Source organism: Salinimicrobium tongyeongense (assembly GCF_026109735.1).
Taxonomy (GTDB): Bacteria; Bacteroidota; Bacteroidia; order Flavobacteriales; family Flavobacteriaceae; genus Salinimicrobium; species Salinimicrobium tongyeongense.
Genome location: NZ_CP069620.1, coordinates 56,232 through 171,574, shown reverse-complemented (window position 1 = coordinate 171,574; position 115,343 = coordinate 56,232). Strand labels below are relative to the sequence as shown.

General features: G+C 41.7%; 83 protein-coding genes, 1 tRNA gene and 2 pseudogenes (2 of these 86 cut by a window edge). 43 read left to right on the top strand and 43 right to left on the bottom strand.

Going from position 1 to position 115,343, the window contains the following annotated elements:
• The 10 genes from JRG66_RS00730 to JRG66_RS00685 all read right to left on the bottom strand — a co-directional run.
• Positions 1 to 1,590, bottom strand: partial view of an FtsK/SpoIIIE family DNA translocase gene (locus JRG66_RS00730; RefSeq protein WP_265163820.1) — the 5' portion only. Its footprint begins 792 nt before the window's first position; 1,590 of the gene's 2,382 nt are visible here — the first part of the coding sequence; its start codon is at positions 1,588 to 1,590; its stop codon lies off the left edge, out of view.
• Positions 1,591 to 1,808: 218 nt separating this feature from the next.
• Positions 1,809 to 2,177 (bottom strand): diacylglycerol kinase, encoded by a 369-nt coding sequence (locus JRG66_RS00725; protein ID WP_265163819.1) that lies wholly within the window; start codon positions 2,175 to 2,177, stop codon positions 1,809 to 1,811.
• Positions 2,177 to 2,677, bottom strand: coding sequence for a thiol peroxidase (tpx, locus tag JRG66_RS00720; protein ID WP_265163818.1), 501 nt, complete (start codon positions 2,675 to 2,677; stop codon positions 2,177 to 2,179). Before tpx ends, JRG66_RS00725 begins: the two co-directional genes overlap by 1 nt.
• A gap of 128 nt (positions 2,678 to 2,805) precedes the next feature.
• On the bottom strand, positions 2,806 to 3,054 hold the full coding sequence (locus JRG66_RS00715; RefSeq protein WP_265163817.1) for a DUF6952 family protein: 249 nt from the start codon (positions 3,052 to 3,054) through the stop codon (positions 2,806 to 2,808).
• A complete protein-coding gene (locus tag JRG66_RS00710) occupies positions 3,035 to 3,346 on the bottom strand; it encodes a thioredoxin family protein (RefSeq protein WP_265163816.1) in 312 nt (103 codons plus the stop codon). The genes JRG66_RS00715 and JRG66_RS00710 overlap by 20 nt, the downstream gene beginning before the upstream one ends.
• Positions 3,347 to 3,359: 13 nt before the next feature.
• The gene (locus JRG66_RS00705) at positions 3,360 to 3,998 is read right to left on the bottom strand and encodes a peroxiredoxin (RefSeq protein WP_265163815.1); all 639 of its coding nucleotides are present in this window, start codon (positions 3,996 to 3,998) and stop codon (positions 3,360 to 3,362) included.
• 140 nt (positions 3,999 to 4,138) lie between these two features.
• Positions 4,139 to 5,620 (bottom strand): Na+/H+ antiporter NhaC, encoded by a 1,482-nt coding sequence (gene nhaC, locus JRG66_RS00700; protein ID WP_265163814.1) that lies wholly within the window; start codon positions 5,618 to 5,620, stop codon positions 4,139 to 4,141.
• Between the two features lie 201 nt (positions 5,621 to 5,821).
• A complete protein-coding gene (gene deoD, locus JRG66_RS00695) occupies positions 5,822 to 6,520 on the bottom strand; it encodes a purine-nucleoside phosphorylase (protein WP_265163813.1) in 699 nt (232 codons plus the stop codon).
• Positions 6,517 to 7,167: a deoxyribose-phosphate aldolase gene (deoC, locus tag JRG66_RS00690; protein ID WP_265165476.1), complete on the bottom strand. Its 651-nt coding sequence runs from the start codon at positions 7,165 to 7,167 to the stop codon at positions 6,517 to 6,519. Before deoC ends, deoD begins: the two co-directional genes overlap by 4 nt.
• Positions 7,168 to 7,421: 254 nt before the next feature.
• Positions 7,422 to 8,624, bottom strand: coding sequence for an aminotransferase class V-fold PLP-dependent enzyme (locus JRG66_RS00685; protein WP_265163811.1), 1,203 nt, complete (start codon positions 8,622 to 8,624; stop codon positions 7,422 to 7,424).
• A gap of 159 nt (positions 8,625 to 8,783) precedes the next feature.
• Between JRG66_RS00685 and JRG66_RS00680 the strand changes: the two genes are divergently transcribed.
• A complete protein-coding gene (locus tag JRG66_RS00680; protein ID WP_265165475.1) occupies positions 8,784 to 9,242 on the top strand; it encodes an Lrp/AsnC family transcriptional regulator in 459 nt (152 codons plus the stop codon).
• 183 nt (positions 9,243 to 9,425) lie between these two features.
• Positions 9,426 to 10,832 (top strand): dihydrolipoyl dehydrogenase, encoded by a 1,407-nt coding sequence (lpdA, locus tag JRG66_RS00675; RefSeq protein WP_265163810.1) that lies wholly within the window; start codon positions 9,426 to 9,428, stop codon positions 10,830 to 10,832.
• A 112-nt stretch (positions 10,833 to 10,944) separates the two neighbouring features.
• On the opposite strand, the gene JRG66_RS00670 is transcribed toward lpdA, so the two are convergent.
• Together JRG66_RS00670 and JRG66_RS00665 are read right to left on the bottom strand one after the other, a co-directional pair.
• Complete coding sequence (locus JRG66_RS00670) at positions 10,945 to 11,700, bottom strand: SDR family oxidoreductase (protein ID WP_265163809.1); 756 nt, start codon at positions 11,698 to 11,700, stop codon at positions 10,945 to 10,947.
• Between the two features lie 279 nt (positions 11,701 to 11,979).
• Positions 11,980 to 12,135, bottom strand: coding sequence for a lmo0937 family membrane protein (locus JRG66_RS00665; RefSeq protein WP_029035348.1), 156 nt, complete (start codon positions 12,133 to 12,135; stop codon positions 11,980 to 11,982).
• Positions 12,136 to 12,555: 420 nt separating this feature from the next.
• Between JRG66_RS00665 and JRG66_RS00660 the strand changes: the two genes are divergently transcribed.
• The 5 genes from JRG66_RS00660 to JRG66_RS00640 all read left to right on the top strand — a co-directional run bounded on the left by JRG66_RS00660 (position 12,556) and on the right by JRG66_RS00640 (position 17,525).
• Complete coding sequence (locus tag JRG66_RS00660; protein WP_265163808.1) at positions 12,556 to 13,902, top strand: FAD-dependent oxidoreductase; 1,347 nt, start codon at positions 12,556 to 12,558, stop codon at positions 13,900 to 13,902.
• Between the two features lie 383 nt (positions 13,903 to 14,285).
• Positions 14,286 to 14,831 (top strand): RNA polymerase sigma factor, encoded by a 546-nt coding sequence (locus JRG66_RS00655; protein ID WP_265165474.1) that lies wholly within the window; start codon positions 14,286 to 14,288, stop codon positions 14,829 to 14,831.
• Positions 14,815 to 15,435 carry a hypothetical protein gene (locus JRG66_RS00650; RefSeq protein ID WP_265163807.1) on the top strand — a complete coding sequence of 207 codons (621 nt, stop codon included), beginning with the start codon at positions 14,815 to 14,817 and terminating at the stop codon, positions 15,433 to 15,435. The genes JRG66_RS00655 and JRG66_RS00650 overlap by 17 nt, the downstream gene beginning before the upstream one ends.
• Positions 15,416 to 16,816, top strand: a complete 1,401-nt coding sequence (locus JRG66_RS00645) for a YggN family protein (RefSeq protein ID WP_265163806.1) — start codon at positions 15,416 to 15,418, stop codon at positions 16,814 to 16,816. The genes JRG66_RS00650 and JRG66_RS00645 overlap by 20 nt, the downstream gene beginning before the upstream one ends.
• A 22-nt stretch (positions 16,817 to 16,838) precedes the next feature.
• Positions 16,839 to 17,525 carry a peptidoglycan DD-metalloendopeptidase family protein gene (locus tag JRG66_RS00640; RefSeq protein WP_265163805.1) on the top strand — a complete coding sequence of 229 codons (687 nt, stop codon included), beginning with the start codon at positions 16,839 to 16,841 and terminating at the stop codon, positions 17,523 to 17,525.
• Positions 17,526 to 17,796: 271 nt separating this feature from the next.
• On the opposite strand, the gene JRG66_RS00635 is transcribed toward JRG66_RS00640, so the two are convergent.
• From JRG66_RS00635 to galK, 7 genes are all read right to left on the bottom strand, one after another.
• Positions 17,797 to 18,381 carry a DUF2911 domain-containing protein gene (locus JRG66_RS00635; RefSeq protein ID WP_265163804.1) on the bottom strand — a complete coding sequence of 195 codons (585 nt, stop codon included), beginning with the start codon at positions 18,379 to 18,381 and terminating at the stop codon, positions 17,797 to 17,799.
• Positions 18,382 to 18,552: 171 nt separating this feature from the next.
• Entirely contained in the window at positions 18,553 to 19,050 is a 498-nt protein-coding gene (locus JRG66_RS00630) for a DUF2383 domain-containing protein (protein ID WP_265163803.1), read from the bottom strand.
• A gap of 148 nt (positions 19,051 to 19,198) precedes the next feature.
• On the bottom strand, positions 19,199 to 19,930 hold the full coding sequence (locus JRG66_RS00625) for a VIT1/CCC1 transporter family protein (protein ID WP_265163802.1): 732 nt from the start codon (positions 19,928 to 19,930) through the stop codon (positions 19,199 to 19,201).
• Positions 19,931 to 19,948: 18 nt separating this feature from the next.
• Positions 19,949 to 20,479, bottom strand: coding sequence for an iron transporter (locus JRG66_RS00620; protein ID WP_265163801.1), 531 nt, complete (start codon positions 20,477 to 20,479; stop codon positions 19,949 to 19,951).
• A 197-nt stretch (positions 20,480 to 20,676) separates the two neighbouring features.
• Complete coding sequence (locus JRG66_RS00615) at positions 20,677 to 21,195, bottom strand: DUF4199 domain-containing protein (RefSeq protein ID WP_265163800.1); 519 nt, start codon at positions 21,193 to 21,195, stop codon at positions 20,677 to 20,679.
• Between the two features lie 160 nt (positions 21,196 to 21,355).
• Positions 21,356 to 22,396, bottom strand: coding sequence for a UDP-glucose--hexose-1-phosphate uridylyltransferase (locus JRG66_RS00610; RefSeq protein WP_265163799.1), 1,041 nt, complete (start codon positions 22,394 to 22,396; stop codon positions 21,356 to 21,358).
• Between the two features lie 5 nt (positions 22,397 to 22,401).
• A complete protein-coding gene (gene galK, locus JRG66_RS00605) occupies positions 22,402 to 23,562 on the bottom strand; it encodes a galactokinase (protein ID WP_265163798.1) in 1,161 nt (386 codons plus the stop codon).
• Between the two features lie 102 nt (positions 23,563 to 23,664).
• Between galK and JRG66_RS00600 the strand changes: the two genes are divergently transcribed.
• From JRG66_RS00600 to JRG66_RS00590, 3 genes are all read left to right on the top strand, one after another.
• The gene (locus tag JRG66_RS00600; protein ID WP_265163797.1) at positions 23,665 to 24,390 is read left to right on the top strand and encodes an NUDIX hydrolase; all 726 of its coding nucleotides are present in this window, start codon (positions 23,665 to 23,667) and stop codon (positions 24,388 to 24,390) included.
• 82 nt (positions 24,391 to 24,472) lie between these two features.
• Positions 24,473 to 26,845, top strand: a complete 2,373-nt coding sequence (locus JRG66_RS00595) for a glycoside hydrolase family 2 TIM barrel-domain containing protein (protein ID WP_265163796.1) — start codon at positions 24,473 to 24,475, stop codon at positions 26,843 to 26,845.
• A gap of 10 nt (positions 26,846 to 26,855) precedes the next feature.
• Positions 26,856 to 29,078, top strand: coding sequence for an alpha-L-fucosidase (locus JRG66_RS00590; protein WP_265163795.1), 2,223 nt, complete (start codon positions 26,856 to 26,858; stop codon positions 29,076 to 29,078).
• A 131-nt stretch (positions 29,079 to 29,209) separates the two neighbouring features.
• Here JRG66_RS00590 and JRG66_RS00585 read toward each other — a convergent pair whose 3' ends face one another.
• From JRG66_RS00585 to JRG66_RS00545, 9 genes and pseudogenes are all read right to left on the bottom strand, one after another.
• Positions 29,210 to 29,842 carry a copper homeostasis protein CutC gene (locus JRG66_RS00585; RefSeq protein ID WP_265163794.1) on the bottom strand — a complete coding sequence of 211 codons (633 nt, stop codon included), beginning with the start codon at positions 29,840 to 29,842 and terminating at the stop codon, positions 29,210 to 29,212.
• Positions 29,843 to 30,011: 169 nt separating this feature from the next.
• Positions 30,012 to 32,711, bottom strand: a complete 2,700-nt coding sequence (locus JRG66_RS00580) for a glycoside hydrolase family 20 zincin-like fold domain-containing protein (protein WP_265163793.1) — start codon at positions 32,709 to 32,711, stop codon at positions 30,012 to 30,014.
• Positions 32,712 to 32,815: 104 nt separating this feature from the next.
• Positions 32,816 to 33,610: a glycoside hydrolase family 16 protein gene (locus tag JRG66_RS00575; protein WP_265163792.1), complete on the bottom strand. Its 795-nt coding sequence runs from the start codon at positions 33,608 to 33,610 to the stop codon at positions 32,816 to 32,818.
• A 68-nt stretch (positions 33,611 to 33,678) separates the two neighbouring features.
• On the bottom strand, positions 33,679 to 35,241 hold the full coding sequence (locus JRG66_RS00570; RefSeq protein WP_371875318.1) for a sulfatase family protein: 1,563 nt from the start codon (positions 35,239 to 35,241) through the stop codon (positions 33,679 to 33,681).
• A gap of 773 nt (positions 35,242 to 36,014) precedes the next feature.
• On the bottom strand, positions 36,015 to 37,097 hold the full coding sequence (locus JRG66_RS00565) for a DUF5007 domain-containing protein (protein ID WP_265163790.1): 1,083 nt from the start codon (positions 37,095 to 37,097) through the stop codon (positions 36,015 to 36,017).
• A gap of 36 nt (positions 37,098 to 37,133) precedes the next feature.
• Positions 37,134 to 37,772, bottom strand: a complete 639-nt coding sequence (locus tag JRG66_RS00560; RefSeq protein WP_265163789.1) for a fasciclin domain-containing protein — start codon at positions 37,770 to 37,772, stop codon at positions 37,134 to 37,136.
• Between the two features lie 32 nt (positions 37,773 to 37,804).
• The gene (locus tag JRG66_RS00555) at positions 37,805 to 39,349 is read right to left on the bottom strand and encodes a RagB/SusD family nutrient uptake outer membrane protein (RefSeq protein ID WP_265163788.1); all 1,545 of its coding nucleotides are present in this window, start codon (positions 39,347 to 39,349) and stop codon (positions 37,805 to 37,807) included.
• A gap of 10 nt (positions 39,350 to 39,359) precedes the next feature.
• On the bottom strand, positions 39,360 to 42,512 hold the full coding sequence (locus JRG66_RS00550) for a SusC/RagA family TonB-linked outer membrane protein (protein WP_265163787.1): 3,153 nt from the start codon (positions 42,510 to 42,512) through the stop codon (positions 39,360 to 39,362).
• Positions 42,513 to 42,729: 217 nt separating this feature from the next.
• Positions 42,730 to 43,755: pseudogene (locus JRG66_RS00545) on the bottom strand (IS481 family transposase); the annotation flags it as partial.
• 1,132 nt (positions 43,756 to 44,887) lie between these two features.
• Here JRG66_RS00545 and JRG66_RS00540 point away from each other — a divergent pair.
• The 6 genes from JRG66_RS00540 (at position 44,888) to JRG66_RS00515 (ending at position 56,378) form a co-directional block, all read left to right on the top strand.
• Complete coding sequence (locus tag JRG66_RS00540) at positions 44,888 to 46,018, top strand: sialidase family protein (protein ID WP_265163786.1); 1,131 nt, start codon at positions 44,888 to 44,890, stop codon at positions 46,016 to 46,018.
• Between the two features lie 65 nt (positions 46,019 to 46,083).
• Positions 46,084 to 47,745, top strand: a complete 1,662-nt coding sequence (locus JRG66_RS00535; protein WP_265163785.1) for a beta-N-acetylhexosaminidase — start codon at positions 46,084 to 46,086, stop codon at positions 47,743 to 47,745.
• Positions 47,746 to 47,831: 86 nt separating this feature from the next.
• Entirely contained in the window at positions 47,832 to 49,361 is a 1,530-nt protein-coding gene (locus tag JRG66_RS00530; protein ID WP_265163784.1) for a sialate O-acetylesterase, read from the top strand.
• A 211-nt stretch (positions 49,362 to 49,572) separates the two neighbouring features.
• Positions 49,573 to 51,051, top strand: a complete 1,479-nt coding sequence (locus tag JRG66_RS00525; RefSeq protein WP_265163783.1) for a Gfo/Idh/MocA family protein — start codon at positions 49,573 to 49,575, stop codon at positions 51,049 to 51,051.
• Between the two features lie 119 nt (positions 51,052 to 51,170).
• Complete coding sequence (locus tag JRG66_RS00520; protein WP_265163782.1) at positions 51,171 to 53,222, top strand: sulfatase-like hydrolase/transferase; 2,052 nt, start codon at positions 51,171 to 51,173, stop codon at positions 53,220 to 53,222.
• A 27-nt stretch (positions 53,223 to 53,249) separates the two neighbouring features.
• Complete coding sequence (locus tag JRG66_RS00515; RefSeq protein WP_265163781.1) at positions 53,250 to 56,378, top strand: glycoside hydrolase family 2 TIM barrel-domain containing protein; 3,129 nt, start codon at positions 53,250 to 53,252, stop codon at positions 56,376 to 56,378.
• A gap of 306 nt (positions 56,379 to 56,684) precedes the next feature.
• On the opposite strand, the gene JRG66_RS00510 is transcribed toward JRG66_RS00515, so the two are convergent.
• From JRG66_RS00510 to JRG66_RS00495, 4 genes are all read right to left on the bottom strand, one after another.
• Positions 56,685 to 58,499, bottom strand: coding sequence for a DUF4091 domain-containing protein (locus tag JRG66_RS00510; RefSeq protein WP_265163780.1), 1,815 nt, complete (start codon positions 58,497 to 58,499; stop codon positions 56,685 to 56,687).
• Positions 58,500 to 58,573: 74 nt separating this feature from the next.
• Complete coding sequence (locus tag JRG66_RS00505) at positions 58,574 to 59,800, bottom strand: glycoside hydrolase family 27 protein (protein WP_265163779.1); 1,227 nt, start codon at positions 59,798 to 59,800, stop codon at positions 58,574 to 58,576.
• 213 nt (positions 59,801 to 60,013) lie between these two features.
• Entirely contained in the window at positions 60,014 to 61,315 is a 1,302-nt protein-coding gene (locus tag JRG66_RS00500; protein ID WP_265163778.1) for a DUF3472 domain-containing protein, read from the bottom strand.
• Between the two features lie 77 nt (positions 61,316 to 61,392).
• Complete coding sequence (locus JRG66_RS00495) at positions 61,393 to 63,384, bottom strand: beta-N-acetylhexosaminidase (protein ID WP_265163777.1); 1,992 nt, start codon at positions 63,382 to 63,384, stop codon at positions 61,393 to 61,395.
• Positions 63,385 to 63,649: 265 nt separating this feature from the next.
• On the opposite strand from JRG66_RS00495, the pseudogene JRG66_RS00490 reads away from it, so the two are divergent.
• Positions 63,650 to 64,675, top strand: a pseudogene (locus JRG66_RS00490) (IS481 family transposase); the annotation flags it as partial.
• Positions 64,676 to 64,904: 229 nt separating this feature from the next.
• On the opposite strand, the gene JRG66_RS00485 reads toward JRG66_RS00490, so the two are convergent.
• Both JRG66_RS00485 and JRG66_RS00480 read right to left on the bottom strand, forming a co-directional pair.
• Complete coding sequence (locus JRG66_RS00485) at positions 64,905 to 66,500, bottom strand: RagB/SusD family nutrient uptake outer membrane protein (RefSeq protein WP_265163776.1); 1,596 nt, start codon at positions 66,498 to 66,500, stop codon at positions 64,905 to 64,907.
• 9 nt (positions 66,501 to 66,509) lie between these two features.
• On the bottom strand, positions 66,510 to 69,521 hold the full coding sequence (locus tag JRG66_RS00480; RefSeq protein ID WP_265163775.1) for a SusC/RagA family TonB-linked outer membrane protein: 3,012 nt from the start codon (positions 69,519 to 69,521) through the stop codon (positions 66,510 to 66,512).
• Between the two features lie 418 nt (positions 69,522 to 69,939).
• Between JRG66_RS00480 and JRG66_RS00475 the strand changes: the two genes are divergently transcribed.
• From JRG66_RS00475 to JRG66_RS00440, 8 genes are all read left to right on the top strand, one after another.
• The gene (locus JRG66_RS00475) at positions 69,940 to 71,070 is read left to right on the top strand and encodes an SIS domain-containing protein (RefSeq protein WP_265163774.1); all 1,131 of its coding nucleotides are present in this window, start codon (positions 69,940 to 69,942) and stop codon (positions 71,068 to 71,070) included.
• Positions 71,067 to 71,993 carry a 1-phosphofructokinase family hexose kinase gene (locus JRG66_RS00470; RefSeq protein WP_265163773.1) on the top strand — a complete coding sequence of 309 codons (927 nt, stop codon included), beginning with the start codon at positions 71,067 to 71,069 and terminating at the stop codon, positions 71,991 to 71,993. The genes JRG66_RS00475 and JRG66_RS00470 overlap by 4 nt, the downstream gene beginning before the upstream one ends.
• The gene (locus tag JRG66_RS00465) at positions 71,983 to 72,927 is read left to right on the top strand and encodes a carbohydrate kinase family protein (RefSeq protein WP_265163772.1); all 945 of its coding nucleotides are present in this window, start codon (positions 71,983 to 71,985) and stop codon (positions 72,925 to 72,927) included. The genes JRG66_RS00470 and JRG66_RS00465 overlap by 11 nt, the downstream gene beginning before the upstream one ends.
• Before the next feature lie 2 nt (positions 72,928 to 72,929).
• A complete protein-coding gene (locus JRG66_RS00460; protein WP_265163771.1) occupies positions 72,930 to 73,751 on the top strand; it encodes a class II fructose-bisphosphate aldolase in 822 nt (273 codons plus the stop codon).
• 104 nt (positions 73,752 to 73,855) lie between these two features.
• Positions 73,856 to 74,848, top strand: a complete 993-nt coding sequence (locus JRG66_RS00455; protein ID WP_265163770.1) for an amidohydrolase family protein — start codon at positions 73,856 to 73,858, stop codon at positions 74,846 to 74,848.
• 175 nt (positions 74,849 to 75,023) lie between these two features.
• Positions 75,024 to 75,785: a transcriptional repressor AgaR gene (gene agaR / locus JRG66_RS00450; RefSeq protein ID WP_265163769.1), complete on the top strand. Its 762-nt coding sequence runs from the start codon at positions 75,024 to 75,026 to the stop codon at positions 75,783 to 75,785.
• A 50-nt stretch (positions 75,786 to 75,835) separates the two neighbouring features.
• Entirely contained in the window at positions 75,836 to 76,393 is a 558-nt protein-coding gene (locus tag JRG66_RS00445) for a DUF4982 domain-containing protein (RefSeq protein WP_265163768.1), read from the top strand.
• Positions 76,394 to 76,399: 6 nt separating this feature from the next.
• Positions 76,400 to 78,991 carry a glycoside hydrolase 5 family protein gene (locus JRG66_RS00440; RefSeq protein ID WP_265163767.1) on the top strand — a complete coding sequence of 864 codons (2,592 nt, stop codon included), beginning with the start codon at positions 76,400 to 76,402 and terminating at the stop codon, positions 78,989 to 78,991.
• A 374-nt stretch (positions 78,992 to 79,365) separates the two neighbouring features.
• On the opposite strand, the gene JRG66_RS00435 is transcribed toward JRG66_RS00440, so the two are convergent.
• The 4 genes from JRG66_RS00435 to JRG66_RS00420 all read right to left on the bottom strand — a co-directional run bounded on the left by JRG66_RS00435 (position 79,366) and on the right by JRG66_RS00420 (position 86,609).
• Complete coding sequence (locus JRG66_RS00435) at positions 79,366 to 80,799, bottom strand: alpha-amylase (RefSeq protein ID WP_265163766.1); 1,434 nt, start codon at positions 80,797 to 80,799, stop codon at positions 79,366 to 79,368.
• A 110-nt stretch (positions 80,800 to 80,909) separates the two neighbouring features.
• Positions 80,910 to 82,049, bottom strand: coding sequence for a SusE domain-containing protein (locus tag JRG66_RS00430; protein ID WP_265163765.1), 1,140 nt, complete (start codon positions 82,047 to 82,049; stop codon positions 80,910 to 80,912).
• Positions 82,050 to 82,071: 22 nt separating this feature from the next.
• A complete protein-coding gene (locus JRG66_RS00425; protein WP_265163764.1) occupies positions 82,072 to 83,664 on the bottom strand; it encodes a RagB/SusD family nutrient uptake outer membrane protein in 1,593 nt (530 codons plus the stop codon).
• A gap of 20 nt (positions 83,665 to 83,684) precedes the next feature.
• On the bottom strand, positions 83,685 to 86,609 hold the full coding sequence (locus tag JRG66_RS00420; RefSeq protein ID WP_265163763.1) for a SusC/RagA family TonB-linked outer membrane protein: 2,925 nt from the start codon (positions 86,607 to 86,609) through the stop codon (positions 83,685 to 83,687).
• A gap of 212 nt (positions 86,610 to 86,821) precedes the next feature.
• On the opposite strand from JRG66_RS00420, the gene JRG66_RS00415 reads away from it, so the two are divergent.
• The 11 genes from JRG66_RS00415 to JRG66_RS00365 all read left to right on the top strand — a co-directional run bounded on the left by JRG66_RS00415 (position 86,822) and on the right by JRG66_RS00365 (position 102,948).
• Entirely contained in the window at positions 86,822 to 87,859 is a 1,038-nt protein-coding gene (locus JRG66_RS00415) for a LacI family DNA-binding transcriptional regulator (protein WP_265163762.1), read from the top strand.
• Between the two features lie 106 nt (positions 87,860 to 87,965).
• Positions 87,966 to 89,324, top strand: a complete 1,359-nt coding sequence (locus tag JRG66_RS00410; RefSeq protein WP_265163761.1) for an MFS transporter — start codon at positions 87,966 to 87,968, stop codon at positions 89,322 to 89,324.
• A gap of 6 nt (positions 89,325 to 89,330) precedes the next feature.
• The gene (gene pgmB, locus JRG66_RS00405) at positions 89,331 to 89,990 is read left to right on the top strand and encodes a beta-phosphoglucomutase (protein WP_265163760.1); all 660 of its coding nucleotides are present in this window, start codon (positions 89,331 to 89,333) and stop codon (positions 89,988 to 89,990) included.
• A 4-nt stretch (positions 89,991 to 89,994) separates the two neighbouring features.
• Positions 89,995 to 92,301, top strand: coding sequence for a maltose phosphorylase MdxK (gene mdxK, locus JRG66_RS00400; protein WP_265163759.1), 2,307 nt, complete (start codon positions 89,995 to 89,997; stop codon positions 92,299 to 92,301).
• Between the two features lie 10 nt (positions 92,302 to 92,311).
• Positions 92,312 to 94,153, top strand: coding sequence for a glycoside hydrolase family 13 protein (locus tag JRG66_RS00395; protein WP_265163758.1), 1,842 nt, complete (start codon positions 92,312 to 92,314; stop codon positions 94,151 to 94,153).
• 2 nt (positions 94,154 to 94,155) lie between these two features.
• Complete coding sequence (locus JRG66_RS00390) at positions 94,156 to 96,564, top strand: glycoside hydrolase family 31 protein (RefSeq protein WP_265163757.1); 2,409 nt, start codon at positions 94,156 to 94,158, stop codon at positions 96,562 to 96,564.
• 11 nt (positions 96,565 to 96,575) lie between these two features.
• On the top strand, positions 96,576 to 98,012 hold the full coding sequence (locus tag JRG66_RS00385; RefSeq protein WP_265163756.1) for an alpha-amylase family glycosyl hydrolase: 1,437 nt from the start codon (positions 96,576 to 96,578) through the stop codon (positions 98,010 to 98,012).
• A gap of 124 nt (positions 98,013 to 98,136) precedes the next feature.
• Positions 98,137 to 99,123 (top strand): 6-phosphofructokinase, encoded by a 987-nt coding sequence (gene pfkA, locus JRG66_RS00380; protein ID WP_265163755.1) that lies wholly within the window; start codon positions 98,137 to 98,139, stop codon positions 99,121 to 99,123.
• A 21-nt stretch (positions 99,124 to 99,144) separates the two neighbouring features.
• Positions 99,145 to 100,146 (top strand): type I glyceraldehyde-3-phosphate dehydrogenase, encoded by a 1,002-nt coding sequence (gene gap / locus JRG66_RS00375; RefSeq protein WP_265163754.1) that lies wholly within the window; start codon positions 99,145 to 99,147, stop codon positions 100,144 to 100,146.
• Positions 100,147 to 100,197: 51 nt separating this feature from the next.
• The gene (locus JRG66_RS00370; RefSeq protein ID WP_265163753.1) at positions 100,198 to 101,055 is read left to right on the top strand and encodes an N-acetylglucosamine kinase; all 858 of its coding nucleotides are present in this window, start codon (positions 100,198 to 100,200) and stop codon (positions 101,053 to 101,055) included.
• Positions 101,056 to 101,568: 513 nt separating this feature from the next.
• On the top strand, positions 101,569 to 102,948 hold the full coding sequence (locus JRG66_RS00365) for a glycoside hydrolase family 43 protein (protein WP_265163752.1): 1,380 nt from the start codon (positions 101,569 to 101,571) through the stop codon (positions 102,946 to 102,948).
• A gap of 134 nt (positions 102,949 to 103,082) precedes the next feature.
• Here JRG66_RS00365 and surE read toward each other — a convergent pair whose 3' ends face one another.
• Positions 103,083 to 103,811 (bottom strand): 5'/3'-nucleotidase SurE, encoded by a 729-nt coding sequence (surE, locus tag JRG66_RS00360; RefSeq protein WP_265163751.1) that lies wholly within the window; start codon positions 103,809 to 103,811, stop codon positions 103,083 to 103,085.
• Positions 103,812 to 103,945: 134 nt separating this feature from the next.
• Between surE and JRG66_RS00355 the strand changes: the two genes are divergently transcribed.
• The 4 genes from JRG66_RS00355 to JRG66_RS00340 all read left to right on the top strand — a co-directional run bounded on the left by JRG66_RS00355 (position 103,946) and on the right by JRG66_RS00340 (position 109,389).
• On the top strand, positions 103,946 to 104,842 hold the full coding sequence (locus JRG66_RS00355; RefSeq protein WP_265163750.1) for a diacylglycerol/lipid kinase family protein: 897 nt from the start codon (positions 103,946 to 103,948) through the stop codon (positions 104,840 to 104,842).
• Between the two features lie 333 nt (positions 104,843 to 105,175).
• Positions 105,176 to 106,474 carry an alginate export family protein gene (locus tag JRG66_RS00350; RefSeq protein ID WP_265163749.1) on the top strand — a complete coding sequence of 433 codons (1,299 nt, stop codon included), beginning with the start codon at positions 105,176 to 105,178 and terminating at the stop codon, positions 106,472 to 106,474.
• 185 nt (positions 106,475 to 106,659) lie between these two features.
• Complete coding sequence (locus tag JRG66_RS00345) at positions 106,660 to 108,804, top strand: glycoside hydrolase family 97 protein (protein ID WP_265165473.1); 2,145 nt, start codon at positions 106,660 to 106,662, stop codon at positions 108,802 to 108,804.
• Between the two features lie 240 nt (positions 108,805 to 109,044).
• Positions 109,045 to 109,389 carry a cupin domain-containing protein gene (locus JRG66_RS00340; RefSeq protein WP_265163748.1) on the top strand — a complete coding sequence of 115 codons (345 nt, stop codon included), beginning with the start codon at positions 109,045 to 109,047 and terminating at the stop codon, positions 109,387 to 109,389.
• 51 nt (positions 109,390 to 109,440) lie between these two features.
• Here the strand turns inward: JRG66_RS00340 and JRG66_RS00335 are convergent, their stop codons facing one another.
• Positions 109,441 to 110,331, bottom strand: a complete 891-nt coding sequence (locus tag JRG66_RS00335; RefSeq protein WP_265163747.1) for an arsenite methyltransferase — start codon at positions 110,329 to 110,331, stop codon at positions 109,441 to 109,443.
• Positions 110,332 to 110,734: 403 nt separating this feature from the next.
• Between JRG66_RS00335 and JRG66_RS00330 the strand changes: the two genes are divergently transcribed.
• The gene (locus JRG66_RS00330) at positions 110,735 to 110,950 is read left to right on the top strand and encodes a hypothetical protein (protein WP_265163746.1); all 216 of its coding nucleotides are present in this window, start codon (positions 110,735 to 110,737) and stop codon (positions 110,948 to 110,950) included.
• 72 nt (positions 110,951 to 111,022) lie between these two features.
• Here JRG66_RS00330 and JRG66_RS00325 read toward each other — a convergent pair whose 3' ends face one another.
• The 3 genes from JRG66_RS00325 to ggt form a co-directional block, all read right to left on the bottom strand.
• On the bottom strand, positions 111,023 to 111,748 hold the full coding sequence (locus tag JRG66_RS00325) for an acetolactate decarboxylase (protein ID WP_265163745.1): 726 nt from the start codon (positions 111,746 to 111,748) through the stop codon (positions 111,023 to 111,025).
• A 26-nt stretch (positions 111,749 to 111,774) separates the two neighbouring features.
• Positions 111,775 to 112,635: a hypothetical protein gene (locus JRG66_RS00320; RefSeq protein ID WP_265163744.1), complete on the bottom strand. Its 861-nt coding sequence runs from the start codon at positions 112,633 to 112,635 to the stop codon at positions 111,775 to 111,777.
• A 239-nt stretch (positions 112,636 to 112,874) separates the two neighbouring features.
• Entirely contained in the window at positions 112,875 to 114,581 is a 1,707-nt protein-coding gene (gene ggt, locus JRG66_RS00315; RefSeq protein ID WP_265163743.1) for a gamma-glutamyltransferase, read from the bottom strand.
• A gap of 206 nt (positions 114,582 to 114,787) precedes the next feature.
• Here ggt and JRG66_RS00310 point away from each other — a divergent pair.
• A tRNA-Pro gene (locus JRG66_RS00310) sits at positions 114,788 to 114,861 on the top strand.
• A gap of 387 nt (positions 114,862 to 115,248) precedes the next feature.
• A protein-coding gene (locus JRG66_RS00305) for a hypothetical protein (RefSeq protein ID WP_265163741.1) crosses the window boundary here: on the top strand, positions 115,249 to 115,343 show its 5' portion. The gene runs 457 nt beyond the window's last position; 95 of the gene's 552 nt are visible here — the first part of the coding sequence; the start codon lies at positions 115,249 to 115,251; its stop codon lies off the right edge, out of view.

The window sequence follows — 115,343 nt, the reverse complement described above, 5'->3', positions numbered from 1 at the left end:
CGAGTTTAGGGTGTTGATCACCTTGGTGTTGTCGGTAATGATCGCTTCATCGGTGTCGGGGAGCTTGGCAAGGTAGTGCCTCTCTATTTTGTTAAAGAGCGTTAATTCTACCTTTTTTGGATCTACCAGAATAAATTTCACCTCTGCAGGATGCTTGCTGTAAAGCAGCGAAGTAAGAATCGCATTAAGGCCAACCGACTTTCCCTGGCCTGTAGCTCCTGCCATAAGCAGGTGAGGCATTTTTGCCAGGTCAACCACAAAGGTCTCATTGGAGATGGTCTTTCCCAAAGCCATGGGTAGTTCCATTTCGGCATTCTGAAAGCGGGGAGAGGCTATTACACTTCTCATGGATACCATGGTAGAATTCTTGTTTGGCACCTCGATACCAATAGTCCCCTTGCCAGGAATAGGAGCAATGATCCTTATCCCCAGGGCCGAAAGCGAAAGCGCAATATCATCTTCAAGGCTCTTGATCTTCGAAATCCTGATTCCTGCTTCGGGAATGATCTCGTACAAAGTAACTGTTGGGCCTACTGTTGCCTTTATTTGGGCAATGTCTATTTTGTAATTTTTGAGGGTATCTACAATCCGGTTCTTGTTTTCCTCGAGTTCTTCCTGGTTAATGGTGATTCCGCCGCCATTGGCATTGTGGTCTTTAAGAAGTTCAATGGTGGGGAACTGGTAATTCTTTAGTTCAAGGGTTGGGTCGAATTCGCCGTAATCTTCTACAAGTTTGCGGCTCAAATTATCGTCAAGCTCTTCTTCTTCATGCGCTGTTTCCACTTCCATCGCCACATCATCGGGGTTTTCTTCTGAACGTATCACGACCTTTTCGGGAGTGGGGGCTGGAGGTGTTGGTTTTTCAACTTCAGGTGCAACGGGCTTTGGCTCTGCCTCCTGTTTAGGTTGGGGTGCCGGTTTAATTTCTTCTGAAGTTGCTTTTGAACCAAATTCTTCAGAAACAGAAGAAGAGGCCTGGAAATCTTCAGAAATATTCTTTTTTGTTCTTCGGAAAGCTGAAATTAATTTCTCGGGAGTTACTTTCAGCCTGATGACCAGGTATACCACAAACAAAAATGACAGGAGCAGCACTGTACCTGTAAAGCCGAGGTAATCCTGAAGGTAATCGTTCATTTCATAACCCACGGTACCGCCAAGCAGGGCGTTCGATTCAGCAAAAAAACCGAGGAAAACCGAAACCCAGATCATCACCAGAAGCCCCCAGAACCAGAACCGGAACAAAGCTTTTTTGTTAAGGCTCATAAAATAGTAGATCCCGGTGGTAATGGTGAGAAAAGCAAAGGCAAAGGCTGCAATCCCAAAGCCTTCATAGATAAAGAAGTTGCTTATGGCGGCTCCAAACTTGCTGAGGAGGTTTTTTGTTTCCAACTCGCGGTTGTCAAGCTGGGAGAGCGTACTTTGATCTACCTGCCAGTTAAAAAGAAAGGAGGTAAAGGCGATTAACAGCGCCAGCCCGAAAAAAATCAAAAAGCTTCCCAACAGCACCTTTCCCTTAGGGGAAAGCCTTAACGAGGACTTCGAAAAAGAGGATTTTGAAGAAGATTTTTTGACAGCTTTTCTTTTAGCCATGGTGGAACTGAAGGTTTGGGCGCAAAAATACAAATTAGTGCCAGCTAATATAAAGAAAAGGTGAAATCTATTTCAAAGAAGTTTCGTTATGGGCAGGAAGTAGGGATAAGCCCTGCTTTAAAGCAGGCACCGGAAAAAAGTTTCTCAAAAATGGCATTTTTGGAAGGGATGGAGCCCGGCAAAAAGCTGTTTTTTGAGATTTTATAAGCCGGGAAGTTTCAAACGGTATAGAAGATATAGGGAATATAAATAATGAGCCCAATAATCACGGCTGCTACGGCTGCAAAGAAGACTGCGCCTGCGGCAACATCTTTAATGCGCCCAATTTTCACATGATAATCTGCATGCACAAAGTCGGCTATATTTTCGATGGCGGTGTTTACACCTTCGGTAGCCATTACCAGCCCAATGGCAAAGATCTGCATGATCCATTCGGTAGAGGTAATTTCAAAGAAAAAACCGGCAATGGTCATGATCACGGCGATAACAAACTGCACCTGGATGCTGGGTTCATGGCGAAGTAGCAGCCACGCACCCTTCATTGCATAACCACCTCCCTTAATTCGGCCGGTGATGAAATTATACATTACAATAAAGGTTTAAGAGCTTCAAGATAGTTAGGCTCATCTTCAATTTTATCTACCTGTTCGGTATGCAGGATCTTTCCGTTCTCATCGAGCACAATAACCACGCGGGACAACAATCCTTCCATAGGGCCGTCTATGATCTCGAGGCCGTAATCTTTTCCGAAGTTGCGTTCCCTGAAGTCTGAAAGGTTTATTCCGTTAGAAATGTCATTAGCCGAACTAAATCTTTCCTGGGCAAAAGGCAGGTCGCGAGAAATATTCAAAACCACCACATTGTTAAGATCGGCAGCGCGTTGACTAAAATTATTTACCGAAGTAGCGCAAACATTGGTGTCTATGCTGGGAAATATGTTCATGATCACGCGTTTTCCTTTAAAATCCTGAAGGGTAGCCACGCTCAAATCAGATTTTAAAAGTTCAAAATGTGGAGCTCTTTCCCCCTTTTCGGGAAGGTGGCCATAGGTAGTAATAGGTTTTCCTTTGTGCGTTATTTGTGACATATCGAGGTTTCTTGGGTTGAGCTACTAAAATTAAAATTTTAGGGATGGTATTTTACTAAAATTGTCATAAAACAAAAAGGCTGCCTCAAAAACACGAGGCAGCCTTTATTTACTGGTATAGTACCGGTCTATTTATCTATAGAACTCAACACTTTTTGCATGAAGTTGTTTGCCGCATCTCTTTCGGGCATACCTTCATCGATCATGTTTTGAACTTCAAGAGCACCGCAAATGTTGCTGATCAACTCGCCCACCACGTCCATTTCGGCTTCACTTACCGACCTGTGGTCGCAGAATGATTCCAAAACTTCAAGTGTGTTTTCAAGTTTTTCTTTTTCGTTGTTCTTTTGCAGGTGTCTAATTACTGGTAACTTCATTAACTAGGTCTTTTAAAAGTTCAAATTTGTTGGTTTGCACCTGGTTTACAAATGCCCCGTTTTTAAAAGTGGCAAAAGTGGGCAGATTGTCTACTTTGGCCATTTTCCTGGATTCAGGATTTTTTTCGGCATCAACCAGGAGAAAAGTCGCGTTTTCATTTTCGGCAGCAAGTTTTTTGAACTTGGGCTTCATCACCCTGCAGTTACCGCACCATCCGGCCATGTACTGTACAACTACAGTGTCATTTTCGGCAACTACTTCCGCCAAATTATCTTCAGTCAATTCTCTCATTGTAATGCGTTTTTTAGTTAGAGCTTAGGTAAGATGCAACTCCTTCACGGTTTGCATTCATGGCATCTTTTCCTTCTTCCCAGTTTGCAGGACAAACCTCACCTTTTTCCTGTACGTGAGTGTAAGCATCAATCAAACGGATGAATTCTTTTACGTTTCTACCAAGTGGCATGTGGTTGATACCTTCGTGGAATACTGTTCCTTCTTCGTCGATTAGGTAAGTAGCACGATAGGTTACGTTGTCGCCTTCTACAGTGTAGATACCTGTTTCTTCGTTATAGCTCTCGTTTGTTATGTCAAGAATGCCCAGCTGGTTAGCAAGGTTCCTGTTTGAATCGGCAAGGATAGGATAAGTAACACCTTCAATACCTCCGTCATCTTTTGGAGTGTTTAACCATGCAAAGTGAACTTCGGGAGTGTCACATGAAGCTCCAATGACCATTACATTTCTTTTTTCAAAGTCGGCCAGGGCTTCCTGAAATGCGTGTAGCTCTGTAGGGCAAACAAAGGTGAAATCTTTTGGGTACCAGAAAAGCAAAACTTTTTTACCGTTTTTCTTTGCTTCTTCGAATACGTTGATCTTAAAAGTATCACCTAAGTCGTTCATAGCGTTTACTTCTAAGTTTGGAAATTTTTTTCCTACTAATGCCATAGTATTTTTAGTTTTTATTATTGATTTAATTCGGGTGCAAAGATAAAAACAAAGAGCGGCCCTACTAAGGCCGCAAATCTTTATTTTTTATTTTGTTATAGGTTTTTCTAATGCTATTATTCTTTCGGTATAACCTATTGTTATTGAGCTGCTGCATTGCCAGCCAGCTCTCTTATTTTAATATTGAAAGCTGCATAAAACAAGGTCATGAACGGGCTTAGGTAGTTAAAGATCGCATAGACGAAATAAGAAGCTACCGGCACGCCAAGAACCCCACTGTGGTAGGCACCACAGGTATTCCATGGAATAAGTACCGAAGTGACCGTACCCGAGTCTTCTAACGAGCGGCTTAAATTTTCGGGAGCCAGGCCTTTGTCGCGGTAAGCCTTGGCAAACATTTTTCCGGGTACTACAATAGCCAAATACTGGTCAGATGCTGTGGCGTTAAGGGTAATACAGCTAAAGACGGTACTGGCAAAAAGGCCAAAAGTGGTGTGGAACAGGTTAAGCAGGGCTTTACTTATAGTTGCAAGAGCGCCAATGGCGTCCATGATCCCACCAAAGACCATGGCGCAGATGATAAGCCAGATGGTTCCCAGCATTCCATACATTCCTCCCGAAGAGAACAGGTCGTTGAGCTGTGCATTATCGGTAATGATTTCAGTGTCAATGGTGATGGCATTCATTAAGCCAACGTATGCAGCTTCAAAAGAGAGGGTCTCATAGCCTGATACTGCGGTTACCACTTCGGGCTGAAAGATCACCGCGGCGGCAGCGCCCAGTAAAGTTCCTAACAGTAAAGCGATAAGCGGAGAGGTCTTCATAACAATAAGAACGATCACCAGCACCGGTACGGCAAAAAGCCAGGGGCTAATATTAAATGCACTGTCTATAGATGCCAGGATCGCACTGGTATCTGCGGTACCCGAAGGTTCTACGCTAAAGCCCAGAATGGTGAAAACAATAAGGGTGACCACAATGGTGGGCACCGTGGTAAGGGTCATATACCTTATGTGCGTGAACAAATCTGTTCCGGCCATGGCAGGAGCCAGGTTGGTAGTGTCACTAAGAGGTGACATCTTATCCCCAAAATATGCTCCCGAAAGAATGGCACCGGCCGTCATTCCTACCGAAATCCCCAGGGCTTCGGCAATTCCTATCAGTGCTATTCCCACTGTTGCCGAAGTAGTCCAGCTACTTCCCGTGGCTACCGAGATCACCGAACAAATGACTACTGTTGCCGCCAAAAATATTGTGGGATTGAGAATCTGCAACCCGTAATAGATCATGGTGGGGATAATTCCACTAATGAGCCAGGTGCCGGCGAGAGACCCTACCATGAGCAGGATAAGAATTGCGCCCGTAGTAGATTTAATATTGTTGGCCACCTCTTCGATCATAGTGTCAAAAGAGACTTTGTTGAACATCCCCACTATAGCTGCAACGGCAGCTCCCAGGAGAAGGATGAACTGGTTTGACCCGCCCAGGGAATCGTCTCCGTATACAAAAACATTATACGCCAGCATTCCTACCAGGGCAAAAACCGGAAATAAAGCTTCCCAGATATTCAACTCACGATTTTCAAGAACTTTTGTGTCTTTAATGAATTTTTCGTCTTCCATTTAAGGGGTGTAAAATTTTGAATGCGTAATGTTACGATTTTTCGATAAAAGTCAAAAGGTGAGACTTCAATACTTGACTTTCAAAATGCCTTTTTGAACAGAAAAAACTATTTTGTACAACTTCTAAACATTCTTAGGTAGAAATAAAAAAGCGGAAACTTCATGCTGAAATTTCCGCTTCTGTTCAAATATTGAGAAAACCTATCCTAATTCGAGGGCGATCTCCACCATACCTTTAAAAGTGCTTTCGCGCTCTTCGGTAGTGGTTTTTTCCTTAGTCACCAGAGAGTCAGAAATTGTGAGCAGGGAAAGGGCATTTACACCGTGTTTAGCGGCGATGGTATACAGGCCTGAGGATTCCATCTCTACACAAAGCACCCCAAAATTTGACCACATTTGATAAGATTCAAATTCATCGGCATAGAATTCATCGCTGGTAAGCACGTTTCCTGCCTTTACCTCGATCTTCTTCTCTTTAGCCTTTTCAATTGCCTGCTGAAAAAGGCTGAAACTTGCCGTAGGTGCAAAATCGGCTCCCTGGAACCTGTACTGGTTTATTCCTGAAGTAGATGAAGCCGCCATCGCAATAACGATATCGCGAAGCTTCACACTTTTTTGATAAGATCCGGCGCTGCCTACCCTAATGAGGTTTTTTACGCCAAACTCATTGATGAGTTCGTGAGCGTAGATCGATATTGAAGGTACCCCCATCCCGGTGCCCTGTACCGAAATTCTTCGGCCTTTATAGGTTCCCGTGTACCCAAACATGTTGCGTACCTGGTTGTAACATTTTGCATCTTCTAGATAAGTTTCTGCGATCCATTTTGCTCTTAAGGGATCTCCCGGTAATAGTACTGTTTCTGCTATATCGCCTTTGTTGGCGCCAATGTGTATGCTCATTTTTTTAATTCCTTTACAATTGATACTCCCGAAGAAGTTCCTATTCTATCAACACCTGCTTCAATGAAAGACAATGCGGTGTCAAGATTCTTAATTCCGCCCGAAGCCTTTAATTTTGCTTTCCCGTCTACAGCATTCCTCATTAGTTCTATATTCTCGAGCCGGGCACCGTCATTGCCAAATCCGGTAGAGGTTTTTACAAAATCGGCTTTTGCTTTAACCGCAATTTCGCTGGCCAAAACTATTTCCTGTGGGGTGAGGTAACAGGTTTCAATGATCACCTTAAGAACCATATCGCCTGTGGCCTTTTTAATTTCAGCAATTTCTTCTTCAACTTTCTTGAAGTTCTTCGATTTCAGTTCCCCAATGTTGATCACCATATCGACCTCTTCAGCGCCATCTTTTAGAGCTTGTTGGGTCTCGAAGACTTTAGCTTCGGTAGACATGGCCCCTAAGGGAAAACCTACCACGGTACAAACTTTTACATCAGTTCCTTCAAGTTCCTTTTTTGCAAGGGGCACAAAACTGCTGTTCACGCAAACCGAGAAAAAACTGTACTCTTTAGCTTCTTTACACAGCGCAACAACATCTTCTTTGGTAGCAGTTGCTTTAAGGATGGTGTGATCTATGTACTTGTTGATTTCAATCATGAATATTTATTTAATACAAAAATGTGACTATTATACGGTCTTACATATGATTTGGGTCACCGCCGGGAGCAACCTGTCTCACCGGCAAAACCTCACAAATATAAAGATTCAATCTCGCTTTGTGGGCAATTGTTGATAAAATATAGGCTTCCAAAAATGGCATTTTTGGAAGCCTGTTATGGAAGCTCTTTTTGAAAATATTTACTTCGGAAGTATGCTGAAATTTATTTTTTTCTGCTCTTTCCGAAGGTTTATTTCAGGATGCCAATCTTTTCCATGCATTTGCGCATCATCTGGTAGGTGCGCTCAATGTCATTGTCCAGACCAATAGAAAATCGGATAATTCCGTCTGATAGTCCCATTTCTTTTTGTTCTTCTTCAGGAATTTCCGAAGAAGTTGAAGTTCCGGGCGCACTAAAGAGGGTTTTGTAGAACCCGAGGCTTACTGCAAGGTAACCCAGGTTTTTTTCCTGCATCATTTCCATAAGCGCATTGGCTTTGTCAAGGGAACCGGCATCTACCACCAGCATCCCGCCAAAACCATACTCCTCGTTCATCATGCTTTTGTACATTTCATGTCCCGGATGGCTTTTTAGGCCGGGATAGACAGTTCTAAGACCGTCCTGCTCAAATTTTTCAGCAAGAAAAAGGGCGTTATGGCTATGTTGCTTCATCCTGATGTGCAGGGTGCGCAGGTTCTTTAAAATAGAAGCAGCCCGCATAGAATCCATGGTTGGGCCCAGCAGCATGCTGGCGCCATCGTTCACGCTTCGCAGTTCGTTGATGAATTCCTGGGTTCCGCAAACCACGCCGCCAACCGTGTCGCTGGAGCCGTTAATGAACTTGGTGAGGCTGTGAATCACCACATCGGCACCCATGGTTGCAGGGGAGATGGCCAGTGGCGAAAAAGTATTGTCTACCACGAATTTAAGGCCGTGTTTTTTTGCTATTTCTGAAAGTCCTTTTAGGTCGGCCACCTCCAGTAACGGGTTGCTCACGGCTTCGCAGTAAATGACTTTTGTGTTCTCATTAATTGCGGCTTCTACCTTTTCAAGATCGGTTATGTCAACAAAGGAAGTGTTGATGTTAAGGCGGGGTGCGAAATTCTTGAGAAAGGCATAAGTTCCGCCATAAATGGTGCGGCTTGAAATAATGTAGTCTCCTGCCTGGCACAGTTGAAGTAAAACCGGGGTGATGGCGCCCATGCCACTAGCTGCCACATTTGCAGCCTCGGTGCCTTCCATAGCCGCAAGGGCTTCGCCTAAATAAAGGTTGGAAGGGGAGGAGTGCCGTGAATAAAGATAACAACCTTCGGCGTTGCCTTCAAAGGTGTCAAACATGGTTTTTGCTGAAAGGAAGGTGTAAGTAGAAGAATCGGAAATGCTGGGGTTTACCCCTCCAAATTCCCCGAAATATTGCAGGTCCTGTATCTTATCTGCCGGTTTGAATTTCATGACTTAATGATTTTTAATTCCTTTCAAAGGAAAGAAGTTTTGGAAATAAAATCAATGATAGTCCTCATATATAGAATATTTATCTGTCAAAAATGGCATTTTCAGATATTATTTCTAATATATTTGCTGAAGTTCACTTTTTCAGGAAAAAATTACGGAATGATCACCGACAATACCGATAAAAAACTGCTGGCCCTGCTGCAGGAAAATTCCAAAAAAACCAATAAAGAACTGGCCGGTAAACTGGGTCTTTCAGTAACGGCTGTGTATGAACGTATTCGAAAACTCGAGCGCGCCGGGGTAATTTCAAAGTATGTTGCCCTTGTGAGGCCAGATAAAGTTGATCGTGCTTTTACCGCTTTTTGCCAAATCAAGCTGGTACAGCATACCAAGGCGAACATTACCGGTTTTGAAAGGGAGGTGAAAGAACTTTCTGAAGTGCTTGAAGTTTTTCACGTGAGCGGCGAGTATGATTATATTCTCAAGGTCATGGTGAGGGATATGGATGCCTACCGCGAGTTTATGCTTAACAAGCTCACTACACTGCAACACATTGGCAGCACCCAAAGTACCTTTGTGATTAGCCCGGTAAAGAACACCACCGAGTTAAGTGTTTGAGGTTCAATGTTTAAAGTTCAATGTTTAATGTTCAAAGTTCAAGGTTCAGGAGCCAAATTTTCCTTATTTAATATCTAATATCTCATATCTCACATCTCACATCTCAAAAAAACCAGCCTTTTCATTTGTCATTAATAGTCGTACTTTTGTTATTCTTGTAAAAACTCAACAAAAAACTTACTTATGAGCAAATATGATGTTGCTGTTATAGGTTCAGGCCCCGGAGGATATGTTGCTGCAATTCGCTGTGCACAACTGGGGATGAAAACCGCACTTATAGAAAAATATTCCAGTCTTGGTGGTACCTGTCTTAATGTGGGGTGTATTCCCAGCAAGGCGCTACTCGATTCTTCGCACCACTACGATGATGCCGTGAAGCATTTTGAAGAGCACGGCATTGAAATTCCGGGCGAGGTGAAAGTGAACCTCGAAAAAATGATCGAGAGAAAACGTTCTGTGGTGAGCCAGACTGTAGACGGAATTAAGTTTCTGATGAACAAGAACAACATCGATGTGTTTGAAGGTGTGGGTTCATTTAAGGATGAAACGCATATCAACATCAAAAAATCTGAGGGCGATACCCAAACTATTGAAGCAAAGAACAGCATTATTGCAACGGGGTCAAAACCCGCAAACCTGCCGTTCATTAAGCTCGATAAGGAGAGGATCATCACCTCGACTGAAGCTCTTGAGCTCAAAGAAATCCCCGATCACCTTATTGTGATTGGCGGTGGAGTGATAGGCCTGGAACTCGGGCAGGTATATATGAGGTTGGGCGCAAAAGTCTCTGTGGTGGAGTATATGGACAGTATTATTCCTACCATGGATGCAGCACTTGCCAAAGAATTGACCCGAAGCCTTAAGAAGCAGGGAATGAAATTCTACGTTTCGCACCAGGTAAATTCTGTAGAGCGCAACGGCGACGAGGTGGTGGTAAAAGCCAAAGACAAAAAAGATAAAGAAGTAGAATTTAAAGGAGATTACTGCCTGGTTTCTGTAGGTCGTAAACCTTATACTGAAGGCCTTAATGCAGAAGCTGCGGGGGTGAAGATTGACGAGCGCGGAAGGGTAGAGGTGAATGCCCAGTTGCAGACTTCAGCAAAAAATATTTACGCAATCGGAGATGTGATCAAAGGCCCAATGCTGGCGCACAAAGCTTCGGAAGAGGGAACTCTTGTTGCTGAAGTTATCGCCGGACAAAAGCCGCACATAGATTACAACTTAATTCCGGGTGTGGTTTATACTTGGCCTGAAGTTGCCGCCGTTGGGAAGACCGAAGAGCAGCTAAAAGAAGAAGGAGTTAAATATAAGGAAGGAAAATTCCCTATGCGTGCCCTGGGAAGATCAAGGGCCAGTGGAGATATTGACGGAATGGTAAAGATACTCTCCGATGAAGCTACAGATGAGGTGCTTGGCGTGCACATGATAGGTGCCCGTGTAGCCGATCTTATTGCTGAAGCCGTAACTGCAATGGAATTCCGTGCTTCGGCCGAAGATATTTCAAGGATGAGCCACGCCCACCCAACTTATGCTGAAGCCGTTAAGGAAGCTGCCCTTGCAGCTACCGATAACAGGCCAATCCACTCTTAGATCCAGCTTAAAATACATTCAAAATAATCTCTCAAAAATGCCATTTTTGGGAGATTATTTTTTTGATATGCTGTAGCTTCGTTTCTTTACTTCGAATTTCGCATATTTAACTTTAAAGTGCTTTCACACTCATTCCACCATCAGCAATAATATTTTGTCCGGTGATAAAAGAAGATTTGTCCATAGCCAAAAAAGCAATGACTGATGCTATTTCTTCTGGTTCTGCAATGCGGTGGAGCGGAGTGCGGCGCAAGATCATCTCTTTCCGCTCTCCCTGTAATACAGAATCAGTCAGTGGGGTGCGGGTGTACCAGGGAGAAACAGCATTAACCCGAATATGATCCCTTGCCCATTCTACTGCGAGGCTGCGGGTTTGCTGTAAAAGCCCGGCTTTGGCCATAGCGTAAGGCGTACCCGTGCCAACATCCTGAGTTGCGGCTGCCGAAGATACATTAATGATCTTTGCGTTCTTCGATTTTACCAGTTGCGGGTGTAACTCGCGCGCCAGGAGGAAGGGGGCTATCAGGTTGGTCTCAATTACCTGCTGGTGTTCTTCTTCAGAAATATCAGTAGCTTTTTTTCTGATATTGATCCCGGCATTGTTTACGAGAATAGTCACTGCCTTCCAGTTATTCGTTGTCCAGGTAACGATCTTTTGTCGGTCGGCAGCCTGGGTGACATCGGCAACTATTCCTTTTACAACATGTCCCTGTGCGGTAAGTTCATCTTCGGCCTTCAGGATATCATCTGCATTTCTGGCGGTGAAGAGCACTTCTGCCCCCAGCTTCAGAAATTCCTCAACAGTTGCCCTGCCAATTCCTTTTGAGCCTCCGGTAATTACGGCTGTTTGTCCTTTTAAGTTCCACATTTTTTAATTGTATATAAATTTTAATTGTATATAAAATATTGTTGTGTATAGTAATGGAGCTATTTCCTGCTGCTTAATATAGAGAAGACTACTATCTGCCAACAGCCAGTAATATTCATCGTCTATTATGACAAATTTCATACATCTAAAATCTTACTCCCAAAAACGGAGAGACCGCCTCAAATAAAGACAAGAAAATTTATTAACCATCTAAAATAGTTAATGCAGTATTCTTCTCAATATTTACCGGGGCGGCCTCTGGATTTTTACCTCTGGTATTTAAAGGCTTCTTCCTGTGAGCAGTTTGTATATGACCAGGATCACAGCGATCACGATCAAAATATGGATAATACTTCCAAGATCGGGGAAGGCGAAATAGCCTATTAACCATCCAATAATTAGTAAAACGATAATAAGCCAGACTAAATCTCTCATAATTGTTTGATTTGTGCTACCCGCTGGTAGCTGGTTAGTTATTAATGGTTATTCACCTAAAAATCTGCGGTAATAAATTGATTTCCATAGATTTTTTAATAAATGTACAAAAGCTTTTAATCTGCAAATCCTACTTTAACGGAGGTTTAACGGGAGTCGTGCTGTGGCAATTCAGGTTTTAATTACAGTTTTTCAAGGGGAAAGCATCAAGCTCACTTCCCTGCAAAAGCAGGAGCCGGGACTTTTTTCAACTAACCAATTCACTTTTTGGATGGAAAAGGCTAAAATTTCTTGAAGCTCATAGCAGGGGCAAAAAGGCCAAAGGCTTTTCTTAAATCCTGTGAATGGAATAACCAGATTTATCTCCAGGCTTAAATCCCGATCCCTGGTACTGTAAAAAATAGTATTTTCGCAGGTGACATGCAGCACTCAAAGAACATCGCCATAGTGGGTACCGGGCTGGTAGGCTCCTTACTTGCCCTACATCTTAGACAAAGAGGACATAAAATCACCGTTTTTGACAGGCGGCCCGATGTTCGAAAAGTAGAATTTTCTGGACGCTCTATCAACCTTGCCATGTCTAACCGCGGCTGGAAAGCCCTGCGGGAGGCCGGTATCGAGGAGGAGGTGCGCGAACTTGCAATTCCGCTGTATCAGAGGGCAATGCATGTAAATGACAGTCCGGTTTATTTTCAAAAGTACGGGCAGGAAGAGGAAGCCATTTATTCCATTTCCCGCGGCGTATTAAATCGGAAAATGATCGATCTTGCTGAAGCTGCGGGAGCCGAATTCAGATTTGAGGAAAAAGTATGGGATGTAGACCTTGCCGAAGCAAAACTTTATACCGGGGAATCTGAAAAAGGAAACTGGCAGGAGTACGATTTCGATCTCATTTTTGGGGCCGATGGTGCTTTCTCCCGCGTGCGCCATAAAATGCAGCGCCAAAGCAGGTTCAACTATTCCCAACATTTCGTAAATGTGGGTTACAAGGAGCTGCGTATTGCCGCAAACGCCGATGGTTCCCATAAGCTCGACAAAAATTCCTTTCATATCTGGCCTCGGGGCAGGTTCATGTTAATTGCCATGCCCAACCTCGACGGCAGTTTCACCTGCACACTGTTCCTGCCTTTTGAGGGCGAACATTCTTTTGAGACCCTTTCTTCCGAAGTAAAAGCCGAAAACTTTTTCAGTGAATTCTTTCCCGATATCAAAGATGAAATTTCCAACCTTACCAGCGATTTTTTCAAAAACCCCACCAGTGCGCTGGTGACCGTAAAATGTTATCCGTGGACGTATTTTGACAAGATTGCGCTGGTTGGCGATGCCGCCCACGCCATTGTGCCTTTTTACGGGCAGGGCATGAACGCCGGTTTTGAAGATATATCAGAATTAAGTAGGTTAGAAAACGAGTTTGGAGACGACTGGGAGCAGATATTCGCACACTACCAGGCCCTTAGAAAACCCAATGCCGATGCTATTGCTGAACTCAGTTACCGCAATTTCATGGAAATGAGTAGCAAAACAGCCGATCAAAAATTTCTTCTTCGGAAGAAGATCGAAAAGCATTTTGCTGAAAAACATCCTGAAGCCTGGGTTCCCGTCTATTCACGCGTAACTTTTTCTGAAGCGCCCTATGCTGAAGCCCTTGAACTGGGCGACAAACAAGCTGCGATAATGGATAAGGTAATGCAACTTCCAGAAATTGAAGAAAAATGGAATTCCCCTGAAGTAGAGCAGGAGATCCTGAAGTTGCTAAGTGGAAGTTAGAAGTACGAAGTAGATGAAGAGTGGGAAATTAGAAGATTGGTAAATATGAGAGACTACGCACCCCGCAACTCATAACTAAAACCCCAAGCCGCAACCCGTAGTCCTTCCGCAGAATTTCCTCCCAAAAATGCCATTTTAGGCACCTCTTATCAAACCCGGGCGATCGACAGTTTTTCTAATGAGGAAGAGATTTTTCAGTCGTAAAAAGTTCTTTCAGAACTGAGCAGATTGCCCGTTAAACCCGCACCACTTCCGCAGAATTTCCTCTCATAAATGCCATTTTTCGAAGGTATTCAGAAAAAAATCTACTTTTAGTGGAAATTTTGCAACGCGACATAATTCCTGTCGTCTTTAAAGTGAAACCCAACCAAACTGAAGTTATTTTGATACAACATCAATTAATAGAGGCTTGCAAACAGAATGACCGCAGGGCCCAGCTCAAGCTTTACAACAAGTATTGCGACGGCATGTACTATGTGGCCCTGAGGTTTATAAATGACCCGTTTGAAGCTGAAGATGCCATGCAGGAGGCTTTTATCAAAGCTTTTCAGAAACTGGCGCAATTCACCGGCGACGTGTCATTTGGAGCCTGGCTTAAACGTATCGTGATCAATAAATGTCTCGATAAATTAAAAGCCCGAAAATTGGAAATGGTAGCAATTAATGAACAGGTGTTGGGGACGGTAGAAGAGGAGGAGAACTGGAATGTTGACGATCATGTGGGGATTGATGAGGTGAAAGCGAGCATGCAGCAACTGCCCGAAAAGTACAGGTATCCGTTGATGTTGTACCTGCTTGAAGGTTATGATCATCAGGAAATAGCAGAAATACTCGACATTTCCCAGGTGGCTTCCAGAACCCTTGTTCACCGTGGAAAAAAGAAATTACAGGACGAATTAAAAGAAAAAAGATATGGCACAGGATATTAGAAAGATGTTGCAGGAAGACAAATCGTTGCTTTCTAAACCCCCAAAAGGACATCTCAATAGATTTGAAGCGAGACTGGAAGCCCAGTTTCCGCAGGAGAAAAAGGAAAGTTCATCTCCAAACAGGAGTTTTTACTTTCTCAAAATAGCGGCCGTGCTGGTGGTTGCCCTGGGGATAGGTTTTTTCTTCCTTAACAAGCACGAAACTTTTAGCGGGAATGAGATTACCAATGCACCCGAAGTTATAGAACAGGAAAAAGAAGAGGAAATTTCGGTGACCAAAGAATATCAGCTTAGTGATGAGTCTCCCGAGTTCAGGAAGATCGAAAACTTTTACCTGGCGAGCCTCAATATTGAGCTGGCAAAGCTGGAAGTCAATGATTCCAATAAAGCCCTGGTAGATTCTTTTATGAAGCAACTGGCAGGACTTGACCAGGAATACAAAAAATTAAATGCCGAAATCAGTGAAACCGGCCTTACCGAAAGCAGTGTCGAGGCTTTGATCTCTAACCTGCAGCTTAGGCTTGAGCTGTTGTATAAACTGAAGAACAAAATTAAAGATATCAATCAATCAAAAATGCAGAAAAATGAAAACCATAAAGCTTAAAACGGCAATAATTGCGCTGCTCTGTGCCACCACTGGCCTGGCGCAAACGAGTAAATTCAATAAAACTTTTAAGACCAATAAAGATGTAACGCTTAATATTAATGCGCGCCACACACAGATTGATGTTGAGTATTGGGACAAAAATGAAGTGCAGGTCTCTGCCTTTGTTGAAGGCGGCAGTGAAAAGCAGGATAAGAACCTTGAAAGCTGGCGCTTTGATGTTGATGCATCGGCTTCGGAAGTGAAGATACATTCTGAAGCTGCTCCCGGCGGCCCCGGCGATTTTAATATGGCTGCCATGCAGGCACCTCTTGCAAAATTGCCCGAGATGATTGCCCCGCTTACCGAAATGATGGGGCCCATGCTGGAGAATCTCATGGCACATCCGCCGCTTCCGCCAGAATTTTATGCGAGTGTGGGAAAGATAGATTTTGATTACGAGCAGTATCAAAAAGATGGCGAAAAATACATGGAGAAGTTCGAAAAGCAGATGGAAAAGAACTTTGGGAAAGACTTTGAAAAAGCCATGGAAGAATGGGCGCAGAAAATGGAGAAAGATTCTGTACTCTGGAAAAAACACGAAATGAAAATGCAGGCCTGGAGCAAAGATTTTGAGAAAGAGATGGAAGCCTGGGGAAAGAGCTTTGAAAGAGATATGGAAAAGTGGGGCGAAAGTTTTGGCAAGGAAATGGAAGCCTGGGCAGCCAATATAGAGAAAGAAGCCCGAAGCCAGAAAGAAAAATCGGGGTCTAACGTCATTGTGCTCAGGGATCATAATTCGGCAAAAAAGGTTTTGAAAGTGAAAATGCCGAAGTCGGGACAGCTTAAGCTGAAGGTTCGTCATGGGGAAGTAAGTCTTTCCGGAACAACAAATAACCTGAGAGGAGAAGTTTCGCATTCCAGGTTCAATGCTGCAGAAATAGCAGGGAAAAACACCAACTTCAGGGTAGCCTATACTCCCGTGCTTATAAAGAACTGGAAATACGGAGTACTCAATGCGGCCTATGTGCAGGATCTTAAAATTGAAAAAGCCCAGAGCCTTAAGCTCGATTCAAATTCCAGTAGCGTATATCTCAAAGAACTGGGCGAGACAGGTATACTTTCAGGCACCTTTGGGGAATTAAAGATTGATAAGGTTGCCCCCGGGTTTAAAAGTCTGGACATTACTTTGGAGAATTCAGACCTTATCCTCGATCTGCCCGAGTCTGCCTTCAATTTTACCTATAACGGCACTAACAGCGCAGTAAAATATCCAAAAGGCCTAAAACTTACATCGAGTAACTCTTACGACAATCAAAAGCTGAAGGGCTATAATGGCAGTCAAAATGCAGGGGCGGCAATAAATATCTATGCAAAATTTAGCGATGTTGCCTTGAAGTAATTTATTTTTGGCAAAAAATACCATGCCTAAACCTCATTTTTTACCCGGTCTCACTACAGGCTTCACCCCTGTAATTGATGCCGGTTTTTCTTCGGAAGATTACCAGCACATTGATCTTTCTGTGCATAATCCTGAATTGTCGCAGGCGCAATTAGACACCCCGGAGGCTTTACAGGATTTTCTAAATGAATTTCTTCGGAAGAAAGGCGGGAAAGTAGCCTGGGGCGGCTATAACGAGCACCGGGCCCTCTATAAACGAAGCGGTTTGTTCTCTTCGGCTGAAGATGAGGAGTTAATAAGGAACAGGCATATTGGAGTAGATATTTGGGTGCAGGCAGGAACGAGGGTGCTGGCAGTGCTCGATGGGAAAATACACAGCTTTCAAAACAACGATAATTTTGGAGATTACGGTCCCACCATTATTCTTGAACACGAAACTGAAGGAGAGGTCTTTTACAGTCTTTATGGTCACCTTCAAAAAAGCTCTTTAGAAGGATTGGCGGTAGGTCAAAAAGTGAGACGGGGGGAGGCAATAGCCGCTGTGGGGAATACTTCTGAAAATGGGAATTACGCAGCCCACCTCCATTTTCAGCTCATACTTGATATGCAGGAAAAATCTGGAGATTATCCCGGGGTTGCCAGTAAAAAAGATTTGCAGTTTTTCCTCAACAACTGCCCCGATCCAGATTTGCTGCTGAAGATAAGTTAACTGGTGTCAGGAAGAGGATAAACTGGAATAGCATTTCTTGTATTTTTAGAAATTCCTCAGCATCTCCTGTACCTACGGCACAGTAACATCTTTATTTTTTTACCCATATTCGATCCCTCCGGGATCTTGAAATGTTTCCTGTCCCGTTAGGGACAATATATAGGTAGAAGAACAAAAGGGAAATTGATCCGTGCCTTTAGGTACGGCATATATCTGGCGGACATTAAAGAGGTTAACTTAAGGCCGGGTACAGGCCTCCAAAAATGTCATTTTAGAAGCCTTTTATCCTTTCCAGGGTTTCCGGGTCTCTTATGGGAATTCGGATGAGGGTTTTATCCCACGCCAGATTGAGATTGATGAATTCCCGTTCTTCTTCAAAAATAATGCTGAATTGTTCTACAGTAGTTTTGAGCCTTCGCACCGGAACTTCAATGGTAAGCACGTCATACTCAGGAATTCGGGAAGGAACCTTATCTGCAGTGATGCCCCAGGGATACATTTCAGAATTAAAAATTACTTTCCAGGAATCTCTGCTCGGGATCGTCCATAACGTGTAGGTGCCAGCCCGCAGCGGGGAGCCATCTATGAGTACATCTTTTGTGGTGGTAAAGGTAGTAGCTTCGTTTGCCCCTGTTCGCCAGACTTCATTATAAGGCACCAGTCCTCCAAAGATTTCCCTGCCCTTCTTGTAAGGCCGGTTGTAAAAAACCTCGAGCTGTAAATCGCCGCTGCTAAACTCTACCGTATCTTCTGGACTAAAAGACTTAGTGTTATTCTTGTAAATTATGTAGGTGAGCATTACCACCCCAAGAACAATAAAAAGTCCCAGGACACCCTTTTTAATCGTACTTCGCATGAATTAAAGATAGCTAAATGCAATTGATCACAAAAAATTAAGGCTGAGCAAAACCTTTAAATTCGTTTGGAATTATTTCTGAAAATCATAACCTGGTCTTCAGAAATAAGATCAAAGTGACGCTTCTAAAAGTTTTACTACAGCCTTTAAATTACGAGTTGAAAATCTGTGTTATACTGCCTTCAGCTTGCGAACCCGTGGCTGGTTGGAAGGGTCTAAGGCTTCTTCGCCAGATTCATATTTAAGGCATTTCTGAACAGCATTTTCAATAGTTTCTTTTTGCTTTTTTAGGAGTTTGAGAATTTCTTTGGGCAATGCTTTTTGTTCCAGCAATTCCGAATAAAGTTCCAGGTTTTCCTGATCCTTTTTTCTGCATTTTTTCAGCAGCTTTAAAGGCCTGGCCTTGACCAGGGCTTTTCTCTCTTCCCGCCAGTCGCGATCTAGATTTCCTTTTTGCACCCAGTCCCTGGCAGGTTCAATGCCGACCTGTACCAGTTGCTCTGAGATTTCGTAACTAAAGCGATTTCTGTTTACAGTCTCGTGGTTGAAAAATCGCTTCAACTCCACTTGCTGTACATCCTCGCTTGCGTTGTAATAAATACGCTCTGCTTCAAAACTCTCTGTAAGCAGCCAGTTCAACTTCTTAAATTTAGAGTAACGATTTTCCATAGTCATCAATTTTATATGTTCGAAGATAACTACAGAAACGGATTATGATCTGCCAATCAATTGTTAAATCACTGATTTTTAATAGAATATTCAGTAAAATTTAAGAATAAGAAATAGCTTGTTAAGAAATTTACAGGCCTAGAAATTGTTACAGGTTTACGAACATTTTCTCCAGCACATCCCCTACAAAATAAGCAAGAAATGCGGCAATACCTCCAAGAAAGAGGGTTTCTAAAATGCCAAAAAAGAGGTTCTTTTCGGTCACAATACTTTTTAAACTGCCCACTATGGCAAGGGCTACGCCTGTAAGGATACAGGAGTAGAGAAAAAGCTCCTGGGTGTTGGCAGGCCCTGTGCCTGCAAAGAAGTATGAAAGCAGCGGTACAGACCCTACAGTCACAAAGCTGAAAAAGGTCATGCCGGCAGTGCTATAAGCAGTCTTATCGCTTTTCACCATTTCCAGTTCTTCTTTCATCATGGTATCTACCCACACTTCTTTATTGGAAGTGATAACCTCCACAACCTGCTCTAGCAGCTCTCCTTTAAAGCCTTTTGCAGCATATATCTCCCTAATTTCCTGTACTTCCTTATCGTGAAGGTTTTCCACTTCCCAGTACTCCACCTGCCTGTGTCGTTCAAAGCTGTCTCTTTCGGCCTTGGTTGAAAAGAAATTGCCCACGCTCATGGAAAAGCCGTCGGCAATGAGATTGGCCAGTCCTAAGATCACTACAACCTGAATTCCCAGGCCGGCTCCCTCGGCCCCTGCCACAACGGCAAAGGTGGTAATGGCTCCATCTATGCCACCGTAGACGAATTCTGAAATGTAATCTTTATTGAAAAAGAGGATTTTTTGACGCGAATGGAGCTGCTTTTCCTGCATGGAGACTAGGTCTAGAAATTATTCGGGGCCATGGGGTTCCCTTCCCGTTTCCATTGCTATCTCGATCTCTACCCGTACATCTTTTTCATAACGTTTCCCTTTGATTTCATCATGCCTGTGGAATTCGGGGGCGGGGATTTCAAGCTGAACCCTGTATTTTCCTTCCTTCGGAATCCTGAAAAATGCCCCGTAGTGCAACAGGAACGGGTGCCACAAAAGGGGAAAATCGGTTTCAATAATTTGATTTCCGTTGGTGTCAAGCACTTTTCCGCTAATCTTTAATCCGGGAATGAACCGCTTGTCCTGTTTGTCGCGCACCACAATTTCAAGGTGGGTATTAAAGCCTTCTTTTGGGGTATTCCATTTTAATGTTCCGTCCTGCAGCTGGTAGGTGCCCTCGGCTTCTTCCGAAGCAAGGCTGATAATGTAGTCACCGGCCTCTTTTTCGGCGTGGTTGTCCATCTCCTTCATATAATCCAGCGCTGCAGAATACGCCCTGCCCTGGTCTTCGGCCACTTTGATCTTTTTCTCGTTGTCTTCAATTTCCATTGGCTACTTTTTAAGTTGGTTCCATGAAGTTAAGCAGCAGCTGTATTTTTTCCTGCCAATGTCCTGTTAAAAAGGATTCTAAAAATGGCATTTTTGAGAACCTTCCGAAGAAAATTTTAGAGGAAAAACTGGAGGAGTTTAATTAAATCGGTCGTAATTTTTTCTTCGGAAGAAAGCCTGCTGCATAGAAAACCCTCTTATCTGTATGGGGTGGTTCCCTTAACCTGATGCGGATTGGGAACTTTGCGCCGAAGGATGAGTGCTGCGATGGCTGCCGTGATCAAACCGGTAATTGCCGCCCAAACCATGCTTTGAATGATGTAGTTTCGAGGGTTGAAGTAGGCCTCGGCTTCTTTACGGGTCATTTCTCCGGTTTCTACAGAATATTCGGTGATATTGCTGAAGTAATCGGGCGTGATAAGTCCGCTTATCAGAAGTTGCACAAAAGGGGAGAGGATTACTATGCCAAGGGTTAAAATGGCGCCCGATTTAAAGCCTTCCTGCCAGTTCATAAAACCCCTGTAGTAATTTTTCCTTTTGTCGTAGAGGGCGAGCATGTAGATACCAATGGCCACTATGGCAAAAAAGCTGGTGTAAAAGGAATGTTCGGCTATGTATTCGTCGTGCAGGCCAAAGAGTTTTTCTCCCAGCATCCAGAGGATCATAGCGATAGAAAAGATGACCGCCCATTTGATTTCAATGCGATATTTGCTCATATTGGTATAATTAGTTTTATAAAACTAACAAAAAAAGCAGTAGTATGAGGACTAAATGAAAAAGGCTGCCTTTTCAGGCAGCCTCGAATTTTTTTATAAAACTTCAGAAATTAGAGGAATGGAGCTGGAGAGACTTTCAAAAAATGGCATTTTTGGCACCTTATTCCTGCGTGTAATGCTGGGCCGGGAGTTCCCGAAGGGTTGCTGCGGCCTGTTCTGCCGTGATGTCCCTTTGTGGGCCGGCAAACATTTCATAACCCACCATGAATTTTTTCACCGTCTTTGATCTTAACAGCGGGGGATAAAAAGACATGTGAAAATGCCATTCGGGAAAATCCTGACCATTGGTTGGTTGCTGATGAATTCCGGAAGAGTAGGGGAAAGAGGTTTGAAACAGGTTGTCGTATTTTATAGTGAGCTGCTTCAGGATCCCGGCATAAGCATTTTCCTCTTCCGAAGAAAGCTGACCAATATGTTGCATTTGCCGCCGCGGGATGATCATGGTTTCGTAAGGCCAGATGGCCCAATAAGGCACCAGGGCAACAAAATGCTCATTTTTGAGCACAATTCTTTCTTCTGATTTTAGTTCCTGCTCAAGGTAATCTCCCAAGAGGCTTCTCTTATTGCGTTCCCAGTACTTTTTCTGATGTTCGGTCTTTTTCTGAACTTCAACCGGAACTGACAGCTGCGCCCAAATTTGCCCGTGCGGGTGCGGATTACTGCAACCCATCATATCGCCCTTATTTTCAAAGATCATCACGTGATTGATGTCTTCGCGGCTACCAAGACTGGCATATTCTTCTTTCCATTTCCGTATTACCTTCACAATATCACTGGTATTCATCACCGGCAGGGTAAGGGAATGATCGGGTGAAAAACAAACTACCCGGCAAATCCCTGTTTCGGCACTGGCTTTGAGCAGGCCGTCTTCAAATTCTTCTTTTGGACCCTCGGGCAGCAGTGCCGAAAAATCATTTCTGAAAGTGTAAGGGTTGGTATAATTGGGATTGGTGTCTCCGCTGGCCCTTTTGTTTCCCGGGCATAAAAAGCAGTCGGCGTCATAAGAAGGCCTTTTTTCTTCGGCCACTTTTTCAAGTCGGCCCTGCCAGGGCCTCTTTGTGCGGTGGGGCGACACCAGGATCCATTCTCCGGTTAAAATATTGAATCTTTTGTGAGGATGGGTGTTGAAATCTTCAGACATGGATATTAATTTTTTTTCAGGTAAGTTCCCTGTTCCGGGGAAACGACTATAGCTTCAGGAGTAATACCAAATTCCTTTTGATAGGCTTCCGAAGCAATTTTTATAAACTCATCTAGGGCGTTCTCTTCGATCAAATTGATGGTACAGCCACCAAAGCCGCCGCCCATCATCCGGGCACCTTTTACCGGCGAATACTCTGTGGTGAGCTCTACCAGAAAATCGAGTTCCTTACAGCTCACCTGGTATTCGTCGCGCAATCCTTTGTGAGAATCATACATGAGCAGGCCAAACTGCTCCAGGTCTTTCTGTTTTATGGCTTCTACGGCTTTAAGCACGCGGTCATTTTCTGATACCACATAATGCGCCCGCCTGTAAAGCTGTTCGGGAAGGCTGTCTTTAACTTCGTATAGGCGTTCCAGGTTAACATCTCTCAGGGATTTAACTTCTGGGTAAGCCACACTTATAAGTTTTACTGCTTCTTCACATTCCTTTCTACGGGTATTGTACTCGCTCGAGGCCAGGCTGTGTGAAACACCGGTGTTTAAGAGCAGCAGCTTGTAACCTTCAAGATCGGCCGGAATGTATGTGGCTTCCAGGTTGCGGCAGTCGAGTAAAATGAGGTGCCCTTCTTTGCTGAGAATAGAGGCATATTGATCCATGATCCCGCATTTAGTGCCCACGTAGTTGTGTTCGGCATTCCTGGAAAGTTCGGCTATGGCCTGCCGGGAAAGGTCAAGGTGAAAAAGTTCGTTGAGGCCAAAAGCAGTCCCGCACTCCAGGGCAGCCGAAGAGCTTATGCCGGCACCCACGGGCAGGTCGCTTTCAATGATACAGTCAAAACCTTCGGGATATTCCCCCAGCTTCTGGATCTCGTTGACCACTCCTAAAATGTAATTCTCCCAGTCTACATCGCTCCTGGAGATCTTCCGAAGATCAAAGCTGAAAGATTTATGATAGGTCTTGCTGTAAACGCTGCAGGTGTAAGGCGTGTTGTTGGCCCTAAAATGCAACTTGATGGTCTTATCTATTGCTGTGGGCAGTACAAACCCGTTGTTGTAATCTGTATGTTCCCCAATAAGGTTGATCCTGCCCGGGGCATACACCGTGAAGTCTTTTTGAAAATTCCTGAAAGTTTCCGGTACGTTTTCTTCCGTGATGTTTTTCATCAATGCTGAATTTGATTTCCTCAAAGTTAATAAATGTATATCGTACAATCATTTTTTAATCCAGAAAAAAATGGTTTTTTTGTAGTAAGTAATATCACATTAATGTACGAAGAAAAAGAGGGCCTGCCGGCTGTTACCAGGAAATTCTATGAGCAGGGTGAGAAGATGCTCGTGGCTACAGACTGTATTATCTTTGGGTTTGATGCCGGAAGTCTAAAACTTTTACTTTTCAAAAGAAGGGTTTCTCCCCTGGAAGGGCAGTGGTCGCTTATAGGCAGTTTTGTAAAGCTTGACGAAGATGTTTCGGCTGCGGCCGAACGGGTGCTTGAAGAGATCACCGGACTTAAAGACGTTTACATGGAAGAGCTTAAGGTGTATGGCGCTGTAGACAGAGATCCCGGCTTCAGGTGCATTTCGGTGGGGCAATATGCGCTCATCAGGCTTAATGAGTACGACAAGAAGCTGGTAGAGCAGCATGGCGCGGTGTGGCATGATGTGAAAGATCTGCCTGCGCTGGTACTCGATCATGAGCAAATGGTCAATGATGCTCTCGAAAAACTCAAATTCAAGGCCAGGTACCAGCCTTTGGGCATTGAATTACTACCCGAAAAATTTACAATCCCGCAACTTCAAAGCGTGTATGAGGCGATATTTCAGCGGGAACTCGATACGCGAAATTTCCGCAAAAAAGTTTTCTCCCATAATGTGCTCGTAAAACTTGACGAAAAAGATAAATCTTCCTCAAAACGCGGTGCATTTCTCTACAAATTTGACCATAAACGCTACAGCGACCTCCTAAAAGGCGGAAGCGACTTCGGCGTGCTATAGGAAATTCTTCAGAAGAAAATTTTTCTAAAAAGTCTTTTTAGTTTCAGAAATAATGGTAATATTTACATTTATAAACTGCTGTATGAAACAACAGTTAAAAACTATCATTTTAGTCTGTTTATCCCTTACTTTTTTTGGTTGCGAGTCCCTACCTCCTTCCAAAAAAGTGGGGGCACAGCAGAAGCTTCCCCGCCAGGTCATCAACTTCAACAACAACTGGCAGTTTTACCGTGAAGATCCATCGGCATTAACAGAAAGAACCGTAGAAGATGTTTTTTTGCCACATTCTGTAAAGATCGAACCTTTGCTGGTAAACAACCAGTGGCAGGGAAAATCGGTTTACATCAAAGAATTTCCCGTTGAAAAGGCCAAAAATGAAAAGTGGTTTTTCCATTTTGAAGGCGTTATGCAGGAGGCGCACGTGAGCATCAACGACTCTCTGGTAAAGACGCACAAAGGCGGATATTTGCCTTTTACTGTCGACGTAACGCCTTTTTTGAAGAATAATGCTCAAAATAGCATTAAAGTTGAGGTAATAAATCTTGATGACGCCACCATCCCACCCGGAAAACCGCTTGCCGACCTCGATTTTAACCTTTATGGGGGTATTTACCGCAACGTGCAGCTCATAAAGACCAATCCGGTACATATTTCAGATCCGGTTCATGCAAAAGAGGTAAATGGCGGCGGAATTTTAGTGCATTTCGACAGTATTTCTGCTGAAAAAGCTTCCGGATTTGTAAAAGTGCATGTTGTCAATGATGCTGAAGCTGAAAAAGAGCTGAGGATTCGTGCCACTTTAACTTCGGAAGAAGGCGAAAAAATGACATTTTTGACACCTCAGAAAAAACTGGTTTCCGGCGGAGATGGACATTTTACCGCTGAAGTTTCCGTAGAAAATCCGGAGCTGTGGAGCCCGTCCCAGCCTAATTTGTACGAGCTTGAAATTGAAGTGCTTGAAGATGAAAAGGTTATAGACCGACAAAGCATCACCACCGGAATAAGGAAAATTGAACTCACCGGAAATGCATTTTATCTCAACGGCCAGGAATTGTTCATCAATGGTACCAACCGCCACCAGGAATATCCTTATGTGGGCTATGCCATTTCAAATGAAGCCAATTACCGCGATGCCTATAAAATTAAACAGGCAGGTTTTAATTTTGTGCGGCTTTCACATTATCCACATTCCACTGCCTTTTTAAAGGCCTGTGATGAGCTGGGCTTGCTGGTAATGAACGCCATTCCCGGCTGGCAGTTTTATGAAGAAGGGGAATTTGTTGAAAATGCGCTGCAGGATATTAAAGATATGGCACGCCGTGACCGCAATCATCCAAGTGTGGTTTTTTGGGAGAATTCCCTCAATGAATCGGGGATGACCGAAGCTTTTATGCTGAAAGCCAATCAGGTTTTAAAAGCCGAACTGCCTTACGAAAATACATTTAGCGCTGGCTGGATAGACCACCCGGCTTACGAGCTTTTTATTCCTGCACGGCAACATGCGCAGCCTCCTACTTATTGGAATGACTATAACAAACCCAACCGACCTGTTTTAATAGCTGAATATGGTGACTGGGAATATTATGCGCAAAATGCCGGATTTAACCAGAAGGCATTTGGCGACCTGAAGGAAGAGGAGCGAACCAGCAGGCAATTAAGATCTGCCGGTGAAAAAAGGCTTTTGCAGCAGGCATTGAATTTTCAGGAAGCCACAAATTCCAACCTGAAGGGCGAACAGACCATTGGAATGTCAAACTGGTTGATGTTCGATTATAACCGCGGATATGCCAATGACCTTGAAGCTTCAGGGATTTCAGATATTTTCAGGATTCCGAAGTTCAGTTACTATTTTTATAAGAGTCAGAAGCCGCCATATCAGGGAAATTTTTCAGAACCTATGGTTTACATAGCGAACTACTGGCAGCCCGGTTCCACTACAGATGTTACCGTGTACAGCAATACCGAAGAAGTGGAGCTTTACCTAAACGGAAATTTGATCGAAAAAAAGAAGCCGGTTCGCACTGAATTTTCGGATGAACTGTGGTACCCGCCTTTTACATTTTCAATTCCTGAATATGTTCCGGGGGAAATAAAATCAGTTGGATTTATTGACGGGAAAGAAGTTGCCAGCCATGTGGTGCGCACGCCGGGAGAGGTGTCAAAAATGGCACTTTCAGCAGATATTTCAGGAAAGGAGATTGCCAGGGAAACTTCAGATGTGGTTTTTATCTACGCAAAACTCCTGGATGAAAACGGAACCCTGGTTCACAATGCCACTTTACCGGTGACCTTTAAAATCTCTTCCGGAGAAAATGCCGAACTCATTGGCGAAAACCCCGTAAAAGCTGAAGCAGGAATTGCCACGATCCTTTTAAGAACAAAAGAATTAAAAGCTCCTGTAAGCATTGAAGCTACGGCTCCGGGAATATCCCGAAGCAATATTAATCTCCAATAGCCCCTGATTCATGAATACCTTTTTTAAAATCTCTCTTTTTTTAAACCTTTTTATTGTACCCGCACTTTCTCTCCAGGCGCAGGAAGGCCTGCAGATGCCGGTAGCCAATACTGTTAAAATTGAACCTGAAGACTCAAAAGAAGAAATCATTTTAAAGGCCGCCCACATAGTACCTGGTGATAATCAACTGCAAGCTTTAAAAGACGGTTTTATTGCCTTTGTTCATTTAGGCCCCAATACCTTCACAAAAATGGAGTGGGGGACAGGAAAAGAAGATCCGCAGGTATTCGAACTTCAAAACCTGGATACAGATCAATGGTGTAAGGCCATGAAAGAAGCCGGAATGACAAAAGTGATTCTTACCGCCAAGCATCATGACGGCTTTGTGCTGTGGCAAAGCAGGTACACAGATCACGGAATAATGTCTTCTCCTTTTAAGGCGGGAAAAGGGGATATTATGAAAGAACTTTCCGAGTCCTGTAAAAAGTATGGGTTAAAACTGGGAGTTTATCTTTCCCCGGCCGATCTCTATCAAATAGAAAATCCAGAGGGCTTATACGGGAATTTGAGCAATGCCACCAAGAGAACGATTCCGCGGAAAGTTCCCGGGAGGCCTTTTAAAAATAAAACAACTTTCGAATTTGAGGTGGATGACTACAACGAGTATTTTTTAAACCAGTTATTCGAGTTGCTCACCGAATATGGTCCGGTTCACGAGGTATGGTTTGATGGCGCGCATCCCAAGAGAAAAGGCGGTCAAACTTATAACTACACAGCCTGGAAAGAATTGATAAGAACTTTGGCTCCGCAGGCAGTTATTTTTGGGAAAGAAGATATTCGCTGGGCAGGAAATGAATCTGGAGCCACCCGCAATACCGAATGGAATGTGATTCCCTATGAGGGAAATCCCGATACCATGAACATTTTTGGTGATATTACGGGAGATAGTATTGGGCAAAGGGAAAAATTATATGAGGCCGGGTATTTACATTATCAACCCGCAGAAGTAAATACCTCCATTCGGGAAGGCTGGTTCTATCGGGATGAGGAGTCCCAAAAAGTGAGAAATGCCGATGATGTTTTTGATATCTATGAAAGGGCCGTAGGTGGTAATGCAATTTTTCTGCTGAATATTCCTCCCAACCGCAAAGGTAGGTTTTCTGAAGAGGATGTCTCTGTATTAAAAGAAGTGGGGGAGCGGATTAAAAAAACCTACGGAAACGATCACTTTGCAGCTACAGATCTACCTGAAATTTTAAAAGATGAAAAACTCCAGACTTTTGTGCTTTTGGAAGAGGAGCCGAAGGCGATAACAATTACCGCACAAAAACCCATTACGATTAACCGTCTCAAAATCCAGGAAGCGGTCGCAAGTCATGGAGAAAGAATTGAAGCTCACCAACTGGAAGCTTTTGTGGATGGCACCTGGGAAGTCATTTCTAAAGGCACCAACGTAGGTTTTAATCGCATTTTAAGATTTCCTGAGGTTACTGCAAAAGAATTCAGACTATTAATTACCCGGTCACGTGCTACTCCCGCAGTCGCTAAGATTTCGGCTCATTATTATGCTGAAAGACCGCCTCAAATCGAAATGACCAGGAATACTGACGGACTGGTGACACTGGAACCTAAAAAGGATGAATTCACCTGGAAAAGAGATCCGCTCCCGCAAAACTTTGATGAGGAGATCGAAATCGAATATTGGATAGAAGGTAAGGATTTAAAAAAGAAATACGAGGCACCTTTTATGCTGAATCAAGGAACATTAAAGGCAGTGGCTGTAAAAAATGGTGTTAAGGGTGCCGAATCCTCTAAAACCTTCGGGTTACTTAAAAATGACTGGAAGATTATTGCCGACAGTTCCAGGGAGGAAAATCTTCCTGAACTGGCTATTGATGCAGACCCCGATACTTACTGGGTTTCGGGATCTAAAGGAAAGCCTCATTATCTGGAAATTGATCTGGGAGCAGAAGTAGAGATCTCGGCCTTTGGATACACTCCCGAGACTTCAGAAAAAACAGACCTTATAGAAAGCGGAATTATTAAGATCAGCGAGGATGGAAAGAACTGGAAATTGATAGACGTCTTTAATTTTGGCAATCTAATTAATGATCCTACTCCGCGGGTCCATCAGTTAAAACGCAGTTATCAAACCCGATATGTTCGAATAGAAGCAATAACTATTGCAGGGCAGGGAAATTCGGCTTCGGCGGCAGAGATTGATTTTTACTGAACCGTTAGCCGTTCCATAATTAACTACTTTTGTAGGCACTCCCGGTACTAGAATGTCGGATTAAATTAAAAAACAAAATCGCTGTCATGAAGTTTTTCAGTCAGTGATTTTGTTTTTTACAGGCTACAGTTCTAATGCAGGTCACCTACAATGCGTTTTCCATGATAGGCGCGGGCGCCAAGATATTCATGTAATTCTTCCAGGTTATCACATGATATTTTACCAGCCGGTACTATTTCTACGCCATTACCGCACAGCTCCAGCATTTTCTTAAGAAGCTCCTTACCTTCTTCAGCGGTTTCTGCTCCTCCCGATGTCAACACACTGCTTATGCCTTTTATCTTAAGGAGTTTTTCTAAATTTTCCAGAGGATCATTTGTGAAATCAATAGCCTTATGAACTACCACTTTTAGAGGTGCGGAGAATTGAGTCAGTTGTTCAATCTTTTCAATATCAAGTTCATTTTTAGAATTCAATATTCCAAAAACAACGGCTTCTACACCTGTACTTTTACAAAATTCTATTGAAGCTTTTATCTCTTTCAATTCTTCAGGAGTATAGAGAAAATCTCCACTCCGCGGCCTAATCATCACTCTTATCGGAATATTAAGCTGCTCTTTTGCTGTTTTGATTAGTTCTTCGGAAGGAGTTAGGCCGTCCAGATGAAGATCTGTGCAGAGTTCAATGCGATCAGCACCTTGGGCTTCTGCTCTTATTGCTTCTTCAAGGTTACCTACGCATGCTTCTTTAATAAATTTCTTCATCGATCAACATTAATTAAAATTTTTATTCAGGTATGCTACATCTCCAGCTTGTCTCTTATTTACCTAATCCCGAGCTCTTTTTAAAGGATTTTCTTGTGATGTTCTTCTGCTGTAGTTTAGCCTGTACTTCATATTGAGCAGACTTACTTCGGAAGTATTTCTTGACTGACTACTTCACCACAATTTCATCTATAAAAATAAAGCCCGGTTTACCCGCTCCGGTATGCCATTCGGGTAACATGCCCTGAGAGTTAATTTTCAGCTTTAGGTATCTCGTATTTAAGTTTAAAGGTCCCGAAGAAAATTCCTGAATAATAAGCCCCTGATCTTTGTCATCGACAGGATTACCGGATACAGCCACTTGTTGGTAGTTTTTTCCATCTGAAGATGCGTAAAATTCCACATTTTTCGGCAGCATGATCCATGAAATTGCCCGCTGAAAGAAATCGGCAGAAATTTCGTTGACCTCTGTTTTCTTTTTTAAATCCAGCACAACTTCTACGTCCTGCCCTGCATAACCCTGCCAGCGACCATCAGCGAAGTCTTCTGAACCCTTGAGACCATCGGTCAAGCCCCGGGGTCCGCCGGCAGCATAGGCAGGATTCGCTGTGCTGTAATTTCCCTTTATGACAGGTGTAGCGCCCAATGCTTTATGGACATTGAAAAATCTGGAAGAGATTTCGCCGGCTTGTCCATTAGAGTAGCCGCGGGCCTGTACGAGAGTATTAGAATTTATAGCCAGATTACCCCTGTAAAGTAAAGATTTTTTGGTGGGTTCACTGCCATCCAGGCTGTAGTATATCCGGGTTTGAGGAAACAGGCTTTTTAATTTGATCTGCATTTCGCCGGGTTTAACAGCTTCCCCGGCTTCAATAAAAATGTGGGACTTCAGGTCCAGTAGATCTTTGGCCTGGGCATCATATTTTTTAAGATTTTCCTCCAGCCAGTAGGCCCGGTTTTCCAATTGCCAAACCCGTACATAATCGATCTTTAACTGATGAAGTTCTTTTAACAATGCATCTCTGGTCTCTAATAAAGAACCGGGATTGGCTTCAGGATTGTTGTAAACCTTTTGCACTTCTAAAGTGAACAGGTTTTTTTTAGCAGTATATGCGGCCCGTTGTGCTGCCAAAATTGCCACCTTTAATGCTGCCTGATTGGAGTTTACATATTTCAGTTTTTCCTGCAACTCCAGTTGCAATTTTTCGGATTGGTTCAACATTTCAATATTTGCAGCAGCTACCTTACTGGTTTCTTCCCCAGGGTAGAAATCGTAAATACTACTCCAGGTAGAGGCATTGGTCATCCCAGAAAAAACGGGAATTTTTCTTAGTTCGGCAAACTTATTAAGGCTTTCCATAACGCTTACTTCGTCCTGTAAGCCAAAGAAAATGCGATCTATGCCCTTATTAAAAATTTGAAGTCTGCTTTGTCTTTCCTGTTCTGCCTGTTCCTCTTCCTGATTCAGTATGGGGTGCCATGACATCTCTGCTCCCCAAATCATTCCGTGCCAGTTGGCATTAAAAAGGGTTTCTCCGTCATCATCCCAGGCGGTGTTGATCATGCCCATAGCACCATGTTCCTGCCCGTCCCGTACATAATTAGCTATGTTCTTAACAGCTACGTCTAAATTTGGATAAATCTCACTCCAGCTTCGCACGCCCGGAGCTACCATAAAATCAAATCCCGATGCTTTAAATGGGAGAATAGCTTCGTCAAAATTATCCCGTGGATCATAGCCCCAGGATAGAATGATAAGATCTTTTGGAAGCTGATCAATAATTTCTTTATGATTTACGGCAATATCCCCCCACATCATGGTACGTTTTCCTGCATCTTTTAGAATCTTATCCAGTTTGTTGATGTGGATGGCATACACGGCTTCCATACCTAAAGAATCTACCAATCCCTTTGCTTTTCCCGAACCCAAACCATCAGTTTCATCGGCTCCAATATTAAAGAATGGATGTTTATATGCCTTGGCAGCATCTCCAAGATAGGTTTTAAGAAAATCATAGGTTGCCGGACTGGCGGGATTGAGGTTCCACTTGTTGTCGGCAATTTCATCGTAAAACGGGATCTTAAGGATCTCTTCCATATGACCGAATGCCTGTTGATTTCCTATTACCGCCACATGATATTTTGCTGCAAACTCCTCCAATTCCGTAATTTCTGCAGGAGTAAAGGCACCCGGAGGTGCTATATCCGGGAATTTCTCATTTTCAAGGGTGTGTTCCGTATACAGGTTGATAAAATTCAATTTATATTCCGAAAGCGTTTTGATCACATATTTTACGTAATCTAAAGTAGGAATGGGGCCGCGGCTTATATCGTCCATCCATCCGCGGTATTCCAGCGCAGGCCAGTCTGTGATTTCGGTTTCAGAAATGGCATTTTCCCCTGATGTTTTGAGCAGCTGTTTCAAAGTTTGGACGCCGTAGAAGAGGCCCCGGGAGGTGTTGGCAACAATGCGAATCTTATCATCTATTTTAAGCCAGTAGCCCTGCTTGCCTATTTTCTGAAGGATTTCAGAAGAAGGCAAAAGCTTTTTGGGAACTGAAAGCGATTTATCCTCTGCAGCATACAGGATAATATCAGCTTTTTTGGCAGTTTTTACCTTAGATAACTTTGAGGTAGTTTTTTCTAACCAGGCATTTTGCAGCTGTTCCACAGCAAAATTGTTTGTGCTTGATGTATTGATCCAGATTTTCCGTCCTGGTTGCAAAGCAAAATCCTGCGCGGGATTAAAACTTACTTCCTGAGGAGTTGGGATTAAAACCGGCTCCTGTGCAATTGAGCTTTGTGATATAAGAAAGAGACCCGCAAGTAAAGTGAATCGGGCGAAGAAAAACCGGACTTTTGTTTTCATCAAGGTGGAATTGGATAGATTTAAAATGATAAGAAATTGACTCCTTTGCAATTTATGGCGTTTAGAAATTAAATAGAGATTGATTTATGGCAGGAACCGGAGAATTAATTTTTTTGGTACACTCTTACCCAATCTACAAGCATTTCTACCGGTAAATCTTCATCTGCAATTTTACCTACCCAACTACCTCCCAGGGCCTGATTGAGAAGTATAAAAAATTCCTGATCAAACGGCCACTGCCTGGCATCGGCATCCTGAATTTTGGGGTAAGAGAATGTGTGTTTTCCATTGACAAAGAAATCAAGACGGTCTGGATACCATTCCACTCCATAGTTGTTATATTCCCCTATTTTAAAAGGAACGGTGGTAAAATATAATGGATCTTCCCGCTTTTCCTGAATATCGATATAATTGCTGTGCAGAGTTTGATAAACAATGGTGTCTCTGTTTAGATGTTCCATAATATCTATTTCTCCACTGTGGGGCCAGCCACCGTATTTTGAATCTTGAGGCATCATCCAAATAGCCGGCCACGAGCCTTTGCCTTTATCCAGTTTTGCCCTCACTTCAATTCTCCCGTGATTAAAAGAAAATTTATTTTTGGTGCTAATACAGCCAGTACTGTATTTTAAAGTGTCGGCAGGATTGGTATTTAAAATACCCCGAAGATGTAAATTTCCATTTTTCACAAAACGGGTAGAATCACTGTCGGTACAATACCGGGCCCAATCGGCGCCTCCTTTTGGGGAGTGAGACCATTTTTTGTCATCGGGCTTCCCATTGTATTCAAAATTATCCTGCCATACAAGGTTCCAGGAATCTTGTGAGTTTTTCCTGATATTTCTTACACCACAACCGTATATTAGGAACAAACAAAAAAGGGTGGTAAATATTCTCATTGCATTTCCTGATGTAATAATTATTTGTTATTAGCCTCCCTAATTTCTTCCCAGTTAATGACTCTCTTTTATTTTTCTTCGTAAACTTTAATGAACTGTTTGTCAAGCTCTTCAGAATCTTTATACTTTTCCCGCACTTCCTTTAATTTTTGCACCATTTCCTGGCGTACTTCAGCATAATCGGGGTCATAAAACACATTATGCATTTCCCTGGGATCATTTTTTCGATCATAAAGTTCCCATTCATCTATATCATAGTAGAAATGAATGAGCTTATAATCTTTTGTGGCAATGCCATAATGTCGTTTTACGGCATGTTCTGCAGGATATTCATAATAATGATAATAAACCGCTTCTCTATCCCATGCCTTATTCTCTCCTTTTAAGAGAGGAATTAAACTCTTACCCTGCATTTCATCTGGTGCTTTAACACCGGCTGCTTCAAGAAAAGTTTGGGCAAAATCCAGGTTTTGAACCATTTCTTCTTCAGTGATGCCTTCTTTGATCTGATTTGGCCATCTTATAAGTAGCGGGGTCTTAAAAGATTCGTCATACATGAAGCGCTTATCAAACCATCCATGCTCTCCCAGATAAAAACCCTGATCTGAGGTATATACCACAATCGTATTTTCAGTAAGGTCGTTTTCATCAAGATAATTTAAAACCCTTCCCACATTTTCATCTACGGCAGCAATGGTGCCCAGATAATCCTGCATATAACGTTGATATTTCCATTCCATTAAATCTTTGGAATCCATGCCAGGATATTTTTCTGTAAATTCTTCATTTATGGGATTGTAAACCGCATCCCAGGCAGCTTTTTGTTGTTCGTTCATTCCTCTGGTAGGGTCACCCAGATAACGTTCTTCTATTCCTAATTTTTTGACGACACTATCTTTTAATTTATTGTCGTTGGTTAGGATCATATGAGTGAGAATATTCATCTCTGCCGATTTTGCAGCTGTGCTAATACCATTTTTAGGAGGCGTCAGATTCCCATGGCCAGATCGCAGTTCTGCTGATTCGGGCTTGAGGTCTTTAGGATGAATTCGAACATAATCGTCAAAAAGGGTTTCCGGAAGTGGAAATGTTTTCTTTGTAAATTCTTTGTAATGTCTTTCTGCAGGCAACCAGGCTCTATGGGGGGCTTTATGCAGGTACATTAATAAGAAGGGTTTTCCTTTATCTCTTTCTTTTTCCAACCAGTTAAGGGTAAGATCGGTGATAATATCGGTCACATATCCATTAATTACCGTATCTCCTTTTTGAGTAATGAACTTTGGATTATAGTAGTCACCCTGTCCCGGAAGAATCATAAATTTATCAAAGCCTTTCGGATTATTTCCGAAGTGGAGTTTACCAAACATAGCTGTTTGATACCCTGCCTCCTGGAGTAACTGGGGGAAAGTCACATTTGTAGTGTCAAAATCACTAAGGTTATCAATTTTTCCATTTAAGTGGCTGTGTTTTCCAGTGAGGATTACTGCTCGTGAGGGTGCGCAAATTGAATTGGTCACGCTAGCATTGGTAAAAAGTATGCCTTCATCAGCTATTCTGTCGATATTTGGGGTGGTGATTAACTCATCATTATAAGCGCTAATTGCTTGATAAGCATGGTCGTCAGACATCATAAAAATTATATTCGGGCGCTGGGGATTCTGGTTATTTGTCACTTTTTTTTCTGAATCCTGACAGGAAAGTAGGAGTGCTGTGCAGAAGATGGTCAGAATGAAATTAATAGTCGGCATGTAAATAGGAATTGTAATTGAAGTAGTAGTTAAATTAGATATAGGTTCTTGTTGTTAGATAAAAGAATTTTATACTTCTGTTGAAAACTTTTATAAAGATAATGAGTTTCTTCATACGACCAATTCGAAAGTTAAAATAAAAAGGAAACAAAACTTCAGAAACAAAAACACAATAACTAATTTGTGATCACCTTACAGCTCTCCCTTCAATAATATCTATATGTAGTATCGGTTTTCGAATCTTTAAGACTCTATTCTAAAGAATCTTTATTACCAAATTTTTGGAAATTACTTCTTTAATCCGCCGTTAAATCGTCCGAATCCTTTATCATAAGAACTTTAACAGAAAAAAGATTCCGTGGTCATCTTCAGAATTTACCTGAATACTAATTTATCCCTCAATAGACGCATTGACGGTGTAGTATGAATCTATCTTCAAAACCTCAATCTCGTTTTAGAACCGGATATTTTAATTTTTTGCGATTTTTCGTATAGAACTCCGATTCAAGTTATAATCCCAGGAACAGCTTATCTTCCTTAATCTCATCAGACTCATTTTAAAGAGGAAAGTCAGCGGAAACCTGAAAGAGTTTCCGCTGATTTTCTCTGGTTTTTGAATATGACTCCCCAGTCATTAAGGTGGCTAATTTAAAAAACTATTCCTTGATGGTTGTATATGGGATCTTCATTTTTATCTCCCAGGTTCCGGAATCGTTAATTTTTATACCCCATCTAATATATGCCCGGTTTCTTATTTCTTCTGTTTCAGGGTCAGTATAAATCGACCAGTCCATTGGTCCATTGTCAGCTTCAAATGCTTCTTTATCCACAGTAAAAGCATCACCTGTGGTTAAATAGTACATTAGGTAAGTATTTATTCCTGAATATGTTCTTCCAAATTGTGGAAAAGGAGGTGCGGGAAGAGAAAATATAGTGCCGGTTTCATCAGTTACGGTTTCTGTGGAATTATCATGAAAATTTTGCTCATATGAGGCTCCCCTTGGGTAAAAAATTACTTTCTCTGGATCCAAGGGAGTGCCGTGGCTATCTGCAATGATCATCTTCACTTTAACCCCCAGGGCAGGTTCCTCACTTACCTTCTTAATGGTAATATACGGGTGGGTTCCATACAGGACACTGGATATCCCATTGTCGTTAGGACCGGTAATTCTTGATATATATCCCATGTCAAATATTCCCGCGCCCCTTCCGAATTGAATGGCAGATCTCATCTCCACAGGAAATTCAACGGGCTGGAATTCCTCCAGTTTAACTACTACAAAATCATCTAATTGTTTACTCCCCCTCATATTGGTAGCCCTCACATTCAAGTGAAAAATATCGTTCTCCACAAATTTTGTAGCCTGGGTGAATGCCATTTCTCCACTCACAGAATTAATTAGAATAGGAGGCTCCTCATTTAACTCCAACTTTTCCTCTGCCAAGGCTAAAGTAGTATCCGTTTCCGGGTTAAATGCCGAGGTCCAGGTTAGGATCGCATGTTCCTGAAACAATTCATCGGTGGGATTTCCCTGGGTATCGGTAGCCCCCGTAATTTCCCAGTGAATAGGATAGGTGGTACCTTCAGAAGCAGGAACTGCGGAAGTAATAAAAGCCCCCCTTGGAACAAAAATAGTATCCTGAACTGCATGAATGTCATTACTCAGGTACCCTACTTCTGGCGGAGAACAGGAGCCTATGGCAAGGATCATCAGTAGTAAGCTGCTAATTTTTTTCATTTTTTTAAAATTTAAATAAAAGGTTTTATTTGTTTTTTATTTCTCTTCATAATTAAAAAGTACATGCCCTCCTTGTAGTACGTGGATGATGCCATTGGTAGAAACAAGATCTGAGGTTCTAACCCTGATTTTGGTGTCATCCACCAGCTGGTTCCATGGATCCCAGGTATCTCCTCCTTTATAGGTGAAGAAAACATATTCCGGAGGGGTTTCCAGAGGTCCATTAAAATCCTGCACAGGTTCCAGAGAAATTTTCCTTTCCTCACCATTAATGGCGGTATAAATTTCCCCTTGTTCTGTCAGAACTTCGCGCTTGATCTGCTGGGGAATTATATATCCTCCCATATATTTTTTAAGAGTATCCTTAGGAATATCATTGACAGTATATTCTGCCTGGGGATCTATCCTCCTCATCTCAGTCAGTATTTCCTGAACATAATTTTTAATGGAAAGATTATTGGGAGCAAAAAAGGTTGATGCGCTATTCGTCTCCTCTAGCAGGCCAGCTCTTGCTATCAAAAGAGCCAGGGTGTCTAACTGCTGGTGGGATTCAAAAAACTCTAAAGTTGTGACTCCTAAATTTGGATCGCTTAATCCTCCGTCGACTAAATAATTGTCCTTTTCGCAAGAGTAGAAGACAAAACCCAGGCATATTAAAAATAAAATTCGTTTCATATCTTTAGTTATTATTGTTCTATTTATGACTATTATACTTTTCCTTGCCAGAATTCATTCTGAACAATTGAGGGGTTTATTGAAATAATAGAAGGATGTATAGGCCAGAAGTAGCCTTCTTTTTCTAACCTGCTCTGGTTCATCCATGGTACTCCTTCATAATAATTCATTCGGATTCTGTCATAAGCAGACTGTCCTTCCCCTACAAATTCTATTGCACGTTCGTCGAAAATTGCCTTAATCAGACTGGATTCGTCTGTGGGGCCGGTATAGGCAGGAACGCCTGCCTTGCTCCTTACCAGATTTAGGTCATCTAAAGCTAGTTGGGTACTACCTTGTTTCGCATAGGCTTCTGCCCGAAGAAGGTAGATTCCCGCTAAACGCATCAGGAGAATATTTGATTCGGAGAATTGTGCATATACATCTTCTGAATCTGGATCCTGTTCAGACATGGCGTATTTCATTAAGAAGGAATCATCCGGATTTGCATATTCATAGAAGAACAACTCCTTCCGCACATCATTCTCCCTATCAGGATTCTGGGACATCATTTCATTTCCATAAAAGATTGGATCCATGAAAGGCGCCACCCCGTTATTCAAGTTTTGAAATACAGGATAATTGAGGGTGAGCCCTGTATGTGTAGCATCAGAAGTAGACATTCTAAAAGATTCGTTCATCGCGGCACTAATATTTATTTCAAAAAGACCTGTCTTGGACTGTCCCAAAATCATACTTTCGAATCCATCTTCCTCTTCTGCGATATAATCAATTAGTTCCGCGTTGCTGTTATTGATAACAGAAGTAGCGGCATCAATGCTTTGTTGAATCATCTCAGAATTTCCATTATCTCTGCTAGCATACCAGAGAGTAATATGAGCCTTCAAAGCCTCAGCACTTGCTTTATTAGCTGTGATGGCCCAAGTTGGATCTCCAGGAGAGGAATAGTCTAACAGGTCTATTGATTTATTAACAGCTTTTAAGGCAAAATCTAATACTTCCAGTTCATCAGATCGCGGTATTTTGGTAATATAACCGTCTGGACTTATAAGTTGATCAGAACTTTCTATGGATTCTTCTACAATAGGCACATCCCCCCAGATCCGTGCCATCCAGAAATAGGATATAGACCTGATGAAGGCAGCCTCCCCGATTATTCTTTCTTTTTCAGCAGGTGAAGTAAATAAATCTTCCGGCATATCTTGTACATACTCCTCGATGGTAAAAGCCCAGTTTGCTGCACGATAGAAATTTTTCCAATTCCTGCTTTCATCCCTGTAAGCCATTACATAATTCCCACTGCCTTCAATATAATCGGTAACCCAGTTTCGGCTGTTCATAAAAGTCATGGCAGGAAATTCGCCCCAATACAAAAAATTGGCCTGATAAGTAATAGTATTCTTAAATAAGCCATAGGCTCCTGCTAAAGCCTGTTCAGCATTGCTCTGGCTATTCCAGAAAACGTCAGGATGGGTAATACTAACCGGTTCCTGATCCAATATATCTGTTGTACAACCTGAAAAACTGAAGAGAAATGCGAACAGGCTAATTGCTGTGATTTTGTTGATTTTTTTCATTTTCTTATTTTTAAAATCTTGCATCAATTCCAAATGAATATGTTCTTACCTGAGGATATCCATTACCTAATACATTTCCTAAAGCATCTACCATAGAGGCATCTACTACTGTTTTGGATCGCTGCCATTGATAAGGATTAAGTACTGAAACATAAGCACGTAATCGTGAAAGACCTAAATTGCTAATAATACTATTCTGGTCGAAAATATGTCCAATTGAAGCATTCGTGACTTTCCAGTAATCTCCACTTTCAATCCAGAGGGTTTGGTTTCCTCTAAAGGCGTAGAAAGGAGCAAGCCCCCCTCCCTGAGGGTAAAGCGCAGGAAACTGAACCCCTGCAGCTCCATCTCCAGGCTGTTGCCAAAAAGTGTATTCACTGAGATCAGCCAGACCTGTAGTGGCCCATCCTGTACCTCCCCGATCATATTGATCCATATAGCTGTTCAAAACAGTGTTTTTGATATCAGATCCAAAGGAAAAATGACTGTAAGCCTGCAAATACCAACCTTTATATTTAAGGCTGATATTAAAAGACCCTAACACATCAGGTACCGGAGAATATTCATGCACCAGCTTTTGATCGTGTTCTTCGTTCAAAATAAAATCCCCATTCATATCCTGCCAGATTGGAAAGCCTGGCCTGATAGGTGCCCAGGCCGATTTCCCAGTCAGGGGTTCTCCTGTGTACGGATTGACCGGTAATTGATCCAAATCATCAATTATGTAATTATTTCTGAACATATAATAAAGGTTAATAGGTCTTCCAACTACATATCCGTAACCGGGACCTGTGTAGTCTCTGTTCCCGTTCGGTAGCTTACTGATATAGTTTTCATTTTGGCTTAAACCTGCGCTCAATTCCAATCTGAAGTCGCTGGTACGTGGAAAAAGCTCGTACCTCACCATAGATTCCCACCCATAATTCAGGATTCCGGCAACATTGGCCTTCGCAGCGTCATACCCCGAATAAGCAGGGAAATTAATGTCAAAGAATAATTTATCAGTTGCTTTGCGATAAGCATCGAAGGTCAGACTTAGCCTATGATCAAACATATCTATTTCAAACCCGGCATTCCACTGTTCGGATTCTTCCCATGACAAGGAAGAATTTCCGATAGCCCCGTAATTCGGAACAACTCCGGTAGTGCCGGCATAAGTGGAGACAGCCATTTGGTTAGCCCACATATTGTTTCCTCCGTAACCTAAATTATAGGAGCCAAATCGAAGATAGTTTTCAGGGAATTGCTTTCCATTAATACCCCAGCTGAATTTTAGTTTGGCATAATCTAACCAGTCTGAAACATGTGTCTTGAGCCAAGGTTCATCAGAGAAGATCCATGCTCCCGAAAAGGACGGGAACCTCGCCCATCGTACGTCCTCCCCAAAACGGGAGGAACCATCAACACTAAGGTTAGCCATAAATATGTATCTATTCTTAAATTTGTAACTGAATCTTCCATAATAAGACAACAAGGCATTGGCACTTATATCTGTATATCCACTAATTTCCTCTGTGGTATATCGATTGTTGATTACCTGAATGGCATCACTCCCAAAACCAACGGCACTCAGTCCCATATCTTCATATCTGTTATAATCCAAACGGTTCCCTAGTATCGCTGTGATTTCATGATCTCCAATGAGATTAAACAAACTCAGATAAGTGTCTGAAGAAAGGTTCTTCCTGGTGTACAAGGCGTAACTGGCAAAGCCATCTCCCTGAGGTCGAATGGTTGAAGGTTCGTAAAAATTCTTTTTGTTGGAATCATATTGAAAAGTCAATTGTGAATTTAAAATTACCCCACCTATTAAATCCAGTTGTGCAAGATTGGAAAAGGTAGTTGTGATAGCCTGGTCTGTATTCAACTTCTCATCCAGTTCTCCAGTTAGAGATTCCCTTCTTTTATCAGACAAGTAAAATAAAGAGGAGTTCAGGGAGGCGGGATTGACCGGAAGAGTAGAGTTCAGGTCAAAATTCCCCTGATAGGGATTACCCTGACCTGTCTGGTTATCCGTAAATGATACGTTAGCCCTAAACTGGTTTGTAAATACAGTGCCTATTTTTGCATTAATATTGGAATTCAAAGTATACCTTTCAAAGCCTGTCCCTTTCACGACTCCTTCGTCACTATTGTAACCCAGGGAAATTCGGTAGTTGGACTTCTCACCACCGCCTCTTACGCTAAGATTGTACCTTTGACTTATACCTGTTTGGTAAAACAAACCCTGGTAATCCACATTATTATTAAAAGCAGGATTTATACTGTCAGTCAGCATGATTGGCACCTCGTTTGTGAATTGAGAATCATGATTCCACCAGGTGTGTATCATATCCATTTTAGCGCGTCTTTCCGCAGTTCCTATAAGCATGGGAACCAGCTCAGGTTTGGGGCTGAAGCCAATACTGCTGGAGAAATTAAATTCCGGTTCTTCTAAAGCTCTCCCTCCTTTGGTAGTTATTATAATAACACCGTTTGCTCCTCGGGAGCCATATATGGCTGCTGCGGAAGCATCTTTTAAGATGTCAATACTTTCTATATCATTGGGGTTTAAGGAAGCCAGGAAATCGGTATTGGAAACATTGTATCCAGCAAGATCCTCCAGAGAAGTCTGCACCCCATCTATTACATATAAGGGATTACTAAAAGCAGAATATGCATCAATATTGCCGCCAATACTTGTATTACCCCGAATTACTAATCCACCTCTGGCACCGGGAGCACCACTTACGTTGATATTTTGCAATCCGGTGGATTGAGTTGCAATTATATCAGCAACATTGGTTACAGGAATTCCTTCAAGATCGTTTCCGCTAATACTGCTTACTGCACCGGTTAATTCTTTTTGGCGAACTGTTTGGTACCCAATAACAACAACTTCATCCAATTGCGCCTGATCTGTTTTCAGTACAATGCCGAAATGTGTCTGATCTCCGATAGTTATTTCTTGGGTTTTAAACCCCACAAAAGAAATTACTATTAGGGATTTCTTACTCGGCACGAGTAAAGAAAACTCGCCGTTGAAATCTGTCATTGTTCCATTGGTAGTACCTTTTAGAAACACATTAGCTCCCGGCACTGGGATATTGGATTCTGCATCTACTACTTTTCCGGTAATAGTTATGGGGGCCTCCTGAGCCAGACCACCAGTAGAAAAAAACATGAGACCAATTAACTGTAATAGCTCCGATCTCGTCTGACAGTTAAGAGTTTTTTTAGGCATTTTGACTTTTGGAATAAACCTGATTTAGGGGCTCGTTTGGAGCCCCTTGACCATTCCAGTCGTCAGGCAAGTTATTCCTGACAGGTTGGTCTCCACCAGAGCCTGTTTCCGCTTTACCTGCCTTTAATAAAGGTACGAGTTTTTCCGATTGTAAATCCAGCATTTTTTCATCAGCCAAATGTTTGCTGTCGAGCAAAGTTTGCATCGGAGTTTTTCCAAAACAATGTTTTCCGGAGTGGGTTCTTTCATTGTTATAGTAGTTTAACCAATCATCCAGATCAGCTTGTATCTCCTCTATGGAGGTGTAGATCTTTTTCCTAAAGGTAATGGCGTAAAACTCATCCTGAATCGTCCTGTGGAAGCGTTCACAGATTCCGTTGGTTTGCGGGCTTTTAGCCTTGGTCTTTGTATGATCTATATCCTCGATAGCCAGGTAAAGTTGATATTCGTGGTGCTCTCTATGGCCACAGAATTCTGTGCCTCTATCGCTTAATATTCTTAAAAGTCGCAGGTCTTGCTCTTCGTAGAAGGGTAACACCCGATCATTTAGCATATCAGCAGCTACAAGAGCATTTTTACGATCATAAAGTTTAGCATGGGCTACTTTGCAATACGTGTCAATGAATGTTTGCTGATAGATTCTTCCAACTCCTTTGATGGTTCCTACATAATAGGTATCCTGAGCTCCAAGATAGCCGGGGTGGTGGGTTTCTATTTCTCCATGGGCTTTCTTTTCTTCTTTCGCTTTCTCCAAGGCATTTAGTTGAGCATCAGTCAACACCAGTCCATCCTGGGCCATTCTGGCTTCTAAGTACTTCAGCCTTTTTTTAAAAGTCTCCAGATCATTGCGTAACCATACACATCGAACACCTGCTGGTGAGATAAAAATTCCTTTCTTTTTGAGTTCATTGGAAGCGCGAAGTTGTCCAAAAGCAGGATAATCAAAAGCAATCTGGATTGCTGCTTTTTCTGTTTCTTCTTCAATCCTATTCTTAAGATTTGGCCTTCTTCTATTGAGCTCTCGTAGTGCTAACTCACCTCCCTGGTCATAAAGTTCTTTAAAGCGGTAAAAACTATCCCTGCTATAACCAAAGAGTTTACAAGCCTGGGACACGTTTCCTAATTGTTCTGCTAACTGTAATAAACCTACTTTAGATTTAATTACCTTTGCTTCTGTATTCATTCTGACAGTTTTAAGGGTTAATGTTTTTTGTTTCAACTCTTTAAATATAATCCTTAACTGTCAGATTTTATCGTGTCTATTTCAAATTAACACTAGTAAATTTTTCATTTTGGTTTGATTAGATTATTAACAGTTTTAAACTTATTCTGGTCATTACTACTTTTTGTGGCTAGTTGTAATCTTGTTTTTTATTGAAAGCTAGCTATAAAGTATTATATTGATTTCAGTTATTTAATATGAACAGGGTTCTATCCCCCAAGTCAATTTTTTAGTTATAATCTGTCATTCATAAAATATGTCTGTTAGGCTAATTATTGTTTTCCCCCGAGTGCCACTTTGAGAATTTGTTCTCATAAACTCTTCATGAAAAATTTATCCTTATCTTGTTTATTTTATTTCCAGATTTCAGGAACTGGTACAGTCTGCCTTTTGATTTTTCTATCATAGGTGCTTTACTAATAATCTACCTTTTCTTATTAATCTTTTCTGAAAGTAGATGCACCATTACCGTATTATGAAATTTAGTTTTTATGAAACCTTTTGATTTTATTTACGTTACCTTTGCTAATATATGTTTTTGATTGTTATTTCAAAAATTATAAAATTAATTTTTTTAGTTTTTTTAATTTTTTTATTAAAGAATTGGATGTAGCTGCTATATATTTGGAAAAACTAAGCGGAAGTAGATTTAAATATTGGGTAAGACAATGACTTTAAATTTGACAGAACTATGTTTTTTAAATTAATCATGAGTTTCTTTTATATGGAAATTTATTACTTATATGTATAGGGGTTGTTTCTTCGTAAAACCTTTATAAAATGGTGCTTACAGTGTAAGTATTCAATATGTATCGGCTATGCCATTGTGCTGGGATGATCAAAATGAGGTTGTTCGAAAGCTTACTTTTGGCCAGAAGGGTGAATTTTATACTTCTGTTGAATAACTTTTATAAAGATTAGTAATTCTCCACATGTAGAATTCGAAAGTTAAAATGAAAAGGAAACATAAGAATTTATTTAAAAATTAACTTTATTTTTAATCTTAATGTTATATTTGAGCTTGTGAATTTTACCTAAGGCTAAATTGAGATTTTACTGTTGTGAATTCATAGCCTACATATAATCTTCTACAATGAAAAAAAATCTACTCATTTTTGTTCTTGCTGCCTTTTGCGGCTGCAATTCATCAAAATCACCCAAGACATCGCTGAAACAAAATCAGAAAGAACTGTTGTTTCATGATCTTTTTAATGCAGAAAACGACCCGGGAATAGCCTGTTATCGCATTCCTTCAATTGTTACAGCTCCCAATGGGGATTTAATTGCTGCTATTGACGAACGGGTGCCCTCCTGTGCCGATTTGCGCGGTAGTGGAGATATCAATATAGTACAGCGCAGAAGTACCGACAATGGTAAAACCTGGGGAGAAATAGAGAGGGTAATAGATTTTCCGGAAGGTAAATCAGCTTCAGATCCTTCCATGATTGTAGATGAAGAAACAGGTGAGGTGTTCTTATTCTACAATTATATGGATCTTGAGAATGAAAAGGATGTCTATTATTTACATGTTCTTAAGAGTGCAGACAATGGTGAAACCTGGACCAAACCCCGCGATATCACTTCTTATATAGCAAAAGAAGAATGGCATAATGATTTTAAATTCATAACCTCTGGACGAGGCATCCAAACACAGGATGGAAGGTTACTACATACATTGGTTAGGCTTAAGGAAGGGGTGTATCTCTTTGGTAGTGATGACCATGGTGAAAACTGGTTTTTAATTGATTCACCTGTGAAGCCTGCCGATGAATCTAAAGTTATTGAGCTAAGAAATGGAGATTATATGATAAATTCCCGCGTCAATACAGGGGACGGCCATCGTTATGTTCATGTTTCAAGTAATAAAGGGAAGACCTGGGATACAAAAACCGAAAAAGTTCTTGTAGACCCCGGGAACAATGCCAGTATTCTTAGATATACTTCTGTTAATGATGGAGATGATAAAAACCGTCTTCTGTTTTCTAACTCAAACGATGCAGAGGCACGTAAGAATTTGACGGTGAGAATAAGTTATGATGAAGGTAAGAGCTGGAGTGAAGGTAAAACCGTATATGCTGGTGGTGCTGCATATTCATCATTGACAATTCTAGAAAATGGTGAAATAGGAGTATTTTTTGAAAAAGATGATTATAAAGAGAATGCCTTTACGAGCTTTTCTTTGGAGTGGTTAACTGATGGTGAAGATAGTATTAAAAAGAAATAAATAAATTAATAAAAGAATCCAATGTGTTGGTAAACCTAAATTTAAAATTTTTAAAGTTGATAAATATGAAAAAAATTTTACCATTCCTGTTTCTTACGATTCTGATTAGTGCATGCGAAACAGGAAAATCTTATACCGAATATAAAGATGTAGAAAACACTCCCAAAGATTATTCTGTCATCCCATTACCTGTAAGAATGAATACAGCTCCCGGTAGATTTGTAATTGACGAGCATACACGTATAGTTGCTTCCGATTCTCTAGTTCCAGAAGCTAATTTTCTATCTCAATTACTATCTGGGGCATCAGGATTTAAGTTGGAAACAGTAACTTCTGGTAAGGCTGGTGATCATGTTATTATTCTCAAATTAGATTCTGAAATACAGGAAGAAGAAGGATATAAGCTAAGCGTTACTTACGATCAAATAAAGATTTCAGGGAAAACATCTCAAGGGGTTTTCTACGGAATTCAATCTTTGCGATTGTTAATGCCCGCAGAAGCAGAAGTGGCACAAGTGACAGATCTCACAATACCTGCTGTAGAAATAGAAGATGCTCCCAGGTTTTCTTACCGTGGGATGCACCTTGATGTAGCTCGTCATATGTTCCCATTAGAATTTATTAAAAAATATATAGATCTACTTGCGCTGCATAAAATGAACCGCTTTCATTGGCATCTTACCGAAGATCAGGGCTGGCGAATTGAGATAAAAAAGTATCCAAAACTTACAGAAATAGGTTCAGTAAGAAAAGGAACTATGGTAGAAAAAAATTGGGACGAACATGACGGAAAAGAGTATGGAGGTTTCTACACACAGGAAGAAGTAAAAGAAGTGGTTGCCTACGCCGCAGCCCGGCACATTACAGTAATTCCTGAAATTGAAATGCCTGGACATGCCACAGCAGCTTTAGCTGCTTATCCTGAATTTGGTAACAATACAGGACCTTATGAAGTAGAAACAAAATGGGGGGTGTTTCCCACAATTTTTGCTCCTAAAGAAGAAACTTTTAAGTTCCTTGAGGATGTACTCACCGAAGTTATGGATTTGTTTCCCAGTGAGTACATTCACATAGGTGGTGATGAAGCTCCTAAAACAGAGTGGGAAGAGAGTGAGCAGGCACAGGCGGTTATTAAGAGGGAAGGTTTAAAAGATGAACATGAGTTGCAGAGCTATTTTATAAGCCGCATTGAAAAGTTTCTTAATGAAAATGGAAGGCAAATCATAGGTTGGGATGAAATTCTTGAAGGTGGTTTGGCGCCTAATGCCACCGTTATGTCCTGGAGAGGTTCTAAGGGAGGTATTGAGGCAGCCAGGCAGGGTCACGATGTTGTGATGACACCTAACGATCATCTCTATTTCGATTACTACCAGTCTAAAAACGAAGATGAGCCTCTTGGCATAGGCGGCTTTGTGCCTGTTGAAAAAGTGTATTCTTTTAACCCAGTTCCCCAGGAACTTTCTGAAGAAGAAGGAAAGCATATATTAGGAGCCCAGGCAAATTTGTGGACAGAGTACATAAAAACTACCGATCATGTAGAGTATATGGTATTACCAAGGCTGACAGCTTTAGCCGAGGTCAACTGGACTCCTGTTGCGAAAAAAGACTGGGGGAATTTTTTGTCCAGGTTAAAGGTGATGAAAGAGCGATATGAAGCCCTTGACTATAATTATGCAGCTCATGTGTTCGAGGAAGATCAAAGTTTAGATGACGATACTCAAGAATAAGAAAAAATAGTTTAGAGTGAGTGGAAACTCCTGTTCATTATAGTGTCAGACTTTATTGAGCAGGAGTTTTTTAATTTCCTGAGAATATGATGATCAACATGAAAGAGCTTTTAAAAAAAATGTTTGTCATAATGGCATTTTTGATACACCAGCAATCCGGCACTGCTCAGATCGTAATGCCTAAAATTTTTTCAGATAATATGGTGCTGCAGCGTGATGAGCCATTGATGATTTGGGGGAAATATCTGCCTGGAGAAACTGTGCAGGTCAAGTTTTCTTCATTAATTGAAGAAGTCGAGGTACAATTAGATTCGTCCTGGCAGGTGTACTTCCCGGCCCATGCTGCTAGTTCCTCCCCTCAGCTTCTATCAATTTATACAAAATCTGACTCTTTGGAATATTCTAATGTACTTATTGGAGATGTTTGGTTATTGGCAGGTCAGTCCAATATGGAGTGGTCATTAGGTCAGGAGGAGCATTTCGAAAGTGAAAAAGAGCAGCTTGCTGGTCCACAACTCCGTTTTTATAATCCTCAATACGTAGGTAAAGGTATTTATGCGCAAAAATATAATGAGGAGGCTCTTGAAAAATTACAATCTACTGCCTTTTTTGAGGGCAGTTGGGAAGAAAGTGGAATGCCGCATGTGGCAAAGTTAAGTGCTATAGGATATTATTTCGGAAAAGAAATCCTTCAGCATGAGAATATTCCGGTGGGCCTTATAAATCTGTCTATAGGTGGAGCTCCAATTGAAGCTTTTATTTCGGAAGAAACTTTAGAAAAAGATCAAAGGTTTTATAAAAAAGTCTCAGGAAATTGGCTTGATAATGATGAACTACCGGTTTGGATTAGAGAAAGAGGAGGGCAAAATGTAGGAGGTATTGCCGTTCATGTTGGGAAGACAGGGCCTAACCATGCCTATAAACCGGGGTTTATATATGAATCGGGAATTAAGCCAATTTTAAATATGCCCATTAAAGGTGTTTTATGGTATCAGGGGGAAAGTAATGCCCAGGAGATTGCACGGGTTTTTGAATATCCGCAGTTGCAAAAGTTATTGATAAAAGATTATCGGAAAAAATGGAAGCAAGAAACACTGCCTTTTTACTGGGTTCAGCTTTCTTCCATAGATACATTAAACTATAGATCTCAATATTGGCCGTTATTTCGAAACCTACAACGGCTTTTGCTTGAAGAGGTGAATTATGGAGGAATGGCTGTAAGTAGTGATGTGGGAGCTGAGAATGATGTGCATCCGCGAAATAAAAAGGTAGTGGGGGAGAGACTTGCTCGTTGGGCTTTACATCAGGATTATGATCGTAATATAGAAGTTTCAGGTCCTCTGCCTATTGATGCAAAATATTCTGCAGGAAAGATTAAGATAACTTTTGAACATACTGCAGATGGCCTTATGACATTAAATGGTGAAATGGTTAAAGGTTTTTCATTAAACGGAAAGCATCCTGTGCCAGCTACTATTGAAGGAAGTAAAATAATTATTCAAACCTCACAAAAACCTGAAACAGTGTATTATGGTTGGCAGCCCTATTCCACGGGGAATCTCATGAATAGTGAAGAGTCACCTACTTCAACTTTTCAAATAACTGTTGATGATTAAGAGTAATTAAAATTTAAAAGCACAATAAAAGTGATTAAACATATTAAAATAAGGTTACGAAAAATAAAATTCTTTATTTTTTCTTTTGTTATTTAATTTTAACTTTCAAAATCGAATATTTTAATACTTTTTTATATTTTTGAGAATGAAGTTTATTAGTTAGTCTCTTTCTTCAGAGGAATTAAATCAACAAGAAATTAAAATATCTATTATGAGTGCAGATCGCAGATCTTTTTTAAAAAATATGGCCCTTGGGTCGGGTGCTATTGCTACAGGCGCATTTTTAACATCCTGTGCCAGTGAAGAGAAATTAGCTAAGATTAAAGCGGCTGCTAACAGACAGCCTAGTATGAATTTTAATATGTCTGGTTATGCTGCACCTGCTCTTGATACTGTGAGGGTTGGAATTGTGGGGATTGGAGACCGGGGTGCTGGTGCTGTTGAACGACTCACTTATATTGAAGGGGTAGAGATTACTGCACTTTGTGATACCCGGCAGGCAGCTGTTGATGGAGGACAGGCACTACTGCAAAAAGCAGGTTTGCCAAAAGCCGCTGAATATGTAGATGGGGAAAAAGGCTATATAGAAATGTGCCAAAGCGATAACATAGATCTCGTGTACATAGTTACTCCCTGGGAGTGGCATATACCTATAGCTCTTGAGGCTATGGAGAACGGAAAACATACAGCTGTAGAAGTTTCTACGGCCAGAACTTTGGATGAATGCTGGCAAATTGTTGAAACTTCCGAAAGAACCCGAAAGCACTGTGTAATCCTTGAAAACTGCTGCTATGACTTCTTTGAGTTAATGACTCTCAACATGGCAAGACAGGGCGTTTTTGGAGAACTTATACATGGAGAAGGTGCGTACATTCATGATCTTGACTACTGGCATTTTAACCGGCCTCAGGATCATAAAATGACCGATGGTGCTTACGATAATTACTGGCGCCTAGAGGAAAATAAACGTCATGCTAATGTATATCCTACCCACGGATTGGGACCTATTTGTCAGGCGATGAATATCAACCGCGGCGATAAAATGGATTATCTCACCTCAATTATGAGTGATGACTTTACATTAAGTAGAAGAATTGAAGAGGAAGCTGAAGAGAACCCTGCTTTAAAGCAATTTGTGGGAGCAAATATGAGAGGGAATATGGATATTCAGCTCATTAAAACAAATAAGGGGCGTACTATTATGATTCAACATGACATTAGTTCACCACGACCTTATTCCCGTATACACATGTTAAGTGGTACAAAGTGTTTTGCTCAAAAGTGGCCTTTAAAGCATATCGCATTTGGACATGAAATTGCCGATGCAGATAAAATGAAAGAACTTGAAGAAAAATACACTCCTGAAATTGTGCGTAAAGTTGGAGAAATGGCCAAGAAAGTGGGCGGCCATGGAGGGATGGACTTTATGATGGACTGGAGGCTTATAGACTGTCTTAGAAACGGCCTGCCTATGGATATGGATGTATATGATGCAGCTGCCTGGAGCAGTATTACTTCTCTAAGTGAATGGTCTATTGCCAATAAATCTAATTCTATTGAAGTACCCGATTTTACTCGCGGGGCCTGGAAAACAAATAAACCCGTGAGCCTAACATTAGAAGGCGGTGGTACTACCGGGGTAAGGAATATTGACAGAAAAGAAAAAAGCAGGCAATTGTCTGTAGAATAGATGATTTTTTTCAACTTGCCAAATATTATATTTGCTCCAAACATTCGTCCTTTAAGAGGAAATGTTATTTCTCCCCAGCTATGAGTTTGCGTCAAATCTCCTGCCTAATAATTTTTTTCTTGTGCAATTATGCTATAGGGCAGGAGGTTACTTTAAAAGAGCAACAGCCAAATATTATCTTTATTCTCGTAGATGATATGGGCTATGGAGATGTGGGGAGATTTTTTCAGAATGAGAGAAGACAGCAGGAACCTTCCAGTCCATGGTTGGAGACCCCCGCTCTTGACAAGATGGCTGAAAATGGCGCAATCTTTACTCAGCATTATACTTCGGCCCCTGTATGTGCCCCCTCCCGTGCCTCGTTACTAACTGGCTTAAGTCAGGGGCAGTCAGAGATAAGGGATAACCAGTTTGATAAAGCCCTGCCCGATAATCACACCCTCGGAAGTGTACTGCAGAAGGCGGGCTATCATACAGCTGTTATTGGGAAATGGGGTTTGCAGGGAATAGTTTCCAAAGAAAATGAGAATCCGCAGCATTGGCCGGCATATCCTACAAAAAGAGGATTTGACTACTTTTATGGATATGTGCGGCATAGGGATGGACATGAACATTATCCTGTTGAAGGAATTTTTGGTGGAAGTAAAGAAGTGTGGGAAAATAACAAAGAAGTTAGTGCTGGTCTGGAAAAAGCTTATACAACCGATCTGTGGACCGCAGTTGCTAAAAAATGGATTACTCAAAAAGCTCAAAAGAATAAAAAGCCTTTCTTTCTTTATTTGTCATATGACACCCCTCATGCAGTCTTAGAATTACCCACACAGGCTTATCCCGAAGGAGGTGGATTAAATGGAGGAATACAGTTTCTTGGGACACCAGGTAAAATGATTAACACGGCAAGTGGTACCCCCGATAGCTGGACAGAACCTGTCTATGCCGAAGCTGTGTATGATCATGATCAAAGACCTGAAACAGCTCCCGTTCCCTGGCCGGCTACTTATAAACGTTATGCCACAAGTATTAGGCGTATTGATAGAGCAGTAGGGGATATTATTAAGTTACTGCAAGACCTTGAAATAGATTCTAATACTATTGTTGTATTCGCATCAGATAATGGTCCATCAATAGAGTCTTATTTGCCTGCAGAATATGCTGCTAATCAGGCTAATTTTTTTGATAGTTTTGGCCCTTACAACGGTATAAAACGCGATGTGCTGGAAGGAGGCTTGAGAACCCCATTAATAGTTCAATGGCCGGAAAAAATTGCCAAAAACAGGATTATAAAATCGCCTTCCATTTTTTATGACTGGCTTCCAACCTTTACTGATGCTGCAGGACTTCCGGCACCGGTAAACAGTAACGGAACCTCTTTACTGCCTGCTTTTATTCAAGAAGGTAAGGTACAGCAGGGCAACGTGTATGTTGAATATTTCCAAAATGGCAGTACTCCTGCTTATCCTGAATTTGCTGCCAGTAATCGTGGAAAAGTGAGAAATCAAATGCAAATGCTTCGTGTGGGGGATATGGTAGGTTTGCGTTATAACATTCAATCTCACGATGATGATTTTGAAATATATAATGTAACAGATGATCCTGCACAAAGCAAAAATTTAGCTAAAAGTACATCTTATAAAGGTCTTCAGGAGAAAATGAAAGCTAAGGTGTTGCAAATGAGACGCATTAACTCTTCAGCACCACGACCATATGATTCTGTACCGATACCTTCAGTAAAAGGAACAAGAAAGAAAAAAGGTCTGATCTGGAAAAGCTATGATGGGAAATACCCATGGTTACCCAAAACAGAAGATTTAAAAGTTGCAGCAAAAGGAACTGTAAAGGAGCCTAACTTTAATGAGATAAAAGAAATGGGACATGATATTTTTCTTTTTGAAGGCTTCTTAGACATTCCTGAAGATGGTAAATATGAGTTTTATTTAAATGCGAACAGTAACTACTTCTTAAAGTTGCACGAGATCAACCTCATTGATGGAGATCATAATTTTAAAGAAGTTGAAATTCAGGAGGCTCAAATTTTTCTTCAAAAAGGCTTACACCCTTTTAAGCTCTACTACAAAAATAAAAAGAATGAGAAACCTCAACTTGAACTGGAATGGAAAATTCCTAAAGATTCCAAAAATGTCATTTCCAGCAAATATTTTTTCCGAAGCTAACCCCTAATTAAATCAAAATTAACCTCTATGTCCATGCGTTTATTTAGAAGTACTTCAACAATAATACTGGCTTTTTTTGCAGTATTTCAACTTGTGAAAGCACAAGATCGTGAACCCGATCCAATTTTTGAAAACCCGAATGTACAGGCTGAAAACAGACTTCCCATGCGAGCGGCTTATTTTCCATTTGAAAATAAAATACTGGCACAAGAGAGGAATAGAGAACAATCAAATCGCTTCCTCGATTTAAATGGAACATGGAAATTCTTTTGGACAGAACATTACAAAAACCTTCCTGAAAATTTTGAATCGGTAAGTTTTGATGATTCAGGTTGGGATGATTTTAAAGTTCCTGCCAATTGGGAGTTTAATGGCTATGGAACTCCAATTTATGTAAACCATCCTTTCGAATTTGCTGTTAAGAATCCAAATCCGCCATTTATTGAAAATGAAAAGAATCCTGCTGGTATTTACCGCCGGGAAATTGAAATTCCTTCAGATTGGCAGGATATGCCTGTGTTTATTCACCTTGGTGCAGTGAAATCGGCCTTTAGGCTTTATGTGAATGGTGAATATGTAGGTATGGGAGAAGATAGTAAACTGGAATCTGAATATGAACTTACCAAGTTCATAAAACCTGGAAAGAACCAGATCACGATAGAAGTTCGGCGCTGGAGTGACGGTAGTTATTTGGAGGCGCAGGATTTTTGGCGTATTAGCGGGATTCAGCGAAATGTTTATTTGTACGCACGTCCAAAAGTACATTTTTATGACCTGTTTGTTAAAAGTGGATTAACCAATAACTATACTGACGGAGAGTTTTCAGTAGACCTGGAGGTATGGAACCAGACCGATCAAGATCAGGGAGAAAACATCGTGGTAGCTAAACTTTTTGACGCATCTCACAATGAAATTTTTAAAGCAGAACAAAAGACCATTGGGCTTAAAAGGAAATTGGGGAAAACAGTGCTTCAGTTTAAAGAGATCATTCCTAATGTAAAGCAGTGGTCAGCTGAAACCCCTAATTTATATACACTTGAATTAACACTTTTAGATTCCGGAGGTAAGGTGAAGGAGGTGATCAACACCAATGTTGGGTTCAAAACTTATGAAATAGACGGATATCAGTTTTTAGTAAACGGAAAACCTGTTTGGTTTAAAGGTGTAAACCGGCATGAATCCCATCCTGAAACTGCACACGTCATGACACGGGAGCAGATGCAGGAAGACATTCGTATAATGAAAGAACTAAACATGAATGCGGTGAGACTTTCTCATTATCCAAACGATCCTTACTGGTACGAGTTGTGCGACAAATACGGATTTTATGTTATTGATGAAGCCAATATTGAATCCCACGGGATGTATTATGAGCCGGAAAGCACTTTAGGTAACGATCCTGAATGGGAACATGCACACATGTTGCGAATCAAAAGAATGGTAGAGCGGGATAAAAACCATCCTTCGATTGTAGCCTGGAGCCTTGGAAACGAGGCAGGGAATGGGTATAATTTTTATAATGCCTATAACTGGCTTAAAGGATTTGATCCTACCAGGCCGGTGCAATACGAACGTTCTACTACCGAGTGGAATACAGATATTATTGTGCCTCAATACCCCCACCCGGCATCTATGGAGCGTTGGGCACAAAACAATCCCGATCGTCCATACATTATGAGTGAATATGCTCACGCAATGGGGAATAGCCTTGGGAACTTTAAAGAGTACTGGGAAGTTATAGAAAAATATCCTCAACTACAGGGAGGATATATTTGGGACTGGGTAGACCAGGGAATCTATAAAGAGGTAGACGGTAAAAAGATCTTTGGTTATGGTGGAGATTGGGGGGCTGAAGGTACTCCAAGTGACAATAACTTTTTGATCAATGGAGTCATTATGGCCGACCGGTCCTGGAACCCTCATGCATATGAAGTACGAAAAGTATATCAGGAAATAGGTTTTGATTTAAGTGAAGACAATCAAAAGGTAAAAATATTCAATAAGTATTTCTTCAGGGATCTTTCTAATTATGAATTCTCGGTAGAATTGCTCAGAAATGGAGAAGTGGTAAAATCGGAAAAATTAGGAAGTTATTCTGTAGCTCCACGAAACACAATATCTGTTGAAATACCATTTAAGGTGCCTACAGATACATCTGCGGAATATAGATTACATTTTGAGGGGAAGCTAATTAAAAGCGAGGCTTTTGTGGCTCCCGGCACTCTTTTAGCTGAGGCAGAATTTGCTGTTACACCACCTGTTGCTGAAAATCAGGTATTTGAAATTGTAGATTTGAAAGTTGAAGAAAATGGTGACCTGGTAAGCTTTTCAAAAGGTTCCTTTTCAATTAGTTTTAATAAAACAACCGGAAGGTTTTCAGATTATAAATACAAAAGGGATGTCCTCATAGAAAAAGGGCCTCAACTAAGCCTTTTTAGACCCCTGGTTGATAATGATTTTGGAGGAGGACTGAACAGAAAGCTTGATTATCTAAAGCAGCCTGAACTTAAAGTTGTAGAATTTACACATGGTAAAAATTCAGATGGAGCCACTCAGGTTAAAGTTATTTACGACGTGTTACAGGGAGATGCCAGGTTAACACAGGTTACTACAATTTATAATGATGGAATTCTTAGAGTGGAGAATGATTTTGAAGCCATAAAAGGAGATCATGAGATGTTGTTAAAATTCGGAAATGAGTTATTGCTTCCGAAGAAATTTGACACTTTTAGATGGTATGGCCGTGGCCCATGGGAGAGTTATGAAGACCGAAAATTTAGCGCCATGGTTGGCATCTACAAAGGAAGAGTAGAAGAGCAATACCATCCTTATGTAAGGCCACAGGAATCTGGTAACAAAACTGATGTGCGTTGGGCCGAAATTTCAAACGGCCGTAACACAGGTATCAAAGTAAGTTATACTGAAGTCCTGTTGAATGTTTCGGCATTACCTTACACGAAAGAACAACTGTATCCTTCTTCAGAAAAAGGACAGGAACATTCCAGACTCTTGAAAAAAGGGGAACACACCTATCTGGATATAGATCTAAGACAAATGGGTGTTGCTGGAATAAACAGCTGGGGAAGTTTAGCCTTAGAAAAATATCGTATGCCCTTTCAAAATTATAGTTACAGCTATATAATTAAGCCGCTGTAAATTTTTGGTTGAGCAATAATGCAGCCTGTCGGATTTAGACCTTATCTAAATCTGGCAGGCTTTTTTATGTTTAAGAAAAAAGGAGCTATGTATCAATGACTACTGGATTCCCGTATTCTAAATACCTGAAGGAATAGGACACAGGTCCGCTCATGGTCAAGATCAGCCTTTATTTACTGGCTGAACAGGAGAATACATAGGCTTATATCCTCCACAAAATTTGGAGATTAGAGGGAGGTTATGTTGAGGAATTCTTCAGGTGAAAAATGCCATTTTTGACAAACAATTTTAGGTAAATCAGCCATTTTAAAAGGAATTGATTACAAGCTTTGCTTTCTCTATTACTTCGGAAGCTGTTGTCTGGTCAAAGTTATTATTACTGAAAAGATGCAGGATTTCTTCTAATTCTTTAAGGGACTTTTGATTATTTGTATTTCTGAATTCTTCTTTCAAAATCAGAATTTTTTCATACGCCTGAATGCCTGCAAGGAGTTTTTCAAATCTTATGGAAGTCCTTCCACCGGGGTAAACAAAATAGGTGTCTCCCGCAGCCCAGGTAGTAAACCTGCTGTCTAGTAAAGGCTCTTTAACCCAACTTGCATAAGCCCACCGCAGGTAACCGTCAAGATTATTGGCAGCTGCATACCAGCCGTACCATTCGCTTTCGGCCGGTGGGCTAAAGGTAAAACTGTTAGGATAGGCATGGGCGCAGCTGGTATAAAATGTACTAATCTGGCCATTTTTCCGTCGTTCTTCCTTTACTTCCTGTGGAAATGACTCTTCCATCGAAAGGCAGTAGTCATCAATTTCTTCATATAATTCTGGATGGTTTCCACCAGCAAATGAAATCTTGAAATTAGCATCGGCAGTTTTAATAACCTTTATTGTTTCCTGCATCACTTCCATAGGACGCTCGTCCATAGAAATATAGGTTTTGTGGAACCAACCCTTTTCTTTGAGGTGGGCGGCAAAAGAGGTGAGCATTGCCCCCCATATTTCTTCATATTCTTTTTCCCCTGGTTCCGTTTCAACAATTTTCATAGAATTACTGGCTTCATCAAAAAATTCAAAAGATAGTCGCCATGGCACCATGGAATAGCAGTTAATTTGTTTGTCCACGCCCATTCTCATCATAAATTTCACCCACTTATCAAAAGCGGTAAAGCCAAATTCCCATTGCCCATTTATTTTCCGCTTCCAGGTCACCATAGATTGAAAGGGGTCATAGGTTTGTCCGTTCCAGGGTTTATTCATAATAGAGGCAGTAATAGATTTTCCTCCGGCATTGGCGTAATGCTGAATATCTTTTTCCATTGCTTCAAAATGGGCTTTACTCCACAGTTCGGTTTGATAGTAACGTGCAGCAGCGTAAGGGTTTTGCCAAAGATCGAGGTGAAAACGCCATTTTTGGGGAGCTGGTATTTTTCGATCTTTGACGTTAATCTCAATTTTCAGTTTTTTTATGACTTTTTTGCTATCCAATACTTTTAAGGTTCCTGTATAGCTTCCGGGAAAAGCATTTTGAGGGATCCATATTTTTACCCATCCGGGACGGGTAGAATTTTTAGGAATTAAAAGGCTTCTAGTGAGATGATCTATAGGGTCGGCCACAAGAGTAGAATCAAAATCTTTAGCGTTTCTGTGACCGCATGCACCTTTTTTATCTTTATTGAGTTCATCGGTCATTACATAGCGCACAAAGCCTGTAGATATAGTTCTCTGTTCTATTCTCCACTTTTTATTACTGTTATGCACTAAATCGCTCACTTCCAAGGAAAGTTCTAAAGGAGATTTAACTGCCGAAACCACGAGTTGGGCAGATATCCGCTCACCCTTCCACCCGGTCATCTCAATCTTGTTGGAAATATCCCCGACCCTGGCTGGTTCCTCTTTCTTGTAGCGAGTATCAGTATTTCCCCATCCTACTACATTTTGACGCCTATTCTGCCACAAATGCACCGGAGTAGGAATGGGGTTCGAAACTTCAGAGTAAGTCTCTGGAAATTCATCCTGTCCTGTTTTGTTATCGGAAAAATTTTGATCTACAGGATTTTGAGCCCATATTGGAGCATTCAGGAATAAAAATGCAAATACCCACAGAAATGTCCTGATGATGTTCATAACAAGAATTTAGACTTCTATAAAAGAGATATAAATGGAAGTTGTAATTTTTAAACCTGTGATATTAAAGAGTATTATCGACTCAGTTTAAACACTAATGTTTCATGGGGTTGAACCTGGAAATTTAATTTGTCAGTTTTTCCATAACCTTTTTTGCTCCATACATCCAGCAGTTTATATTTTCCGTCCAAACCTAAACTGTCCAGGTTTTTTTTAAATCTTCGTTTTTTTTCAGAAGTATTTAAGATGCCAACTGCATAATTTCCATCGGTTAAAGGTTTCACGAAAACCTGCCAGTTGTCTTTATTAATTACTCTTTTACCCTGTTTGCCCAGTGGATCCTGATCTATGTCTATAATATCTTTATTAGTTAGAATTCTTCGGGTATCATCATCCATATTTCTCACGTCATTGCTTATCATCAAAGGGGCAGCCATAAGAGACCACAGGCTCATTTGGCTTTGATACTCGGTATTTGTGGCACCATGACCGCCCTGATCTCCAGATGGGCCGCTTTTGCCATAAAGCCCCACCACAAGCATATCAGGGTCATTCCATCCTCCCGGACCGGCATACTCATCCAGTTCGGCATTGATTTCCAGAATATCTAGTATTCCATAACCTATACTTTCTTCATGAAGATTGGTGCCTTCGGGAGCGTTTGCACTCCATTTATCCCGAATGTCATAAGTGGTTCGCCACAACTGTCCGCCAGCCTCTTTAGCCCATAGCCATGGCTCTCGCTGTCCCCATTCACATACAGAAAATACGATCTCCCGACCAGAATTTTGCAAAGCATCAGCCATTTTAGAGTACCTTTTCTCGGCAGTTTCTCTATCGGTTGGGGCACCACAGTAATCGTATTTCAAATAGTCAATATCCCATGATGCAAAAGTTTTGGAGTCTTGTTCTTCAAAACCGAGACTAGCTGTGTACCCGGCACAGGTAAGTTGTGCCGCATCGGAATAAATGCCAAGTTTCATTCCTTTGCTGTGAAGGTATTCTGCCAAAGCTTTAATCCCTGAAGGGAATTTTATAGGATCGGGAATAATGTTGTTGCGATTATCACGCCCTCCCTGCCAGCCGTCGTCAATAAAAATATATTCGTACCCCAAATCTACAAGACCTTCTTCTATCATTGCATTGGCAATAGATTTTACATCCTGTTCAGTAATGTTATCGCCAAAATAATTCCAGGTCATGAATCCCATAGGTGGAGTAGGAGCCAACTGGGAGTCCTGGGCACTTGAAAGCAATGAGAAACAGAATACGAGCAGTAGAATAAGGGGTTTAGGTGTCATTTTAAATGTGTTAAGAAGATTAAATACAGGCTGTTCAATATTTTGAATAAGATTTTACAGTTTAGTAAAAACAATTTTTTCTGTATAGAAAATAAAGTTTTTTTGAAAGTTATAATTAATTATTACACAAAGTATCGAAAGATAATAATTTACTTTTTTTGTTATATCTGCTGTAAATTTAAATATTAAATAGGAAAAAAGGGTTCTTAAAACCTACGGAAGATTTTTAAATTTTATTTGAGGAGCAGAACCGTTTTCTTTGCGGCTAAACTCTGTTTCAACTTGAGTAAAGTTGTTGAAAAAGCCACAGTTCTTCAAATAATAGCCTTCGTCAATTTCACCACCTGCATAATCCATCCGGTCTTTTTGATTAGCCGTGGCATCTGCTGTAAAGATGGCCTTGGTGAGTTCTATCCAACCCTTGTCTTTATCATAGATCCACTGGTTTTTATAATGTGCTTTTCGAGCAGTATCACCGGTGGCAGGCACAAAGTTTTCTAAGAAAGAATATAAATTACCAAGGTAATTACTGGCTTTGTGTCTTTTAAATCTGGCGATAAGCTCCCACTCGTCTTTTTCAGGTGTGTAAAAATAGGCGGTATAGACAGTATGATCGGGACCGGCAGGTTCGCCTTTTAAAAGGAAACGGTAGGTTGTTCCTGTTTTCCACATATAGCGTTTAAAACTTTGCCCGCCTGAGCCTTCGTTCCCGAATTCGCCTGTATTTACTCCGTCGCCCTTTTTAAGTAATACTATTTTCTGATCTTCGGGGATCTCATCAGGATCTTGCGTGTCGTAAGGGCTCCATACCGAGAAAAGTATGCGGCGTTCGCTCTCAGAATTTACCTGTATGCCAAAATAGCCGTGAGAAAACCCGTTTGCCATATAATAGGAGCCAATTACATCTTCGCCTTCCGGTACTTCTATTTCATTATAGAAGTACAATGGTTTATCGCTTTCCTCCGGAATAAGGTAGCGGAGGTGTACAGAGGGACCCCGACGTCCAAAATGGAAATTGTCTGTTACAAAATTCACATCGCCTTCTGCAGCTTTTCCTGCTAGTAAAACTTCATTTATATCTACAGAAACATCTGGATCTGGTTGTAATATTTCCAAAATAAGTTCCTGGTACCCGGATTGGGTGATTGGATACTCTCCCAGATAAACATCACCAAAAATGTCATTTTTGAGAGGTATTTTCTTACTTACACCATTTAAAGTAGCCTTTAAAATTACTTTTTCAGAAGAGGTCTTTAAGTGTAAGCCCACACTTAGCTCACCTTGCTCTGAAATCCTGAAGTAGGTCTTTAGAGGTTCGCTGCCGTTCCAGTTTCGGATTCCTTCTTTTGTTATAATTTGATAATCGTGCTGTTCATTGTGGGAAATCCATGAATTTTCACCTGCGGGAATTCGTTGGGTATACTGTACCGGCGTTTCTTTAGAAGATTTCTGATTTTTACAGGAAATCAGGAGAATACTTAATAGAACGATTACTATAAGCTGGAATTTTTTCATTGTAAAGGCGATTATTAGATTATTCAGAAGAAATTGAAATTCATGACTACAATTCATTTTAGATACACAATGGGTAGTCAAAAAGGTCTTTTTTCTTCAAGCTGATTTACTTTAATATTATGGATGATACCCTGAAAAACCGGTTCTATTGGGGAGCCAATGAATTCTAAAGGAATCAAGGTTTGGATGTTTTTACTTCCAATTAATTTTCCATCTGCGTATAAAGTGGTTTTGCCTTTTTCACCCAATATTCTCAGATGAGTTGTTTTGCCGATAGGAATGTTATGTTCAAAAATTATCACATCTGGTTTATGAGAGGTTAGCGGGGTATCTCCTTCTGTTTGATTTGCCCGAACAATGGCAATACCTCTTTTTGTGTATGAGGTGTCATTTTCATTAAAAGTAAATTCTAAATCTGTATAAACTGTGGCTAATTGTGAAGATAACAGTACTTCTTTACCGGGAGAGGAGCTTGTTCTTTTAAGGGTAATTTCTGCAGACCAGGGATATTCTAAATTCTTTAATGTTGTGCCAGTCTCTGTTTTTGAACTTGCAGATAAATCAATTTTATTTTTGCTGAGTATGGTATTTTCATTCGTGAAATACCGTGACAGGATAGAAGTGTTCGGAATTTTTATTAAAGCTGATGCTTTACTATTAAATTCTTCCACCGAGTCGTAGGCTTTTGTTCCCCACATTTTTTCAGAAAAAACATATATAGATGGCAGCGCGAGTCGTGCAATTTCAGAAATATTATATCCTGTGGGGCCAAAGTCGTTCCAGATGTGTAATTTACTTCCCAGGAGATTTTGATCACCTTGTGACAGATTTTGTTCCTCCTGATTACTAAAGATGAGAGGGCTCCATTCTTCATAAATAAATTTATTGTTCACTCCATAATAAGGAGCTCCGGGAACTATGTAGGAGAAATAGTGGGAAGAATTGATTAAACTATATCCTTCCTGGGATTTATCTTTGGCAGCACTGGTTTCCCACATGTCTATGATCACATCATTGTCTATTGTTGTGTTACCTGGCATATTTTCAAATCCCGACCAGATTCGGGCGTTTTTCCCGTGTTTTTTGACAACTGAATTAAAGTGATTTATATATTTTAGGAATGTATCTCCTATTTTAAATTTGAGGGAGTCGTCTTTTATGCTGTTAATGCGATACTCATCTGTACCCAGGTGGAAATCTGGAGCATTAAAGTGAGGAATGACTTCTGCCAGAATTTCTTCCATAAATTCATAAGTATCTTCATTAGTGATATCCAGATAATTTGGGCTTAACCACGGGCTCTTAAGATCGGGACGTATGTTTGTGAAGGCCAGGGAATGTCCGGGAGAATCTATCTCTGGTGTAATCGTAATACCGTAAGAGGCTGCAAAATCCTGAAGTTCCTCAATCTCTTTCCAGCTATAATAGCCATCTTTTGCTGTGAGTTCGGGGTATTTTTTGCTTTCCAGGCGGTATGCACTGTAACCTCCCCAGGAATTATCACTAAGATGTAAATGAAGTTCATTCATCTTTACCCAGGCCATAATCCTTATAAAATCCTTCAATTCATCTACAGTAAAAAACTTGCGGGCCACATCAATCATCAACATACGCTTTTCGTAAGTCGGGAAGTCTATAATTGTGCCGGCTGGAAGTTTACCATTTTGGTTAGCCTGAGAGAATAACTGCAGCAATGTTCTGGTGGCGTGAACCAGGCCATTGTATGAGCCGGCTTTTATAGCGGTATTCATACCCAGTTCTATCTGGTAAGCATCATCTTGAGCATTAATATCCAAATACGCTGTGTCAAATTCCAGATTTAGAACAGAATCACTTGGAGCATCTACAAAAGGAATCCCAAGATTTATCAGTTCAAGTTTAAATCTGTTTAACAGTAGTTGTTCTTTATTATTAATATTAGAAGGCCATTTTGCATGTATTGCATTAAAATGTATTTGACTTCCCGTGGGATTCCAATGTTGGGGTGCAGGAATGATATTTATGGAATTTTGGGCAAGAGCAGAGAAGTGGACTAATGCAACAATAAAAATTAAAGTTAGTTTTTTCATGAAAATAGGGGGAGGGGTTATATAATTAGCTACAGCCTGATACAGGATCTGAGCAACAGAAACAAAATGTAGTAAAAGCCCTGCTAAAATTTCAGCAGGGCATTACAGTAGAGGCTAAAAAATGGCTAATTCAACTAGTTAAATGTTGTACATCTTGTTTCTTTTAAATATTCAAATGAATTGAAATAGACACGATAAAATCTGACAGTTAAGGATTATATTTAAAGAGTTGAAACAAAAAACATTAACCCTTAAAACTGTCAGAATGAATACAGAAGCAAAGGTAATTAAATCTAAAGTAGGTTTATTACAGTTAGCAGAACAATTAGGAAACGTGTCCCAGGCTTGTAAACTCTTTGGTTATAGCAGGGATAGTTTTTACCGCTTTAAAGAACTTTATGACCAGGGAGGTGAGTTAGCACTACGAGAGCTCAATAGAAGAAGGCCAAATCTTAAGAATAGGATTGAAGAAGAAACAGAAAAAGCAGCAATCCAGATTGCTTTTGATTATCCTGCTTTTGGACAACTTCGCGCTTCCAATGAACTCAAAAAGAAAGGAATTTTTATCTCACCAGCAGGTGTTCGATGTGTATGGTTACGCAATGATCTGGAGACTTTTAAAAAAAGGCTGAAGTACTTAGAAGCCAGAATGGCCCAGGATGGACTGGTGTTGACTGATGCTCAACTAAATGCCTTGGAGAAAGCGAAAGAAGAAAAGAAAGCCCATGGAGAAATAGAAACCCACCACCCCGGCTATCTTGGAGCTCAGGATACCTATTATGTAGGAACCATCAAAGGAGTTGGAAGAATCTATCAGCAAACATTCATTGACACGTATTGCAAAGTAGCCCATGCTAAACTTTATGATCGTAAAAATGCTCTTGTAGCTGCTGATATGCTAAATGATCGGGTGTTACCCTTCTACGAAGAGCAAGACCTGCGACTTTTAAGAATATTAAGCGATAGAGGCACAGAATTCTGTGGCCATAGAGAGCACCACGAATATCAACTTTACCTGGCTATCGAGGATATAGATCATACAAAGACCAAGGCTAAAAGCCCGCAAACCAACGGAATCTGTGAACGCTTCCACAGGACGATTCAGGATGAGTTTTACGCCATTACCTTTAGGAAAAAGATCTACACCTCCATAGAGGAGATACAAGCTGATCTGGATGATTGGTTAAACTACTATAACAATGAAAGAACCCACTCCGGAAAACATTGTTTTGGAAAAACTCCGATGCAAACTTTGCTCGACAGCAAACATTTGGCTGATGAAAAAATGCTGGATTTACAATCGGAAAAACTCGTACCTTTATTAAAGGCAGGTAAAGCGGAAACAGGCTCTGGTGGAGACCAACCTGTCAGGAATAACTTGCCTGACGACTGGAATGGTCAAGGGGCTCCAAACGAGCCCCTAAATCAGGTTTATTCCAAAAGTCAAAATGCCTAAAAAAACTCTTAACTGTCAGACGAGATCGGAGCTATTACAAATGAATTATAAAATAAATGGCAAGTTAATATCCTGTATTATTTGGTTTTAAATTGGGGTTTTTATCTATTGCTGCCTGCGGAATAGGTAAGAGATTGTTTTTTGGAGCTTGAAATTGTCGATTTTCAATAAAGTTTGCGGGGAGGTTTAAAGAAACATTGTGATCACCATTTGGTTGTGTTGACTCGAGTACTGTTCCTCTTTTTGTTCCCGTTAGATCTTTATTAAGTGTCTCACTGGCAATATCCCAGCGAATAATGTCATCCCTGCGTAACCCTTCCATAGCAAATTCCACACGGCGTTCGTTTCTTACCAGCTTTCGTAAAGTTTCCTGGGATGAATACTTAGCTCTGTCTACGGCAGGCATATTGGCCCTTAATCGCACTTTATCTAAAGCTTCATATAGTTCATTGTCTATTTGTCCTAACTCTACCTTCGCTTCAGCAATGGTTAAAAGTACTTCGGCATATCTAAAAATATAAATATCATTACCCATATTCCAATACGGTGAACCTGGATCTAAATCCATAAAAGTTGTATACTTTTTAAAATTATAACCAGTTTTAGAAGCATTGTCGGCTGTGTTGTAGTAGTCATTACTGCCTTCTTCTATAGATCGGTACACCTGGTTTGCAAAAACCTGACCTGGATAAACAATCGTTGCTCTCAATCTTGGATCCCTGTTTTTGTATGGATTGGAAGGATCATATTCTCCTGTTTCCTTGGCTTCTTCGATTGTTTTTCCGTCAGCCATTTCAAAGGCATCTACTAATGATTGTGTAGGAACGACTGAAGACCATCCTCCAAGGCCATTGGGCAAAAACGGAGTAAAGTCTAGAGCATAAAAGTCTGCAGTGTGCTGTACCGATAAAATCACTTCGCTGTTTTGTTCATTTGCCGGATCAAAAAGACCTTCAAAAGTTGGGTTTAATGAATAGCCAGATATCTCTTTAGCAGTTGTCAAAGCTTTGCTGTACTCTTTAAAGTAGAGGTAATATCTCATAAGCAATGCTTGAGCTGCGCCCTTTGTAGCTTTACCATATTCTCCTCCGGGATAAGATTCTGGGAGTACTACAATTACATCCTTTAATTCGTCTTCAATAAATTTGCGGATGATCTCCCGGGAATCTCGTGGAACTTTAGCTTCTTCGGGAGTGGCAAAGTTTTCGGTAATCAAAGGTACATCCCCATAGTTTGTAGTAAGTATATAGTAATTATATGCTCTAATAAAACGTACCTGGGCTTTATAAATAGCCCTTTTTTCTTCTGAGACTTCTGTTGCTTTATCTACATTTTCAAGAAATTCATTACTTCGGTTTATGGTGCCAAAATTATAATATGAAGCTCCCGGGTCTGCTGCAGAAAGTTTTCCATTACCTATGTTGGTCCAGCCTTCCCATGGGAAATTATTATATGCGTTATCTGAGCCTGCATCACGGTACATCAGGGAACCTCCACTTTCAAATCCATTATATATTCCGGTGAGTGCCAGCTCTAAATCTTTTTCATTTTTCCAAAAAGTGGAAGGGGAGAGAGCGTCATTTGGTGCTGTTTCTAAAAATGAATCGTCACAAGCACTTAACGTAACTACTATTCCCAGTAAGTATATTATTTTTCTCATGTTTTAAAATTAAAAAGTTAAGTTTAATCCTACCGAATTAGTCATTACGACTGGATAGCTGCTACCACGTCCTGATGGTGCTTCTGGATCCCATCCTTCGAGATAATTTGTAACTGTAAAGAGATTTTGGGCACTGTAATACACTCTAAGGCGTGAGATATTCCAGCGTTCTAAGATATTTTGGGGAATGTTATATCCAATTTGAAGGTTTTTCATCCTCAAGTAATCTGTGCTCCTCAACCAGTAACTTGTTGTTGAGTTTTGTGGCATACTAGGGCCATATATTCCATCTACAAGTCGTGGAACACCAGTGTCGGTATTGGTGGGTGTCCATCTATCTAACCAAATTGCAGATGGTTTTTGGGCATCGCCGTTAACGGCTCCAATAGCATCAAAATCCATATAGCCATAAGCACCTGTTGCACCTTGGAAGAGGGCTAAGAAGTCAAAGTTTTTATATTCCAGGTTTAAATTAAAACCAAAGTTGAAATTTGGTGTTGAGTTACCTAATAGTACCCGGTCATCGGCATTTACTTCTCCATCTCCATTGGTATCAACATACCTTAAATCTCCTGGCTTTATCTGATTGCCATATATTGTGTTGATGGGATAATTATCAATATCTGCCTGACTTTGGTGTAAACCGTCTGTTTTATAGCCGTACCAGGCATCCAGAGATTTCCCTAATTGACGAATTTGGCGTCCACTAATAATTTGATCGGTTCCTGCCAGTTGAACCAATTCATTTTTATTGTAGGCCAGATTTCCGCCAAAGCCAAAATACAGGTCTCCAAATGTATCCCTGTAATTCAGGCTTGCTTCTATCCCTTTATTATCAACTTTTCCAACATTGTCAAAGAAGTTATTTAGAGCAAATTCATTAGGCGCCGGCACTTGCATAATAATACCTTCTGTAAGTTTTTTATAAACATCTACAGTTAGGTCTAGCTTATTAAATATTCGTGTGTCAAGTCCTAAACCATAACTGGTGGTTTTTTCCCAGATTAAGGCTTCGTTTTTTGCATTTATTACGGCAGCACCAGGAGTTATGGTGCTATTAAACGGATAGTCGGTTCCTAATCCTAAGGTAGGAATAGTTGGATAATAATCATCTAAGGCATCCTGATTCCCCAACTGGCCCCATGAGACTCTAAGTTTTAAATCATTAAATATGTTTTTGCCCTTTTCAAAAAATGCTTCTTCTGATATTCTCCATCCTGCTGAGAAGGAGGGGAAAACTCCCACTCTGTTTTCTTCAGCAAATCTGGAAGAAGCATCAGCGCGTAAATTTGCTTCAAGTAAGTAACGTCCATCAAAATCATAATTTATTCGTCCAAACCATGAAACCATATTCAACTCTCTTGTATACCCTGAGTTTTTCATACCATTGGTGGACCCTGCATCTAGATTGGGAAGTTCGGTACTTGGAAAGTTTTCACGATAGGCGGTAGTTCTTTTATAATCAAAAGATTCAGCATGATAACCGGCTAATGCCGCTACATTATGTACTTCATTTAACGTACTAAAATAGTTGGCTGTTAAATCTAATGTGTTACGTGTGCTTGAGCTTAAGTCTTCAAATAATTTTGTTGGCCCATGATATTTCGAAGGGTTGTATTGAATCTCTTTATTCATTTCAGAATTATCAGATTCAACATTTCTATGAGAAACTAACGCTTTTACATTCAGGCCTTTCATTAAATCAACTTGAATTGATCCAATACCTACAAATGTCTTTCTTAGATAGTTTATTTGTGGGCCCATATCCAGCCAGGCTATTGGGTTACCATCTGAAATTGTACCGTAAGTGCCATCTTCATTTTTATAAGGAATCCAGGGGGCAATTCTATTAGCCTGTCTTATTATTTGGTCTATACCACCTCCTACATACGCATTATTAGGTTGTTCACGATCCATTTGAGTGTAAGATAGATTCATGTTTGTAGTAAGCCATTTCTTGGGGATAAGAGTTAAATTAAGCCTTCCATTATATTCGTTCTTTCCAGTATGCTTAATTATACCTTCTTGTTTTTGGTGATTTATTGATGCCCGGTATCTAGTGAAATCAGAACCTCCGGATATTCCAAAGTTGTTGGTGATTACAAAGCCTGAACCTTGATAGAGCAGGTCTTGCCAATCTGTATCTGGATGTCCGAAAGGATCTGAACCATTACGGAATAATTCCAAATCTTCCTCACTGAATTTTGCTGCTTTCCCGCTATTTTCTAACGCCTCATTGTAAAGTGTGGCGTAATCATAAGATCCTAAATAGTCTGGAAGTTTAGTTGGAGACTGCCAGCCAATGTCACTCGAAAAATTGACAGTGGGCTCACCATATTTTCCGGTTTTTGTGGTTATTAAAATCACTCCATTTGCAGCTTTTGACCCGTAAATAGCTGCTGAGGCTGCATCTTTTAATACCGAAATGCTGGCAATATCATTGCTTTGCACGTCATTTAACGAGCCTTCAACCCCATCAATTAAAACCATTGGAGAGGCTTGGTTTAAAGTGCCTGTTCCGCGAATTCTTATAGTCCCGCCATCAGCTCCGGGCATTCCTGAAGATTGCCTCACAGAGACTCCCGGCAGAAGACCCGAAAGACCTGCAGAAACGCTGGTTATAGCTCTGCTTTCGAGCATATCCCCGTCTACAGAAGCAACAGATCCCGTTAGATTTACTTTTTTCTGTGTTCCATAACCCACTACTATAACTTCATCTAAAGCAGCAGCACCTTGCTGGAGCGCGATATCGATTTCGCTTCTGTTGTTAATATTAATTTCCTGAGTGGTGTAGCCTAAGTATGAAATTACTAAAGTTGTGTTGGCGGGAGCTTCAAGTATAAAATTCCCGTCAAAATCGGTCATGGTGCCATTAGTAGTACCTTTTTCAATGATGTTGACACCAGGAATAGGAATTCCAGTGTCCTTGTCTACAACTTTTCCACTTACCTCTACTATATTTTGTCCCAAAATAATAATGGAGAAGAGTAGAAAATAAGTGGTTGCTATGATTTTTTTCATAAGTCTGGTAAGGTAGTTTTTGTTAGTTTTAAGAAGTTAAAATGAATATTAGATAATAAATGAAAGATATATTTCTTTCGAAAACTTCTGCTAATTTATATTTTTGCATATTAAATCCAAAAAAAATATTAATTTTATTTTATGGAATAGAAAATTATTTTTTGGGTTAATATTTTTTTGCTATTAAGCCTTTTAAAATGAGGCTTTATTCACTCATGTGAAAAATCTTTTTGAAAATTTGAATGTTAATGCTGTTCAAAATTAAATTATATAAGAAGTGATTAAATCAGTAAATAATAGCTAAACGAATATTTTTAATTTACGAAATATTTCATTTATTTTGTGGAGGTAAGTTTTCAGCCTTTTTATAAGGTGATGAGAAGTTGTCTGAAGATTGATTTATTTTAAAACAAAATTTGTGAATATATATACCCAACAGGAAATTGAAGGCCAACCAGAATTGTGGCATTTGGTTCTAAATTTGATTCAGCAGAGATCGGAGGAAATAAATGAATATTTACAGCCTATTTTGGCAAAAAAAGAATTGCAGATCATTCTGGCCGGTGCAGGGTCTTCAGCTTTTATAGGGGAGGCTGCTCAGGGGGTAATTCAAAAGCAAACAGGCCGTGTAACAAAAGCTGTTGCTACAACTGATATTGTAACTCATCCTGAAAACTTCTTGTGTCCTAATCACGCAACTTTACTAGTTTCTTTCGCGCGTTCGGGTAACAGTCCTGAAAGTCTGGAAACTTTGAAATTAGTAAATCAGTTTTGTGCAGAGGCTTATCATCTGGTAATTACTTGTAATAAAGAAGGTGAGTTAGCCCAATTCGCAATGGCTAATCCTAAAACATCTTTTGCTTTTCTGCTTCCGGAAGGCGCTAATGATAAAAGTCTGGCTATGACGGGAAGTTTTTCGTCAATGTTGCTTAGTGTGCTATTGATCTTTAGTAAAAATGATGTTGAGGAAAAGAAAAAAGAAATAGCCTCTCTAGTGGGGAAGGCTCAAAATATACTTTCGAAAAAGAAAGCTTTTAAAGAAATAGCTACTGTGGAATATGAACGGGTAGTATTTTTGGGATCTGGGCCGTTATTAGGAATTGCACGTGAATGTGGGCTTAAACTTCAGGAGCTTTCTGATGGTGTCGTTATATGTAAGCACGATTCTTTTCTTGGGTTTAGGCATGGTCCCAGGGCGGTTGCCAACGAAAAGACTTTAATGGTTTATCTATTCTCATCAAACGACCATGCATATCAATATGAATTAGATCTTGCTAAATCTATAGCCTGCGATGAACGAAATATAGCTTGTGTTACTATAGGTAGGGAGCAGGAGATTGAATTAGATCCACTTCTGAATATTGATCTTGATTTTGAAAAAGGAAAAGATCTTTATATAGTCACAGTGGCCCTGGTTGGGCAGTTGTTAGGATTGTACAAATCCCTGGAGCTTGGCCTTGACCCCGATAATCCCTCAAAATCTGGTGCCATAAGCAGGGTTGTAGAGGGTGTGGTGATATATGACCATCCAAATAGTACAAAAGCATGATCTTAAGTGTTTGTCCCAATCCTTCTGTCGACACCTATGCATGGATCGACACCTTTAAAACAGGTGGGGTAAATCGCATAGAACGGGTAGAAGAGTTTCCCGGGGGCAAAGGAGTGCACGTTGCCCTGGCTCTTGCCGAGTTAGGTAATATCTCAAACCTGATGGGTGCATGGGCAGGAGGTGCAGGTAATTGGATTAAAGGCCAATGTGTACAGAAAAATGCAACTGTTTTAGGCATTGAGCTGGAAGGTAACAATAGAAAATGTTACACGTTTCGGTCGGGCAAAAGTGAGATGAATAATTCTGAACTGCTTGAACCTGGACCAGAATTTACCTCTCAAAAATGGCATATTTTTAAAGAGTTTTTCCAGGATGCAATTGGTAATACAAAGGTAATATGTATGGCGGGTTCCTGGCCCGTAAATGCCCCCGTAGATGCTTATGCACAGCTTATTGAAGCAGCAAAAAAGCAAAATGTTCCCGTGGTCCTTGATTGTACTGGTATTCAGCTGAAGGAGGCGCTTAAAAAAGGATTTTTTGGGCTTCATTTGAACCAGGAGGAAGCCAAAAATTTATGCGGGAGTGAGGATATCCAAGATGTAATGAAATTCCTGAGTGGTAAGGTAGAGATGGTGGCTTTAACCAGGGGAAAAGACGGGCTTGTGCTTGCATATCAGAACAGGGTTCTAACGGCCAATGTAAAAATAGACAGGGTGGTAAGCGCGGTAGGCAGTGGCGATTGTCTTACAGCCGGACTGGCACATGCCATTTCCAGAGATCTAAGCATCGAAGAAACAGCTGCATATGGAGTAGCATGTGGTGCTTCAAATTGCCTTTTTGAAGACCTGGGCCAGTTAAAAATAAAAGATGTAAAAAGTCTTTTGCAAAGAGTAGAAATAAAGGAAATAATACATGAGGTGTAAAAAATTATTGGTGGTAGGGGAGTTGAATGTTGATTTGATCTTAAACAACATCAATGGATTTCCCAAAATTGGCGATGAAATTGTTGCTGAAGAAATGGATTTTACACTTGGTAGTTCTTCAGCTATAATGGCTTCCAATGTGGCGACTATGGGCACCCTCACTTCTTTCTGCGGAAAAATTGGAGCAGACAGGTTTGGAGAATTCGTGCTTACAGAACTTCAGAAGAAGGATGTGGATACCAGCTTTATTAGAAAATCTAAGACTTATAAAACCGGCATTACCATTGTAATGAACTATGACCAGGATAGGGCCAATGTGACCTATTGTGGGGCGATGGAAGATTTTACGATAAATGACATCCCGTGGGGGGCATTAGATGAATTCGATCACTTTCACCTTTCCAATTTTTTCCTTCAGAAAGGTATTAAACCAGACATTTTAGAAATTTTCAAAAAAGCTAAAGCCGCAGGGCTTACTACATCTCTCGACTTGCAGGTAGACCCTGAGGGCAAATGGGATTTTGACTACAAAACAATCCTGCCCTATGTAGATATTTTTTTTCCCAACCTGTCGGAATTGCTAAATCTTACCAAAAAAGACGACCTGGAGGCGGCAATTTCAGCCTTAAAACCTGAAGTAAATACTGTTGCAATTAAAATGGGGACTGAAGGATCACTCTTAATCTCAGAAGACGAGCGAATAATTGAACCTCCCTTTATCAATCGGCATTTTAAAGACGCCATAGGTGCAGGTGATTCTTTCAACGCAGGGTTTATTCATGAATTTCTCAAAGGCTCTCCCTGGAAAGCCTGTTTAAAAAATGGGAATCTTATGGGGTCATTAAATACAACCTGTGCAGGAGGCACAACGGCATTTACCACAGCTTCAGAAATAGCATTAAAAAAACAACAAATCGAGAATAAAGAACTTTAAGTATGAACCTAAAGGAGAAATTACAGGAATTTACCACTCAAAAAAGAGGTTTACTGGCTACCAATTTTTACAATCTTGAAACGCTGCACGGAGTGCTGCAGGCCGCTGCAAATGTTGGGGAGCCAATAATACTTCAGCTTACACAAAGTTCTATAGATTATATGGGTTTAGATACTGCCGTTAAAATTGGTAGAACGGGATTAAAACAATTTGGCGTTGAGGGTTGGATTCACCTTGACCATGGTGGCTCTGTAGCCCTGGTGCAACGTTGCCTTGATGCAGGTTTTGATTCTGTGATGATAGACGGTAGCGAACTTCCATTTGAAGAAAATATAAAAATTACGCGTGAAGTTGTCGAAAAGGCGAAAAGTTACGGGGCACACGTAGAGGCAGAGCTCGGCTTTGTTGCCAAGCTTGGGCAGGAACACGGGCAACAAGGCTTTACCCAACCCGGGGAAGCAAAAGAATTTGTAGAAGCTACCGGTGTCGATGCCCTGGCAATTGCTATTGGGACTGCCCACGGATTTTATAAAGAAGAACCTAATTTAGATATTGAGTTACTCTCAAGAATATCAAAAAGTACCGCGGCTACATTAGTCTTGCATGGTAGTTCTGGTGTGCCACATCAACAGGTGCAGGAAGCTATTTCTAACGGAATTTGTAAGATCAACCTGGCCACCGAGATCAAGAATATATTTATGAATACTTTAAAGGAAAGATTGGCTACCAATGAGGAAATTGATCTTAGAAAAGTATTTCCTGTAGCAACCCAGGCTATAACTCAATTAGTTTCTGAAAAACTGAAAATGGTAAAGAACGTATAAACTCTTCTTCAGCAGAAGAGAAAAGAGGTGTCAAAATCAAAACCTGAATTAACTGGTGGCTTAACGTGAAGAGAGTCCTTAAGTGATCAGTAAAAAATATCATTATGTTAGACAATTTTATAGATGCACATGTTCATTTAAATACACGTTCTACTGCTAAGCTCGATACAGCAAAAAAATGGAATGCCAGGTTCTTATCTATTAATACAGATATTCCGTTTTTTGAAAGTATAGAGGAGCAAGAGGCAGTTATTCACGATCTTCAAAAAGAATATCCGCAGGGAATAAAATTCATCACAAGTTTTGATACAAAATTCTGGAATACTGAAAACTGGTTGCCTCATGCCATGCAGCAAATAAAGAATGGTTTGGCTAATAGGGCTGCCGGTGTGAAAATTTGGAAGAACATCGGGATGGATAAGTCGGTGAAAGATAAGGATGGGAAATTTGTTATGGTTGACGATGAAAGATTTGACCCCATTTATGAATATCTTGCTAAAAATGACATTTTGCTTATTGGGCATCAGGGGGAACCCCGTAATTGCTGGTTGCCACTGGAAGAAATGACGGTTAACAGTGACCGCGATTATTTTGCCGGTCATCCCGAATATCATATGTTTAAGAATCCAGACTATCCTTCTTACCAGGCACAAATGCAGGCAAGGGATAATGTGTTGATCAAGCACCCCGATTTAAAATATGTAGGGCTGCACCTTTTTAGCATGGAATATAGTCTTGACGAAGTTGCCAAAAGGCTTGAAAAATTCACCAATTCTAAGACCGATTTAGCCGAACGTATTTGTCATGTGCAGTTGCAGGCTATGGAAGATCATGAAAAAGTGAGGGAATTTTTCATCAAATATCAGGATCGGATAATATATGGCACAGATGTTATTGAAGATGGTTCTATGAGTGATGAAGAAGTTAAAAGTAAATTTGAAGGATTATGGCAGGCCCACTGGGACTTTTTTGCCACTTCAAAAGAGCTCACTGCGCCAGAATTTGACGGAAGTTTTAAAGGCCTTGCGTTACCAGCTGAAGTTCTGGAAAAGATTTTTCGTGATAATGCCATCAAAACTTACGATTTTCCTACATAAGAAAGAGAGGATTAATTTATCTTTTAAAGAAAATTCAGCAAAATTTAAATAAAGTTATTCGGAAGAAGAACTTTATTTACTAGATTGAGAGTAAATTACCGAAACTTAAAATTAGTGTAGGAATTTATTAATTTTGCAAAATCCTTTCGTTCTTAAAGAATTAATCGTAAAAGTTATGAATAAAACAGCCTATCGCAGATCTCTTATATTAGAAAAGCTCGATGATGCAGGTCAGGTGAATGTGACCGAATTAAGCCAGTTGCTCCAGGTTAGCGAAGTCACTATTCGCAATGATCTTGATAAGCTGGAAAAGAACAAGCTTCTTGTAAGGGCTCATGGCGGTGCTTTTAAAGCAAATAATATTGCTTTAAATGTTTCTGAAAAGAAGAAAATAAACCTCGATTACAAGCGCCTTATCGGTAAAAAAGCCATGAGCCTTATCAACGAAGATGAGAGTATTATCCTTGACTCAGGAACTACTACTTTTGAACTTTCAACCCACCTTAAAGATTTTAAAAATTTAACTGTAATAAGCAATGCACTAGATATTGTGAACAACCTGTCCCAATACAAAAACCTTGAGGTTTTTATGCCGGGGGGCTATTTAAAAGAATTCAGCATGTCTTTGGTGGGGCCTATGGCCGAGCGAAATTTCAGGCAGTTATATTGTAATAAACTCTTTCTTGGGGTAGATGGTATAAAGGAAAATTCAGGAATTTACACACATTACATGGAGGAAGCCTATCTTAACCAAATCATGATTGAAGTTGCCGAAGAAGTTATTGTAGTGGCCGATTCTTCCAAATTTAAAAAATCTGGACTTGCATTTATTTGCGGGTTCGACAAGATTCACAAAATTGTTACTGATGCAGGGATTGAACCCGAAATGGAGGAAGCCTTAAAAAAGAAGAATATTGAAGTAATTAAAGCGCAGTAAAGCTTTAGGCACTTTAATTTTCTTATTTTTACAGGAGCTAACAAATCGTAATGCGTTATTTGGCCAATTACTGGCAGCCCGGTTCCACTACAGATGTTACCGTGTACAGCAATACCGAAGAAGTGGAGCTTTACCTGAACGGCGAACTTATTGAAAAAAAGAAACCGGAACGCACTTCATTTTCGGATGAACTGTGGTATCCGCCTTTTACATTTTCAATTCCTGAATATGTTCCGGGGGAATTAAAAGCCGCCGGCTTCATTGATGGGAAAGAAGTGGCCAGCCATGTGGTGCGAACCCCGGGAGAGGTGTCAAAAATGGCACTTTCAGCAGATATCTCCGGCAAGGAGATTGCGCGGGAAACTTCAGATGTCATTTTTATCTATGCAAAACTTCTTGATGAAAACGGAACCCTGGTTCACAATGCCACTTTACCTGTTACCTTTAAAATCACTTCCGGAGAAAATGCCGAACTCATTGGCGAAAACCCCGTAAAAGCCGAAGCAGGCATTGCCACTATCCTTTTAAGAACAAAAGAATTAAAAGGCCCTGTAAGCATTGAAGCTGGTGCAGAGGGTGTGGAGGCTGTGACTATTACTTTGAAATAAACAATCATGAATAATCTTAGATTTATAATTTTCCTGGCCCTGAGTATCGCAGTGGCGAATCAGGTCGTGGCGCAGACTGTCAAAAATGGCAGAAAAGGAGATGTTTTTGTAGATGACAGCGGCGTGATGCGCTGGGGTCATAATAAAGAGGAGGTGAAAGGGTTTGGAGTGAATTATTCTGTGCCTTTTGCCCATGCTTTTCGGTCTGGTAAGAAAATGGGGGCGGACCTTAAAAAGGAGATGCAGAACGATGTTTACCATTTTTCCCGACTGGGTTTTGACCTGTACCGCATTCACATCTGGGACACCGAAATAAGTGATGCAGAGGGGAATCTTCTAAAAAATGAGCATCTTGACCATTTTGATTTCCTAATCAGTGAACTCAAGCAACGCGGAATCAATTTCGTGCTCACGCCCATTGCCTATTGGGGCGGTGGCTGGCCGGAACCCGATCTCGAAACACCCGGTTTTTCTCACAAATACGGAAAAGAGGGCAGCCTCACTCATCCCGATGCCATTAAAGCCCAGGAGAATTACCTGGCCCAGTTCCTGGAGCACGTGAATCCTTACACCGGTATTGCCTACAAAGACGAACCCAATGTAATAGCTTTTGAAATAAGCAATGAGCCGCACCACCGGGAGCGTCCTGAGAAGGTGCAGGAATTTATTGAGAGGATGATTGCCTCCATGAAATCTACCGGTACCAAAAAGCCCATTTTCTATAACGTGACCCATAGCATTCAGCTGGCTGAAACTTATGCAAAAGCCGGGATAGACGGCGGGACGTTCCAGTGGTATCCCACGGGACTGGGCTTTGGAAAAGAACTGGAGGGCAATCTCCTGCCCAACGTGAACAATTATGAGATTCCGTTTGAGGAGGTGTGGGAGGAAAACGGACTGGCAAAACTGGTTTACGAATTTGATGCGGCCGATGTCATGAAAAGCTACATATATCCGGCCATGGCGAGAAGCTTCAGGCAGGCCGGGATCCAGGTAGGCACCCATTTTGCCTACGACCCTACTTTTATGGCAGCTTATAACACCGAATACGACACGCATTACATGAACCTCGCCTACACGCCCTCAAAAGCCCTGGCGTTGATGATTAGCGGTGAAATTTTTCACCAGTTGCCAATGAATAAGGTTTTGGGCAAATATCCTGCTAATCTCAACTTCGGAAATTTCAGCATAAGCTATGAGAAAGATCTTGCTGAAATGAATTCCGAAGAAAAATTTATTTACACCAATACTACTGAAAGCCGTCCGAAAAACATCAAAAAACTGAAGCAGATAGCAGGCGTTGGAAATTCTTCGGTAGTGAACTATGAAGGAAAAGGAGCTTATTTTCTTGATAAGCTTGAAAAAGGTGTATGGCGGCTGGAAGTAATGCCCGATGCTGTTCTGGTTGAAAATCCCTTCGGAAATAACAGCTTGAAGAAAACGCTGGCGGTGATAAAGCATGCCGAATGGGCGATGAAAGTCATACTTCCCGATCTTGGGCCTGACTTTTCCATTAACGGCCTTAATTCCGGAAATGAAGTTTCAAAAAATGCTTCTGAAAGCGGATTCTCTATAAAACCGGGTACTTATATACTTGTCAAAAATGGCAAAAAAAGCAGGTCTTCCTACAAAGGCTGGAGCGAAAGAGATTTCACTGCTTTTGTAGCCCCTAAAACTACGGTAGAAAGGACTTACCTGGTCCATGAAGCTGTTCCTACGCTTACTGAGGGTGAAAAACATGAAATTTCAGCCGAAATTGTCTCAAATAAACCTGTAGAAAAGGTTGAAGCCTGGTTTAGGAACGGAAATACTTATGAAAGTGTGCAATTTCAGCAAAAAGAGGCATATAATTTTGCTGCCGCAGTTCCCGAAAAGTTGCTCAAAAAGGGCTTTTTAGAATACCGTATTATAGTAAGCACTTCCGAAGGAACCAATACTTTTCCGGGAGGACAAAAAGGGAATCCGGGCGAATGGGATTTTGATCCTGATGCGCCTTACAGGATACGTATAGTCGAGCCTGAGGCGCCGGTTTATCTTTTCAATGCTTCGGAAGACAGCGGGAATGTCGTGGCGAGCTGGCTGCCAACCCTCAATACAGTGCCTGCTGCGCATCCCGGAGAAGCTGAATTTAGAGTGAATGTGGAAAAGCTTTTTGAAGTAGATCCTGAAAATACCGAAGCTGAACCAGTTTATGACTATTCTTTCCGGTACAATTTTAACAGGAAAGTTGCGGGTAGGGAAGAGGCTTTGGAGGATAAGACACGCTTGATCTTTAAAGAAAAAGCCCTCAATGATAAACCGGTGAAACTGCAGGTAGCCCTGGTTATGGATAGCGGCAGGTCTTTTGGAAAAGTTATAGAACTTCAGCCTGAAATTCAGGAATATGAAATCGCCCTTTCTGAACTTCAGCCCGTAAAAACAGTTACCCTGCCCAGGCCTTATCCTTCTTTTTTACCACTTTACATGGAACACAATATCCAGGAAGAATTTGACCTCAAAGATGCTGAAAGTCTGCAGTTCTCCATAGGCCCCGAGCTTTCTGAAACCGAACAACAGGAGCAGCATGGGGTGGGGATTGTGTCGGTGAGGCTGGAGTAGATTAAATCAGTGGTCAGTGTGAAATAAGCAGCAAAATACAAGCACCAAATTCCAATTTTTAACCCCCTCCTTCGAAGGGGTGGCCGCAGGTCGGGGTGGTTATTGTGTGCTACGAATTCATAAATGTTCTTTTTTCTTCCTTGAGAATTTTGAGTTGCGATAGTTGGCGTTGAACAGGTTGAAGTTCACATTGGTTTTAAGAACTTTTTATATTTAAAATAAACATTCTCATTACCATCCCCTCCACCGGAGGGGTGACCGCAGGTCGGGGTGGGGGTAAGAACATGTCGTTCTTCCGGAACCAGACATCAGATTCCATAAAAAAAGGCCAGGTCAAAATTTGACCCGCCTTTCTGATTTTCTTTCCGAAGAAATTATTTCATTATCGAGTAAATGGCGTAACCGTTGGCGGGGGCACGTAGGCTCACATTTCCATTTTCATCGGTAGTTGGGGTATAGTCAATATTACCGCTGTAATCCATTAAAGGTGCCATGTTCCAGTCTGTATCAACCTCTTTGAACTTAATGTTTCCGTTAAGGTTGAGGTAAAGTATCAATCCCGGATTACTCGCAGTACGGGCTCTTTTCATGATGTATTCATCATTATCGGCGAACAGCACTTCTACTTCTCCGTTTGCAATAGAATTATTGATGAGCATTAACTGCTTTAACTGGCTTTGAAAAGCTGGATTCTCATAATCTGAATAAAAGATTGTTGGATATCCCGGATGTGTAAGGATATAAGCGTAGGCCATCAATTTATTCTCTTTTGATATGAAGTTATCTTCATTTGAATCCTTTTCGGTATCATGGTTGGCAGTGAAGGTCACTGCTTTTTCAGGATGGGTTTTCCACAACATATCCTGGGTTAAATAGGTAAGATCATTGTACCTGTCTAAAGCTTCATCCAGTTTGTAAAAGGTGGAAAAGTCGAATACTGAAATTCCAGTTTTTTCAATGTAGTTTTCCAGAACGTTAGGATTTCCATCCCATAGCTCTGCAACCCCAAATCCGCCTACAGATTCCATCCAGTCTTTTACCACCCATGGGGCGAAACCTTTGACAAAATCAAAGCGCCAGCCGTCAAAACCTACGTTGTTCTTGTAATATTTAGCAACGGAATTCTCATTAAGCCATAGCCAGTCTTGCACATGTTGTACATCGTGGTCAAGATCCTGTCCAAGAAAATATCCGCTGTCGTACTCACTGGTACTGTTGGGATGAAAATCTTCCCAGGTACGGTTAAACATTCCTGAAGCATTGCCGTGAGCTTCGTCGAAAAGCGTGTAGGTAGAATCCTGTACGTAAGGGTTCCATTCTTTACCTCCACCCGAATTATGGTTAAGAACGATATCGGCAATCACTTCAATTTCGTTGCTGTGAGCAGCGGCAATTAGGTTGTCGAGTTCTTCTCTGGAACCAAAACGGGTTTCGGTGGTTTCATGCTGAAGATATTCTCCCAGGTCATAATAATCTGAAGGGTCATAACCCATAGAATAGCCACCAGATTGCCCTTTTGAAGCAGGCGGAAGCCAGATGCGATTCACACCTGCATTAGCCCATCCCTCAATTTTTTCGGAAATTACATTCCACCATTCATGTCTTGGTTCTACATCCCAGTAAAAGGCCTGCATCATAACCCCGGTACCATTGTCATAATCTGCCAGGTTTATTGGCTGCGCTTCGACAGGAGGCGGGTTTACCGGTTCTTTTCCTTGATCTGGCTCCCCCGAATCATCATCTGAGGAACATGCTCCCAGGGCGAACAGGGAAAAGAGGAAAGGATATAAAAATTTAGATTTTTTCATTGTTGTGTTTTTGATCAGGATATAAAAAAGGCTGTCTAAAAAGCCCTTTTTGACGCCAATTTACTCATATTGACGTTTTTAGGATTTTCTAAGACAGCCTTTGTTTAAACCTAGTTTTTATTCAGGCTGTACGTGTAATTTCTTGGATTGCTTAAATCCATAGTGATAGTGAAGTTGCCGCTCTCTGGCACTCCAATATTTGCTCCTTTTAGATCTAACGTTCCATCAGCATCGTTGTCACCGAATTCGATGTCCCAGGCATCATTTGCTCTAAATTTTAATCCGTTGTCTGGAGCTTCCTGCTGGGTAAGATCCATGGTTACAGTCCAAAGTTTGGTTTCAGGATTGTATTGCATATCGGTGTCTGAATCCCAAGCTGTAGGAGTTGCGTTGCCTATAACACCAAAGTCAACTTTAGTAAGAGAGTAGGTGAGAGCATCTGTATTAACTTTTACAAGGTAATACCCACCGGTACCGTCTGGTGTACCAGCATTTACTTCCCCTTCCTGAACAAGAGACCCTGTAAAGCCTCCTGCTTCTGTACCTGCATCTCCATAATCTCCATCCCATACTGTGTTAGTTGGAAGAAATTTAAATTCTGGAGATTCAGCATTGATGTATACAAAACCTTCAAAATCAGTTTTACCTTCACCAGATGCAGCTAAAGGCACTCCATCCTGAGGAGTCCAGTCTTTACCGTAACCACCGGCAGCCTGGAAGTTACCTACCATATAAATTTTAGGCAGCTCTACTTCTTCGTCACCTGTATCTTCAGGAATAACTATATTTATGGAATGCACTTCTGAAGCGTGTATCATTTCACCTGCTGTACCGGCAGTAGCTACAACCTGCACATACATAGTGCCCGAGTTTGGAGCCTCGGTGGTTGGATCTTTATCCAGACCCAGCTCATTAGTAGCAAAAGTCATAAATTGTTTCACTTTTACTGCGAGGTTTGTTCCTGCTGTACTTCCCAACAGTGCCGGATCTGACATTTCTTCAGAAGCAGACGCCAAGACATCATAATTAATGTTTGTAGGCACATCAAGGTTTATTTCATTCCACACAAATCGTTCTACAGTGTTTTCAGCTGTAGAACTGGTCAATACGTATTCTGGTGAGAATGTATTGACAAAGGAGATTCCTTCTGGGTCTGGTTGTGCGATGAATACCACATCATCATCACTCGAACAGGCGTTAAAACCTACAAGAGCGACAAAAGCTAATAGTACTATTGATAATTTTTTCATTGTTCTCATTTTATAAATAATGTTAGTATCCTGGGTTTTGTGTTAAGTTGGTGTTTACTCCCAGATCGGAAGCAGGGATAGGGAAGATGTTTCTGTAGGGAGCGGTGGTTGTTCCCTGAGGAACATCACCTTTCCATGCCCACACGCCATTTTCAGTAAAACGGTTGAAACGGATGAGGTCTGTTCTTCTGTGTGCTTCCCAATATAACTCCCTTCCGCGTTCGTTGATTAGGAAGTTGTTGTTAATGGCACTTGCTGAGATAAGCCCGTTACCTTCTCCATAAGCTCTTTCCCTTAGTTCATTGATATAATCAACGGCCTGAGACATATTGGTATTGGTTCTGAAAGCAGCTTCGGCATACATGAGGTATACGTCACCCAGCCTGAACAGTGGGAAATCTGTATCTACATGTTCTCCGGTAGCATCGCTTCCCTGGTTGCCATTTACATCTACGTTCTTGTACTTACCAACTGCATAACCATCTGTAAAGCTGCTTATGCTGTTGATTTCAAGGCTTTGGCCTTCAGTATAGAACATTTCCCTTTCATCGGCAGAATCTGCTCCATCAGGAAACAGGCTTACAAATTCGGGAGTTGTTCTTAGACCTGCCCACCCAGAGTTCACTCCAAATTCTTCAGGGTCCATATCCCCACCAACAGAGGCGTGAATGATAAAGGTGAGTCCGCCGTAAGAGTTAGTGTTAAGTCCGTCAAACCTAATGGGGAAAATGATCTCGTTTTGAGCCCCGTTAACATCATTATCGGCAAGGAAGAGTTTCTGGTAATCGTCTACTAGGGTGAAACCTGCATCTATTACTTTTTGAGAATAGGTGAGTACATCGTCGTATCTTGGAGTACCGGTATAAACTTCTGCATTAAGGTAAAGTTTGGCAAGAAGGGTCCAAACAGCAGCCTGGTCTGCACGCCCATATTCATTCTGGCCTGCAGCTACTACTTTACCTTCTATATCAAGAAGTTCGCTCTCAATATAATCAAAGAGTTCGGCTCTCTGGATTTGTTCCGGAAGAAAAGCACCCACCGGGCTGTCTTCAGTAATAAAAGGAGGGTTTCCATAGAGATCCATCGCGTGATAGTAGCTCAAGGCTCTAAGGAACCTTGCTTCTGCCCTAAACTGCTGAATTTCGGCCATTTCAGATTCTTCAATTCCATTGGCACTTAGATTGGCATCACTAGACTGGCGAATATATTCATTGGCCTGTGCAATTTGATAGAGGATCCTGGAGTACATGGTTCGAATAAATTCGTTTCCTGAAGTCCAGTTCTGCCCGTGTAAATCGGCAATAGTACCATCATTCCAGCCAATTAGGGCTTCATCTGTAGGTAGCTCCTGGAGCATCCAGTAGAGGCGCATGTATTGAGAGAAGCCTTCGTCCAGTCCCAAAAGGTCTGGATTACCTGCAGGGCCTTCCTGCCCGCTCACTGCAAGACCGGCATACAATTTTGCCAGGAACTGTTTGTAAGCAGCCGAATCATCTAGTAACTGGCCCGGTACTTTCCTGTTGTCTTCAGGCTGTAGATCTAGTTCACTCTCACAAGATCCCAGAACTGTAAGGCTGAGGAAGATGAGAAAGAATGATTTTATTTTATTGTTCATATTCATAGTTTTTTAATTCTCTAAAATGTTAGATTAAGACCTAAAGTATAGGTTCTGGGCCTTGGATAGAAGTTGTTATCTATACCGCCAGAGATCTCGGGATCAAGACCGTCATAATCTGTAATGGTCAAAACGTTGCTGGCTGTTAAAGAAGCACGGAAGTCTACTTTTTCTCCTGCGATTAGGTACCCGATAGATACGTTATCAAGCTTCACAAAATCGGCACTTTGCACATAGTAATCTGAGAAGAACTGGCTTTCATTGAAGTCGGTCTCTAGAACGTTTGAGTTAAAGTTCGAGTAGTAAGGTTGCGGAGTAACAGTTCCGGCGCCTCTAAACCCTGTAGCAGACTGCATGTTGTTGTACATGTAACCTCCAAAGCTTCCCCTCCAGGTAAAACTAAAGTCGAAATCTTTATAGTTGAAGTTACTGCTTAAGCCCATATAGAAATCGGGTGAACCTTTTTTGTAAGGTTGACGATCAATTTCCGTAATGGTATTGTCTCCGTTAACATCAACATATGCACCTTCAATTGGCTCTCCATTTGGGTCATAAACCTGTCTGTACACAAAGAAAGTAGTAGGGTCAATTCCTTTTTTCCAGATTTGGATCATGTTACCAACACCACCGCTTATTTCTCCTTTAGGGATAAAAAAGTTTGGATCTTCTCCCAGTGACAATTTTGTAATTTCAAGATCCTGGAAGGTGATGTTGTAATTAAGGGACCAGTTCATCTTATCTGATCTTATAATATCCCCATTCAATCCAATCTCAAGACCCTTGCTCACTGTTTCACCAACGTTGGTGATCAAACGGTCAGATAGGTTTGCACCTGCAGGAACCGGTACTTCAGCCAACAGGTTTTCGGTAGTTCTGTGGTAAGCATCAACGCTACCTGTTAACCTGTCATTAAGGAATCCAAAATCAATACCCACGTTATAGGTTTGCAGCTCTTCCCATTTTAGGTCTTTATCGTATTCTTCTGGCCTAAGGGTTTGGTAAAAACGATCTCCAAACTGGTAGCTGGCACCTCTTTCACTAGGGGTATAGATCCCCATATAACCGTAGTTAGATCCAATTTCCTGGTTACCGGTTACCCCGTAACCTGCCCTTAGTTTTAATTCAGAAAGTACTCCTGAATCTTTAAGGAAATCTTCATTGTTGATCTTCCAGCCTAAAGATACGGCAGGGAAGGAGCTCCAACGGTTATCTTCGCTAAACCTTGAAGAACCGTCCATACGATAACTACCAGAAATCAGGTATTTGTCGGCTATGTCAAAACTTGCTCTTGCGAAGTAAGATTCAAGGGCATTTCTGTCAACGGTAATAGGGTTTAGTACCCAGTTTCCTTCTACGGCAGCATCGGTATATCTCTGCTGGCTGGAGATAAAGAACTCCTGGTAAGAATGTCCTACTGTAAAATCAAAAGCAGTGCTTAAAGATTCAACGTAAGGTTTATAGTTGAAATAGAAATCCAGTAACTGGTTTCTGTTCATTCCCCAATAGACCTCTTCATCTGCAATGTCCTGAAGCACGACTGCAGAACTTGTAGGGCGTATATTAAACCCGTCATTTTCAGAATAATCAAGACCTGCGTTCAGGTTGAATTTTAAGTCATCTACAAACGGAATCCTGTAATCAATGTTAAAGTTTGTGATCAAACGTTTGGTTTTTCCTTCATCTTCACGTTGAAGCAAAAGGGCAACCGGGTTACGTGTAGCCTGTTGTAAAGCCACTCCTTTGTTGTTTGTCCACTCATAGAATCCTCCATAGTTGCTGTTTTCATCATATACAGGCTTGGTAGGATCAAAGTTTACTGCGGCACCAATAGCGCCTTCATCAGCAAAGTTGTTACGGTCAATACTTCCCTTGGCAGTAAGGGTAAGTTTAAGATCGTTGTCTAGAAGATCATAATTGAAAGCAGTGTTTAACGCATTTCTCTCATAAGTATCGGTTCTTAAAACTCCGGTTTGTGAGGTATGGTTAAAGTTGACACGATAGTAGAAATTTTCAAGACCCTGTGAGACCGTAAGGTTGTGAATTGCACCCACCGAAGTTTGGTAGATCTCATCCTGCCAGTTGGTATTAGCATCTCCCAAGAGGCCAACATCGGTACCGGGAGTAGTTTCAATCAGGTTTCTGAATTGTTCGGCATTTAGAACATCAACGGTTTCTACTACCTCTCCAACTGAAGCTTTAAGGTCATACTCAAACTTGAGGTCTGAATTCTTTTTACCTTTTTTGGTGGTGATAAGAATAACCCCGTTAGAAGCCCTAGAACCGTAGATGGCAGTTGCCGAAGCATCTTTAAGTACCACAAAATCCTGGATCTCATTAGGGTTAATAGCATTGAGCTGGTTTCTTACTCCCTGTACACCTCTTTGGTCTAAAGGCACACCATCAACCACTATAAGTGGAGAGTTGTTGGCCGATAGGGATGAACCACCACGAATCCTGATCTCTGTTCCACCTCCGGGTGCACCGCTACCCGAAGTAATTTGAACCCCGGCCGATTTCCCCTGAATCAATTGTTCTGGAGAAACAATGGCTCCCTGGTTAAATTCTTCGGTGGAAATTTGTTGAACGGCCCCGGTGGCATCCTGCCTTCTTGTGGAACCGTAACCAATTAAGACTACTTCTTCAAGTATAGCTGTATCGGGGGCAAGTTGTACGTTGATGGTTTCCTGCCCTGTATAGGGAATCTGTTGTGGAGCGAAGCCTATGTATGATATTACTATCACATCATCGAGATTCACGCCGTCAAGGGTGTATTCCCCATCAAAATTAGTTGTGGTACCGGTAGTGGTACCTCTAATTACTATGTTAGCGCCGGGAATAGGCATCCCTGTATCCCTTTCGGTAACAATACCGCTAACAGTAGATTGAGCAAAAAAGCTCATTGGCATCAATAACATGAGCAATGTGCTTTTAATAAATGTTCTCATAAATTTGCTTTGTTAGGTTTTACTTATTTTAACCTTATATTTCTACTTTCCGGGAATAAAAGTAGCTATTCTAAAAGGATATACAGGTATTAAATAAATCACTAACCCCCTCGAAATCGATTTCGTGTTGAAAACTTTATCATAATCTTAATTTAACAGTAAAATATTATAGATTTACCATTTTTAACGGTCTCCATCTTAACCCCCTTACAATGAAGCCAAAACTTACCCTTAAGCAGATTGCCCGAGAACTTGACGTCTCAGTCTCAACAGTTTCAAAAGCCTTACGTGACAGTCCCGAAATTAGTGACGATACACGCCAAAAAATACAGGCTTTTGCCAAGCTCTATAATTACAAGCCCAACAACATTGCCCTAAGCCTTAAAAACCGAAGGACAAAAACCATTGGTTTGGTACTGCCCGAAATAGTTCATGATTTTTTTGCAACCGTGATTAGCGGGGTAGAGGAAGTGGCAAACAAACGCGGGTATAACGTTCTCATCTGTTTATCAAACAATTCCTTTGACAGGGAGGTGATCAACCTCGAAATGCTGGCTAATGGAAGTATAGACGGTTTCATACTTTCTGTAGCCAAGGAAACCCAGCAAAAAGGGGATTATCACCACCTCGAAGAGGTAATAAGTCAGGGCATGCCTGTGGTGATGGTAGACAGGGTGGTAAATGATATTATTTGTGACAAGGTGATCATAGACGACAGTGACGGTGCCCGAGACGCGGTTCAGCAACTTATAGATAACGGGTGCCGAAAAATAGCAATTATTACCACGGTTGATTATATAAGTGTGGGAAAATTAAGAACCGAAGGTTATCTACGCGCACTTCGGAATAATGACCTGGAAGCTGAAGAAGATCTCATCCTGAAGATTGAAGATGTGGAAAACAGCCATGAAGAAATAGCCGAATTTCTTTCTGAAAGAGAGGTAGACGGGATTTTTGCGGTAAATGAACAATTTGCTACAAGTGCGGTAAAGGCAGTAATAAGTCAGGGGCTGTCTGTCCCAGACGATGTTCTTGTCTTCAGCTTTTCTGACGGAGAATTGTCCCGAAGGTTTATTCCAAGCCTGAGTACCGTAAACCAGCACGGTGCCGAAATGGGTGCAAAAGCGGCCGATTTGCTGCTTGACAGGATTGAAAAAACTACTACAGATGAGAAATTCCAGACTGCCATAGTGAAAACCAGCCTTATAGAACGGGAGTCGACACAAAAGAGAAAAACGCTCACTGTTTAAAATTTTTACTATCTTTGTCGGGATTTTTATCAGGACTTATATTTCTACTTTCCTTTAATAAGTTTTGATAAGTCTAAACAGCTTATCGTAATCAAATAATACGATAATGCAAAAACGCACCCTGAGTTTTTGGGAAATCTGGAACATGAGTTTTGGATTTCTGGGCATCCAGCTTGGCTTTGCCCTTCAAAACGCAAATGCAAGTAGAATCCTGCAAATTTTTGGAGCCGATGTTCATGAACTGTCATGGTTCTGGCTGGTGGCACCTATTACCGGACTAGTAATTCAGCCTATTATTGGCTATTACAGTGACCGAACCTGGACCAGGTTGGGGCGGCGGAGGCCGTTTTTCCTCGCCGGTGCTTTAATGGCCGCGGCAGGCCTCATCTTAATGCCCAATGCCGATCTTTTTATTGCCATTCTCCCATCTCTCTGGATTGGCGCCGGGATGCTCTTTGTAATGGACGCATCCTTTAATATTGCCATGGAGCCTTTTAGGGCTTTGGTGGCTGATAATCTTCCTTCAGACCAGCGCACGCTTGGTTTTAGTATTCAAACCGTATTAATAGGTATTGGGGCCGTTGTAGGTTCCTGGTTGCCTTACGTTCTTGCCAACTGGTTCAATATCAGCAACCGTACTGTGGCAGGGGAAGTTCCTTTAAACCTGCTCCTTTCTTTTGTGATTGGTGCTGCCATCCTGGTAATAAGTATATTAATTACCATCTTCACAACGAAAGAATATTCTCCCGAAGAACTGGAGAAAATGGATGATCAGCCTTCTGCCAATGAAGTGGAAGCTGAAAAGAAATCCAGCCTTCTCGACATTTTCACCGATTTCAAAAACATGCCATTTACCATGCGCCAGCTTGCCTTGGTTCAATTCTTTTCTTGGTTTGGCCTTTTTGGAATGTGGGTGTTCTCAACTCCTGCAATAGCACATCATGTGTATGGGTTGCCACTTTCAGATAACAGCAGCGAAACATACCAGGATGCCGGAGACTGGGTAGGAGTGCTGTTTGGTGTATACAACGCCGTCTCGGCAGTATTTGCCTTTTTTCTCCCTGTGATCGCTTTAAAACTAGGAAGAAAAAGCACCCACATGTTCTCTCTGGTTCTGGGAGGGCTGGGGTTGCTTTCAATTTATATCGCCCCTAATGAGTACTGGCTGCTGCTTTCAATGGTGGGGGTAGGTATTGGCTGGGCAAGTATCCTGGCCATGCCTTACGCTATCCTGGCAGGTTCAATTCCTCCAAGAAAGATGGGCGTTTACATGGGGATCTTTAACTTCTTTATTGTGATCCCTCAAATCATTAATGCAATAATAGGAGGCCCCATGGTAAAATACCTCTATGGCGGAGATCCTATCTATGCACTCGTAACCAGCGGGGTGGCATTTCTAATAGCTGCTGTATTATGTGTGAGGATTCACGACGTAGATGAGCCGGTTGTAGCAAAAAAAGTTTAAAAAATCATGAAGAATTCAAAAGGAATAATATTCGACCTGGACGGGGTAATCGTAGATACTGCCAAATTTCATTATCTGGCGTGGAGAAAAATGGCCAATGATCTGGGCTTCGACATTACGCTCGAGCAAAATGAGCAATTAAAAGGAGTGAGCAGGGTACATTCCCTTCAGCAAATATTAAGCTGGGGAAATAAAACAGTGAGTGAGACCGAATTTGAGCGCCTCATGACCTCCAAAAATGAAGATTATCTCTCAAGGATCGCCCATATGGATGAGGCCGACCTGCTTCCCGGCGTGAAAAAGGTGCTTGACTATTTAACTGAAAACAACATTCCCTTTGCCCTGGGTTCGGCAAGTAAAAATGCCCGTCCCATCTTAAAAGGTCTGGGAATTGAAGAGCGGTTTACAGCCATTGTAGACGGAAATGATGTGACCAAAGCCAAACCAGATCCCGAGGTATTTCTCATTGCTGCAGAAGAACTTGGCCTGCCACCCAAAGACTGTATTGTTTTTGAAGATTCCGTTGCAGGAGTTGAGGCAGCCAATATAGCCGGAATGCTTAGCATAGGGATAGGAGATAAAGATATTCTGAAAGAAGCGGATTATAATTTCGCCGATTTCACACAAATAGATATTGATTTTATAGAAAAAATACTTAGAAAGTAAAGAAATGAATCAGGATTATATAAAACCGAACAACTGGTCAATTCTGGAAGAAGGATTTGATGCAGAGAGAGTAGAGTCTTCAGAAAGTCTTTTTAGCCTTGGAAACGGGGCGATGGGACAAAGGGCAAACTTTGAAGAATATTACTCCGGGAGCACTTTTCAGGGAAGCTACATAGCCGGGGTGTACTACCCCGATAAAACCAAAGTGGGCTGGTGGAAGAACGGGTATCCCGAATATTTCGCCAAAGTTCTGAATGCTCCTAACTGGATAGGGATCAATGTCTTTATCAACGGGGAAGCTTTAGATCTCGCTGCCTGTAAGGAAGTGAGGGATTTCCGAAGGGAATTAAATATGAAAGAAGGCTGGTATGAGCGCAGTTTTACCGCTGTTATGCCAAACGAGCTTGAAGTTGAGGTTAAAGTGATTCGCTTTCTTTCCCTTAAAAGAAATGAACTGGGGGTCATCAATTATGAGGTGGAAGTTAAGAACAGCGACGCCACTGTAGTTTTTGAACCTTACCTTGACAGTGGCATCACCAATGAAGATGCCAACTGGGAAGAGAAATTCTGGAAAACGCTTGAGGTGAAAACCAATAAAGACAAGGGCTTCATTACTGCCAAGACGCTAAAAACAGAATTTCACGCTACCGCATTTATGCAATCGGGCTTGTATAACAACGGCAGTAAGTTAGATGTTGAGCCTACCGAGGTGACCTTTGATGAAAAAGTGATTTTCAGATATTCTACGGAAGCCAGAAAAGGTGAAAAAGTAGCACTTCACAAGTTTGCCGGTTATGTGACCGATATGAACCATAAGCGGGATGAGCTTGTACAGGCTGCCACTTCAGTTCTCAATGCTGCGGTTGATGCCGGCTTTGAAAAATTGCTTGACGAACAAAAAGAAGCCTGGGCTTCGATCTGGGAAACTGCCGATATCGCTATTCAGGGTGATGTTAAGGCCCAGCAGGGTATCAGGTTCAATATCTTCCAGCTTAACCAGACTTATCTGGGGGAAGATGCCCGTCTCAATATTGGTCCCAAAGGTTTTACCGGTGAAAAATACGGCGGCAGTACTTATTGGGATACCGAAGCTTATTGTATTCCGTTTTACATGGCTACCAAAAACCAGTCGGTGGCCAGAAACCTGCTTACCTATAGGTATAACCATCTCAACAAAGCCATCGAAAATGCCAAAAAACTTGGTTTTTCCAACGGAGCGGCCTTGTATCCAATGGTGACCATGAACGGGGAAGAAAGTCATAACGAGTGGGAGATCACTTTTGAAGAGATCCACAGGAATGGGGCTATGGTGGTAGCCATTAAAAGGTATGTAGATTATACCGGTGACTTTGGTTACATCCCCGAAAAAGGGCTCGAAGTGATGATTGCCATTGCAAGGTTCTGGCAGCAGCGGGCAAACTACAGCACCAAAAAGGATAAATATGTGATCCTTGGGGTAACCGGCCCTAATGAATATGAGAACAACGTCAACAATAACTGGTACACCAATTATATTGCAAAATGGTGTATAGATTATTGTATGGAAAGCCTTGAAAAGGTCAAAAATGAATACGCTTCAGATTATGAAAGGCTAATGGCTAAGACCGCCCTTTCGGCTGAAGAGCTTTCAGACTGGAAAGAGGTTTCCGAAAAAATGTATTTCCCTTATTCCGAAGAGTATAAAGTATTCCTGCAACAGGATAATTTTCTTGATAAGGAGATCATTCCGGTATCTGAATTAGCCAAATCCCAGCGGCCTATTAACCAGAAGTGGAGCTGGGACAGGATTTTGCGTTCCTGTTATATCAAACAGGCCGATGTGCTGCAGGGCTTCTACTTTTTTGAAGACCAGTTTTCAAAAGAAGAACTTGAAAAGCATTTCGATTTCTACGAGCCGCTCACCGTTCACGAATCTTCCCTATCGCCCTGCGTGCACAGCATTCAGGCTGCGGCTTTAGGCAGAATGGAGCAGGCTTACGAGTTCTACCTTAGAACTTCAAGGCTTGATCTAGATGATTATAACAACGAGGTGAAAGAAGGCTGCCATATTACCAGTATGGCCGGTACCTGGATGAGTATTGTTGAAGGTTTCGGCGGAATGCGCGTGCTCAACGGAACTCTGTCTTTTAATCCGCAGATCCCTGAAGGCTGGGAGAGTTTCTCTTTCAAGCTCAACTTCAGAAATCAAATCTTAAAAATCAACGTGGCACCGGGCAAAACCAGTTTTACCCTCGAAGGTGATAAAGCTCTCGAGATCCTGGTAAAAGGTAAACCGGTAAAAGTAGAACCCAGTGTGCCTGTCACTGTCTAAAATGTTAATAATGAAAAATTATATTTTCCTTTTTTTATTCCTGTTTGGCGTATCTGTACATGCCCAGATAGAGAAGGTAGAACCGCCTTTCTGGTGGAGCGGTATGAACCGGTCAGAAATTCAGTTGATGTTCTACGGTAAAAATATTGCTGAATATTCAGTTTCTACTCCTTCAGAAATGATCGTGAGCAATGTGAGAAAGACCGAGAACCCAAACTACCTTTTTGTGACCGTGCAGACTGAAGGTCTTAAGCCTGCTACTTACAACATCAGGTTATCCAAAAAGGGCAAAAAAAGCATGTCTTATCCCTTCGAGCTGAAGCAGCGCGAACCGGGATCGGCTCTCAGGGAAGGTTTTGATGCGTCAGACGCTATTTACCTTATCATGCCCGACAGGTTTGCCAATGCCAATCCGGCGAATGATTCGCATCCGCAACTCCAGGAAAAAGGGGACAGGAGCAATCCCGGCGGCAGGCATGGTGGCGATATAGAAGGTATTATCCAGAATCTCGATTATTTGGAAGATCTTGGGGTTACCGCCATTTGGAGCACGCCTTTGCTTGAAGATGATGACCCTGCTTACTCTTATCACACCTATGCGCAAAGCGACGTTTACAAAGTAGACCCGCGTTACGGAACTAATGAAGATTACCGTCGCCTGGCTACCGAGATGGAAAAGCGCGATATGAAGTTGATCATGGATTATGTGACCAACCACTGGGGCGCAGAGCACTGGATGATCAAGGATTTGCCGACTTACGACTGGGTGCACCAGTTTCCGGGATATAAAAATTCGAATTACCGAATGACCACCCAATTCGATCCCCACAGCTCAAAAGTAGATACCCAATTAAATGAGAACGGCTGGTTCACGTCTACCATGCCCGATCTTAATCAGAGCAACCCGTTGGTGTTGAACTACCTTATCCAAAATGCCATTTGGTGGATAGAATATTCGGGCCTGGACGGGTTTAGGGTAGATACCTATTCTTACAACGAAAAAGAAGGTATTGCCAAATGGACCAAAGCCGTTATGGATGAATATCCGAACTTCAATATTGTAGGAGAGGTTTGGATGCACGACCAGGCGCAGATTTCCTACTGGCAAAAAGATTCTCCGGTGGGGGCAATCCAGAGTTTTAATTCGCACCTGCCGGCGGTAATGGATTTCACCCTTCACGATGCCATAATGGTGATGTTCAACGAAGATGACCAAAGCTGGGCAGATGGAATGGTAAGGGCCTATGATAATTTTGCGAACGACTTCCTTTACAGCGATATCTACAATCTTTTGGTGTTTGCGGGCAACCACGATACCAACAGGATCAATGAAGAATTTGATGGCGATGTAAACAAGTACAAACTTGCCATGACGCTTATTTTGACCACCCGCGGAATTCCGCAGTTGTACTATGGAGATGAGATTGGCATGCGTGGCGACAAGCCTGCAAAAGGAGACGCCGATATTCGCAGGGACTTCCCCGGCGGCTGGGCAGGAGATGAGCAAAACGCCTTTACTGAAGCCGGAAGAACTCAGCAGCAGAATGAATATCACGCTTTTACCAAAAAACTGCTGAATTACCGTAAGAACAACGAGGTGCTGCACACCGGCAGGCTGTTACAGTACGCACCGCTTGAGAATGTCTATGTGTACTTCAGGTATAATGAAAATGACAGGGTGATGGTGGTGATCAACAACAATCCTGAAGCTCAAAGCCTTGATCTTAGCCGTTTTGCTGAAGGTTTGGCTGGCGCAGTTTCAGGAAAGGAAATTATTTCGGGGGCGCAGGTTTCTCTTGATCAAAACCTTGAAGTTTCAGGGAAATCTTCACTTGTAATCGAACTGGATTAATCATGTTAAACTCCCTGCTGAAAGACCTCTCTAAAATGGCATTTTTGAATGCCCTTCTTTTGATGTCTTTCCCTTTATTCGCCCAAAACCCGGAAAGAATTTTCGGGGAAGTGGCGAAAACCGAGTCGGGCGTTGAGGTTGCAACAAGTGACGGCAAATATATCTTCAGGTATTTCACGCCCGAGATCGTTGAAACTGCTTTTATTCCTTCAGAAGAAGAATATACAGCGAAATCACATGCCGTGGTGCTCGAGCCACAGGCGGTTAATTTTACTGTTTCCGAAGAAAAGGAATCCGTTATTATTGATTCTGAAGGTTTGGATATAGTGGTGTCAAAAATGCCATTTCAGGTCACCTATTTTTTTGAAGGGGAAAAGGTGATTTCAGAAAAAACCGGTTATACAAAAGGGGAGGAGCTTGAAAAGTTAGATTTTAACCTCACCGAAACCGAAGTTTTGATGGGCGGTGGCGCCCGTGCCCTGGGGATGAACCGGCGCGGCAACCGGCTGGAGCTGTACAACAGGGCGCATTACGGTTACGAGACCAAAAGTGAGCTGCTCAACTTCACGTTGCCCGTGGTGCTGTCTTCAGAAAAGTACCTTTTGCACTTTGACAATGCGCCCATTGGCTTTCTCAATCTCGACAGTAATTTCAGCAATACTCTAAGCTATGAGACCATTGGCGGGAGAAAGACCTACCAGCTGGTGGTGGGAAAAACCTGGGAAAATATTGTTGGAAATTACACTTTATTGACCGGGAGGCAGCCCTTACCGCCACGCTGGGCACTTGGGAACTTTTCCAGCCGTTTTGGCTATCATTCCCGCAGGGAAGTGGAGGAGACAATTGAGAAATTCAGGGAGGAAGAAATTCCGGTAGATGCCGTGATCATTGACCTCTTCTGGTTTGGGCACGAAATTACCGGGACTATGGGAAACCTCGAATTTGCCACCGATTCTTTTCCCAATCCTGAAGAAATGATGCACAATTTGGCACAGGATGGGGTGAAAACCGTGCTGGTGACCGAACCTTTTATTCTCACCACTTCAAAGCGCTGGGAAGAAGCCGTGCAAAATGATATTTTGGCAAAAGATTCCCTCGGAAATCCCTTTACTTATGACTTTTACTTCGGAAACACCGGTTTAATTGACATTTTTGAGCCCGGGGCACAAAAGTGGTTCTGGAAAATTTATGAAGAGCTCACCCAAATGGGCGTTGGCGGCTGGTGGGGCGACCTGGGAGAACCTGAAGTTCATCCTGAAGCCCTTATACACGCTGCCGGCACCGCCAATGAAGTGCACAATATTTACGGGCATTACTGGGCCAAATTAATACATGAAGGTTATGAAAATGCCTTTTTAGACCAGCGGCCGTTCATTTTAATGCGCGCCGGGGCTGCAGGTTCACAACGCTTTGGGCTAATGCCCTGGTCTGGCGATGTGAACAGGAGCTGGGGCGGCTTAAAACCACAGCCCGAGATCTCGCTGCAAATGGGATTGCAGGGGCTGGCGTACATGCACTCCGATCTCGGCGGATTTGCCGGCGATAACCTGAATGATGAATTATATGTGAGGTGGCTGCAGTACGGGGTTTTTCAGCCGGTGTACCGGCCACACGCCCAGGAAGAAGTGCCTTCAGAACCTGTTTTTAGAGAAGAACGCACCAAAGAACTGTCAAAAAAGGCTATTGAGTTAAGATATCAGTTGCTGCCTTATAATTACACGCTTGCTTTCAGAAACTCTGCGGAAGGCCTGCCGCTTATGCGACCGCTGTTTTTTGAAGAGCCCGATAATTTCAGGCTATATTCGGATGCCGGCACTTATTTGTGGGGAAAGAACTTCTTGATTTCACCTGTACTTCGGGAGAATATTAAGGAACAGCAAGTGTATTTTCCGAAGGGATCTAACTGGTTCGACTTTTATTCGGGGAAGAAATATCCTGGTGGCAGCACAGCTACAATTCAGCTGAAAGAAGAGCATATTCCAACCTTTGTGAGAGGCGGGGCCTTTATTCCCATGGCGAAACCTATGCAAACTACGCAGCATTTTTCCGCAGAAGATATAGAGCTGCATTACTTTTTTGACAGGGAAGCCGGTGAAACTGAAGACATCCTTTATCATGATGATGGAGAATCGCCTGAGGCCCTGGCTTCCGGAGACTACGAGCTGCTTTACTTAAAGGGGCGCACAGAAGGCGGTAAGCTGCACCTGAGTGTTCTAAAAAAACCTGGTAAAGCCGGGAAAACTTCAGAATTTAACGAGACGGAAATTATAGTTCACAACCTGCAATCGGGCCCCAAAGAGGTACTGCTTGACGGGAAGAGGATTCCATTTGAATACAATAATAAGGACTGCAGGCTAATAATTCCTGTGGCTCTTAAACAGAAGATTACAAACCTTACCATTATTAATTAAACCTATTTCACATGAAAAAAATATCAATTTTATTGCTGGGAATGATAAGCCTGGTTTCCTGTAAGAATGAACCGGAGCAGGCAGCGACCGAAGTTAAGCAGGAGCAAAGCATTGCACCGGTAGACAACGAAGCCATGGAGAGTGCAGTGATTTATGAAGCCAACATCAGGCAGTATTCCCCAGAGGGAAGTTTTGATGCTTTTACTAAAGATATCCCGCAGTTAAAAGATCTGGGTGTTAAAGTGATATGGCTAATGCCAATTTATCCTATTTCTGAAGTGCGAAGAAAAGCTACAAACGATTTGAGCATAGAAGATATTGAAGACCCCGAAGAAAAAAAGAAATACCTGGGAAGCTACTACGCTATCGCCGATTATACCGAAGTAAACCCTGAATTTGGTACTAAAGAAGACCTTGATGAGCTCGTGCAAACAGCGCATGAGAACGGTATGTACGTGATTCTTGACTGGGTGGCAAACCACACCGGCTGGGACCATGCCTGGCTTGAGGAAAACCCCGATTTCTACACTCAAAATGACAAAGGGGAGCCTGTAGATCCTTTAAACCCCGCTACCGGGGAATCTTGGGGATGGACAGATGTTGCCGATCTTAATTACGACAATAAAGAGCTTTGGGAGGCCATGACCGCCGAAATGAAGTACTGGATAGACGAGCACAATATTGACGGGTTTAGAGCCGATGTTGCCGGAGAAGTACCCACCGAATTCTGGGAGCAGGCAGTGCCTAAACTCCAGGAGACCAAACCGGTATTTATGTTGGCAGAGTCTGAAGACAAAGACCTGTTCCACAATGCATTTGATATGGGATACAACTGGGAGGGCCATCATTTGATGAACCAGATTGCCCAGGGGGAAGCAACTGTGGCAGCCTGGGACGAGTACATGAAAAAAATCGACACTACTTATCAGCAGGATGATTATCTCATGAATTTTGTGACTAACCACGACGAGAATTCCTGGAACGGTACGGTGCGCGAAAGAATGGGGGATGCTTCCGAAGCTATGGTGGCACTTACGTACACTATTCCCGGCATGCCCTTAATTTACAGCGGGCAGGAATACGATATGGATAAGAGGTTAAGGTTCTTTGAAAAAGACACTATCTCCAAAACCAAGGGAACTATGTGGCCACTGCTCGAAAAACTGGGAGAGCTCAAGAACTCAAATGCTGCCCTAAGCGGTGGCAAAGAGGCGGCAGATTATGTGAGGCTTAAAACATCGGCAGATGAGCAGGTTTTGGCTTTTGAAAGGAACAAAGCAGGGAAAAAGGTGGTTTATGTGGCCAACCTTTCAGATAAACCAGTCGATTTTACCCTTGAGCTGAAAAGTGAGCTGCAACCTTATCTTGGAAAAAAAGAGTTTAAGAAGCAGAAAAATGACCAATATCATATGACCGCTTGGGAATATGTAATATTAGCAGATAATTAATAAATAGCCTAAAAAAATATAAAAAAGCCTCAAAAAAGGGGCTTTTTTCTTTTTTATTAACCGAAAACGTTTGAGAAGTTTAATAGATTAGGTTATCTTATATAATTGAAATAGCTTTACATGGATGTTAGAGAATATTAAAAAGATCGGGGTTTTAACTTCGGGAGGTGATGCTCCCGGAATGAATGCGGCGATTAGAGCTGTGACCCGAAGTTGTGCTTACTACAATATCGAGTGTATAGGAATTTACAGGGGCTACCAGGGCCTTATAGAAGGTGAGTTTGAATTGCTCACTGCCCGCTCTGTAAGAAACATCATCAATAAAGGCGGGACCTTTCTCAAATCGGCCCGTTCGCAGGAGTTCCGAACCAAAGAAGGTCGTGCAAAGGCTTTTAAAAGGCTTCAGGAAGCCGGAATTGATGCTCTTGTGGTCATTGGGGGAGACGGAACCTTCACCGGTGCCATCCACCTGCAGGAAGAACACAATATCCCCATAGTGGGAATTCCCGGAACTATTGACAACGACATTAACGGTACAGATTATACAATTGGCTATGATACGGCTTTGAACACCGTGGTTGACGCTATTGACAAGATACGCGACACGGCCAGTTCACATGACCGTCTTTTTCTTGTTGAGGTAATGGGCCGTGACGCCGGTGATATCGCCTTGAACAGTGGAATTGGAGCCGGAGCCGAAGAGATCCTTATTCCTGAAGAAGACATGGGGATAGACCGCATGATGGAATCTCTCATGAAAAGCCGAAAAAGTGGCAAAACTTCAAGTATCATCGTAGTAGCCGAAGGTGAAAAAAGCGGAAAGAACATTTTTGAACTTGCCGAATTCATTGGTGAAAACCTTACGGGTTACGACATCCGGGTTTCGGTTTTGGGGCACATCCAAAGAGGGGGGGCACCCAGTTGCTATGACAGGGTACTCGCCAGTAAACTGGGCGTAGGTGCCGTAGAAGCCATTTTAAGGGGAGAAAGTGGAGTAATGGTTGGAATCACCAATAAAATCGTAACCTCGGTAGACTTTGAAGTCGCCATTAAAGGCCGCAGGCCATTAGATAAAGAATTGAGACGGGTGTTAAACATAACTACCGTATAATTTTAATTTAATTCAAATATTATGAGTACTAAAATAGGAATAAACGGATTTGGTCGAATTGGAAGAATCGCCTTTAGAATTGCCAGCGCAAGAGAAGACGTGGAAGTTGTGGCAATTAACGACCTGCTTGATGTAGACCATTTAGCGTATCTTTTAAAATATGATTCAGTTCACGGAAAATTTGACGGTACTGTAGAAATCGAAGGAGGAAACCTGGTAGTGAACGGAAAAACCGTTCGTATTACTGCTGAAAAAAATCCTGAAGATCTAAAATGGGACCAGGTTGGAGCCGAGATCGTTATGGATTGTACCGGTATTTTCACCACTAAAGACACAGCTGCAAAACACCTTACTGCAGGTGCCAAAAAAGTGGTTATTTCTGCTCCTTCCAAAGACGCGCCTATGTTTGTAATGGGTGTTAACCACGAAGAGATCACTGCAGATGACAAGGTTGTTTCCAACGCATCATGTACTACCAACTGTCTTGCGCCACTCGCCAAGATCGTAGACGATGAGTTTGGCCTTGTAGAAGGTCTTATGACTACTATTCACGCTACTACAGCTACTCAAATGACAGTAGATGGTCCTTCCAAAAAGGACTGGAGAGGTGGTAGAAGTGCCTTGATTAACATTATCCCCTCTTCTACAGGTGCAGCCAAAGCAGTTGGTAAGGTAATTCCGAAACTTGATGGTAAACTTACAGGGATGGCCTTCAGGGTTCCTACAGCCGATGTTTCTGTGGTAGACCTTACCGTGAGAACAGAAAAAGCAGCTTCTTACGAAGATATTAAAGCAGCATTCAAAAAAGCTTCCGAAGGGCCTTACAAAGGAATCCTTTCTTATACCGAAGAACAGGTAGTTTCTCAGGACTACGTATCTAATGCTCACGTATGTAACTTTGATGCCGGTGCCGGAATTGCCTTAAATGACAACTTCTTTAAGCTGGTTGCATGGTATGACAACGAGTATGGATATTCAGCTAAACTAGTAGACCTGTCTGCTCACATAGCTTCACTTAAGTAATAATAAAAAAGCCCTGACGGTACTGTCAGGGCTTTTTGACACTTTCCTATTATGATATTAATAGCAGACGGAGGCTCCACTAAATGTGACTGGATCTTACTCGATTCGAAAGGGGAGCAAATCATGAAAACACGCACTAAAGGCCTAAACCCCGCAGTGTTCAAAACCGAAGTACTTCATGCAAGGCTGGAGGAAAACCTTGATCTAAAGCAGGTTAAAGATAAAGTAGAAAGAGTACACTTTTACGGGGCAGGATGCGGTACCCCTAAACCCACAGCCCTGTTGCAGTCTATCCTTAGCACATTCTTCTCGGGTGCCACCGAGGTAAAAGTGCAGGAAGACATGGTCGCGGCAGTTTATGCAGTAACCGATAAACCCGGAATTGTTTGTATTCTGGGAACAGGTTCCAACAGCTGTTACTATGACGGTAAATCTGTAAAAACAGCCGTAGATTCCCTCGGATTTATCTTAATGGATGAAGCCAGCGGAAATTACTTTGGAAAAAGACTTATCAGAGATTACTACTACAAGAAAATGCCCAAGAAAATTGCCGAGGTGTTTGAAAAAGAGTATGATTTGTCTTCAGATACCATAAAAGAGAACATTTACAAAAAGGACAATCCCAATACGTATCTCGCCCATTTTGCTGAATTCATCTTCAAAAATGAAAGAAATGGTTATTTCTACCAGCTCATAGCCGAAGGAATGCAGAACTTTATTGAACACAGGGTTCTATGTTTCAAGGAAGCTCAAAATGTGCCAATACATTTTGTAGGATCTATCGCTTATTTTTCCCAGGATATTATCAAGGATTCTTTGCAGCCCTACATGCTTGAGCCGGGTAATTTTGTACAGCGGCCAATAGACGGTATTCTTGATTACTACAGAAAACACATCATAGGGAAATAACTTTTTACCTTCCAATTTTTTTGTAGCAGCTGCCTGTAATGGGTGGCTGCTATTTTTTTATGAAGTCTTTAAAATGTCATTTCTGAATGATTTTTTCTGAAGGAGAGTTTTTTCCAGTTGAAATCTTTAGAAAAGTAGCATCAATCTTCTAAATCTCAGCTGAGGCCTTTATCTCCGGAGTAATTTTAAATCCCGGCTCGTCAAAACTTCAACATAAATAGTGAAAGACCATGCAGAGTTTGATTACTGCTTTACATTGCTGCCAGTAAAAGTGCTTTTTTAATAGGTAAATTCTTACTTTTAATGTACAAGAAAGAAGCGTTACTTGAGACAGGCAGAACCTTCCCATTTGCCACTTTAGTTAATCCGGCTGTTGGCTGCAACGTTGATGTTAGTTAAAATAAATAGTGGTGGTATCATTCTTTTGGCCTCTAACAATGAGAATTTATTCTAAGGTTCAATACTTAAAAAAGCTCAGATTCAGGAAATAGATAAAGTTTAATTCTAAATAATATGATGAACAAGAATTTTTATGGAACAATCATATTTTTGATGGCGTTGGCAGTCAATTATTATGCTGGTGCACAAAATACAGTCCAGCAGCGTCCTATCATACAAACGAAATTTACTGCTGACCCTGCTCCGTTGGTGCATAACGATACGGTATTTCTTTATACCAGCCATGATGAAGATGATGCAATGGGTTTTAAAATGCAAGATTGGTTGCTTTATTCTTCCACCGATATGGTAAACTGGACCGAGCATGGTGTAGTGGCATCATTAGATAATTTCGAGTGGGTACCTTATGACAATGGTGCATGGGCAGTGCAATGCATAGAACGCAATGGCAAATTTTATCTGTATTGTCCAATGCCTGGTGGAGTTGGGATTGGGGTTTTGGTGGCCGATAGTCCTTATGGGCCTTTCAAAGATCCCCTCGGAAAACCACTGGTTAAAAACAGTAATCACGATATTGACCCTAGCATATTAATTGATGATGATGGTCAGGCATATATGTACTGGGGAAATCCTAAAGTTTATTACGTAAAGCTGAATGAGGACATGATTTCTTATTCTGGGGATATTATACAGGAACCCACAACCCCAGCTAATTACCAGGAGGGACCTTGGGTGTGGAAGCGCAATGATCATTACTATATGGCTTATGCCTCCACTTGCTGCCCCGAAGGAATTGGATATGCAATGAGTGACTCCCCTACAGGACCCTGGGAATACAAAGGAATGATTGTCGATGCATCCGAAAAAAGCCGTGGCAATCACCCCGGAATTATTCAATATAAAGGGAAATCGTATGTTTTCGGCCATAGTTACGACCTGTTGAAAAAAATAACCCCAAAATTCTATGAACGACGTTCGGTGGATATGGATGAAATGGTTTACAATTCTGATGGAACCATTAAAAACCGGCAGTACTTTTCAGTAGAAGGACCAGAACAAGTAGGTACCCTGAATCCCTTTAATCGTGTTGAGGCAGAAACCATGGCCTGGAGCGAAGGGGTAAAAACCCGATTTGAAACAGAGTGGGAAGGCGATTTCGATTGGGCCAGGGGAAAGAGAATCGCCGACCGTTTATTTGTTACTGCAATCAATCATGGTGATTATATAAAAGTGCAGGGCGTTAATTTTGCTGATGGTGCTCAATCGGTAGAAGTTAGTGTTTCACCAATTTATGGAGGCAGGATTGAAATACGGGCTGATAAAATTGACGGGTCCGTGATTGCAACAGTCGAGATAAATACCACAAGGGAAGAGGGGATTTGGAGTACATTTACAGCACCGGTAATTAAAAACATTCAAGGAGTTCATGACCTGTATTTTGTCTTCAGAGGAGAGAAAAATTTATTTTATTTTGACTGGTGGAAGTTTAATTAAGAGAGTGGAATGAAAAACAATAATTGATTAGAAAATACATTTTCAATAGAGACCTTATTCTTTACCGGTAGAACTTCCTTTCAAAAATGGTATTTTTGAAAGGAAGTTTTGAGACAGTTCCGAAGAAGGTGGTATCACTTGCCGTTCTTTGCCTGGTGTACCTTTTTATCGGTAAGATCGAGGATCATGGGAGTGATGCTGGTTTTGCCATTTTTAATGGCCCAGCGGTCGGTACCTTCTTCCACTTCTTCAATTGGAAAAACGGTGAACCAGTAGTGTTCGCGGCCCATAGGGTCTTCCTGCCTAACAACTTTTCCGTCGTAATGCCTTATAGACTGGCAGGTCCAAACAATCTCGCCTTCGGGGTTTCTTGGAAAGTTGATGTTGAGCAGTTCCATTGAAGATTCGTGCATCACTTCCTTCAGGGAAGCTACAACAAAAGGTTCCAGCTTGTCAAAATCGGGTTCGCCTTCACCCACCGACACGCTCAGCGCAATTCCGCGAATTCCGAATAAAACAGCCTGCCGCGCAGCCGAAAGTGTCCCTGAATGCCAGGCCGAATTCCCCAAATTTGAGCCTATGTTAATCCCTGAAAGCACTATGTCTATATCGTCAAATAAATGCGTTCCCAAAGCCACACAATCGGCGGGAGTTCCACTTACCCGGTAAGCCTCCATGCCTTCAAAATGTATGGGTGATTTTTTGTAGGTAATGGGCCGGGCCGATGTGATGGCCTGTCCCATTGATGATTGTTCCACATCGGGCGCCATTACTATGACCTCGCCGTATTTTGAAGCGCATTTTGCCAGGCACATAAGGCCGGGACTGTAAATTCCGTCGTCATTGGTTACCAGTATTTTCATAATGCTTTCCTTTTTTTTATCTTATTTCTGAAATTACAAAACTTTGGCATAACATAAAACGCCAGAATTATAAGTCTGTGTTAACATGCCTTTTTCTCTCCTGTCGGCATCTTATATTTACTGAAAGATACAAGATGAAAAAAGCTATTCTCGTTCATAATCCCACCGCCGGGGATGGAAACCACGAAAAGGATGATCTCATAAACAAGATAGAAGAGGCGGGTTATGAAGTGTCATATTTCTCGACAGATGATCTGCTTCTGAAGCAGTTTTTAAAAAAGAAAGCAGAAGTCATTTTTGTGGCCGGGGGAGATGGTACGGTGCAGAAGTTTACCCAGCTCATGATCGAGGCCAAAGACAGTGAGCTGCAGCAGGTGCCGGTGCAGGTGCTGCCTTACGGGACCGCCAATAATATTGCCACTACCTTTAATTTAAAGGCTTCCGAAGAAGCGATCGAGGCGCAAACCTCCAAAACAGGTTTTGATATTGGGATGGTTGAAGGTCTTGAAGAAGCACATTTTTTCATAGAGGGAATCGGATGTGGCATTTTTCCAAAGCTGGTACGAACCATGAAAGCCCTTGGCGATGATGAGAAACAGGATGAAATTACCAGGTCCTTAAAAGAATTGCTGAAGCTTATTGAAACTTACGAAGCCCGGGAAGCCATCATTATTGCAGATGACCACGAAATAACAGGAAAATTCCTTCTTGTTGAACTTATGAACATCAGGTATATTGGCCCCAATATCGAGCTTGCGCCCAATGCAGAGACTGGCGACGGTCATTTTGAACTGGTAACCGTTCGCAATGAAAAGAGGGAAGAATTCAAACTTTATATCCAAGATCATTTAAACGGAAGGAATTCCGGGAAGAAACTTGAAGATTTTGCCGATTTACAGAAGGTGAAAACGATGCGCCTCAAGTGGAAAGGCAAGGATGTTCATGTTGACGATGAAATTGTAGAAAACTACCGCCAGCAAGAGATCAAAGTTAAAAATCAACAGGGTTTTTTCACATTTTTGACACCTTAGGCGTCTAACTATTTTTCTGATTGCTGATGTCACAATTTTAAATCATATATTTCTAAAAATTAGTGTGATACATCAGTTTCGGGTACCCTGTCAAAAATGGCATTTTTGAAAGGTGATATTTTCTGCGGAATAAATTCGGGTCACCACCTGGTCAAATGTGGTTTAAGCTTCAGAAGGAATTGAAATCCATAAGTTTTGAGAAAACTTCCGAAGAATTGATGGCATTTTTAGCTTTTTTGAGCACTAAAATATTTAGGGGCAGCTGGAGTATGAGCGAAGTCATAATAAATTAGGATAACTTTGTCTTGTTTTGTGGAATAAAATTAAAATCCCATGAAACGCAGCCTTCTGCTTTTTACAGCACTTTTCATCTATCTTTCTTCTTCAGCACAAACTTTTGATGCCGATTTACAGGTGAGGCCCCGCTTTGAATACCGCAACGGATATAAAACCCTCTTACCAGAAAACACCGATGCTGCCGCGCAGGTTTCCCAGCGTAGCCGCATCACTTTGGGATATCGGGATGAGGCACTTACGGTAAAATTTTCTGGCCAGAGCGTGGGCGTATGGGGAGATTCTCCCAGCATGCGCCTTGAAGACAGGAACGCATTTTCAGTTTTTGAAGCCTACGGGCAGTACCAGGTGAGTGAAAATTTCCTGTTCCGGGCAGGCCGGCAGGTCCTATCTTACGACAATCAGAGAATCCTTGGGCAGGTAGACTGGGCACAGCAGGGGCAAAGCCATGATGCGGTTTTGCTTTCCTGGAAGCCCGCCCATAAACACAGGCTCGATATAGCTGCGGCTTACAATGCCGAGGCAGAGAGCCTTATTGATGCTCCTTACCGCGTAAATTCTTATCAAAACCTGCAAATGGCCTGGTACCATATGGACGTTAATAATGTTGGTTTTAGCTTTTTGCTGATGAATGCCGGCTACGAATTTGATACGCCACAAGCCGACCGTGAAACAGATTACATCCAGACTTTTGGGGCTTTTCACAACTTTGTCTCCGGGAAATTTTACGGTAATGTGGGCGCGTACGGCCAGGCCGGCAGCCGAACCAATCGTGATGTTTCTGCCTGGTATGCGGGCCTTGATGTACACTATAAAGTCTCAGAAAACTGGCGAGCAGGTTTGGGTGGCGAATACCTTTCAGGTACCGATATGGATGATACTTCGGGAGAAATTAAATCTTTTACGCCACTTTTTGGAACCAATCATGCCTTTAACGGCCATATGGATTATTTCTACGTGGGGAACCACCAGAATACGGTAGGTTTGCTTGATCTCTACGGAAAGTTTTCCTATATCACACCAAAATTTGAATTCTCCCTAATGCCACATGTTTTCTCTTCCGCAGCAAAAGTTGTTGATGCCGCCGGAAACGAACAGGATAGCTACCTTGGCACCGAAATAGACCTTTCAGCCGGGTATAAATTCAGAAAAGATTTTGGTATCAGTTTTGGGTACTCCCAAATGTTTGGAGGTGATTCGCTGGAAGTCTTAAAAGGAGGTGACAGTGGAAGAGTTCAGAATTGGGCCTGGGTAATGCTCAATTTTAGTCCGAAGCTGTTTAGTTTTACGAAAACCAAACCCCAAACACAGGTAATTAATTGTAGCAATAGCAATTAGTACTACAGGCTGTTTAAAAGGACTTTTTGTATGCTGCCAACCTTAAATTTCAGCATCCCAGAGCTTTTTAAACAGCCTGTTTTTTTAATGTGTTAAGTTGAGGAAGCAGGCATTTCTTCTATATAAGAAGCTTTATATTTGTCTCTCAAATCAACGATTAATATTATAAAATGAGAAAATTGAAGATGAAGCAGTTACTAATGCTTTCCTGCCTCTGGTTAAGTTGTACCGCACTGGCAGTAGCTCAAAAAATAGCTTCCCCCAATGGGGAGGTGCAAATGCAATTTGAGTTGCTTAAAGACGGTACTCCCACATATAGCCTTTCCTATAAAGGCAAACCTGTTGTTAAATCGAGTAAACTCGGTTTTAAAATTAAAGATGACGAGAACTCGCTCCTCAATGATTTTGAAGTGATTGAACGTGAAGAATCAACTTTTGACGAGAGCTGGGAGCCGGTTTGGGGGGAAGAAAGTGAAATTCAAAATACCTATAACGAGCTTGCCGTAGTACTTAACCAAAAACCTACTAGTCGTGAAATGATTATCAGGTTCAGGGTATTTAATGATGGTCTCGGGTTCAGGTATGAATTTCCGCAGCAGGAAAACCTTGGGCATTTCATCGTGGAAGATGAAAAAACCCAGTTTGCCATGACAGGAGATCACACCGCTTTTTGGATTCCGGGAGATTACGATACCCAGGAATACGATTACACCGAGTCAAAATTGAGCGAGATTAGGGGCCTCATGGCCAATTCGATTACAGACAACCTTTCCCAAACCTCATTTTCGGATACCGGCGTGCAAACCTCGCTTTTACTGCGAACTGATGACGGACTCTATATCAACCTGCACGAAGCTGCTTTGCTTGATTACCCGGCCATGCACCTCGATCTTGATGATGAGAACATGACCTTTGAATCATGGCTTACCCCCGATGTAACCGGAAATAAAGCCTATATGATCGCGCCGGGGAAAACGCCCTGGAGAACAATTATTGTAAGTGATGATGCCCGTGATATCCTGGCTTCAAGAATGACCTACAATCTTAATGATCCTGTGGCTATTGACGATACTTCCTGGATCAGGCCAGTGAAATATGTAGGTGTGTGGTGGGAAATGATCACCGGGAAAAGTTCCTGGCACTACACCAACGATTTTCCTGCTGTAAAGCTTGGGGAGACCGATTTTGAAAATGCCACTCCCAACGATACCCACGGGGCTACTACCAGGAATGTAAAACGGTATATTGATTTTGCCGCGAAGCACGGCTTTGACGGAGTGCTCGTAGAGGGCTGGAACATTGGCTGGGAAGACTGGTTTGGAAATTCAAAAGATTACGTTTTTGATTTCATGACGCCTTATCCCGATTTCGATCTGGAAGAAATACGCGATTATGCCAAAAGTAAAGGTGTTGAAATGATCATGCACCACGAGACTTCTTCTTCTGTAAGAAATTATGAGCGTCACCTCGATTCTGCATACCAGTTCATGAAAGACCACGGCTACAATGCTGTAAAAAGCGGGTATGTAGGCGATATTTTACCAAGAGGGGAGAACCATTACAGCCAGTGGCTGGTAGATCATTATCAATATGCCATTGAAAAAGCAGCCGATTATGAGATCATGGTGAATGCACACGAGGCGGTGAGGCCTACGGGAATTGCCCGAACCTGGCCAAACCTTATTGCAAACGAATCTGCCCGCGGTACCGAGTACCAGGCTTTTGGCGGTTCCAAGCCAAACCACGTAACCGTTTTGCCATTCACCAGGTTGATAGGTGGCCCTATGGATTATACTCCCGGCATATTCGAAATGGACATTAGTAAGGTAAACCCTGAGAATGATTCCTGGGTGAACAGCACTATCGCCAATCAGTTGGCCTTGTACGTTACCATGTACTCCCCACTGCAAATGGCCGCAGATCTTCCCGAAAATTACGAGCGTTTCCCCGATGCATTTCAGTTTATAAAAGATGTGGGGATGGATTGGCAAAAAAGCCTTTATCTTGAGGCAGAGCCGGGAGATTATATCACCATTGCCAGGAAAGAAAAAGGGACCAATGACTGGTTTGTGGGGAATGTGAACGGTGAGACTCCACGCACTTCAAAAATCAAATTTGATTTCCTCGATGCCGGCAAAACCTATATCGCCACGATTTATTCAGATGCTAAAAATGCGCATTACAAAGATAATCCGCAGGCATACGAAATTAAGAAGGTTGTGGTGAACAACAAGTCTAAGTTATCTCAGCGTTCGGCTGCGGGTGGTGGATACGCCATCAGCATCATGGAAGCAGATAAATCTGAAACCAGAGGCCTTAGAAAACTGTAGTAGAAAAAATTTCTTCGGAAGAACCGCTTAAAATGTCATTTTTAAGCGGTTTTTTTATTGCTGTTTCTGAAAAAAATTGATTTGTTCTTTTGAATTTCAGAGATACTGAAGCTGAATAAATTCACAGGAAAATACCTTCTGCTGAAGTATTGAAATCAGAAATAAATGTTAGCATGCTGTTTAAATTCCGGCTTCTCCTGAAGTTTTTGTACTTTCAGAATTAAACTGAAAAAATAAACTATGAAAACTGCTTCTTTACTTAAAGATCTCGAATACAATGATCAAAAACCTGCGGTAAAGGTACTGCTGGATACCGATAGCAGCAGGGAAATAAGAATAGCTATGAAAAAAGGCCAGGTCATGAAAGAACATAAAACTCCTTATCCCATTGTGGTGGAACTTTTTGAGGGTGCCATAAATTTTGGAGTGAACGGCGAATTGCACCGCATACGTAAAGGAGACCTTCTTTCCCTGGAAGGCGATATACCTCACGATCTCAAGGCCGAGGAAGACAGTATTGTGCGGCTCACGCTGTCAAAATCTGATACTGCCGAAAGGGTGAAAAGTGTGGCCGATCAATCTTAAAAAAGATCAAAATCTGCGCAAAATATGAGCATTCTGCGCAGATTTTCATTATCAGCAACAACCAGAATCGGGAGTACAACATGCTCCCTGCGATTGCAGGTCTGCCATTTTTAATTTCGGTTTATCTTTTACAGCACCCGGTTTTTCTGCATAAACCGTAATACTAAAGATGCCCGTTGCTCCTTTATTAAATTCTCCTATTTCTTGTGCTGAAAGGTATTTCCCAAGAATGTCATCTGGGATAGTGATGGTTTTTTCTTTCTGAAGAATGACATTTTTGAAACCTGCATCCTTTATGTGCTGCAGGTAATCTTCTTTTTGAATGGCCCCGGCCACACAGCCGGCATACATTTCGGCATCTTCGCGAAGTGCACCGGGAAGTTCACCTACCAGTACAATATCCGAAATGCTGAAGTGACCTCCGGGCTTTAAAACTCTGTAGATCTCTTTAATTACCTTAGGTTTATCGGGCACCAGGTTGAGAACGCAGTTGCTTACAATCACATCGGCGCTGTTTTCGTTCACAGGCATGTTGTCAATATCTCCTTCTCTGAACTCCACATTGTTAAAACCAAGTTTATCGGCATTGGTGCGGGCTTTAGCGATCATTGCAGGAGTAAAATCAATCCCAATCACTTTACCTTCTGGCCCGGTCTCGTGACGGGCTACAAAGCAGTCGTTTCCGGCACCCGACCCAAGGTCTATCACGGTATCGCCTTTTTTAATACCCGCATATTGGGTGGGGAGTCCGCAGCCAAGGCCCAGGTCGGCCTCTTCAACATACCCGCCGGTTCCGGTGTAATCGTCCATCATAATATTGTAGACCTTGTTCGATGGTGTTGTGGCACCGCAGCAGGAAGCAGCGTTCTCTGCTTTTCCCTGTTCGGCAATTTTTGCGTACCGCTCTCTCACCGAATTCTTTAATTCCTGATCTCTGTTCATATTTATATAGTTTGGAAAAACGCTTTTTATATTCATTGTAATATTACGATAAATACTTCAGATTGAAAAAGCCCTCTTGAAAAATTTTTCTTCGGAAAAAGTTCCGCTGCCAGAAAATGCCTGTAACCGGATGAATTTCCGAAGTATCAGAACCGATTTTTATTCAGTAAAAAATTCAGCAATACTGAAGGAGATTAACTTCTAACAGATAGCTGAAGTATATCCTGAAGACGCGGGAAAGTTGTGTTCTGATGAGATACTACAGTTGTTCTTTAAAAAATAATTCCTAAAAAGCTCATTTTTGACACCTTATACGGAAATCCGTTTTCCTAATAAAAAGTTAATTGTTACATTTGGCTCGCTTCCCTACGGCAAACAAATGTTAATTCCAAATTCCAGACTGATGGAAAAGTTTATTGTTGCTGTAATTACTGCCCTTTTTTGTTCCCTTTTTTGTGTTGACACGAATCAGAATGAGGCTGCCGCCAGTGCAAAAGGAGGAGGGCAATCTGGCTTTTTAAATCCTCATGAAGAGCCGGCCGCCACAGAATGGTACCCCAATTCAAAGCCCGCTTCTTCCTGGGCCACCGAGGGTTGTTTTACTACTAACGGAAACTAAAAACAGGAGCCAGAAATGGCCCTTTTGACAGGTATTCCTGAAACTTTTTCAGAAAATTTACAGGTGTTCAGGCTAACTTTCAGCAGGAAGATACAACTTCATCTTCTTGATCCTGAGGTCATCCAAATGGCCCATTTTTCGCTCATTGGCAGTAATTAGGTGCATGTGTACATTAGAATCGTGATGCGTAAAAACCCCCTGGTGGGAAGTAGAATAAAAGCCCACAATTTCGGCTTCCTCATCCTTTATTTCATAATCAATTTGCCCCTGGTGGGCTTCGGACGGGGACGAAACCTTTGTTCCTTCGGGCAGGTTTAGCACATGGATTCTTGCATAGGCTACTTCTCCTTCCAGTTTAAAGGCAAAAGCTGCAGTAGTTTTGGATGTTTTTTCCTCAATGAATTTTTCCACATCCTTAATTGTTGTAATAGTGTGGGGCAATATTATTTCTTCCCATTCCTCGACCTTTGCATACACAAAGAAGGGCGACGCCGCCTTGTAGCTTTGCGTCACTTCCATACCCCAATTTTCAGAAACTTTTGAAATATAGCTTTTCCCGTTGTTGATAAGCAGTTCCCCCTTAAGATGGCTAAGAGGGCCAAGCCCGTAAAGGCCTTTTCGGCTGGAAATCGTATCCAGCGCAACCTTATCGGTCATATCGCCTTTGTGCATTACATTTCTCATCGCACCAACAACCCTGATCCCCGGAGCATGATCTTTAAAGGTTTCCTTTTTTGGAGAAAGGCAACTTAGTGCGCTGAACGCGAGCAATGTAATAAATTGTTTTTTTAATGTCATGTTTTCAGGTATGAGAAGAGTTTTGTTTAAAATAAGAATTTAAACCACTGTCCAAAATTCTTGCTTAAAATGTGGGTTTTGGAGGGTAATAATTCTAAGGAGTTGAGGTTTGAAATAATTTCAGTCATATTCTCACCTTCTGTATAATCGAGCCTTTTCCACTTTTCGGGTTCGAGATAAAAAAGATCTTCAAATTCCCTGTAATTAGATGCGTTGATCTTTTTCCACTTTGCGAGAAAAGCTTCTGTATTTACCTGGTGGGAATGGCCCCAGTTGGTAAATTTTGTTTTGATTTCCTCTTCGGTTCGCGACAGGCATTCGTGTATCACAATGTTCGGAACGTAGATCACCCTTTGCCTGGTGTTTCTTCCGGTCCGGTAACTGGGATAATTGGTGGCGAATTTTTGATTTCGGGCTTTTGATACATATAAAATGCCTTTTTCGGTGTATTTATAAAGGTTGATGTAGTAACCTGCAATCTGGATCTGGTTCTTTTTGGGGTTTTTGAGATAAGAGTTGCGCAATCTCAGGGCTTCAGCAAAATTTTTAAAATCAACGAAATACTCATCAGCATCTATTTGGATAAGCCAGTTTCCAATTCCCATTTTTGACGCGAGCAGTTTTCGTTCTCTTACCTCATTTTCCATAGGTGAGAGGTTAGGCAGGAAAAAATCATCCCTGTAAATACTGATCTTATTTTCTGTGTCGAAAGTATCAAGCCAGTCAAAAAAGGCATTTTCAACCTCAAATTTGCTGCCCGTCCAGGTTCTTAAATCCTTATCGAGTGCAATGAAGATAGCATCGGCGTCGCTGTACACCAATGGAAGGGAGGTTTTGAGTAACCGGTAATCATAAGACATTAAAAAACCGACCTGAATTTTATTCATTTTACTGTGTAAGCTGTTGTTGTTGTTGTGAAAAATACAGTTAGTGTTTTTTACTGAAGTAAATTTTCTTCTTATTCAATGTATGTATTTATAAACTACTCTGTGAAAATATTTAAAACCTTTGGGTTTTGCACAGTTTTAAAAAAACTTTTATAGCTTCGGGTGTAGTTGCATTAGTTCCTTGACTCCACTCTAATTTCCGTAGCCCATTAATATTTGATAAACTCAACGATAAGGCTTTAAAAACCTGCTGCTGCATCATCCCCGCGGCGATCGGCTCCGGCTTCGAGTTTGCCGCTTGGCAAGACCAGTATGGCGTCTACTTTGCCTATAATGGTCGATTCTCCCACTTCAATATGATAGCCCTTTTTGCGCAGGGAACCGAGGGTGGTTTCGGAGAAAGCATGGGGTTCAAAACGCACTTCATCGGGTAGCCACTGGTGGTGGAAACGCGGCGCATTCACCGCCTGCTGCATACCCATGCCAAACTCAGAAACATTCAGAATGGTTTGCATTACCGAGGTGATAATAGTAGAACCTCCCGGAGAACCAAGAACCATCCACAGCCGGCCTTCTTTTTCAACTATAGTAGGCGTCATGGAGCTAAGCATTCTCTTTTCGGGGGCTATGGCATTGGCTTCGGCCCCAATGAGCCCAAACATATTAGGCACTCCCGGTTTTGCGCTAAAATCGTCCATTTCATTATTGAGAAAAAAGCCCAGTTCATCTACATAAAGTTTCGACCCGTAGGCCCCGTTTAAGGTAGTAGTGACCGAAACCGCGTTCCCTTCGGCATCAACAATAGAGTAGTGGGTGGTTTCCATACTTTCTGTAAGCTGAATATTTCCGTGGCCAATTTCTTCGGAAGGAGTTGCTTTTTTAAAGCTGAAGCTGCTCATGCGTTCATTCAGGTACTCATCACTCAGAAGGTTTTCTGTGGGGATTTCAACAAAATCGGGATCCCCCAGGAAAAAACTTCTATCGGCATAGGCTCTTCGTTCTGCTTCCGTGAGTACCTGAATGGCTTTTACTGAATTATGCCCATACTCGTGCAGCGGATAAGGTTCAATCATCTTCATGATTTGTCCCATCACAATGCCGCCACTTGAGGGAGGAGACATGGAGAGCACCCTAAGGTCATCATATTGGAAGATTACAGGATCACGCCATTTTACATGGTAAGCGGCAAGATCTTCCATGCTGATGATTCCGCCTTTCTTTTGAAGAAATTGCACTAATTTTTTCGCAGTTTCACCCGAATAGAATTCTTCCCTGCCATTTGCAGCAAGTCTTTTAAGGGTTGCAGCCAAAGCAGGATTTTTTATGCTGTCTCCTGCATCATGAGCTTTGGCGAAAAGTATATTTTGATGATTGGCTTTAACGATGGCATTTTTGTGCTGCGCGAGAGAAGCTGCCTGTTTAGGAGTGACCACAAAGCCAGTTTGCGCCAGTTTGATCACCGGTGCCAGGATGTGTTTCATGGGCAGGCTGCCAAATTTTTCATGTACGGCAAAAATTCCGGCCACAGTTCCCGGCACTCCCACAGCCATGCTCCCAAAACGGCTTTTTTGAGGAGCTACCTTCCCAATGCTGTCCAGGTACATATTCCGGTGAGAGCGCAGTGGGGCTTTTTCCCGAAAATCGAGGGCGCCAGATTCGCCATTGTTGAGCCGGTACACCATGAAGCCGCCACCTCCAAGATTACCCGCGTATGGATATGCCACCGCCAAAGCCATCTCTGTAGCCACCATGGCATCAAAGGCATTACCACCCTGTTTAATGATCTCCAGGCCTATTTCTGAAGCTTCTTTGCGTGCCGAAACAACCATTGCATGTTCGGCAATTAAGCCGCTTTCTGCTGAAATGGATAAAGTTTGAGGTTCTTTCGGACTTTTGCAGGAATGCTGAAGGAAAATCAACAGGAAAAAAACGAAGTACTTCTTCATATTGGGAGGCTTCTTTAGACAAAGAAGCTAAACTAAGGCAAAATTTTGAATACGAATTAAAAATGACACAAAAGCCTGCCGTGAGTACTGGCCTCATTTTCTGTTCATTTGCGATCTATAATTAGTACAGTGAAAAGAAAGACTTGGAAAAAGCTCATTTTCCCTTTGAAAATTGGAAATAAGCTGCTTAATTTGCACTTCCAATTCGGGATGTGGCGCAGTCCGGTAGCGTATACGTCTGGGGGGCGTAGGGTCGCAGGTTCAAATCCTGTCATCCCGACAAGTTTAAAAAGCGGTGCGAAGGCATCGCTTTTCTTGTTTAAAGGTCTAAGCCAGCAAAGAAAAAGTGGCTGAAGGTTAAATCTAAAGCCTCCGTAAATTAGCAGAATCATATCTCAGTTTTTAATCCTGAAAAGAGCTTCCTTGAAAATTTTTTTTTAAAAAAAGGAGTATTTGCCGGCCCTGTAGAACTTGTTTTTTTTATCCACGAATTCGTTTTCGTTAATTCAATTTTCATATACTCTTTGTGGTTACCGGTTACAGCTTTCGGGCTGTTGATATCATTAGCCCTCAAAAAGGGCGTTTTCTGCCGTAAATTTGCCCAAAATTCTAACGTTAAAAAGCTAAAGCGAAAACGTTGTAATAGTAACCATTTAAAGCTGTTGTCATGAAAAGATTTTTTATTTCCCTTGTCGTTTTAATGTGGGCAGGAATCCTTAACGCGCAATTTACCGAACTGGGTGAAGCCCGTGTGGGATTCGA

Excerpts from the sequence above, each read along its gene's own strand:
- JRG66_RS00485 (WP_265163776.1), bottom strand. The coding sequence starts at position 66,500 with ATGAGAAAAATAATATACTTACTGGGAATAGTAGTTACGTTAAGTGCT.
- JRG66_RS00600 (WP_265163797.1), top strand. The coding sequence starts at position 23,665 with ATGTACGAAGAAAAAGAGGGCCTGCCGGCTGTTACCAGGAAATTCTAT.
- surE (WP_265163751.1), bottom strand. The coding sequence starts at position 103,811 with ATGAAAATACTGGTAACCAATGACGACGGAATTTACAGTCCCGGCCTT.
- lpdA (WP_265163810.1), top strand. The coding sequence starts at position 9,426 with ATGAGCAAATATGATGTTGCTGTTATAGGTTCAGGCCCCGGAGGATAT.
- pfkA (WP_265163755.1), top strand. The coding sequence starts at position 98,137 with ATGTTAGAGAATATTAAAAAGATCGGGGTTTTAACTTCGGGAGGTGAT.
- JRG66_RS00445 (WP_265163768.1), top strand. The coding sequence starts at position 75,836 with ATGCGTTATTTGGCCAATTACTGGCAGCCCGGTTCCACTACAGATGTT.
- JRG66_RS00460 (WP_265163771.1), top strand. The coding sequence starts at position 72,930 with ATGAACCTAAAGGAGAAATTACAGGAATTTACCACTCAAAAAAGAGGT.
- JRG66_RS00410 (WP_265163761.1), top strand. The coding sequence starts at position 87,966 with ATGCAAAAACGCACCCTGAGTTTTTGGGAAATCTGGAACATGAGTTTT.
- JRG66_RS00725 (WP_265163819.1), bottom strand. The coding sequence starts at position 2,177 with ATGTATAATTTCATCACCGGCCGAATTAAGGGAGGTGGTTATGCAATG.
- JRG66_RS00340 (WP_265163748.1), top strand. The coding sequence starts at position 109,045 with ATGAAAACTGCTTCTTTACTTAAAGATCTCGAATACAATGATCAAAAA.
- JRG66_RS00540 (WP_265163786.1), top strand. The coding sequence starts at position 44,888 with ATGAAAAAAAATCTACTCATTTTTGTTCTTGCTGCCTTTTGCGGCTGC.
- agaR (WP_265163769.1), top strand. The coding sequence starts at position 75,024 with ATGAATAAAACAGCCTATCGCAGATCTCTTATATTAGAAAAGCTCGAT.
- JRG66_RS00525 (WP_265163783.1), top strand. The coding sequence starts at position 49,573 with ATGAGTGCAGATCGCAGATCTTTTTTAAAAAATATGGCCCTTGGGTCG.
- JRG66_RS00660 (WP_265163808.1), top strand. The coding sequence starts at position 12,556 with ATGCAGCACTCAAAGAACATCGCCATAGTGGGTACCGGGCTGGTAGGC.
- JRG66_RS00575 (WP_265163792.1), bottom strand. The coding sequence starts at position 33,610 with ATGAGAATATTTACCACCCTTTTTTGTTTGTTCCTAATATACGGTTGT.
- JRG66_RS00505 (WP_265163779.1), bottom strand. The coding sequence starts at position 59,800 with ATGACACCTAAACCCCTTATTCTACTGCTCGTATTCTGTTTCTCATTG.
- JRG66_RS00395 (WP_265163758.1), top strand. The coding sequence starts at position 92,312 with ATGAAAAATTATATTTTCCTTTTTTTATTCCTGTTTGGCGTATCTGTA.
- JRG66_RS00435 (WP_265163766.1), bottom strand. The coding sequence starts at position 80,799 with ATGAAAAAATCTAAATTTTTATATCCTTTCCTCTTTTCCCTGTTCGCC.
- JRG66_RS00325 (WP_265163745.1), bottom strand. The coding sequence starts at position 111,748 with ATGACATTAAAAAAACAATTTATTACATTGCTCGCGTTCAGCGCACTA.
- JRG66_RS00570 (WP_371875318.1), bottom strand. The coding sequence starts at position 35,241 with ATGATGTCTGACGACCATGCTTATCAAGCAATTAGCGCTTATAATGAT.
- JRG66_RS00430 (WP_265163765.1), bottom strand. The coding sequence starts at position 82,049 with ATGAAAAAATTATCAATAGTACTATTAGCTTTTGTCGCTCTTGTAGGT.
- JRG66_RS00320 (WP_265163744.1), bottom strand. The coding sequence starts at position 112,635 with ATGAATAAAATTCAGGTCGGTTTTTTAATGTCTTATGATTACCGGTTA.
- JRG66_RS00615 (WP_265163800.1), bottom strand. The coding sequence starts at position 21,195 with ATGAGCAAATATCGCATTGAAATCAAATGGGCGGTCATCTTTTCTATC.
- JRG66_RS00630 (WP_265163803.1), bottom strand. The coding sequence starts at position 19,050 with ATGGAAAATCGTTACTCTAAATTTAAGAAGTTGAACTGGCTGCTTACA.
- JRG66_RS00645 (WP_265163806.1), top strand. The coding sequence starts at position 15,416 with ATGAAAACCATAAAGCTTAAAACGGCAATAATTGCGCTGCTCTGTGCC.
- JRG66_RS00580 (WP_265163793.1), bottom strand. The coding sequence starts at position 32,711 with ATGAAAACAAAAGTCCGGTTTTTCTTCGCCCGATTCACTTTACTTGCG.
- JRG66_RS00665 (WP_029035348.1), bottom strand. The coding sequence starts at position 12,135 with ATGAGAGATTTAGTCTGGCTTATTATCGTTTTACTAATTATTGGATGG.
- JRG66_RS00500 (WP_265163778.1), bottom strand. The coding sequence starts at position 61,315 with ATGAAAAAATTCCAGCTTATAGTAATCGTTCTATTAAGTATTCTCCTG.
- JRG66_RS00595 (WP_265163796.1), top strand. The coding sequence starts at position 24,473 with ATGAAACAACAGTTAAAAACTATCATTTTAGTCTGTTTATCCCTTACT.
- JRG66_RS00365 (WP_265163752.1), top strand. The coding sequence starts at position 101,569 with ATGATGAACAAGAATTTTTATGGAACAATCATATTTTTGATGGCGTTG.
- JRG66_RS00610 (WP_265163799.1), bottom strand. The coding sequence starts at position 22,396 with ATGTCTGAAGATTTCAACACCCATCCTCACAAAAGATTCAATATTTTA.
- JRG66_RS00535 (WP_265163785.1), top strand. The coding sequence starts at position 46,084 with ATGAAAAAAATTTTACCATTCCTGTTTCTTACGATTCTGATTAGTGCA.
- JRG66_RS00415 (WP_265163762.1), top strand. The coding sequence starts at position 86,822 with ATGAAGCCAAAACTTACCCTTAAGCAGATTGCCCGAGAACTTGACGTC.
- JRG66_RS00550 (WP_265163787.1), bottom strand. The coding sequence starts at position 42,512 with ATGTTTTTTTCTACTGGTGGTCTGGCTCAGGAGGCCCCCATAACTATT.
- mdxK (WP_265163759.1), top strand. The coding sequence starts at position 89,995 with ATGAATCAGGATTATATAAAACCGAACAACTGGTCAATTCTGGAAGAA.
- JRG66_RS00510 (WP_265163780.1), bottom strand. The coding sequence starts at position 58,499 with ATGAACATCATCAGGACATTTCTGTGGGTATTTGCATTTTTATTCCTG.
- JRG66_RS00715 (WP_265163817.1), bottom strand. The coding sequence starts at position 3,054 with ATGAAGTTACCAGTAATTAGACACCTGCAAAAGAACAACGAAAAAGAA.
- JRG66_RS00470 (WP_265163773.1), top strand. The coding sequence starts at position 71,067 with ATGATCTTAAGTGTTTGTCCCAATCCTTCTGTCGACACCTATGCATGG.
- JRG66_RS00465 (WP_265163772.1), top strand. The coding sequence starts at position 71,983 with ATGAGGTGTAAAAAATTATTGGTGGTAGGGGAGTTGAATGTTGATTTG.
- JRG66_RS00530 (WP_265163784.1), top strand. The coding sequence starts at position 47,832 with ATGATGATCAACATGAAAGAGCTTTTAAAAAAAATGTTTGTCATAATG.
- JRG66_RS00555 (WP_265163788.1), bottom strand. The coding sequence starts at position 39,349 with ATGAAAAAAATCAACAAAATCACAGCAATTAGCCTGTTCGCATTTCTC.
- JRG66_RS00355 (WP_265163750.1), top strand. The coding sequence starts at position 103,946 with ATGAAAAAAGCTATTCTCGTTCATAATCCCACCGCCGGGGATGGAAAC.
- JRG66_RS00385 (WP_265163756.1), top strand. The coding sequence starts at position 96,576 with ATGAAAAAAATATCAATTTTATTGCTGGGAATGATAAGCCTGGTTTCC.
- deoD (WP_265163813.1), bottom strand. The coding sequence starts at position 6,520 with ATGAGCATACACATTGGCGCCAACAAAGGCGATATAGCAGAAACAGTA.
- JRG66_RS00330 (WP_265163746.1), top strand. The coding sequence starts at position 110,735 with ATGGAAAAGTTTATTGTTGCTGTAATTACTGCCCTTTTTTGTTCCCTT.
- JRG66_RS00585 (WP_265163794.1), bottom strand. The coding sequence starts at position 29,842 with ATGAAGAAATTTATTAAAGAAGCATGCGTAGGTAACCTTGAAGAAGCA.
- JRG66_RS00515 (WP_265163781.1), top strand. The coding sequence starts at position 53,250 with ATGTCCATGCGTTTATTTAGAAGTACTTCAACAATAATACTGGCTTTT.
- JRG66_RS00480 (WP_265163775.1), bottom strand. The coding sequence starts at position 69,521 with ATGAAAAAAATCATAGCAACCACTTATTTTCTACTCTTCTCCATTATT.
- JRG66_RS00650 (WP_265163807.1), top strand. The coding sequence starts at position 14,815 with ATGGCACAGGATATTAGAAAGATGTTGCAGGAAGACAAATCGTTGCTT.
- JRG66_RS00345 (WP_265165473.1), top strand. The coding sequence starts at position 106,660 with ATGAAGCAGTTACTAATGCTTTCCTGCCTCTGGTTAAGTTGTACCGCA.
- JRG66_RS00590 (WP_265163795.1), top strand. The coding sequence starts at position 26,856 with ATGAATACCTTTTTTAAAATCTCTCTTTTTTTAAACCTTTTTATTGTA.
- JRG66_RS00625 (WP_265163802.1), bottom strand. The coding sequence starts at position 19,930 with ATGCAGGAAAAGCAGCTCCATTCGCGTCAAAAAATCCTCTTTTTCAAT.
- gap (WP_265163754.1), top strand. The coding sequence starts at position 99,145 with ATGAGTACTAAAATAGGAATAAACGGATTTGGTCGAATTGGAAGAATC.
- JRG66_RS00455 (WP_265163770.1), top strand. The coding sequence starts at position 73,856 with ATGTTAGACAATTTTATAGATGCACATGTTCATTTAAATACACGTTCT.
- JRG66_RS00620 (WP_265163801.1), bottom strand. The coding sequence starts at position 20,479 with ATGGAAATTGAAGACAACGAGAAAAAGATCAAAGTGGCCGAAGACCAG.
- JRG66_RS00440 (WP_265163767.1), top strand. The coding sequence starts at position 76,400 with ATGAATAATCTTAGATTTATAATTTTCCTGGCCCTGAGTATCGCAGTG.
- JRG66_RS00705 (WP_265163815.1), bottom strand. The coding sequence starts at position 3,998 with ATGGCATTAGTAGGAAAAAAATTTCCAAACTTAGAAGTAAACGCTATG.
- JRG66_RS00565 (WP_265163790.1), bottom strand. The coding sequence starts at position 37,097 with ATGAAAAAAATTAGCAGCTTACTACTGATGATCCTTGCCATAGGCTCC.
- JRG66_RS00390 (WP_265163757.1), top strand. The coding sequence starts at position 94,156 with ATGTTAAACTCCCTGCTGAAAGACCTCTCTAAAATGGCATTTTTGAAT.
- pgmB (WP_265163760.1), top strand. The coding sequence starts at position 89,331 with ATGAAGAATTCAAAAGGAATAATATTCGACCTGGACGGGGTAATCGTA.
- JRG66_RS00635 (WP_265163804.1), bottom strand. The coding sequence starts at position 18,381 with ATGCGAAGTACGATTAAAAAGGGTGTCCTGGGACTTTTTATTGTTCTT.
- JRG66_RS00425 (WP_265163764.1), bottom strand. The coding sequence starts at position 83,664 with ATGAACAATAAAATAAAATCATTCTTTCTCATCTTCCTCAGCCTTACA.
- ggt (WP_265163743.1), bottom strand. The coding sequence starts at position 114,581 with ATGAAGAAGTACTTCGTTTTTTTCCTGTTGATTTTCCTTCAGCATTCC.
- JRG66_RS00710 (WP_265163816.1), bottom strand. The coding sequence starts at position 3,346 with ATGAGAGAATTGACTGAAGATAATTTGGCGGAAGTAGTTGCCGAAAAT.
- tpx (WP_265163818.1), bottom strand. The coding sequence starts at position 2,677 with ATGTCACAAATAACGCACAAAGGAAAACCTATTACTACCTATGGCCAC.
- JRG66_RS00335 (WP_265163747.1), bottom strand. The coding sequence starts at position 110,331 with ATGAACAGAGATCAGGAATTAAAGAATTCGGTGAGAGAGCGGTACGCA.
- JRG66_RS00495 (WP_265163777.1), bottom strand. The coding sequence starts at position 63,384 with ATGAAAAAACTAACTTTAATTTTTATTGTTGCATTAGTCCACTTCTCT.
- JRG66_RS00685 (WP_265163811.1), bottom strand. The coding sequence starts at position 8,624 with ATGAAATTCAAACCGGCAGATAAGATACAGGACCTGCAATATTTCGGG.
- JRG66_RS00560 (WP_265163789.1), bottom strand. The coding sequence starts at position 37,772 with ATGAAACGAATTTTATTTTTAATATGCCTGGGTTTTGTCTTCTACTCT.
- JRG66_RS00420 (WP_265163763.1), bottom strand. The coding sequence starts at position 86,609 with ATGAGAACATTTATTAAAAGCACATTGCTCATGTTATTGATGCCAATG.
- JRG66_RS00670 (WP_265163809.1), bottom strand. The coding sequence starts at position 11,700 with ATGTGGAACTTAAAAGGACAAACAGCCGTAATTACCGGAGGCTCAAAA.
- JRG66_RS00640 (WP_265163805.1), top strand. The coding sequence starts at position 16,839 with ATGCCTAAACCTCATTTTTTACCCGGTCTCACTACAGGCTTCACCCCT.
- nhaC (WP_265163814.1), bottom strand. The coding sequence starts at position 5,620 with ATGGAAGACGAAAAATTCATTAAAGACACAAAAGTTCTTGAAAATCGT.
- JRG66_RS00370 (WP_265163753.1), top strand. The coding sequence starts at position 100,198 with ATGATATTAATAGCAGACGGAGGCTCCACTAAATGTGACTGGATCTTA.
- JRG66_RS00350 (WP_265163749.1), top strand. The coding sequence starts at position 105,176 with ATGAAACGCAGCCTTCTGCTTTTTACAGCACTTTTCATCTATCTTTCT.
- galK (WP_265163798.1), bottom strand. The coding sequence starts at position 23,562 with ATGAAAAACATCACGGAAGAAAACGTACCGGAAACTTTCAGGAATTTT.
- JRG66_RS00680 (WP_265165475.1), top strand. The coding sequence starts at position 8,784 with ATGATCACCGACAATACCGATAAAAAACTGCTGGCCCTGCTGCAGGAA.